The organism is Azospirillum sp., assembly GCF_050789165.1.
In genome coordinates this window covers 1-109,466 of the sequence record NZ_JBOZRT010000020.1, presented here as the reverse complement: position 1 = coordinate 109,466, position 109,466 = coordinate 1, and the positions used below count along the sequence as shown (strand labels likewise).

The 109,466-nt window shown below is 70.7% G+C and carries 110 protein-coding genes and 1 pseudogene (1 of these 111 running past the window's edge); 48 read left to right on the top strand and 63 right to left on the bottom strand.

What is annotated here, in order from left to right; genetic code table 11:
- Window positions 1-478, top strand: the final stretch of a protein-coding gene (locus tag ACRWK7_RS03720; protein WP_431854830.1) for a YjbH domain-containing protein. Its footprint begins 1,592 nt before the window's first position; the window shows 478 of its 2,070 coding nt (coding positions 1,593-2,070); its start codon lies off the left edge, out of view; it ends in the stop codon at window positions 476-478.
- 10 nt (window positions 479-488) lie between these two features.
- Here the strand turns inward: ACRWK7_RS03720 and ACRWK7_RS03715 are convergent, their stop codons facing one another.
- Complete coding sequence (locus tag ACRWK7_RS03715; protein ID WP_431854829.1) at window positions 489-1,115, bottom strand: hypothetical protein; 627 nt, start codon at window positions 1,113-1,115, stop codon at window positions 489-491.
- 269 nt (window positions 1,116-1,384) lie between these two features.
- On the opposite strand from ACRWK7_RS03715, the gene ACRWK7_RS03710 reads away from it, so the two are divergent.
- On the top strand, window positions 1,385-1,549 hold the full coding sequence (locus ACRWK7_RS03710; RefSeq protein ID WP_431854828.1) for a DUF1328 domain-containing protein: 165 nt from the start codon (window positions 1,385-1,387) through the stop codon (window positions 1,547-1,549).
- Between the two features lie 266 nt (window positions 1,550-1,815).
- Here ACRWK7_RS03710 and ACRWK7_RS03705 read toward each other — a convergent pair whose 3' ends face one another.
- Window positions 1,816-2,532 (bottom strand): RNA polymerase sigma factor, encoded by a 717-nt coding sequence (locus ACRWK7_RS03705; RefSeq protein ID WP_431854827.1) that lies wholly within the window; start codon window positions 2,530-2,532, stop codon window positions 1,816-1,818.
- Window positions 2,533-3,195: 663 nt separating this feature from the next.
- On the opposite strand from ACRWK7_RS03705, the gene ACRWK7_RS03700 reads away from it, so the two are divergent.
- On the top strand, window positions 3,196-4,146 hold the full coding sequence (locus ACRWK7_RS03700; RefSeq protein WP_431854826.1) for a lytic transglycosylase domain-containing protein: 951 nt from the start codon (window positions 3,196-3,198) through the stop codon (window positions 4,144-4,146).
- A 4-nt stretch (window positions 4,147-4,150) separates the two neighbouring features.
- Here the strand turns inward: ACRWK7_RS03700 and ACRWK7_RS03695 are convergent, their stop codons facing one another.
- Window positions 4,151-4,888 carry a protein phosphatase CheZ gene (locus tag ACRWK7_RS03695; protein ID WP_431854825.1) on the bottom strand — a complete coding sequence of 246 codons (738 nt, stop codon included), beginning with the start codon at window positions 4,886-4,888 and terminating at the stop codon, window positions 4,151-4,153.
- 106 nt (window positions 4,889-4,994) lie between these two features.
- Between ACRWK7_RS03695 and ACRWK7_RS03690 the strand changes: the two genes are divergently transcribed.
- The 5 genes from ACRWK7_RS03690 to ACRWK7_RS03670 all read left to right on the top strand — a co-directional run bounded on the left by ACRWK7_RS03690 (window position 4,995) and on the right by ACRWK7_RS03670 (window position 9,307).
- Complete coding sequence (locus ACRWK7_RS03690; RefSeq protein WP_431854824.1) at window positions 4,995-6,572, top strand: gamma-glutamyltransferase family protein; 1,578 nt, start codon at window positions 4,995-4,997, stop codon at window positions 6,570-6,572.
- Between the two features lie 136 nt (window positions 6,573-6,708).
- Complete coding sequence (locus ACRWK7_RS03685) at window positions 6,709-7,044, top strand: hypothetical protein (RefSeq protein WP_431854823.1); 336 nt, start codon at window positions 6,709-6,711, stop codon at window positions 7,042-7,044.
- Window positions 7,045-7,189: 145 nt separating this feature from the next.
- Window positions 7,190-7,501 carry a hypothetical protein gene (locus ACRWK7_RS03680; protein WP_431854822.1) on the top strand — a complete coding sequence of 104 codons (312 nt, stop codon included), beginning with the start codon at window positions 7,190-7,192 and terminating at the stop codon, window positions 7,499-7,501.
- A gap of 25 nt (window positions 7,502-7,526) precedes the next feature.
- On the top strand, window positions 7,527-8,354 hold the full coding sequence (locus ACRWK7_RS03675; protein WP_431854821.1) for a class I SAM-dependent methyltransferase: 828 nt from the start codon (window positions 7,527-7,529) through the stop codon (window positions 8,352-8,354).
- Between the two features lie 23 nt (window positions 8,355-8,377).
- Window positions 8,378-9,307: a glycosyltransferase 61 family protein gene (locus ACRWK7_RS03670; protein WP_431854820.1), complete on the top strand. Its 930-nt coding sequence runs from the start codon at window positions 8,378-8,380 to the stop codon at window positions 9,305-9,307.
- 3 nt (window positions 9,308-9,310) lie between these two features.
- On the opposite strand, the gene ACRWK7_RS03665 is transcribed toward ACRWK7_RS03670, so the two are convergent.
- Window positions 9,311-13,690: a translocation/assembly module TamB domain-containing protein gene (locus tag ACRWK7_RS03665; protein ID WP_431854819.1), complete on the bottom strand. Its 4,380-nt coding sequence runs from the start codon at window positions 13,688-13,690 to the stop codon at window positions 9,311-9,313.
- A gap of 131 nt (window positions 13,691-13,821) precedes the next feature.
- Entirely contained in the window at window positions 13,822-15,660 is a 1,839-nt protein-coding gene (locus ACRWK7_RS03660) for an autotransporter assembly complex protein TamA (protein WP_431854818.1), read from the bottom strand.
- Window positions 15,661-15,911: 251 nt separating this feature from the next.
- On the opposite strand from ACRWK7_RS03660, the gene typA reads away from it, so the two are divergent.
- Window positions 15,912-17,741 (top strand): translational GTPase TypA, encoded by a 1,830-nt coding sequence (gene typA, locus ACRWK7_RS03655; protein WP_431854817.1) that lies wholly within the window; start codon window positions 15,912-15,914, stop codon window positions 17,739-17,741.
- 168 nt (window positions 17,742-17,909) lie between these two features.
- Here the strand turns inward: typA and ACRWK7_RS03650 are convergent, their stop codons facing one another.
- Window positions 17,910-18,323: a hemerythrin domain-containing protein gene (locus ACRWK7_RS03650; protein WP_431854816.1), complete on the bottom strand. Its 414-nt coding sequence runs from the start codon at window positions 18,321-18,323 to the stop codon at window positions 17,910-17,912.
- 112 nt (window positions 18,324-18,435) lie between these two features.
- Window positions 18,436-18,606, bottom strand: coding sequence for a hypothetical protein (locus tag ACRWK7_RS03645; protein ID WP_431854815.1), 171 nt, complete (start codon window positions 18,604-18,606; stop codon window positions 18,436-18,438).
- Between the two features lie 1,192 nt (window positions 18,607-19,798).
- On the opposite strand from ACRWK7_RS03645, the gene ACRWK7_RS03640 reads away from it, so the two are divergent.
- From ACRWK7_RS03640 to egtB, 3 genes are all read left to right on the top strand, one after another.
- Window positions 19,799-21,604, top strand: a complete 1,806-nt coding sequence (locus ACRWK7_RS03640) for a glycosyltransferase family 2 protein (RefSeq protein WP_431854853.1) — start codon at window positions 19,799-19,801, stop codon at window positions 21,602-21,604.
- Window positions 21,605-21,780: 176 nt separating this feature from the next.
- Window positions 21,781-22,392 (top strand): hypothetical protein, encoded by a 612-nt coding sequence (locus ACRWK7_RS03635; RefSeq protein ID WP_431854813.1) that lies wholly within the window; start codon window positions 21,781-21,783, stop codon window positions 22,390-22,392.
- 143 nt (window positions 22,393-22,535) lie between these two features.
- Window positions 22,536-23,876, top strand: coding sequence for an ergothioneine biosynthesis protein EgtB (egtB, locus tag ACRWK7_RS03630; RefSeq protein ID WP_431854812.1), 1,341 nt, complete (start codon window positions 22,536-22,538; stop codon window positions 23,874-23,876).
- A gap of 3 nt (window positions 23,877-23,879) precedes the next feature.
- On the opposite strand, the gene ACRWK7_RS03625 is transcribed toward egtB, so the two are convergent.
- From ACRWK7_RS03625 to ACRWK7_RS03615, 3 genes are all read right to left on the bottom strand, one after another.
- Entirely contained in the window at window positions 23,880-24,053 is a 174-nt protein-coding gene (locus tag ACRWK7_RS03625; RefSeq protein WP_431854811.1) for a hypothetical protein, read from the bottom strand.
- Window positions 24,054-24,183: 130 nt separating this feature from the next.
- On the bottom strand, window positions 24,184-25,335 hold the full coding sequence (locus tag ACRWK7_RS03620; RefSeq protein WP_431854809.1) for a nicotinate phosphoribosyltransferase: 1,152 nt from the start codon (window positions 25,333-25,335) through the stop codon (window positions 24,184-24,186).
- Window positions 25,336-25,468: 133 nt separating this feature from the next.
- Window positions 25,469-26,863, bottom strand: a complete 1,395-nt coding sequence (locus ACRWK7_RS03615) for a class II 3-deoxy-7-phosphoheptulonate synthase (protein WP_431854808.1) — start codon at window positions 26,861-26,863, stop codon at window positions 25,469-25,471.
- On the opposite strand from ACRWK7_RS03615, the gene ACRWK7_RS03610 reads away from it, so the two are divergent.
- Together ACRWK7_RS03610 and ACRWK7_RS03605 are read left to right on the top strand one after the other, a co-directional pair.
- Window positions 26,862-28,085 (top strand): class I SAM-dependent methyltransferase, encoded by a 1,224-nt coding sequence (locus tag ACRWK7_RS03610; protein ID WP_431854807.1) that lies wholly within the window; start codon window positions 26,862-26,864, stop codon window positions 28,083-28,085. The genes ACRWK7_RS03615 and ACRWK7_RS03610 overlap by 2 nt on opposite strands.
- A gap of 320 nt (window positions 28,086-28,405) precedes the next feature.
- Window positions 28,406-29,767 carry an AmpG family muropeptide MFS transporter gene (locus ACRWK7_RS03605; protein ID WP_431854806.1) on the top strand — a complete coding sequence of 454 codons (1,362 nt, stop codon included), beginning with the start codon at window positions 28,406-28,408 and terminating at the stop codon, window positions 29,765-29,767.
- 3 nt (window positions 29,768-29,770) lie between these two features.
- On the opposite strand, the gene ACRWK7_RS03600 is transcribed toward ACRWK7_RS03605, so the two are convergent.
- The 10 genes from ACRWK7_RS03600 to ACRWK7_RS03555 form a co-directional block, all read right to left on the bottom strand.
- Window positions 29,771-30,676, bottom strand: coding sequence for a manganese catalase family protein (locus ACRWK7_RS03600; RefSeq protein WP_431854805.1), 906 nt, complete (start codon window positions 30,674-30,676; stop codon window positions 29,771-29,773).
- A 106-nt stretch (window positions 30,677-30,782) separates the two neighbouring features.
- Window positions 30,783-32,150, bottom strand: coding sequence for a glutathione-disulfide reductase (gene gor, locus ACRWK7_RS03595; RefSeq protein ID WP_431854804.1), 1,368 nt, complete (start codon window positions 32,148-32,150; stop codon window positions 30,783-30,785).
- Window positions 32,151-32,317: 167 nt separating this feature from the next.
- Window positions 32,318-32,785 (bottom strand): flagellar basal body-associated FliL family protein, encoded by a 468-nt coding sequence (locus ACRWK7_RS03590; protein ID WP_431854803.1) that lies wholly within the window; start codon window positions 32,783-32,785, stop codon window positions 32,318-32,320.
- 171 nt (window positions 32,786-32,956) lie between these two features.
- On the bottom strand, window positions 32,957-33,424 hold the full coding sequence (locus ACRWK7_RS03585) for a flagellar basal body-associated FliL family protein (protein ID WP_431854802.1): 468 nt from the start codon (window positions 33,422-33,424) through the stop codon (window positions 32,957-32,959).
- A 177-nt stretch (window positions 33,425-33,601) separates the two neighbouring features.
- Window positions 33,602-35,287, bottom strand: a complete 1,686-nt coding sequence (locus tag ACRWK7_RS03580; RefSeq protein ID WP_431854801.1) for an L-lactate permease — start codon at window positions 35,285-35,287, stop codon at window positions 33,602-33,604.
- A 308-nt stretch (window positions 35,288-35,595) separates the two neighbouring features.
- Window positions 35,596-36,450, bottom strand: coding sequence for a pantoate--beta-alanine ligase (panC, locus tag ACRWK7_RS03575; RefSeq protein ID WP_431854800.1), 855 nt, complete (start codon window positions 36,448-36,450; stop codon window positions 35,596-35,598).
- Between the two features lie 130 nt (window positions 36,451-36,580).
- On the bottom strand, window positions 36,581-36,745 hold the full coding sequence (locus tag ACRWK7_RS03570; protein ID WP_431854799.1) for a hypothetical protein: 165 nt from the start codon (window positions 36,743-36,745) through the stop codon (window positions 36,581-36,583).
- Between the two features lie 190 nt (window positions 36,746-36,935).
- A complete protein-coding gene (locus ACRWK7_RS03565) occupies window positions 36,936-37,937 on the bottom strand; it encodes an SDR family oxidoreductase (RefSeq protein WP_431854798.1) in 1,002 nt (333 codons plus the stop codon).
- Between the two features lie 65 nt (window positions 37,938-38,002).
- A complete protein-coding gene (gene amaB / locus ACRWK7_RS03560; protein WP_431854797.1) occupies window positions 38,003-39,499 on the bottom strand; it encodes an L-piperidine-6-carboxylate dehydrogenase in 1,497 nt (498 codons plus the stop codon).
- Window positions 39,500-39,520: 21 nt separating this feature from the next.
- Entirely contained in the window at window positions 39,521-41,176 is a 1,656-nt protein-coding gene (locus tag ACRWK7_RS03555; protein WP_431854796.1) for a thiamine pyrophosphate-binding protein, read from the bottom strand.
- A 109-nt stretch (window positions 41,177-41,285) separates the two neighbouring features.
- On the opposite strand from ACRWK7_RS03555, the gene ACRWK7_RS03550 reads away from it, so the two are divergent.
- On the top strand, window positions 41,286-42,272 hold the full coding sequence (locus ACRWK7_RS03550; protein WP_431854795.1) for a LysR substrate-binding domain-containing protein: 987 nt from the start codon (window positions 41,286-41,288) through the stop codon (window positions 42,270-42,272).
- A 13-nt stretch (window positions 42,273-42,285) separates the two neighbouring features.
- Here the strand turns inward: ACRWK7_RS03550 and ACRWK7_RS03545 are convergent, their stop codons facing one another.
- From ACRWK7_RS03545 to ACRWK7_RS03535, 3 genes are all read right to left on the bottom strand, one after another.
- Window positions 42,286-43,173: an alpha/beta fold hydrolase gene (locus tag ACRWK7_RS03545; RefSeq protein WP_431854794.1), complete on the bottom strand. Its 888-nt coding sequence runs from the start codon at window positions 43,171-43,173 to the stop codon at window positions 42,286-42,288.
- A gap of 118 nt (window positions 43,174-43,291) precedes the next feature.
- Window positions 43,292-43,648, bottom strand: a complete 357-nt coding sequence (locus ACRWK7_RS03540) for a VOC family protein (RefSeq protein ID WP_431854793.1) — start codon at window positions 43,646-43,648, stop codon at window positions 43,292-43,294.
- 28 nt (window positions 43,649-43,676) lie between these two features.
- A complete protein-coding gene (locus ACRWK7_RS03535) occupies window positions 43,677-44,528 on the bottom strand; it encodes a helix-turn-helix domain-containing protein (protein ID WP_431854792.1) in 852 nt (283 codons plus the stop codon).
- A gap of 113 nt (window positions 44,529-44,641) precedes the next feature.
- Between ACRWK7_RS03535 and ACRWK7_RS03530 the strand changes: the two genes are divergently transcribed.
- Entirely contained in the window at window positions 44,642-45,298 is a 657-nt protein-coding gene (locus tag ACRWK7_RS03530; RefSeq protein WP_431854791.1) for a glutathione S-transferase family protein, read from the top strand.
- Between the two features lie 3 nt (window positions 45,299-45,301).
- Here the strand turns inward: ACRWK7_RS03530 and ACRWK7_RS03525 are convergent, their stop codons facing one another.
- Window positions 45,302-45,496, bottom strand: coding sequence for a hypothetical protein (locus ACRWK7_RS03525; protein ID WP_431854790.1), 195 nt, complete (start codon window positions 45,494-45,496; stop codon window positions 45,302-45,304).
- Window positions 45,497-45,782: 286 nt separating this feature from the next.
- Between ACRWK7_RS03525 and ACRWK7_RS03520 the strand changes: the two genes are divergently transcribed.
- On the top strand, window positions 45,783-45,977 hold the full coding sequence (locus ACRWK7_RS03520) for a hypothetical protein (RefSeq protein ID WP_431854789.1): 195 nt from the start codon (window positions 45,783-45,785) through the stop codon (window positions 45,975-45,977).
- Window positions 45,978-46,055: 78 nt separating this feature from the next.
- The gene (locus tag ACRWK7_RS03515) at window positions 46,056-46,577 is read left to right on the top strand and encodes a DUF2380 domain-containing protein (RefSeq protein WP_431854788.1); all 522 of its coding nucleotides are present in this window, start codon (window positions 46,056-46,058) and stop codon (window positions 46,575-46,577) included.
- An 8-nt stretch (window positions 46,578-46,585) separates the two neighbouring features.
- Here the strand turns inward: ACRWK7_RS03515 and ACRWK7_RS03510 are convergent, their stop codons facing one another.
- The 4 genes from ACRWK7_RS03510 to ACRWK7_RS03495 form a co-directional block, all read right to left on the bottom strand.
- The gene (locus tag ACRWK7_RS03510; RefSeq protein WP_431854787.1) at window positions 46,586-47,140 is read right to left on the bottom strand and encodes a rhodanese-like domain-containing protein; all 555 of its coding nucleotides are present in this window, start codon (window positions 47,138-47,140) and stop codon (window positions 46,586-46,588) included.
- Window positions 47,137-47,964 (bottom strand): substrate-binding domain-containing protein, encoded by an 828-nt coding sequence (locus tag ACRWK7_RS03505; protein WP_431854786.1) that lies wholly within the window; start codon window positions 47,962-47,964, stop codon window positions 47,137-47,139. The genes ACRWK7_RS03510 and ACRWK7_RS03505 overlap by 4 nt, the downstream gene beginning before the upstream one ends.
- Before the next feature lie 26 nt (window positions 47,965-47,990).
- On the bottom strand, window positions 47,991-48,464 hold the full coding sequence (locus ACRWK7_RS03500; RefSeq protein ID WP_431854785.1) for a c-type cytochrome: 474 nt from the start codon (window positions 48,462-48,464) through the stop codon (window positions 47,991-47,993).
- Between the two features lie 87 nt (window positions 48,465-48,551).
- Window positions 48,552-50,348, bottom strand: a complete 1,797-nt coding sequence (locus ACRWK7_RS03495) for a methanol/ethanol family PQQ-dependent dehydrogenase (RefSeq protein ID WP_431854784.1) — start codon at window positions 50,346-50,348, stop codon at window positions 48,552-48,554.
- A 392-nt stretch (window positions 50,349-50,740) separates the two neighbouring features.
- Here ACRWK7_RS03495 and ACRWK7_RS03490 point away from each other — a divergent pair, with 392 nt between their 5' ends.
- The gene (locus ACRWK7_RS03490) at window positions 50,741-51,619 is read left to right on the top strand and encodes a quinoprotein relay system zinc metallohydrolase 2 (protein ID WP_431854852.1); all 879 of its coding nucleotides are present in this window, start codon (window positions 50,741-50,743) and stop codon (window positions 51,617-51,619) included.
- Between the two features lie 5 nt (window positions 51,620-51,624).
- Window positions 51,625-52,434 (top strand): quinoprotein dehydrogenase-associated SoxYZ-like carrier, encoded by an 810-nt coding sequence (locus ACRWK7_RS03485; RefSeq protein ID WP_431854783.1) that lies wholly within the window; start codon window positions 51,625-51,627, stop codon window positions 52,432-52,434.
- Between the two features lie 7 nt (window positions 52,435-52,441).
- Here ACRWK7_RS03485 and ACRWK7_RS03480 read toward each other — a convergent pair whose 3' ends face one another.
- Window positions 52,442-52,777 (bottom strand): hypothetical protein, encoded by a 336-nt coding sequence (locus ACRWK7_RS03480; RefSeq protein WP_431854782.1) that lies wholly within the window; start codon window positions 52,775-52,777, stop codon window positions 52,442-52,444.
- Complete coding sequence (locus tag ACRWK7_RS03475) at window positions 52,774-53,454, bottom strand: hypothetical protein (RefSeq protein ID WP_431854781.1); 681 nt, start codon at window positions 53,452-53,454, stop codon at window positions 52,774-52,776. Before ACRWK7_RS03475 ends, ACRWK7_RS03480 begins: the two co-directional genes overlap by 4 nt.
- A 162-nt stretch (window positions 53,455-53,616) precedes the next feature.
- Here ACRWK7_RS03475 and folB point away from each other — a divergent pair, with 162 nt between their 5' ends.
- From folB to ACRWK7_RS03455, 4 genes are read left to right on the top strand one after another with little or no spacing between them, the layout of a single operon-like run.
- Window positions 53,617-54,042, top strand: coding sequence for a dihydroneopterin aldolase (gene folB, locus ACRWK7_RS03470; protein ID WP_431854780.1), 426 nt, complete (start codon window positions 53,617-53,619; stop codon window positions 54,040-54,042).
- Window positions 54,043-54,047: 5 nt separating this feature from the next.
- Entirely contained in the window at window positions 54,048-54,704 is a 657-nt protein-coding gene (locus ACRWK7_RS03465; RefSeq protein WP_431854779.1) for an aspartate/glutamate/uridylate kinase, read from the top strand.
- A complete protein-coding gene (locus tag ACRWK7_RS03460; RefSeq protein WP_431854778.1) occupies window positions 54,701-55,276 on the top strand; it encodes a DUF447 domain-containing protein in 576 nt (191 codons plus the stop codon). The genes ACRWK7_RS03465 and ACRWK7_RS03460 overlap by 4 nt, the downstream gene beginning before the upstream one ends.
- Window positions 55,273-55,986, top strand: coding sequence for a (5-formylfuran-3-yl)methyl phosphate synthase (locus ACRWK7_RS03455; RefSeq protein WP_431854777.1), 714 nt, complete (start codon window positions 55,273-55,275; stop codon window positions 55,984-55,986). Before ACRWK7_RS03460 ends, ACRWK7_RS03455 begins: the two co-directional genes overlap by 4 nt.
- Here ACRWK7_RS03455 and ACRWK7_RS03450 read toward each other — a convergent pair.
- Window positions 55,944-56,978, bottom strand: a complete 1,035-nt coding sequence (locus ACRWK7_RS03450) for a hydantoinase/oxoprolinase family protein (RefSeq protein WP_431854776.1) — start codon at window positions 56,976-56,978, stop codon at window positions 55,944-55,946. The two genes, ACRWK7_RS03455 and ACRWK7_RS03450, sit on opposite strands and share 43 nt — an antisense overlap.
- 283 nt (window positions 56,979-57,261) lie before the next feature.
- Window positions 57,262-58,224, bottom strand: coding sequence for an ATP-grasp domain-containing protein (locus tag ACRWK7_RS03445; protein ID WP_431854775.1), 963 nt, complete (start codon window positions 58,222-58,224; stop codon window positions 57,262-57,264).
- On the opposite strand from ACRWK7_RS03445, the gene ACRWK7_RS03440 reads away from it, so the two are divergent.
- A complete protein-coding gene (locus ACRWK7_RS03440; RefSeq protein WP_431854774.1) occupies window positions 58,223-58,936 on the top strand; it encodes a HisA/HisF-related TIM barrel protein in 714 nt (237 codons plus the stop codon). The two genes, ACRWK7_RS03445 and ACRWK7_RS03440, sit on opposite strands and share 2 nt — an antisense overlap.
- Before the next feature lie 173 nt (window positions 58,937-59,109).
- On the opposite strand, the gene fae is transcribed toward ACRWK7_RS03440, so the two are convergent.
- The 3 genes from fae to ACRWK7_RS03425 all read right to left on the bottom strand — a co-directional run bounded on the left by fae (window position 59,110) and on the right by ACRWK7_RS03425 (window position 61,565).
- The gene (fae, locus tag ACRWK7_RS03435; protein ID WP_431854773.1) at window positions 59,110-59,628 is read right to left on the bottom strand and encodes a formaldehyde-activating enzyme; all 519 of its coding nucleotides are present in this window, start codon (window positions 59,626-59,628) and stop codon (window positions 59,110-59,112) included.
- Window positions 59,629-59,806: 178 nt separating this feature from the next.
- On the bottom strand, window positions 59,807-60,670 hold the full coding sequence (locus ACRWK7_RS03430) for a triphosphoribosyl-dephospho-CoA synthase (protein ID WP_431854772.1): 864 nt from the start codon (window positions 60,668-60,670) through the stop codon (window positions 59,807-59,809).
- Window positions 60,657-61,565 (bottom strand): RimK family alpha-L-glutamate ligase, encoded by a 909-nt coding sequence (locus ACRWK7_RS03425; protein WP_431854771.1) that lies wholly within the window; start codon window positions 61,563-61,565, stop codon window positions 60,657-60,659. Before ACRWK7_RS03425 ends, ACRWK7_RS03430 begins: the two co-directional genes overlap by 14 nt.
- Before the next feature lie 370 nt (window positions 61,566-61,935).
- Here ACRWK7_RS03425 and ACRWK7_RS03420 point away from each other — a divergent pair, with 370 nt between their 5' ends.
- The 6 genes from ACRWK7_RS03420 (at window position 61,936) to pqqC (ending at window position 68,406) form a co-directional block, all read left to right on the top strand.
- Entirely contained in the window at window positions 61,936-63,132 is a 1,197-nt protein-coding gene (locus tag ACRWK7_RS03420) for an FIST N-terminal domain-containing protein (RefSeq protein WP_431854770.1), read from the top strand.
- Complete coding sequence (locus ACRWK7_RS03415; RefSeq protein ID WP_431854769.1) at window positions 63,113-65,803, top strand: NahK/ErcS family hybrid sensor histidine kinase/response regulator; 2,691 nt, start codon at window positions 63,113-63,115, stop codon at window positions 65,801-65,803. Before ACRWK7_RS03420 ends, ACRWK7_RS03415 begins: the two co-directional genes overlap by 20 nt.
- A gap of 69 nt (window positions 65,804-65,872) precedes the next feature.
- A complete protein-coding gene (locus ACRWK7_RS03410; RefSeq protein WP_431854768.1) occupies window positions 65,873-66,505 on the top strand; it encodes a hypothetical protein in 633 nt (210 codons plus the stop codon).
- Between the two features lie 107 nt (window positions 66,506-66,612).
- Window positions 66,613-67,326 carry a response regulator gene (locus ACRWK7_RS03405; protein ID WP_431854767.1) on the top strand — a complete coding sequence of 238 codons (714 nt, stop codon included), beginning with the start codon at window positions 66,613-66,615 and terminating at the stop codon, window positions 67,324-67,326.
- Window positions 67,327-67,454: 128 nt separating this feature from the next.
- Window positions 67,455-67,535, top strand: a complete 81-nt coding sequence (gene pqqA / locus ACRWK7_RS03400; protein ID WP_431854851.1) for a pyrroloquinoline quinone precursor peptide PqqA — start codon at window positions 67,455-67,457, stop codon at window positions 67,533-67,535.
- Between the two features lie 82 nt (window positions 67,536-67,617).
- Window positions 67,618-68,406, top strand: coding sequence for a pyrroloquinoline-quinone synthase PqqC (gene pqqC / locus ACRWK7_RS03395; RefSeq protein WP_431854766.1), 789 nt, complete (start codon window positions 67,618-67,620; stop codon window positions 68,404-68,406).
- 7 nt (window positions 68,407-68,413) lie between these two features.
- On the opposite strand, the gene ACRWK7_RS03390 is transcribed toward pqqC, so the two are convergent.
- Entirely contained in the window at window positions 68,414-68,632 is a 219-nt protein-coding gene (locus ACRWK7_RS03390) for a hypothetical protein (RefSeq protein ID WP_431854765.1), read from the bottom strand.
- A gap of 221 nt (window positions 68,633-68,853) precedes the next feature.
- Between ACRWK7_RS03390 and ACRWK7_RS03385 the strand changes: the two genes are divergently transcribed.
- Window positions 68,854-70,248 (top strand): DUF6513 domain-containing protein, encoded by a 1,395-nt coding sequence (locus ACRWK7_RS03385; RefSeq protein WP_431854764.1) that lies wholly within the window; start codon window positions 68,854-68,856, stop codon window positions 70,246-70,248.
- Between the two features lie 4 nt (window positions 70,249-70,252).
- On the opposite strand, the gene ACRWK7_RS03380 is transcribed toward ACRWK7_RS03385, so the two are convergent.
- From ACRWK7_RS03380 to ACRWK7_RS03335, 10 genes are all read right to left on the bottom strand, one after another.
- Window positions 70,253-70,621, bottom strand: coding sequence for a hypothetical protein (locus ACRWK7_RS03380; protein ID WP_431854763.1), 369 nt, complete (start codon window positions 70,619-70,621; stop codon window positions 70,253-70,255).
- Window positions 70,622-70,723: 102 nt separating this feature from the next.
- Entirely contained in the window at window positions 70,724-71,539 is an 816-nt protein-coding gene (locus ACRWK7_RS03375; RefSeq protein WP_431854762.1) for an ABC transporter permease, read from the bottom strand.
- Window positions 71,536-72,318: an ABC transporter ATP-binding protein gene (locus ACRWK7_RS03370; protein WP_431854761.1), complete on the bottom strand. Its 783-nt coding sequence runs from the start codon at window positions 72,316-72,318 to the stop codon at window positions 71,536-71,538. Before ACRWK7_RS03370 ends, ACRWK7_RS03375 begins: the two co-directional genes overlap by 4 nt.
- 163 nt (window positions 72,319-72,481) lie before the next feature.
- Complete coding sequence (locus tag ACRWK7_RS03365; RefSeq protein ID WP_431854760.1) at window positions 72,482-73,450, bottom strand: PQQ-dependent catabolism-associated beta-propeller protein; 969 nt, start codon at window positions 73,448-73,450, stop codon at window positions 72,482-72,484.
- 18 nt (window positions 73,451-73,468) lie between these two features.
- Window positions 73,469-74,695 carry an ABC transporter substrate-binding protein gene (locus ACRWK7_RS03360; RefSeq protein WP_431854759.1) on the bottom strand — a complete coding sequence of 409 codons (1,227 nt, stop codon included), beginning with the start codon at window positions 74,693-74,695 and terminating at the stop codon, window positions 73,469-73,471.
- Between the two features lie 76 nt (window positions 74,696-74,771).
- Window positions 74,772-75,578, bottom strand: coding sequence for a formylmethanofuran dehydrogenase subunit C (locus ACRWK7_RS03355; protein WP_431854758.1), 807 nt, complete (start codon window positions 75,576-75,578; stop codon window positions 74,772-74,774).
- Window positions 75,575-76,471: a formylmethanofuran--tetrahydromethanopterin N-formyltransferase gene (gene fhcD / locus ACRWK7_RS03350; RefSeq protein WP_431854757.1), complete on the bottom strand. Its 897-nt coding sequence runs from the start codon at window positions 76,469-76,471 to the stop codon at window positions 75,575-75,577. The genes ACRWK7_RS03355 and fhcD overlap by 4 nt, the downstream gene beginning before the upstream one ends.
- Complete coding sequence (locus ACRWK7_RS03345; RefSeq protein ID WP_431854756.1) at window positions 76,471-78,126, bottom strand: formylmethanofuran dehydrogenase subunit A; 1,656 nt, start codon at window positions 78,124-78,126, stop codon at window positions 76,471-76,473. Before ACRWK7_RS03345 ends, fhcD begins: the two co-directional genes overlap by 1 nt.
- Entirely contained in the window at window positions 78,120-79,358 is a 1,239-nt protein-coding gene (locus ACRWK7_RS03340) for a formylmethanofuran dehydrogenase (protein ID WP_431854755.1), read from the bottom strand. The genes ACRWK7_RS03345 and ACRWK7_RS03340 overlap by 7 nt, the downstream gene beginning before the upstream one ends.
- Before the next feature lie 10 nt (window positions 79,359-79,368).
- Window positions 79,369-79,746: a 4a-hydroxytetrahydrobiopterin dehydratase gene (locus ACRWK7_RS03335; RefSeq protein ID WP_431854754.1), complete on the bottom strand. Its 378-nt coding sequence runs from the start codon at window positions 79,744-79,746 to the stop codon at window positions 79,369-79,371.
- A 147-nt stretch (window positions 79,747-79,893) separates the two neighbouring features.
- On the opposite strand from ACRWK7_RS03335, the gene ACRWK7_RS03330 reads away from it, so the two are divergent.
- From ACRWK7_RS03330 to fdhF, 6 genes are all read left to right on the top strand, one after another.
- Window positions 79,894-80,883, top strand: a complete 990-nt coding sequence (locus ACRWK7_RS03330) for a beta-ribofuranosylaminobenzene 5'-phosphate synthase family protein (RefSeq protein ID WP_431854753.1) — start codon at window positions 79,894-79,896, stop codon at window positions 80,881-80,883.
- An 18-nt stretch (window positions 80,884-80,901) separates the two neighbouring features.
- On the top strand, window positions 80,902-81,798 hold the full coding sequence (locus tag ACRWK7_RS03325; RefSeq protein ID WP_431854752.1) for an NAD(P)-dependent methylenetetrahydromethanopterin dehydrogenase: 897 nt from the start codon (window positions 80,902-80,904) through the stop codon (window positions 81,796-81,798).
- Window positions 81,770-82,933, top strand: a complete 1,164-nt coding sequence (locus ACRWK7_RS03320) for an ATP-grasp domain-containing protein (protein ID WP_431854751.1) — start codon at window positions 81,770-81,772, stop codon at window positions 82,931-82,933. The genes ACRWK7_RS03325 and ACRWK7_RS03320 overlap by 29 nt, the downstream gene beginning before the upstream one ends.
- A complete protein-coding gene (mch, locus tag ACRWK7_RS03315; protein WP_431854750.1) occupies window positions 82,930-83,901 on the top strand; it encodes a methenyltetrahydromethanopterin cyclohydrolase in 972 nt (323 codons plus the stop codon). Before ACRWK7_RS03320 ends, mch begins: the two co-directional genes overlap by 4 nt.
- Window positions 83,902-83,982: 81 nt before the next feature.
- Window positions 83,983-85,653 carry an NADH-ubiquinone oxidoreductase-F iron-sulfur binding region domain-containing protein gene (locus ACRWK7_RS03310; RefSeq protein ID WP_431854749.1) on the top strand — a complete coding sequence of 557 codons (1,671 nt, stop codon included), beginning with the start codon at window positions 83,983-83,985 and terminating at the stop codon, window positions 85,651-85,653.
- Window positions 85,650-88,391: a formate dehydrogenase subunit alpha gene (fdhF, locus tag ACRWK7_RS03305; protein WP_431854748.1), complete on the top strand. Its 2,742-nt coding sequence runs from the start codon at window positions 85,650-85,652 to the stop codon at window positions 88,389-88,391. Before ACRWK7_RS03310 ends, fdhF begins: the two co-directional genes overlap by 4 nt.
- On the opposite strand, the gene ACRWK7_RS03300 is transcribed toward fdhF, so the two are convergent.
- Window positions 88,388-89,212 carry a RibD family protein gene (locus tag ACRWK7_RS03300; protein WP_431854747.1) on the bottom strand — a complete coding sequence of 275 codons (825 nt, stop codon included), beginning with the start codon at window positions 89,210-89,212 and terminating at the stop codon, window positions 88,388-88,390. The genes fdhF and ACRWK7_RS03300 overlap by 4 nt on opposite strands.
- A 101-nt stretch (window positions 89,213-89,313) precedes the next feature.
- Here ACRWK7_RS03300 and ACRWK7_RS03295 point away from each other — a divergent pair, with 101 nt between their 5' ends.
- Window positions 89,314-89,535, top strand: a complete 222-nt coding sequence (locus tag ACRWK7_RS03295) for a hypothetical protein (protein ID WP_431854746.1) — start codon at window positions 89,314-89,316, stop codon at window positions 89,533-89,535.
- 6 nt (window positions 89,536-89,541) lie between these two features.
- Here ACRWK7_RS03295 and ACRWK7_RS03290 read toward each other — a convergent pair whose 3' ends face one another.
- The 3 genes from ACRWK7_RS03290 to ACRWK7_RS03280 all read right to left on the bottom strand — a co-directional run bounded on the left by ACRWK7_RS03290 (window position 89,542) and on the right by ACRWK7_RS03280 (window position 93,334).
- On the bottom strand, window positions 89,542-90,981 hold the full coding sequence (locus ACRWK7_RS03290; RefSeq protein WP_431854745.1) for an aldehyde dehydrogenase family protein: 1,440 nt from the start codon (window positions 90,979-90,981) through the stop codon (window positions 89,542-89,544).
- Between the two features lie 585 nt (window positions 90,982-91,566).
- A complete protein-coding gene (locus ACRWK7_RS03285) occupies window positions 91,567-92,544 on the bottom strand; it encodes an NAD(P)H-dependent flavin oxidoreductase (RefSeq protein ID WP_431854744.1) in 978 nt (325 codons plus the stop codon).
- Window positions 92,545-92,548: 4 nt separating this feature from the next.
- Window positions 92,549-93,334 (bottom strand): oxepin-CoA hydrolase, alternative type, encoded by a 786-nt coding sequence (locus ACRWK7_RS03280; RefSeq protein WP_431854743.1) that lies wholly within the window; start codon window positions 93,332-93,334, stop codon window positions 92,549-92,551.
- Between the two features lie 220 nt (window positions 93,335-93,554).
- On the opposite strand from ACRWK7_RS03280, the gene ACRWK7_RS03275 reads away from it, so the two are divergent.
- The 4 genes from ACRWK7_RS03275 (at window position 93,555) to arsB (ending at window position 96,468) form a co-directional block, all read left to right on the top strand.
- Window positions 93,555-94,379, top strand: coding sequence for a GNAT family N-acetyltransferase (locus ACRWK7_RS03275; RefSeq protein ID WP_431854742.1), 825 nt, complete (start codon window positions 93,555-93,557; stop codon window positions 94,377-94,379).
- Window positions 94,380-94,511: 132 nt separating this feature from the next.
- Window positions 94,512-94,910 carry an ArsR/SmtB family transcription factor gene (locus tag ACRWK7_RS03270; protein WP_431854741.1) on the top strand — a complete coding sequence of 133 codons (399 nt, stop codon included), beginning with the start codon at window positions 94,512-94,514 and terminating at the stop codon, window positions 94,908-94,910.
- 2 nt (window positions 94,911-94,912) lie between these two features.
- Window positions 94,913-95,407 carry an arsenate reductase ArsC gene (locus tag ACRWK7_RS03265; RefSeq protein ID WP_431854740.1) on the top strand — a complete coding sequence of 165 codons (495 nt, stop codon included), beginning with the start codon at window positions 94,913-94,915 and terminating at the stop codon, window positions 95,405-95,407.
- Between the two features lie 38 nt (window positions 95,408-95,445).
- A complete protein-coding gene (arsB, locus tag ACRWK7_RS03260) occupies window positions 95,446-96,468 on the top strand; it encodes an ACR3 family arsenite efflux transporter (RefSeq protein ID WP_431854850.1) in 1,023 nt (340 codons plus the stop codon).
- Here arsB and ACRWK7_RS03255 read toward each other — a convergent pair.
- The 6 genes from ACRWK7_RS03255 to ACRWK7_RS03230 all read right to left on the bottom strand — a co-directional run bounded on the left by ACRWK7_RS03255 (window position 96,434) and on the right by ACRWK7_RS03230 (window position 101,476).
- The gene (locus ACRWK7_RS03255) at window positions 96,434-96,664 is read right to left on the bottom strand and encodes a hypothetical protein (protein WP_431854739.1); all 231 of its coding nucleotides are present in this window, start codon (window positions 96,662-96,664) and stop codon (window positions 96,434-96,436) included. The two genes, arsB and ACRWK7_RS03255, sit on opposite strands and share 35 nt — an antisense overlap.
- 175 nt (window positions 96,665-96,839) lie before the next feature.
- Complete coding sequence (locus ACRWK7_RS03250) at window positions 96,840-97,472, bottom strand: SCO family protein (protein WP_431854738.1); 633 nt, start codon at window positions 97,470-97,472, stop codon at window positions 96,840-96,842.
- A gap of 7 nt (window positions 97,473-97,479) precedes the next feature.
- Window positions 97,480-97,941 (bottom strand): copper chaperone PCu(A)C, encoded by a 462-nt coding sequence (locus ACRWK7_RS03245; protein ID WP_431854737.1) that lies wholly within the window; start codon window positions 97,939-97,941, stop codon window positions 97,480-97,482.
- A gap of 17 nt (window positions 97,942-97,958) precedes the next feature.
- Window positions 97,959-98,549: a methyltransferase family protein gene (locus tag ACRWK7_RS03240; RefSeq protein ID WP_431854736.1), complete on the bottom strand. Its 591-nt coding sequence runs from the start codon at window positions 98,547-98,549 to the stop codon at window positions 97,959-97,961.
- Window position 98,550: 1 nt separating this feature from the next.
- Complete coding sequence (gene lspA / locus ACRWK7_RS03235; RefSeq protein WP_431854735.1) at window positions 98,551-99,084, bottom strand: signal peptidase II; 534 nt, start codon at window positions 99,082-99,084, stop codon at window positions 98,551-98,553.
- 121 nt (window positions 99,085-99,205) lie between these two features.
- Window positions 99,206-101,476: a heavy metal translocating P-type ATPase gene (locus ACRWK7_RS03230; protein WP_431854734.1), complete on the bottom strand. Its 2,271-nt coding sequence runs from the start codon at window positions 101,474-101,476 to the stop codon at window positions 99,206-99,208.
- Window positions 101,477-101,552: 76 nt separating this feature from the next.
- Between ACRWK7_RS03230 and ACRWK7_RS03225 the strand changes: the two genes are divergently transcribed.
- Window positions 101,553-101,975: a MerR family transcriptional regulator gene (locus tag ACRWK7_RS03225; RefSeq protein ID WP_431854733.1), complete on the top strand. Its 423-nt coding sequence runs from the start codon at window positions 101,553-101,555 to the stop codon at window positions 101,973-101,975.
- Between the two features lie 240 nt (window positions 101,976-102,215).
- Here the strand turns inward: ACRWK7_RS03225 and ACRWK7_RS03220 are convergent, their stop codons facing one another.
- Complete coding sequence (locus ACRWK7_RS03220; protein ID WP_431854732.1) at window positions 102,216-102,779, bottom strand: manganese efflux pump MntP; 564 nt, start codon at window positions 102,777-102,779, stop codon at window positions 102,216-102,218.
- A 711-nt stretch (window positions 102,780-103,490) separates the two neighbouring features.
- Here ACRWK7_RS03220 and ACRWK7_RS03215 point away from each other — a divergent pair.
- Both ACRWK7_RS03215 and ACRWK7_RS03210 read left to right on the top strand, forming a co-directional pair.
- The gene (locus tag ACRWK7_RS03215) at window positions 103,491-103,949 is read left to right on the top strand and encodes a hypothetical protein (protein ID WP_431854731.1); all 459 of its coding nucleotides are present in this window, start codon (window positions 103,491-103,493) and stop codon (window positions 103,947-103,949) included.
- Complete coding sequence (locus ACRWK7_RS03210) at window positions 103,946-104,536, top strand: hypothetical protein (protein ID WP_431854730.1); 591 nt, start codon at window positions 103,946-103,948, stop codon at window positions 104,534-104,536. The genes ACRWK7_RS03215 and ACRWK7_RS03210 overlap by 4 nt, the downstream gene beginning before the upstream one ends.
- On the opposite strand, the gene ACRWK7_RS03205 is transcribed toward ACRWK7_RS03210, so the two are convergent.
- Window positions 104,533-105,300, bottom strand: coding sequence for a hypothetical protein (locus tag ACRWK7_RS03205; protein WP_431854729.1), 768 nt, complete (start codon window positions 105,298-105,300; stop codon window positions 104,533-104,535). The two genes, ACRWK7_RS03210 and ACRWK7_RS03205, sit on opposite strands and share 4 nt — an antisense overlap.
- 255 nt (window positions 105,301-105,555) lie before the next feature.
- On the opposite strand from ACRWK7_RS03205, the gene ACRWK7_RS03200 reads away from it, so the two are divergent.
- Together ACRWK7_RS03200 and ACRWK7_RS03195 are read left to right on the top strand one after the other, a co-directional pair.
- Window positions 105,556-105,927 (top strand): ribbon-helix-helix domain-containing protein, encoded by a 372-nt coding sequence (locus tag ACRWK7_RS03200; RefSeq protein WP_431854728.1) that lies wholly within the window; start codon window positions 105,556-105,558, stop codon window positions 105,925-105,927.
- A 26-nt stretch (window positions 105,928-105,953) separates the two neighbouring features.
- Window positions 105,954-106,401: pseudogene (locus ACRWK7_RS03195) on the top strand (IS5 family transposase); the annotation flags it as partial.
- A 6-nt stretch (window positions 106,402-106,407) separates the two neighbouring features.
- Here ACRWK7_RS03195 and ACRWK7_RS03190 read toward each other — a convergent pair.
- The 5 genes from ACRWK7_RS03190 to ACRWK7_RS03170 all read right to left on the bottom strand — a co-directional run.
- A complete protein-coding gene (locus tag ACRWK7_RS03190; protein ID WP_431854727.1) occupies window positions 106,408-107,715 on the bottom strand; it encodes a hypothetical protein in 1,308 nt (435 codons plus the stop codon).
- A gap of 89 nt (window positions 107,716-107,804) precedes the next feature.
- Window positions 107,805-108,062: a hypothetical protein gene (locus tag ACRWK7_RS03185; RefSeq protein WP_431854726.1), complete on the bottom strand. Its 258-nt coding sequence runs from the start codon at window positions 108,060-108,062 to the stop codon at window positions 107,805-107,807.
- 8 nt (window positions 108,063-108,070) lie between these two features.
- The gene (locus ACRWK7_RS03180) at window positions 108,071-108,559 is read right to left on the bottom strand and encodes a hypothetical protein (RefSeq protein ID WP_431854725.1); all 489 of its coding nucleotides are present in this window, start codon (window positions 108,557-108,559) and stop codon (window positions 108,071-108,073) included.
- On the bottom strand, window positions 108,531-108,713 hold the full coding sequence (locus tag ACRWK7_RS03175) for a hypothetical protein (protein WP_431854724.1): 183 nt from the start codon (window positions 108,711-108,713) through the stop codon (window positions 108,531-108,533). Before ACRWK7_RS03175 ends, ACRWK7_RS03180 begins: the two co-directional genes overlap by 29 nt.
- Window positions 108,714-108,735: 22 nt before the next feature.
- On the bottom strand, window positions 108,736-109,466 hold a 731-nt coding region (locus tag ACRWK7_RS03170; protein ID WP_431854723.1), incomplete at its 5' end, for an ABC transporter ATP-binding protein.

The window sequence follows — 109,466 nt, the reverse complement described above, 5'->3', positions numbered from 1 at the left end:
CTGGGCGGTCGGGCTCGACCTCAACCGGGTGTGGAAGCGACCGGCGTGGGAGGCGTGGCGCGTCGATGCGCAGGACGGGCACACCACGGGCCATCTCAGTCTGTACTGGGAGTCGGATGGCGCCGCGCGGACGGCGGTCCTGCGGCTCGGCCGCTATCTCGGCGGCGACTGGGGCGGCACGGCGGAACTGGCGCACCGCTTCGACAACGGCGTGCGGTTGACCGCGCAGATGACCTGGACGGAAGGCCCGGACGGCGGGCAGAGCCGCATCGGCGGACGGCTGGATCAGGGAATCGCGCTGGTGGTGCCGATCGGCGACCGCCCCTGGCTGCCGGACGGCGGGGCGCTGGAGGTGGCGACGCGCACGCTGGGCCGCGACGCCGGGCAGCGGCTGCGCACGCCGCTGCCGCTGTACGAGACGCTGGTGCCGGCCGGCTATGGACGGCTGGCCGGCACCTGGTCTCGTTTGCTGGATTAGCGAAGCCCGATCACCGCACCGGCGAGATGGCGCGGGTGCGCGGGTCGATCTCGACGGTCATCCAGCGTCCCTGCTGGTCCTGCACGTTGGCCATGTAGTTCTGGCCGTTCTTGCGGAAGTCGCGGACGGCCGTGTAGCCCTGGGCGCTGAACTCGTTCAGCAGCGAGGTCTGCGTCAGCTCCAGGTCGTTCTGGCCGCGGCCCCGGCGGGTCGTGATGTCGTCGCGGCTCATCACCGAGCCGCTGCCAGTGCTGGACGAGCTGTAGCCGGTGCTGCCGCTCGAGGTCGTCGTCTGGCTGCGCGACCAGCCGGCGGTGCCGCCGGGCTGGCCGCTCTGCGTCGTCACCCGGCCGGCCGGGGCGGTCGTGGTGTTGTCCATCACCGTGCCGCTGCCCATCGTGGTGCTGCGGGTGGTGGTGGTCGAGCTGCCGCTGACGGCGCGGTTGCCCACGCCGCTGTAGGTGTTGTCGTTGTAGATGCTCTCGACCTGCGGGCTCTCGGTCGGCAGGCCCGACGCGCTGCTGCGGTGCGGCGTGTTCCAGGACGCGCCGGCATCGCTGCCGGTGGTCTGCGCCTGCGCCGGCGCGGCGATCAGCGCCGCCGCCGCGGCGGTGGCGAGCAGAAGGGTGCGTGTCATCGTTCTCCATCCTCCCCTAAGCGGGATCGGGCCACGCCGGGGTCGGCGCGGCCTCGCGCCCCTTAACACCGGAGAAGGGCGACGCGTTGCGCACGCGCCGTCGGTAAGCCGAAAGCCGTCCCGCAGACGCGCCGCGGCAACTCCGGCGGGCGTCGGCGACAGACTTCGTGCACCGCACGGGAACCTTGGCCCGCCCATTGTGTTGTTGACATCACACGCCGCCGACGGGGAGTTCCGGAACGCGGCGCGTACGGCACAAGGAGGACGAGATGCTGTACTGGGCTCTGGTGTTCTTCGTCATCGCTCTGGTGGCCGGCGCTTTGGGGTTCGGCGGTATCGCGTCGGCCTCGTCGGGCATCGCGCAGATTCTGTTCTTCCTGTTCATCGTGTTGTTTGCGGCGAGCTTGATTTTGGGTCTGGTCCGGCGCCGCTAGATCCAGCCGGCCGCCCGTTCGCGGGTGGCCCGGTTTCCCGCTGTGGGCGTCCGCGCCCGGCCTCCCCGGCTGGACGCGTGTGTGAGTACCCCAAGCCTCTCGATGTTAGCCTCGCACCTCGGCAACGCCCCGCAAGGGCGTTGCCGATTTTGTTTTCGGGAGAAGGCTGGAGCAGCGTTCCGGTCAGTCAGAGCTTCCCGTTACCGTCATCCCCGTGAAGGCGGGGATGACGGTTGAGAACGGTGCACGCCGAACCGAAATCGGCTTCAGTCCTCCTCGTCCTCGCCGGGCGCGCGGCCTTCCATCAGCAGGCGCAGCGCGCGCCGGCCGCGCGACAGGCGGGACTTCACGGTGCCGATGGAGATCCCCAGAATGTCCGCCGCCTCGCCGTAGGAGATTCCCTCCAGGCCGATCAGCAGCACCACCTCGCGCTGCTCGTTGGGCAGCATGCCGAGCGCCCGGCGCAGGTCACGCAGTTCCAGGCGCACGATCTGCGCGCCGCTGGCCGCGCCGATGGCCGCCTGCCCCTCGCCGTCGATGTCCACCACCGCCTGGCGGCGGCGGATGCCGTTGATGTGCAGGTTGCGCAGAATGGTGAAGAGCCAGGCGCGCAGGTTGCTGCCGGGCCGCCACAGGTGCAGGCGGCTCAGCGCCCGCTCCAGGCATTCCTGCACGAGGTCGTCGGCCAGCGTGGCGTCCCGCACCATGGCGCGGGCGAACCGGCGCAGGCGCGGGATCTCGGCCTCGATCTGCGCGATCACCGCCGGATCCGGCGGACTGGAGGGTGCGGGCGGCGCGTCGCCGCCCTCGCTGCCGCCGTCGGAGCCCTCATCTTCGATGCTCTCGTCGCCGGTCTGCGCATCATCGGCCAGCGGTGCCAGGGACGGATCGGTGGCGCCGTCCTCGACCTCCAACGCCGCCGGAACGGCGGGCACGGGGCCGAGCGCCGAGGTGCGCAGAGTGCGCGCAACTGTGTTCCCCATCGGTAAGACGCTGCCTCCCGGTCTGCGGACAAATCGTCCGGCTTCGGACGAATGGAGCAATCATTCCGGCGTTCCTGGTGCACCACACCGGAGGTATCGCCAGATGCTCCCAAGACAATTTCTGCTCTGTCAGTACGTAATGGCCGCGCCGGATCCCTGCCAGTTGGGAAAAAGGCTAGGGATAGGTCCAATTTTGTGAGATTGCCGGTTACCTCTACCCCCTTTTGGGGTTGCCGCCGGAACTTTTACTGGGGAGCTGCGTATTCGCCCACACATCGGCGTGGCGGAGACCGCATCTTCAAAAAGGAAAAGACCGGATGGGCGTTCCCATCCGGTCCTGTGAGAGAGTGCGGGATGACGAAGCGAAAGATGATTGATCGCGCGGGCTACCTAACCCTCCCTGTCGCAGCCGCCAGCGGTTCGATGCCGCCGATTCTGCCGCGGCTCCTCCCTTTGGTTCATTCTTTGGTTGGTTCTTTTCTTCTTTCGTCGTCGCGAACCCATTGGAGGTGGACCATACAGAATGTCCGGGGTCCAGACCATCCGGACATTGGGACTACGCACGACGCCTTCCCTCATACACCCATCGTCCGCCGGGATTGCTCCGTCCGCGCCAAGGCGCGACGCGGCGTCCGGGCCGGCCAAACCCACGGGCTTTCCCTGATGAAACGCACCCTCGCCGGACTGCTGCTCGCCGGAGCGGCCGTGGCCGTCTCCGCGCCCGCGCAGGCCGCCATGATCGACCGCACCATCCGCGCGCTGGAGGCGCTGGCCGCCAAGGGCAGCGCCCGCGCACAGTTCGAGCTGGCCGAACATTTCGAGGAGGCCAAGGGCGTCTCGCGCGACGGCCGCCGGGCGCTCTACCTCTACTGCAAGGCGGCCCGCCAGGGCCACGCCGACGCGGCGCGCCGGGCCGGGCGCCTGATCCTCAAGGGCAGCGCCGGGTTCCGCGACGAGGAACTGGGCAACGCCTGGATCCGCAAGGCCTCCACCGGCGGCGCCAAGGCGCCCGACCGCTGCGAGCCGCCGCAGATCCGCTACTACGCGATGCCGACGCCGCCGCCGGCGCACATCAAGGCGCTGGTGCACAAGATGGCGCCGACCTACGGCCTGGACCCGGAGTTGGTGCTGGCGGTGATCTCGGCGGAATCGGCCTTCCGCAACGACGTGGTGTCGAACAAGAACGCCATGGGCCTGATGCAGCTGATTCCGGAGACGGCGGAGCGCTTCGGCGTGCGCAACGTCTTCCAGCCGGAGGAGAACATCCGCGGCGGCATGAAGTACCTGCGCTGGCTGCTCGCCTTCTTCCAGGGCGACGTGACGCTGGCGCTGGCCGGCTACAACGCCGGCGAAGGCGCGGTAGTGCAGTACAAGGGCGTGCCGCCCTACCGCGAGACGCAGGACTACGTGGCGAAGATCCGCACGGTCTACGCCATCCGCCGGCACCCGTACGACAAGGGCGTGGTCGATCCGTCGGGCGTGCCGGGATCGCGGGAGCTGGTGGCGGAGCTGAGCTACTCCGCACCGAAGACGGCGGTGCAGGCGGTGGGCAAGCGCAAGGAGAAGGCCCCGGTCGCCGTGGCGGAGAAGCCGGAGCGGACGGTAGCGGAATAAGGCCCTATCCGAACAGCGCGTCGATCGAGTTCTGGTCCAGAGGTGCCGGCACGGCGTCGTTCAGCAGGCGGTCCACCTCGTCCTGGTCGACGCCGTCCGACGACGGGCCGTTCAGCAGGTGGGCGTCGGGGCGGGTATCCACCGGCCCGGCCGGCAGGTCGGCGGCGGCGACGCCGTCGGTGCCCCAGATCTCCATCAACGTCAGGATGCGCTGCTCGATGTAGCGCAGCGCGTTGACCACCTTGGTGGTGCGCTGGCCGGTCAGATCCTGGAACGAGCAGGCGGTGAAGATGCCCATCACCTCGTGCTCGATCTGGTCGCAGGCGGCAGCCGCATCGGGCAGCGCGCGCAGCTCCGGCAGCGCCGCCATGATGTGCTCGGCGGCGCCGAGGATCTCGATGGAGGCGCGCTCGGTGGACATCACGATGGCGTCCAGCTCGTTGGCGGCGGTGGCGATGCGGTCGTCGCTGCCGTCCTTCGGGCGGATCGCCGCGATTTCCCGCCGCGCCTGGACGATGGACGCGCTCATGTCCTGCAACTCGTGGCGCAGCACGGTGATGTGCCGCACCGCGTTGCTCGCCGCCTCGTGCCGCGTCCAGGCGGCGCGCAGGTCGCCGAGCAGAGCCTGCACCTCGTCGATGCCCACGGAGCGGGATCGCCGCGCGTGCTCGTCGAGGAAGGCGCGTCCCTGCGGCGTGCCGCCGATGAACGCCTCGAGCTGGCGGTAGTCCTCCTCGCGCATCCCCCACGCCCCCCTGCCGTCCCGCGGAAATTCCGGGCCTGGAGTATTTGCCAAAAATCACCGGCGGTACAACATGGCTGTACTCAAAAAGGGGGAGGAAACGGCGATGCGGGATTTCCAGCGGCCCGGCCGGTCGGTCGCGGTGGGCGAGCGCGGCATGGTGGCGACCTCGCACCCCTTGGCAACGCTTGCCGGCCTCGACGCGCTGCGGGCCGGCGGCAACGCGGTGGACGCGGCGCTGGCCGCGGTGGCCGTGCTGTGCGTGGCCGAGCCGCACATGGTCGGCGTCGGCGGCGATTGTTTCGTGCTGTACGCGCCGGCCGGCGGCGGGGTGCTGGCGCTGAACGGCTCCGGCCGGGCGCCGGGGGCGGCGACACCGGAGCGCTTCGCCGAACTGGGCGTCACCGGCATCGGCATGGACAGCGTGCACTCCGTCACCATCCCCGGCGCGGTGGACGCGTGGTGCCGGCTGCACGCCGACCACGGCCGCACCCCGCTCGACGCGCTGCTCCGCCCTGCCGTCGCGCTTGCCGAGGAGGGTTGCCCCGTCCACCCGCGGGTGGCGCGCGACTGGGCGGTCCACGCCCATCGGCTGAGCCACCACCCGGCCACCCGCGCGCTGTTCCTGTCCGAGGGCCGGCCGTTCCAGTTGGGCGATCGCTTCCGCAACCCGGCGCTGGCCGACACGCTGCGCCGCATCGCCCGGTCAGGGCGCGCCGGGTTCTACGAGGGGCCGGTACGCGACGGGCTGCTGCGCACGCTGACCAATCTCGGCGGCCTGCACGCGGCCGGAGATTTCAACGCCCAGCGCTGCGAGTACGTCGAGCCGATCTCGACGGAGTACCACGGCTTCACCGTGCACGAGTGCCCGCCGAACGGCCAGGGCATCGCCGCGCTGATGATGCTGAACGCGCTGAACGGCACCCCCGCCGAGACCGCGGAGGACGAGGCCGAGCGCGTGCACTGGCTGGCCGAGGCGACCAAGCTCGTCTACGCCAGCCGCGACGCGCACGTCGGCGACCCGCGCCACGCCGACGTGCCGGTGGCGGAGCTGCTGTCCGACCGTTATGCCGCCGCCCTGCGCGCCGCGATCCGGCCGGACGGCGCCCTGCCCTTCCCGCCGCCGGTGGTGCCGCACCGCGACACGGTGTACCTGTGCGCCGTCGACCGCGACCTCAACGCGGTGTCGTTCATCGCCTCGCTGTTCGACTCCTTCGGCAGCGGCATCACCGACGCGGGGAGCGGCGTGCTGCTGCAATGCCGCGGCCGCGCCTTCCGGCTGCAGCCCGGCCACCCGAACAGCGTGGCGCCGGGCAAGCGCCCGCTGCACACCATCATTCCCGGCATGGTGACGCAGGGCGGCGCCGCGGTGATGCCGTTCGGCGTCATGGGCGGCCAGTACCAGGCGACCGGGCACGCCCAGTTCCTGGTCGACGTGCTTGGCCGCGGGCTGGACGCGCAGCAGGCGCTGGAGCTGCCGCGCAGCTTCGCCGGCGACGGCGTGCTGTCCATCGAGACCACCTATCCTCCCGCGGTATACGAGGCTCTGGCGCGCCGCGGCCACCGCGTGGAATGGTCGCCCGCGCCCATCGGCGGCGGGCAGGCGATCCGCATAGACCGCGCGCGCGGCGTGCTGATCGGCGGCTCCGACCCGCGCAAGGACGGCTGCGCGCTGGGCTGGTGACCGCGACCTTCCGCCCGGGAAATGTCACAGCGACTCGGGCGAATGGCCAAGCTGATGGTTAATGCTTTGGTTACGAAAGTCGGGCTAGGGTCGTGGCGGTTACAGCTCAACCGCCCGGTTTCGAAGGACCCGCCTGATGCCCATGGCCGCCGACGTCGACACCATCGAACGCACCTCCATCGTCGCCTACACGCTCCTGAAGGAGCTGCACGAGGTGCTCGCCCTCCCGAAGCAGCCCGACGACGTGACGCTGGGCATCCTGATGGGCCTGTCCATGTTCCTGGACGACAAGGTCGGCCCGATGCGCGCCAAGCGCCTGATGACCGAGGCGCCGACCATCGTGCTGAAGACCGACGCCCACGTCACCCCCGACCAGACGCAGCGCATCATGCCGGTGGTCCGCGCCTTCGCCGACCACATCAAGGAGATGAAGATCGTCGCCGAGCCGCGCACCGCCGACGGCATCCTCTGATCCATCATCCGGGTTCCGCGACCGCGCGGATCGGGGCACCGAAGCCCCGGTCCGCGCGTTTTCGTTGTTCGGACGTGTTGACCCGCCCGCCAAATCGGCCGATGCTTGCCGCTTGATCCGTTGCACCGGATGAACGGCAAAGGCCATGAACTGGGTCACCGGGCTCGCCATCGTCTCCATCGTCGCCGGCGTGACCATCAGCGTCGTCGTGCTGGTGGCTGTCGGCTCGATCCGCCGCAGCCTCAACGAGGGCACGGTAAGGCAGGCGCAGCAGGTGAAGCGCCTGGCCGAGAGCGTCGCCGCGCTCACCGCCGACCAGCAGGCCGCCCAGCTGCGCATCCAGTCGCTGACGGACTCCAACCGCCGCCTGTCGGAAGAACTGGCGGCCCTGGGCGAGCGTCTCGCCGACGGCGACGCGCTGCGCGGTCCCGGCGGATCTGCCCGCCTGCTGCATTGACGAAGTCTGGATAACCTCTCGGACCATGACCCTTCCGAACGCCGACGCCGAAAAGGCGCGCTGGACGGCCAGCGCCGATCTGTGGGACCGCTGGGCCGACCCCATGGCCGAACTGGCCGACAAGCTGAACCAGCCGCTGCTGGACGCCGCCGGGGTGCGGCCGGGCGCCGTGGTGCTCGACCTCGCCTCGGGCGCAGGGGAGCCGGCGCTGAGCGCCGCCAAGCGCGTGGGGGCGGCAGGGTTCGTGCTCGGCACCGACCTGGTGCCGGCCATGCTGACCGGCGCGGTGCGCCGGGCCGCCGCGGCCGAGCCGCGGCCGGCCTTCGCCGCGGCGGACATGACGGCCCTGCCCTTCGGTCCGGGGGCGTTCGACGCCGTCACCTGCCGCTTCGGCATCATGTTCGTGCCCGACGCGGCGGGCGCGCTGGCCGAGGTGCGGCGGGTGCTGAAGCCCGGCGGGCGCGCCGCCTTCATGGTGTGGGGGCCGCGCGCGGAGAACGCGCTGTTCGCCACGGTCGGCGGCGCGGTGGAGGACCGCCTGGGCCCCGACCCGGTGCACGGCATCGGCCCGCTGTTCCGCTACGCCGAGCCCGGCAGCCTCGCCGCCGATCTCGCCGGGGCGGGCTTCGCCGACGCGACGGAGACCGCGCTCACCCCGACGCGCAAGGCGCCGCGCGGCCAGCCCGTCTGGCGCGCCACGCTGGACATGCTGTTCGGCGCCCGCATCGCCGGCCTGACCGCCGGCGAACGGGCCGGGCTGGAGGCGGACATCGCCGCCCGTTTCGACGCGATGGCCCAGGGCGACATGGTGCCCCTGCCGGCGCACGTGCGCATCGGCGTCGGCACCGCCTGAGCCGGGCGGCAAGGGGACCTGGGATGCCGTTGCAGAGCCTGACGAACCCGGATCTCCATCCGGCCTCGGCGGTGGGCGTTTTGAAGGGGACGTTCCTGTCGCTGATCGGCGGGTGCGTGTGGTTCGACCTGGAGAACCACCGCCTGCTGACGCAGATCCCCTGCTTCGACTTCGCCTTCGGTAGCTACGCCGAGACCTTCACCGAGGAGATCATCACAAACCTGCCGCGCTATGCCGCGACCGTCACGCACCGCTACGAAAACCTGCCGGTCCTGGCCTCGCCGTACGCCGACAACTATTTCCACGTGACGCTGGAGTGCGCGGCGGCGCTGCGTCTCCTGGGAGACCGACATCGCGGGGTCGCGGTCAACCCGTCGCTGCGGGAGTTCGCCTATCAGCACGAGCTGATCGGGCGATGCCTGCAAGGCCGCGAGGCCGTGCCGGTCGAGGATCCCGCCATCGTCGTCGATCCGGTCCTGTTCTACGACTACTTCTCGATGGAAGGAATGGATTACGTCCGCCGCTGCATGAACGTCTTCGCGCGGCCCGGCGGGGACGTCGTCTATCTGGAGCGCAGGAGTTCGAACCGCATCTGCCCCGGCGGCATCGCCGAGACGCCGGAGTTCCGGGACCTGCTGGCGCGGCACCGCGCCCGACGCGTGGACGTCGGCAACGGTGAGCTGACGGTGGCCGAGCAGGTCGCCCGCCTGGACGGCGCCCGCACCGTCCTGGCGCCGCACGGGGCGGCGCTGACCAACATGATCTACCTGACCCCCCCGCTGACCCTGGTCGAGGTGTTCCCGTCCTACCTCGCCTCGCACGGCTGCTACGCGGAGATCGCCCGCCTCCTCGGCTTCACCTACCGGCGGATCGTCACCGAGCGGGAGGACGAGCACGGCAACCTGCTCCCCGACGTGCGGCAGCTCGACGAGGTGCTGCGCGAAGCCGCCTGAACATCAGTAGTCCCACTCGAACTTCAGGCCGAGGCGCGTGTCGTTGTTGGTGCCGGTGCCGACGCCGGCCTCCGCCTTGAGGTTCTTGGTGATGTCGACCTCGACCTTGGCGCGGCTCTGCGCGTTGCCGGCGCCCACCCCCTGCTCGACGCCGACGTAGACGCGGTCGCTGACGTAACGGCCGGCCTGCACGGCGCCCCCCTTGCCGTTCTCGCCGCCGGTGAACTCCAGCCGGTCCACGCCCAGCCCCTTGCGCACCTTGTCGAGCAGGCCGCTGCCGCCGCCGAAGCCGGCCAGCGTCGCGGCGCTCTGCGCCAGCTGCACCGCCTCGACCGCGCCCAGCGAGCCGACCGACTTGCCGAACAGCACGCGGGCCAGCACCTCGTCCTGCGGCAGGCCCTGCGGCGAGGTCAGCTCCAGCTTCGGCTGCTTGGCGGTGCCGCTGATCTGCACCTGCGCGGTCACCTGGTTGGCCGAGGCCTCGGCCAGCAGGTCGAGGCGCGGGTCCACCGGCCAGTTGCCGTCGAAATCGATGAAGCCGCGCTTGAAGGTGAAGGTCTTGGCCAGAAGGTCCAGCGTGCCCTTCAGCATGCTGAAGCGCCCGGTGACCGACGGCCGGTCGGCGGTGCCGGTGACCTTCAGCTTGCCGCCGAACTCCGCGTTCAGGCCGCGGCCACGCACGAAGATCCGGTTGTCGGCGGCGACCGTGACGTCCAGGCCGATCTCCGGCCCAGCCGGGGCCGCGGCGGGCGGCGGGTCGGCCGGCACGGAGGCCGGGGTGGCGCGTGGGCCGGGCTTGCCTTTGGCCGATTTGGGCTTCTTGGCGTTGGGCGGCGGCGCCGTGCGCGAGCTGCCGGCCATCACCGCGTAATCCTGCGAGGCGGGCGCGCCGCGGCCGACCTCCACGACCTTCAGATCCACCACGTGGGGCGGCAGCCGGTCGGGGAGCTGCACCTCCGCCTCGTCAATGGTGACGGTGCCGGCCAGCGCCGACTTGGCGAAGGTGCCGGCAAGCGTCAGGTCGGCACCGACGCTGGCGGTGACCATGTCGATCTGCGCCAGCCGCGCGCCGCGCGCCCGCACGTGCAAGTCGAGCTGCCGCGGCTCGCGCGGGGCCGGGCGGATGACGCCCTCGGCCGACAGGGTGCCGCCGCCCGGCGTGCGGCCGGTGAAGGACTGCACGGTGAAGACGTCGCCGCTGCCAACCACGCGCGCCGCGATGTCGGTGATGACGGCGCCCGACGCCCGGTTCTCGTAGCGCCCGTTGGCGACCGTGACGGTGCCGCCGAGCTGCGGCGCCCCCACCGTGCCGCCGGCCCGCACGTCGAGCGCCAGCGCGCCGGCCGCACGGTCGCCCGACGCCGCCAGCAGGTCGTTGACGAGGCTGAGCTGCAGGGTGCCGGTGGCGGTGGCGTCGAGCTTGCCGCGCTCCGGCACCGCCGGGACCAGCGTCTGCGGGTCGAGCACCAGCGGCAGCGCCGCCGTCAGGTTCAGCCGCCCGTCACCGCCGCGCGAGACCACCGCGCCGGTGGCGTTCAGCCGCTCGCCGCGCCATTGCGCATCGACGGTGACGTCCAGGCCCGGCACGCCGGCCTGCTGCGTCGCCGCGGCGCGCAGCCCCGCCACCCGCACCGAGACGTCGGCCGAGGGCGCCCTGGGCGTGCCCGACAGGTCGGCGGTGGCGTTGAGCACGCCGTCAAGCTGCAAGGTCGGGGCGACCAGCCGGGCCAGAGCCAGCGGCAGCTGGTCCACCCGCACCGTGCCCTTCATGCGGTTGCCGCTCAGCGCCGCGTCCGCGGTGAGGCGCGCGTTGCCGCTGAGCAGTTGCAGGCCGCTGACCTCGTAGCGGTTCTCGGCCACGTCGATGGACGCCGGCTGGCCGAGGCGCAAAGCCTGCCCGGCGGCGCGGGCGTCCAGCCGCTCCAGCCGGATGCGGTTGACGCCGCGCTCCTGCGCAACGGTGCCTGCGAGGTCGAGCGTGCCGGGCTCGCGCCCGCCGCCGCCGCTGCCCTGGACCTGGAAACGCGCCCTGGCGAGGGAGCCGTCGACGGAGGCGGTGACACCGGTCACCGGCGTGCCGGCCAGGATGCCGTCCCGCAGCTCGACCCGCGCCTTGCCGGCGGCGGCGCCCAGGGCGTCGGCCACGTCGCCGGACACGGTGAGGCCCTGTGCCGCCAGCAGCGGCCCATCGGCGCCATCGACGCGCAGGCCGCGGGCGTCGGCGGTGAGCGTCGCCGCCTGCTTGCCGCCCTTGCCATCGAGCGCCAGCGCGAAGCCCGCCGCGCCGTCCAGCCCCATGCCCGCGAGTTCCGACAGGGCGCGCAGCGCGGGGAGCGTCCCCTCCAGCCGGCCGGTGGCGGTCATGGTATCCAGCGCCACCGCGACAGCGCCGCCCACCCGGTTTGGCCCGCTGGCCAGCGCCAGATCCGACAGCTTCAACGTGGTGCCGTCCAGCGCGTAGCCGCCGTCGAGCGCCAGCCCGGTCCCGGCGAGATGGGCGCGCGCCTGCACCGTGCCGCGCGGCGTCGCGGGCAGCCCGGCGGCGGTGGCGGTCAGCTCGGTATCGCCGAGGCGGCGGCCGTCGAGCACCAGCCCGCGGCCGTTGAGGTGCGCACGCGCTTCCAGCGCGTCGAGCGGCCCACGCGCGGAGAGGTCCAGCGTGGCGCCGCCCTGCAGTTGCTTCCCGATCGCCGCGCCGACCGGCTCCAGCCGCGGCAGGGCGAGCGTCGCGTCGGCCTCCAGCCGGCCGCCGGCCAGCGCCGCGGTGCCGGTCAGCGTGGTGTGGGCGCCCTCGACGCGCAGGTCCCTGACGGTAATGCGGCCATCCGGCGCGGTGGCGGCCTTCAGGGTCAGCCGCGCCTCCTCGCCCAGCAGCGCGTCGGCCGGCGTGCCGGTGGCGAGGTTCGCCACCCGGCCGGCAAGGTCGGCGCTCACCGCGCCGTCGCGCACCGCGACCGGGCCTTCGAGCGTCGCCGCCCCGGCGAGCGGACGGCCGGCGAGGTCGGAGAGCTTGGACAGGTCGTCCAGCGCCACGCGCAACACCGCGTCGGCCGTCTGCCCCCAGCCGGCGGCGGAGCCGCTCGCCGTCACCGTGCCGGCGGCGGTCGCCAGCGTCAGCCCGTCGAGGCGCACCCGGCCGCCGTCGGTCTGCACGAGGCCCTTGGCGTCCAGGGTCACCTCCGGGCCGGTGACGGAGGCCAGCTTCGGGTCGTCGGCGGCGACGTCGGTGACGCGCGCCGCGACGGTGAACGGCAGGTCGGCGGTGGTGCCGTCGGCGGTCAGCGTCACCCGCGCGTCGCGCCAGCGCACCGGCGCCAGGGCGTGCAGGGCGGAGTCCGGCCCGGCCTCGACCTCGGCCGTCACGTTCAGGCGCGGGGACTCCGGGTTGACCGTGCCGGTCAGGCGCAGGGTGCCCGCCGCGGTGGCGGCGGTGACCGGGCGCAGGGTCAGCGTGCGGTCGGGGGCGACCAGCACCTCGGCGGCCAGCGTCGGGGCCGGGCCGACGAGGTCACCGGCGGGGGACGGCAGCAGGCGCGCCACGTCGCCGCGCGCCTCCAGCGTCACCACGTGCCCGCCGGGATCGGCCTTCACGGCCGCGTCGGCGGTGAGGTTGACCACGTCGCCGCCGGAAGCGGTCAGGCGCCCCTTCCAGTCGGCCAGCGTGCCCTCGCCGTCCAGCGTCGCCTCGACCGGCGGCAGGCCGGGGATGTTCAGCAGGCGGGCGATGACGCCCCCGGCCGGCTCCGACGCCTTGAGGTCGACGTCGAGGCGCTGGTCGTCCGGCGCGAAGCCGAGCGTCAGCGCGGCACGGCCGGGGCGATCGTCGATGCGCGCCACCGTCAGCCTGGCGTCCAGACCGTCACCGCCGGCGGCGAGGCGGGCGTTGCCGTCGATGCTCAGCACCGCCGCCTCGCCGAGCAGCGCCTCGCCCAGCCGCAGTTCGCCGACCGACAGGCGGTCCACGGCGACCGACACCGGCAGCCGCGGCAGGCCGGGCTGGGAGGAGCTGGCGGGCTGCGGCTCGGCGGCGGGGGCCGGCGGGCGCTCGACGGCCACCTGGGCGGCGGTCAGTTCGGTGACCTCGACGCGGCGTTGCAGCAGCGCCCAGGGATTGAGGGCGACGTGGGCGTCGCGCAGCGTCAGCCAGACGCCGTCGCGGTCGGCCATGCGCACCTCGGACAGCGTCAGGTCGAACGGCACGCGCCCGGTGAGGGTGCCGAGCGTCAACGAGGAATCGGGGCCGGAGGCGGCGCCCTCGACGGTGGCGACCAGCCAGCGCCGACCGGAGTCCGACTGCAGCCACGCCGCCCCCGCGGCGACGGCGACGACGATCAGCAGCAGCAGGCCGGCAAGCCCGAGAAGCGCGTAACGCAGAACCTTCAAGTCGAATCCTCAGCCCAGCCCATGCCGCGCCCTTTCCTCGCCCGCGGCGCGAAAAGCGCGGTTCCCCCTCCGTGAACACGCGAACGGTCGCCCGGATTCCCGCCGATCCGGAAATGACAAAATTAATCCCGTCAGAACGCCTGTCCCAGGCTGAGGTACAGCTGCCAGCGGGAATCGCCCCGCTCCGGGTTCAGCGGCACGCCGACATCCACCCGCAGCGGGCCGAAGTCGGTGTAATAGCGCAGCCCCAGGCCGGTGCCGACGCGCAGCGGCCCGTTCAGGCCGGGGACGCTGCGGTCGCTGACCGTGCCGGCGTCGACGAACGGCACGAGGCCGATGGTGTCCGTGATCTTGACGCGCATCTCGACGCCCAGCTCCACCAGCGAACGCCCGCCGGTCGGGTCGTTGGCGAAGTTCCGCGGCCCGGCCTTCTGGAAGCCGTAACCGCGCACCGAGCCGCCGCCGCCGGCGTAGAAGCGGCGGTCCGGCGGGATGGAGGCCAGCGGCGCGCCGACGATGCTGCCCAGCCCGACCCGCGCCGCCGCCACGTAGCGCCCGTCGCCGACGACATCGTAATAGGCCGAGCCGGTGACGGTGCCCGCCAGGAAGCGCTCGGTGGATTCGTTGCCGCCCACCGGAAACCACGGCGTCAGCGTCCCGGCGAGGCGGTAGCCCTTCGTCGGGTTCAGCAGATTGTCCGTGCCGTCGTAGGTGACGCCCAGCGGCGCGCCGAGCAGCGACACCTGATAGGTGCGTTCCGCCGTGCGCACCCGTCCGCGCTCCGACGTCAGGCCGGCGGAGACCTTCAGGGCGTCGCTGATCTCGCGCTCGATCACGGCGGTGAGCAGGCCGGCGACGCGCTCGTAGGCCGGCGGGTTGTCGGTGACCACCGAGAAGTCCAGCACCAGCGACTGTCTGGGCGCCAGGAAGTCCGGCTTGCGGAAGTTCACGCCGAAGCGCAGGTCCGGCAGGTCGAGCTTGCTGGTGCTGCTGCTGTCGCCGGTGAGGCGGCCGACCTCCAGGCTGAGGCGCAGCTGTTCCGCCCCGCCGAACAGGTTGCGATGCCCCCAGTAGACGTTGCCGCCCAGCCCGTCGGTGGTCGAGTAGACAACGCCGGCGCCCAGCACGTGCCGCTTGCGCTCGGTCACCGCGACGGTGACCGGCGTCGTGCCGTCCGGCCCCGGCTGGTCGGCCAGCTGCACCCGCACCGTGTCGAAGACGCCGAGCTTCGCGATGTCGGTGCGCGCCCGCTCGATCAGCGCCGGCTGGTAGGTGGCGCCGGGCGCCCAGGGCAGCCGGCCGCGGACCAGATCCGCGTCCACCTGCTCCAGCCCCTCGATGCGGGTGGAGCCGAAACGGGCGAGCGGGCCGGGATCCACCACGAAGGTGACGTCCATCGTCCGGTCGGAATGGTCAACCACGGCGCGGCGGTCGGTCACCTTGGCGAAGGCGTAGCCGCGGCCGGCCAGCGTCGACACCAGCTTGCTCTGCGCGTCCACCACCTGCGGCGCGCGGGCCGGCTCGCCGGGCTTCAAGCCCAGCTCGTCGGCGGTGACCGCGGGGCCGGGCAGCGGGGCGCCGCTCCCGGTGCGCACCGCGATCGCCTTGAAACGGTAGGCGGGGCCGGGCTCCACCGCGATGGTCACCCTGGCCGGCTGCACCGACGGATCGACGCGGATGTCCAGCCGCGCGTCGTAGTGCCCGGCGGAGCGCAGCGCCGTGTCCAGCCGGTCGCGGTCGGCGTCGGCGCGCCGCTCCAGCCCGATGACCGAGGGCGGCGGATCATCCTTCAGTTCGAACAGGGAGGAGGACTCGCGCAGCAGGGTGCGCAGCGCGTCGTCCCCCTCCAGGCCGGTGAGATCGACCTCGTAGGGAACCTTGGAGACCTCCTCCTGCGCGAACGCGGGGAGCGGCGCCAGCAGCAGGGCAAGCGCGAGGGCGGAAGCGGTGGGGAAGCGGGCGCGGGTCATTCGTCCGTGCTTGAGCGTGGCAGGCTGAACATCCGCAGCCGGCGACGCGGTTTCAACCCCTTCCCACCTTTGATCTAGGCCCGTCACCCGAGCGCCATGCATCCGCTCTTGCCCCGCGCCATGGAATCATTATATTGCGGCGCAAAGACACACCACCCGGCGGCGCCCACCAGGAATTCTTGGCGGGCCGTTTTGTTTTGGGCATACCGCCCGCAACGAAGGGCGCCGGCCGACCCGAGACCGATAAACGCATGAATCTTCGCAACGTCGCCATCATCGCCCACGTCGACCACGGCAAGACCACGCTGGTGGACCAGCTGCTCAAGCAGTCGGGCACCTTCCGCGAGAACCAGCAGGTGGCCGAGCGCGCCATGGACTCCAACGACCTGGAGCGCGAGCGCGGCATCACCATCCTGGCCAAGTGCACGTCGGTGCTGTGGAACGACCTGCGCATCAACATCGTAGACACCCCGGGCCACGCCGACTTCGGCGGCGAGGTGGAGCGCATCCTCTCCATGGTGGACGGCGTGGTGCTGCTGTGCGACGCGGCCGAGGGCCCGCTGCCGCAGACCAAGTTCGTGCTGGGCAAGGCGCTGCGCCTCGGCCTGCGCCCGATGGTCGTCGTCAACAAGGTGGACCGTCCCGACGCCCGCGCGCACGAGGTGCACGACGAGGTGTTCGACCTGTTCGCCTCGCTGGACGCCTCGAACGAGCAGCTGGACTTCCCGACCCTGTTCGCCTCGGGCCGCAACGGCTGGGCGACCACGGACCTGGAGAACGGCGCCCGCGACAGCCTGAACCCGCTGTTCGAGCTGATCCGCGACCACGTCCCGCCGCCGCACCACGTGGAGAGCGCGGACGCGCCCTTCTCCATGCTGGCGACCACGCTGGAGGCGAACCCATACCTGGGCCGCATCCTCACCGGCCGCATCCAGTCGGGCCGGGTGAAGCCCAACATGGCGGTCAAGGCGCTGAGCCGCGACGGCACGCTGATCGAGCAGGGCCGCATCTCCAAGGTTCTGGCCTTCCGCGGCCTGGAGCGCGTGCCGGTCGATGAGGCCGTCGCCGGCGACATCGTCGCCATCGCCGGCCTGTCGCAGGCCACCGTCGCCGACACCCTGTGCGACCCCGCCGTGACCGAGGCGCTGGAAGCCCAGCCCATCGACCCGCCGACCCTGGCGATGACCTTCTCGGTCAACGACAGCCCGCTGGCCGGCCGCGAGGGCGACAAGGTCACCAGCCGCATGATCCGCGACCGCCTGTACCGCGAGTCCGAGGGCAACGTTGCCCTGCAGGTCCGCGACACCGAGGGCGGCGACGCCTTCGAGGTGGCCGGCCGCGGCGAGCTGCAGCTTGGCATCCTGATCGAGACCATGCGCCGCGAGGGCTATGAGCTGTCGATCAGCCGGCCGCGCGTGCTGTTCCAGACCGACCCGCTGAACGGCCAGCGCCTGGAGCCGATCGAGGAAGTCGTCGTCGACGTGGACGAGGAGTTCTCGGGCTCGGTCGTCAACAAGCTGTCGGAGCGCAAGGCCGACCTGATCGAAATGCGCCCGTCGGGCGGCGGCAAGACGCGCCTGGTGTTCCACGCACCGTCGCGCGGCCTGATCGGCTACATCAGCGAGTTCCTGACCGACACCCGCGGCACCGGCATCATGAACCGCCTGTTCCACGGCTACGCCCCCTACAAGGGGACGATCGCGGCGCGGCGCACCGGCGTGCTGATCTCGAACTCCGACGGCACCGCGGTGGCCTACGCGCTGTGGAACCTGGAAGACCGCGGGCCGATGCTGATCGACCCGGGCGTCCCGGTGTACCAGGGCATGATCGTCGGCGAGCACACCCGCGGCAACGACCTCGAGGTCAACGTCATCAAGGGCAAGCAGCTGACCAACATCCGCACGACCAGCAAGGACGAGGCGGTGCGCCTGACCCCGCCGATCCAGATGACGCTGGAGCGCGCGCTGTCCTACATCGCCGACGACGAGCTGGTCGAGGTGACGCCCAAGTCTATCCGCCTGCGCAAGCGCTACCTGGATCCGAACGAGCGCAAGCGCCACCAGCGCGCGGCCGAAGGCTGATCCAACGGACGGAGCCCTTCTCCCCTTGAGGGAGAAGGGTTGGGATGAGGGGTCGTTACGCGCCGGCAGGCGCGGACAAGGATGTCCTGGCCGGCTTCGCCGGCGACCCCCTCTCCCCAACCCCTCTCCCTCAGGGGGAGAGGGGCTTTTTGGGACCTCTTGCGCCCTCTACTGCTCCAGCACCGGTCCCAGCGTCTCGTCCTCGCGCTTCATCCGTTCCTCAAGCCGCGCCAGCACCGCGCGCGTCTCGGCGCGGAAGGTGGGGAAGCGCGCGGCGATGCTGGTCACGTTCGACCACGCCTTGAAGTAGTGGTCGCACACCGTGTGCAGGCCGTTCAGCTCGTCCTGCAGTTCGGCCGCGGCGGCGCGGACACGGGCGTCCTGGTGCTCGCGCAGCTTCGGGTAGAGGACCCGGTCCTCCAGGGTCAAATGGTCGCTCACCTTCGACGACAGGTCGTTCAGCGCAACGCGGATGTCGAAGGTACGGCTGGCGGCGTCCTGGGCGCGCAGCAGGGTGGTCAGCGCGCCGATGGCCGCCTGGATCTCGCCGTGCTGGCGGCGATAGGCGTGGTGCGTGGTCATGGTACCGCCTCCTCCCGGATTGGTATTGTCGTGTGGGCGGACCATCAGCGTATCAGCGCTGCGCATCCGCCGCACAGGCGGCAGATGCGCGCACCTCCTTTGGATAGGGGGGCTACGTCCGCCCGCCCGACCGCTTCACCTCCTCCCGCTCGCCCAACTCGTCGAACTTCTCCTGCACCGGCTTGTCGGTGTCGCCGGCGGCCTGGCCGGTCTTATCGACCAGTTCGTCCTCGATGCGCTGGGCGGTGCGCGACGGGGCGTCGTCCTTCCGCTTGTCGTCCACGGCGTCCTCCTCGGGTTTCTCTTGCCTGCCCAGTAAACAGCGCGGGTTTGATTTCGGTCAGGGCACTGAAGGACGTTTCGCGCGTTGATGCGGCGGACACGCGCGGGGTGGAATAGCCGCCCTGCGGAAAGCGTTCATGAGCGGCCATGGTTGCACCGCACCGGAAAGTGTATAAAATGCTCGACCGTTTCCCATGGATCCGGTCGACATGGCGCAAGCCCTTGGGCTTGCGGCGGAATTTCAGCAACCGATGGCGTGCCGGGTTCGGTCCGAAGTCGAAGCGGGTGCGGTCCTGATTTTGTCCGTATCGGCCGGGTGGCTTCGGATGGCACTGGACTGCGACCGGAACAACCGAGCTGTGCCGGGCAATTAGGTGCGGGGAACGTCGATACCGATGCGCAAGAGAGCGATTGCGGTCCTGATCCTGGTGATCCTCGGCAACGTCGGGGCCTGGGCGCTGTGGAACCGGCCGGTGGCCGAGCGGTCGTGGGGCGGCGCCATCAACGGCGTCTCCTACACGCCGTTCCACGATCCCAACAAGAGCCCGACCCGTGGCGACCGCGGCAACGCCGACGACATCGAAAAGGACATGGCGACCCTCGAAGGGTCGGTGAAGGGGGTGCGCACCTACTCCACCACCGACGGCTCCGAGCAGGTGGCGCCGATCGCCCGCAAGTTCGGCCTGCCCGTCACGGCGGGCGCCTGGATCGCCGGCAAGCCGGAGATCGACGAGCCCGAGATCAACGGCCTGATCAAGCTGGCGCGCGAGAACAACAACGTGCGCCGCGTGCTGGTCGGCAACGAGGCGATCCTGCGCACCGACATCACGGTCCCGCAGGCGATCGAGCTGGTCAAGCGCGTCAAGAAGAAGGTCAACGTCCCGGTCTCCATCGCCGAGCCGTGGCACGTCTGGCTGCAGCACCCCGAGCTGGCCGAGGCGGTGGACTTCCTGGCCATCCACCTGCTGCCGTACTGGGAAGGCGTGCCGATCGACGAGGCCGTCAACTACGCCATGTTCCGGTACAACGAGCTGAAGACCAAGTACCCGAACAAGCACATCCTCATCTCGGAAATCGGCTGGCCGGCCGACGGCCCGTGGCGCCGCGGCGCCGAGGCGTCCCAGGTCAACCAGGCCAAGTTCATCCGCACCTTCCTGAACGTCGCGGCGCAGAACCGGCTCGACTACTTCATCATGGAGGCGTTCGACCAGCCCTGGAAGCGCGAGATCGAAGGCACCGCCGGCACCGCCTGGGGCCTGTGGGACGCGTGGCGCGCGCCGAAGTTCCCGATGGCCGGCGAGGTGCTGGAGGTCAAGAACTGGCCGTACATGTGCGCCATGTCCATCGGCGTCGCCTTCCTGCCGCTGGTGTTCTTCCTCAGCCGGCGGCGAGACCTGAAGGTCGGCGGCCTGCTGTTCTACGGCGCGTTAATCCAGGCGGTCGGCTCGGTGCTGGTGTTCACGGTGACCGCGGCGTCCGCCGCCGGCCTCGCCACCACCACCGAGATCGCCTGGGGCGTCCTGATCTTCTGCCAGCTCGTGCTGCTCTGCGTCATGCTGATCGACGGGCTGGAGCTGACCGAGGTGGTGTGGCAGGAGAGCTTCCGCCGCAAGTTCCACCCCTGCTCCGCCGCCCCGCTGCCGACCGCGCCCAAGGTCTCGATCCACGTGCCGTGCTACAACGAGCCGCCGCACATGGTGATCCAGACCCTCGACGCGCTGGCCCGCCTCGACTACCCGAACTTCGAGGTGCTGCTGCTCGACAACAACACCAAGGATCCCGAGGTGTGGAAGCCGGTCGAGCAGTACTGCCGCCAGCTCGGCCCCCGCTTCCGCTTCTTCCACCTGGACAACTGGCCGGGCTTCAAGGCCGGCGCCCTGAACTTCGGCCTGACGGTGACGGCCGAGGACGCGCAGCACATCGCCGTCATCGACAGCGACTACCAGGTGCACCCGGACTGGCTGAAGGCGACGATCCCGCACTTCGACCGGCCGGAGGTCGGCTTCGTGCAGTCGCCGCAGGACTACCGGGACTGGGACCAGGACCTGTTCCAGCGGATGATCAACTGGGAGTACGCCGGCTTCTTCCACATCGGCATGATCCAGCGCAACGAGCGCAACGCGATCATCCAGCACGGCACCATGACCATCATCCGCAAGACCGCGCTGGAAGGCACCGGCCGCTGGGGCGAGTGGTGCATCACCGAGGACGCCGACCTCGGCCTGCGCCTGTTCGAGCACGGCTACGAAGCCGTCTACATGCCGGAGAGCTTCGGCAAGGGCCTCGTGCCCGACAGCTTCTCGGCCTACAAGACGCAGCGCTTCCGCTGGGCCTATGGCGCGGTGCAGATCCTCAAGCACCACTGGCGCGAACTGGGCCCTAGCGGCAAGCGGCTGAGCGCCGGGCAGAAGTACCACTTCATCACCGGCTGGCTGCCGTGGTTCGCCGACGCCGCGCACATGATCTTCGGCATCGCCGGCATCATCTGGTCGCTGGGCCTGCTGCTGTTCCCGAAGTACTTCGAGTTCCCGCCCAACGCCTTCATGATCCCGACGCTCAGCGTCTTCGCCTTCAAGGTCGCGGCGTCGCTGTGGCTGTACGAGGCGCGGGTGAAGTGCGGCTTCTGGGACAAGGTGGGAGCGGCGGTCGCCGGCATGGCGCTGACGCACACCGTGGGCCGCGCCATGTGGCTGGGCATGTTCACCTCCGGCCGGCCGTTCGTCCGCACGCCCAAGTGCGAGGACAAGCCGGCGCTGATGGCCGTCTTCCTGATGGCGCAGGAGGAGATCGCGCTGCTGGTGGCGCTGTGGGGGGCGGCGCTGGCCATCGTGCTGGTGTTCGGCCACGAGAACCGCGACGCCTTCATGTGGTCGGGCCTGCTGGTGGTGCAGTCGCTGCCCTATCTGGCGGCGCTGATCACCTCCCTGATCAACGTCTTCCGGGAGTTCCACTTCGGCCACCGCCGGCCGCAGCCGGTGCCGGTCGAGGCGGCACACTGAGGACGAGGTCCGGTTCGTGATGGGAACGGGCTCCGCGCTGCGGGGCCCGTTTTCGTTTGGGGGCTTATGACGAGAAGCCGCGCCCTCCCCACCCCCGCCCACCTTGACTCCGCCACCCAGGAGCGTAGCCTTTGCGTGAGCGGTCAAATCGACCGCCGCTGAAGGGCGTGCCCACAATGGGCGATGGATCGGTCGGCTCCTCGAACCACTTCGTGCGCCCCACCGGCGTGGTGGAGCGGGCGGAGTCCGTTACCGACCGCCGCCCCCGGCGCGAACAGCAGCGTCAGCAGCAGCAGGACGCCTCCGACCGCCGCCGCAAGGAACCGCCGAACCCGCGCCGCCGCCGCGTCTACGACCTGCTGTTCGACGAGGTCGACCGGCTCGACAGCCTGAGCGAGCAGCAGCGGGCGCGCGTCAAGGAGAACATCCGCAACCACGTCGTCGGCGCGGTCCCGCCCGTCGAACCGCCGGCGGCCCCGCCGCCCGCCCCGGACGAGCCCGCACCGCCGGGCCCCGACGCCGGACACGACGAGACGCACGCGGCCGAACGGCTGCTGTCCGACCCGCAGGCCGAGGTGCCGGTCGACCACGACCGCATCGTCAACGTCGCCGCCCCGGTGCACCCGCACCTGCCGCTGACCGAGGCCGAGGAGAATCGCCTCCTCGCCGAACAGCTGCGCCTCTGCCTGGCCCAGCACACCGAACGGGCGCGCAAGCTGGCGGTGTACCTGCACGTGCTGCTCAGCATGCACCACGGCGTCCGGCCCACCCTGGTTCTGGACGTCTGACAGCCGACCGGGCGCCGCTGCGCGTCCTACCTCCGATGCGTGCCCCCGATGCGCTCCCGCGTGCGGCACACTCTTGGGCAAACGACAATAGGATGCGCGGCCCATCACCCGACGGGGCCGCCGTCCCGCGAGGAGGTTCGTCCATGCCCGCCAAGCCGCTCGCCGCCGCGCCCGGACCCAGCGTCGCGCCGGTCGCCGCCGATCTCCCGCCGCCCGCCGAGGGCACACCCGACGCGCTGCGCCTCTGGCTGTCCACCCGCTTCCACAAAGCCCGCCAGCGCACGGCGGAACTGGTCGCCCCGCTGGGCGTCGAAGACCTGATGGTCCAGTCACTGCCCGACGGCGCGCCGGCCAAATGGCATCTGGCGCACACCACGTGGTTCTTCGAGAGCACGGTCCTGGAGCCCTGCGCCTCCGGCTACCGCACCTTCGACCCGGTCTTCCACCAGCTGTTCACCGCGCTCGACGACCGGTTCGGCCAGCACCTGCCCGCCCCCGTGCTGCGCCTGCTGTCGCGCCCCACAGCGGCCGAGGTCATGCGCTACCGCGACCACGTCAACGGCGCCGTGCTGCACCTCATCGACCAGATTCCGGAGGAGCGGCTTGAGGACATCTCCGAGCGCGTCCAGCTCGGCATCGTGCACGAGCGGCGGCACCAGGAGCGCCTGCTCTCCGACGTCAAGCACGCGTTCTGGAGCAACCCGCTGCGCCCGACCTACGAACCGCCGGCCACCCTGCCCCCGTCGCCGCCGCTGGAGCAGACCTGGGTCGGCCACGCGGGCGGCGTGGTGGAGGTCGGCCGCGACGACCCCTCCCCCGGCTTCGACCACGAACGGCCGCGGCACGCCGTGATGCTGCGCCCGTTCGCGCTGGCCGGCCGGCCGGTGACCTGCGGCGAATACCTCGAATTCATGCAGGACGGCGGCTACGCCAAGCCGACCTGCTGGCTGGGCGACGGCTGGGAGGCCGCGCGCGCCGAGGATTGGCAGTCGCCGCTGTACTGGGAATGGCGCGAGGGCGGCTGGCAGGTCTTCACGCTGTACGGCATGCGCCCGCTCGACCCGCACGAGCCGGTCTGCCACGTCAGCTGGTACGAAGCCGACGCCTACGCCCGCTGGGCGGGCAAGCGCCTGCCCGACGAGTCCGAGTGGGAGGCCGTGGCGGCCTGCAAGGAGTGCATCGGCAACCTGCTGGGCACCGGCCACCGCCACCCGCGCCCTGGCGTCTGCCGCGGCACCGAAGGTCCCTGGCAGCTGTTCGGCGATGTCTGGGAATGGACGCGCAGCGCCTTCATGCCCTACCCGGGCTACACCCCGGTGGAGAGCGACGGAGCGCAAAGCGGCCGGTTCATGGCCAACCGCATGGTGGTGCGCGGCGGCAGCTGCGTGACGCCGTTCGACTACGCCACGCCGACCACCCGCCACTTCCTGCGTCCGACCACCCGCACCGCCTTCACCGGCATCCGGCTGGCCGAGGACGCGTAGCCGTCAGTCTCCGCGCCGTGCCGCTTCGCGCGCCGCTCCCGCCAGCCGGCGGGAGCAGGTGGCGAAATGCCCGAGGTCGCAGGCCGGCTTCCGGCAATCGAACTCGCACACGACGATCGATGCGGGAACCTCGGCGACGAGGCGCGCCGTCAGCCTTTGCCAGAATGCCCGGACCATGTGCCCACCCTGTGCCAGAGCCGCCGCTTACGGCGATCAGCATAGAATGGTATGCAACGCGCGCACTTGATCGCTGTCAAGATTTGTCACAACCGGACGCATCTCGCCGCATGGTGCCGGGCAACGGCCGTCAGGTCCTGCGGAACAGGAACTCGCGGCCGACCTTGACGCGCCGTTCGCCGTCGTACTCGATGATGTCGGCGGTGGCGTAGGTCTCGGCCCAGCGCTCGGGCAGGTAGCTGCCGGTGCCGATAATGTCCACCGGGGCGTTCGCCTCGGCCATGACGCGGCACTTGGCCGGGCCGAAGCCGGAGGACGCGACGATCTTCACCGCCGGGAAGCCGGCTTCGTCCAGCTTCTCGCGCACGTAATGGATCGCCGCCGCCGACACGCCGGTGCCGATCAGGTAGCGCAGCTGCGTCTCATCGCGGTAGCCGCGCACGGCGTGCGGCGCGTGGCGCTCCAGCACCGCGTAGGAGCCGGGCGGGTCCAGCCCCTCGACGAAGCGGCCGCCCGGCGTGTCGAGGCGCACCGACAGCTTGCCGGCCGCCGCCAGCTTGGGGAAGCGGCGGCAGACCTCCAGCCCGTCGGAGATCTCGCGGCCGAAGTAGTCGACCAGCACGGTCAGCGGCAGATCGGGGAAGGTCTCGTGGAACATCTCGGCGGCGCGCAACGTCGAGCCGGCGTAGCCGATCAGCGCGTGCGGCATGGTGCCCATGCCGCGCTCCTGGCCGAAATAGTGCGCGGTGGCGTCGGTGGCGTTGCCGATGAAGCCCTTGGCACCGACCTTGCGCCGCGCCCGGTCGGAGCCGACGGAGGCGGCGTAGGCCATGATCTCCGCCATTTCGGTGCCGGCGCAGTGGCGGGCGTCCATGGCCAGGAAGGCAACCTTCGGCAGGTCGGCGCACATGGTGAAGGCGTTGTAGGCGGCGACGCAGGCCGGCCCCAGCTTCATCAGCAGGATCGTTTCCAGATCGACCAGATGATAGAAGGAGCCGGTGATGTACATCATCGGCTCGCCGGCGCCGACCCACTTGCCCTCGGGATAGTTGAGCTGGACATCGACCTCGGTGCCGCGCTCGCGGCACACGCCCTGCAGCCACTCGACGGCGAGGCGCGGGGCGCAGATCACCGGGCGGCGCATGAACACGGCGTAGGTGACGCGCTTGTCGCCGAACTTGCCGGCGGCTTCCTTGGTGCGCCGGAAATAGGTGTCGGTCCAGTCGCTCACCGCCGCGGCGCAGGGATGCGTGGGAACACCCTTCCGCATGGTCTCGTCCATCGCTTGCCCTTCCCTCACTCGAACAGCCCGCGGCGCCCTTCGTCGCCGTTCGCGCGCACTGTAGGGGGGAATCCGCAAAAGGAAAAGGCGCGCGACCCGCATGGGGCGCGCGCCTTTTTGTCCTGTGGGACGCCTACTGCGCGGCGGCCGACGCGGCGCGGCGCTCCGCCTCGCGCTCGACGCGGGCGCGCTTCAGCTCCTCGGCCAGCAGGAAGGCCAGTTCCAGCGACTGGCTGGCGTTCAGGCGCGGGTCGCAGGCGGTGTGGTAGCGCTGCGCCAGCTTGTGGTCGGTGATCGCCTGCGCGCCGCCGGTGCACTCGGTGACGTCCTGGCCGGTCAGCTCGAAGTGCACGCCGCCGGCGTGCGTCCCCTCGGCCTGGTGCACGGCGAAGAACGCCTTGGCCTCGCCCAGCACCTTGTCGAACGGACGGGTCTTGTAGCCGCTGGACGACTTGATGGTGTTGCCGTGCATGGGGTCGCACGACCACACCACCTTGCGGCCCTCGCGCGTCACCTTGCGCAGCAGCGGCGGGAACTTCTCGGCGACCTTGTCGGCGCCCATGCGCACGATCAGCGTCAGGCGCCCGGCCTCGTTGGCCGGGTTCAGGACGTCGATCAGGCGGATCAGTTCGTCCGGGTCGGTGGTCGGGCCGCACTTCAGGCCGATCGGGTTCTTGACGCCGCGCAGGAACTCGACGTGCGCGCCGTCGAGCTGGCGGGTGCGGTCGCCGATCCACAGCATGTGGGCGGAAACGTCGTACCAGTCGCCCGACGTGCTGTCGACACGGGTCAGCGCCTGCTCGAACGGCAGCAGCAGCGCCTCGTGGCTGGTGAAGAAATCGGTCTCGCGGATCTGCGGCGTCGTCTCGGCGGTGATGCCGCAGGCGGCCATGAAGGCCAGCGCCTCGTCGAGCCGCTGCGCCAGGTCGTGCATGCGCTCGCCGGCCGGGGAGCGCTCGACGAAGCCCAGCGTCCACTGGTGCACCTTGTGCAGGTCGGCGTAGCCGCCCTGGGCGAAGGCGCGCAGCAGGTTGAGCGTGCTGGCGGCCTGGGTGTAGGCCTGCATCATGCGCTCGGGATCGGGCACGCGGGCGTCGGCGGTGAAGTCGAAGCCGTTGATGATGTCGCCACGGTAGCTGGGCAGCTCGACGCCGTCGATCGTCTCCATGTCGGCGGAACGCGGCTTGGCGAACTGGCCGGCCATGCGGCCGACCTTCACCACCGGGATGGCCGCGCCGAAGGTCAGCACGATGGCCATCTGCAGCAGCACGCGGAAGGTGTCGCGGATGTTGTTGGGGTGGAACTCGGCGAAGCTCTCGGCGCAGTCGCCGCCCTGCAGCAGGAACGCCTGCCCGTCGACCGCCGCGGCCAGCGCCGACTTCAGCCGCCGCGCCTCGCCGGCGAAGACCAGCGGCGGATAGGCGGAGAGGCGCTCGACGACCGCATCGACCTTGGTCGGGTCGGGATAGGCCGGCAGTTGCTTGACCGGCTTGCTCTTCCAGCTGTCGGGGGTCCAACGCTCAACCATGACGTCCGCTCTTTCCGCTCGAAACTCGCCCGGGGTATTAGGCCGGTCACCGGCCGTGGGGATCAACCCTATACGTCCTGGGACGGATTTTTTCCACCCCTTCCCCGAGTCGAGGGGGACACGGCAACGACATTTCTTTGCCGTCACCGACGGGGCCATCGTACCGGTGCGGCGGCCGAACCGCCGTTTGGAGAGGACGAAGCCCGCGCCACCATCGTGGTTCTCGCCCGCGTGGAAGGTGTCACCAATTAGATTTAAATGCCCGTGGCGTCAAAAATTGATAAGCAGCCGCCATCCCGGCATCGAAGATCAGAAAATCCTCAGGCACGGATTGTTGGGCGCGCCGCTCGACGGGGAAGGCTGGACTCCGCACCGCACCCTCGATACCGTTACCGTGATTCGCCTTTATCGGCGTCATCATTGCATACGTTTGATGAGCATCAGCCTCATGCGACCTGCCGTTGAAAAGAAAGCGCAATGCAAAATTTGCGGCGCCGACGCAACTCTCTTTGGCGTTACGGACTTCTCGAAAAGCTGCCTTGAGATCCACGGCCCGCAGAAGACCGATATTTACGGAGTGCCGGTGTATTACCGGAGGTGCGAATCCTGTGGCTTTCTCTACACCGAATTCTGCGATGACTGGTCGCAGCATGCCTTTTCAAAATATATTTACAACGACGAGTACGTAAAAGTAGATCCTGATTATATCGAGGCACGCCCACATTCTTACGCCAACATGCTGTCTTCGTTGTTTGAGAGCAGCATGGCGGAGTTGTCCATCTTGGATTACGGGGGCGGAAATGGACTGACAGCCCGCCTGTTGTCCGAAAAGGGATTTCAAGCCGCGTCTTACGATCCCATAGCGGACAAGGACAAGAAGCGCCCGGATGCGACCTTCAACCTCGTGACCTGCTTCGAGGTTCTGGAGCACACGCACGATCCCTTGGATACGGCTAAGCAGCTTGCGAACTTCGTTCAAGATGATGGAATAATCCTGTTTTCCACCTTACTTGTTCCCAACGAGATTGACGCGCTCGGCGTCAATTGGTGGTATCTGGCACCGCGCAATGGTCATATTTCCTTATACAGCAAGGAAGCACTCGGCCATTTATGGAATCAGGTCGGCCTTAATTACTTTTCGATCAATTCGGGATACCATATGGCATACAGGGAAGCGCCCGCCTTTGCGCGTCACCTCTTCGTTAATGCTTCGGCCGCGTGATAGTGAGGAGCCCGATCCAAACGGGCCATGAGCTGTGCAGAACGGTACGACCCCATACCGAAGCGGCAGTCGAAGAGGCGTTTCCGGTCCCCCGCTGTCGAGTTGGGCATTTGACCGACCCATACTTGTTTGACGCCCATTTTAGGACGTCCGGCCCGCCCCCGATCGGGCGCTGCGGAATCGACCTCGTTCTGCACAAGCCCCAACCTCCGGCACGGGCCCTGACGGAATAGCGGACCGGGCCGAAAAACCACCCTCGCCGCCGCACGCCCGCCCGCCTATAAACAGGCATCGTCCTGCGCTGCGAGGGATCCGCACCGGTGAAAGCGTCGTCCTGGGGCCAAGCCGCCGCCGTCTATCTCGACCGCCGGATCATCGCCATCCTGTTCCTGGGATTCTCCGAGGGGCTGCCGCTGGCGCTGACCGGGTCCACGCTGTCGGTGTGGCTGCGCGAGGGCGGCATCAGCAAGACCGCCATCGGGCTGTTCGCGCTGGTCACCATGCCCTACGCGCTGAAGTTCGTCTGGGCGCCGCTCATCGACCGGCTGCACCTGCCCGTCATCACGCGCGTCTTCGGGCGGCGGCGCGGCTGGGCGCTGGTGAGCCAGGCGGCGCTGATGCTGGCGCTGGTCGGTCTCGGCTCGACCGACCCGGTGAAGGACCTGTGGTGGACGGCGATGCTGGCGGTGGTGGTCGCCTTCTGCTCGGCCAGCCAGGACATCGTCATCGACGCCTACCGCGTCGAGAGCCTCAACGAGGACCAGCAGGGCGCGGGCGCCGCGACGCTGGTGCTGGGCTACCGGTTCGGCATGCTGGCGGCGGGCGCGGGCGCGCTGTACGTGGCGGAGTTCTTCGGCTGGCACGTCGCCTACTACACCATGGCGGCGCTGGTGACGGTGGGGATGATCACCATCCTGCTGAACCGCGAGCCGAAGGTCGCGGTCTCGGCGGCCTCGGAGGCGCGCGAGCGGCACGTCGCCGACTGGCTGGCCGCCCGGCCGCACCTGACCGGCCGGCGGGCCGAGCTGCTGGCGTGGCTGTACGGCGCGGTGGTGGCGCCGTTCGCGCAGTTCATGACGCGCCGCGCCTGGATCGCCATCCTGCTGTTCATCGCCTGCTACAAGCTGGGCGACGTGCTGGCCGGCGTGATGGCGGCGCCCTTCTACGTCGACCTGGGCTTCGAGAAGACGGAGATCGCCAACGTCACCAAGGTGTTCGGCCTGTGGGCGACGATCATCGGCGGGCTGATCGGCGGCGTGGTGGTCAGCCGCGTTGGCGTGCTGCGCGGACTGCTGATCGGCGGCGTCATGCAGATGGTGTCGAACCTGGGCTTCGTGCTGCTGGCCAAGGCCGGCCACGACGTCGGCGCGCTGGCCGCCGCGGTGGCGGTGGAAAACCTCTGCGGCGGCATCGCCACCGCCGCCTTCGTGGCCTATCTGTCCAGCCTGTGCGACGCCGCCTACACGGCGACGCAGTACGCGCTGCTGTCCAGCTTCTACAAGCTGGGCGGCGATCTCTTCGGATCGTTCTCCGGCGTGCTGGCCGACCGCATGGACTGGGTCAGCTTCTTCCTGCTGTCGATGGCCGGGGCGCTGCCGGGGTTGCTGATCCTGCTGTGGCTGATGGGACGGACGCGTGGCGAAGTGGTCGCGGAGCCGGCGCCGGCCGGCTCCGCGGAGTAGGCCTCAGCCTTTCGTCGTCACCTTCTTCGTCTTCCCCGCCCCCGGCCCGGCGCCCAGGTCGGCACCCGTCACCGGATCGAGGTCGGTGCGCGACTTGGTGCGCATGGCGGCCTGCTCGATGGCCTTCATCTCCTCGGCCGCGAGGCGCACCGTCGGGTTGCCATCGCCGCCGTTGACCGGCTTCTGGTTCGCCTTGACCTCGACGAACTCCCACTGGTCGCCCTGGTTCCACGGGCCGCGCGCGTCACCGGGGCCGGTGCTCATGTTGTAGTACTTGTCGGTGTAGTCCGGGTTGCCCGGCAGCTTGCCCGGCGGGAAGTTGTTCTCGATGGAGTACAGCGCCTTCTCGAACATCTTCTGGTGCGCGACCTCGCGCGTCATCAGGAAGGTCAGCGCGTCCTTGACGCCGGGGTCGTTGGTGATGTTGATCAGCCGCTCGTAGATGATCTTGGCGCGCGATTCCGCCGCGATGTTGGAGCGCAGGTCGGCCGTCGGCTCGCCGATGGAATCGATGTAGCCGCCGGTCCACAGCTGCCCCGCCGAGTTCACCAGCGCCGGCCCGCCGCCGTAGAGGAGCTGCAGCGTGTGGCTGCCGCTGCCCTGGGTGATGTTGGCGTAGAGGTCGGCGGTCGCCTCCGCCCCCTCGGCCAGCTTGCCCTTGGCGCCCTTGGTCAGCATGGCGACGATGGAGCCGATCACCTCCAGGTGGCTCAGCTCCTCCGTGGCGATGTCGATCAGCATGTCCTTGCGGCCGGGGTCCTCGTCGGCGATGCCCTGCGTGAAGTAGCGCATGGCCGCCGCCAGTTCGCCCTGCGGACCGCCGAACTGCTCCAGCATCAGGCTGGCGAGCTTCGGGTCGGGCTCGGAAACGCGCACCGTGTACATCAGGTTCTTGTTGTGCATGAACATGCCGGGGGATCCTTTCTCCGCGCTGGATGAGAGGTCCCCCGACAACACAGGTCTGTTTAGAAACGTTCCAAGCTATACCCGTCGGGCATACCCACAATTTTTTGGCTTATAATTTCGCCGGCTCCGCCACCTTCTCGCGCATCAATACGAACTCCTCGGCGGTGGAGGGGTGCAGCGCGATGGTGCGGTCGAAGTCGGCCTTGGTGGCGCCCATGTTCAGCGCAATGGCGAGGCCCTGGACGATCTCCGGCGCGTCCATGCCCATCATGTGGCAGCCCAGCACGCGCTGCGAGTCCCCGTCCACCACCAGCTTCATCAGCACCCGCTCGTCGCGGCCGGACAGCGTGTGCTTCATCGGCCGGAAGCCGGTGCGGTAGATGTCCACCTTCGGGTACTTCGCCCGCGCCTCCGCCTCGGTCAGCCCGACAGTGCCGAGCGGTGGGAGCGAGAAGACGCCGGTCGCCACGTTGTCGTAGCCGATGCGCATCGGGTTGTCGTTGTAGAGCGTCTCGGCCAGCGCGCGGCCCTCGGCGATGGCGATGGGAGTCAGCGCCATGCGGTCGGTCACGTCGCCGACGGCGTAGATGTTGTCCACGCTGGTGCGCGACCATGCGTCCACCTTGACCGCCCCGCCCTCGTCGAGCGCGACGCCGATCTCCTCCAGGCCGAGGCCCTTGGTGTTCGGCCGCCGGCCGGTCGCCGCCATGATCAGGCCGGCCGAATGCTCGCGGCCCAGGTGGTCGGTCAGCGTCCAGCCGCCCGGCCCTTCCGCCACCTTCACCGGCTTGGTGCGGGCGATGATCTCGATGCCGCGCTTGCGCATCTCCTGCGCCAGCGCCACGCGGATGTCGTCGTCGAAGCCGTTCAGCAGTTCCTCGCCGCGGATCATCAGCGTGACCTGGGCGCCGAGGCCGCGGAAGATGCTGGCGAACTCCACCGCGATGTAGCCGCCGCCGAGGATCAGCACGGAGTGCGGCAGCTGCTCCAGATGCAGCGCCTCGTTGGAGGTGGCGGCGTGCTCGATGCCCGGAATGTCGGGCAGCGACGGCCAGCCGCCGGTGGCGATCAGGATGGTCCTGGCGCGGTGACGCTGCCCGGCGACCTCCACGGTGTGGCGGTCGATCAGCCGGCCGTGGCCCTCGAACAGTTTCACGCCCGAGCCCTCCAGCATCTTGATGTAGATGCCGTTCAGCCGGTCGATCTCCTTGTCCTTGTTGGCGATCAGCGTCGGCCAGTCGAAGGCGGGCACGTGGCTGTCCCAGCCATAGCCGCAGGCGTCGGCGAAGGCGTCGCGGAACTGGCTGGCGTAGACCAGCAGCTTCTTCGGCACGCAGCCGCGGATCACGCAGGTGCCGCCGACCCGGCTGCCCTCGCAGATCGCCACGCGGGCGCCATAGGACGCCGCACGCCGGCTGGCCGCCACGCCGCCGGACCCGGCCCCGATCACGAACAGGTCAAAATCGAACTCCGCCACGCCGGTCTCCTTGCCTTCTCATTCTTGGCAGGGATGGTGGTGCTTTGCGGCCCGGCTGTCGAGGGGGGATGCGGCGAAGGGCCGCCCCGTCAAAGGCGCATGGGCCCTTTTCGCACATTGCCTTGTGCAGTGTGCTGTCGGGGTGAGCGAGGGCGGGCGGCTTCGGTTCAGCGCATCACGAGCTTCTGCAGCAGCACCTGCCGCACCCGCATCGGGCGCAGCTCGCGGTCGGCGGTGGCGCTGACCACGTCCTTGACGCGCTGGGTGCCGGCCGGCCCGGCCAGATCGCCGGGCTCCACCTCGATCAGGCGGGCGTTCAGCGCGTTGGCGATGCGGGTGACGTGCGCGGCGAGCTGCGCCTTCTCCATGCCCTGCGGCAGTTCCAGCACGACGTCGAGATCGACCTGCCGGGTGCGTTCCCCGTCGGACAGCGCGAACTCCAGCGACGGCAGCGGGGCGAAGACCGGGCCGCCCGGGGTCTTGCCGGCCTGCGCGGACTTGATGCCGAACAGCGCGGCCCCGCCAACCCCGGTGATCGCCAGTCCGACCATCAGCGCGGCCAGCACCAGCATGCCGCGGCGAAGCGAACGCTCCGACGTGGCGGCTTCGGTCGCCGATTTCCTGGTGATGGCCATACTCTTTCCTCCGAGGTCACGGATTTGACCTTAGGGAGGCCTGACGCAATCGTCAAATACAGGTATTTTAGAGTGTTGGATGCTATTTACCTTTGCAAAGCACTGCCGTTTTACTTTGCAATGGAAACGGTTCGAATTTCGTAGCGGATTTTAGAAAAATGCCGACCGCCCTCAGCGGATGACCATGCTCTCCAGCAGCACGTCGCGCACCTTGATGGAGCGAACCTCGCGGTCGACGACCGAGGTGATGGTGTTCTTCATCAGCCGGGCGCCGTCGGCGCCGGCGAGGCGCTCCGGCTCGACCTCGCGCATGCGGTCGCTCAGGCGGTCGGCGATGCGCGCGGCGTAGGGATCGGTGATCTTGGGATCGACCTGGGGGTCCAGCTCGAGGCGGACGCGCAGGTCCATGGTGCGGTTTCCGCCGCCCAGCGCCACCGACATCTCCGGCAGCACCGCGTAGTTCTTCTTGGCGCCCATCCGGGCGACCACGTCGCGCTCATCGACGCGGGAGGAGGATCGGTTCACCACAGCCACGCCGACGCCGCCCATCAGCGCCAGCAGGATCAGCAGCGCCGTGACGATGATCGGGAAGCTGAGCGCGATGGCTTCGCCGTTGCTCCGCCGAAATACGATCCGCACACCGCCCCGCCTGCCCCGCGTGGAGCCTGATATCCCAACAGGGTCACTATGGGCCGAATCGGGGGATGGGTCAAACGCTGCCGTCGCCATATTCCGCCTGGTGGACTCGGGCATCGCGGGGCGGCCGAACGGCCGGCGGCACGGACGCACCCGCACCGCCGGCCATCGGACCGCCCGCTATCCGCCGACCACCATGTGCGTGAACGGAGGAACGTAGGCCTGCAGCATCACCAGCCCGCCGACCAGACAGGCCAGCACGATGGAATGCCAGAACACGTACTTCAGGATCTCACCTTCATGCCCGAACCAGCCGGTGGCGGTCGAGGCGACGACGATGGACTGCGCGTCGATCATCTTGCCCATCACGCCGCCCGAGGAGTTGGTGGCCGCCATCAGCACCGGCGACAGCCCCAGCTGTTCCGCGGTGATCTTCTGCAGGCCGCCGAACAGCACGTTGGACGCCGTGTCCGACCCGGTCAGCGCCACGCCCAGCCAGCCCAGCAGCGCCGAGAAGAACGGGAACAGTACGCCGGTGCCGGCGAACGCCAGACCCAGCGTAGCGTCCACGCCCGAGTAGCGGGTCAGCGTGCCCAGCGCCAGCATCGCCGCGATGGTGATCAGCGAATAGCGCACCACCCACAGCGTCTCGCCGTAGGCGCGGATCAGGCGCCCAGGCCCATAGCCCATGACGAAGCCGCTGACCACCGCCGCCAGGAAGATGCCGGTGCCGGTCATGCTGAGGAAGTTGAAGTTGAAGACCGCCGCCTCGGGCAACGGCTTGGCGACCACCGGGGGCACCTTCTGCACCATGTTGTGCAGGCCTTCGATGGGGAACTTCGGGAAGAACAGCGGATTGACGATGTCCTTGAAGGTCTGCGTGCCCCAGACGAAGACGAACACGCACAGGATGATCCACGGCACCCAGGCGCGGATCACCTCGCCGCTGTCGTGGCGCTGGAACCGCGGCGGCGTGGCCGCGGCGCCGACCGAGGACGGACGGGCATCCGGGGCGCTGATGTCGTGGTGGCGCAGGGCCGGGCTGGTCCAGACGGTGCCGGGCTTCCACACCTTGAGGAAGGCGACGAGGCAGCCCATCGACACCAGGGCCGCCACCACGTCCACCAGCCACGGGCCGTGGTAGTTGGACACCAGGAACTGCGGCACCGCGAAGGACACGCCGCAGACCAGGATCGCCGGCCAGATCTGCATCATGCCGCGCCAGCCGGCGAACGCGGAGATCAGCCAGAACGGCACCAGCAGCGAGAAGAACGGCAGCTGCCGGCCCGCCATGGCGCCGAGCTGGAAGGCGTCCAGCCCGGTCACCGCCGCCAGCGTGACGATGGGCGTGCCGAGCGCGCCGTAGGCCACCGGCGCCGTGTTGGCGATCAGCGACAGGCCGGACGCCGCCAGCGGCGAGAAGCCCAGGCCCATCAGGATGGCGCCGGTCACCGCCACCGGCGTGCCGAACCCGGCCGCCCCCTCGAAGAAGGCGCCGAAGGCGAAGGCCACCAGCAGCAGCTGCAGCCGCCGGTCCGGCGTGATGCCGGCGATCGAGTCCTGCAGCACCTTGAACGACCCGTTCTCCACCGTCAGGCGGTACAGGAAGATGACGTTGAGGATGATCCAGCCGATCGGGAACAGGCCGGTCAGCGCGCCGAGGAACGACGCCTCGAAGGCCATGCTGGCCGGCATGGTGAACACGAGGATGGCGACGGTCAGCGCGACCACCAGCGTGATCAGCGCCGCGATGTGCGCCTGCATCTTCGCGAACGCGATCAGGCCCAGCAGCACCACCACCGGCGCCGCGGCGATGAGCGTGGAGAGCACGGCGCTCCCCGTGGGATTATAGACTTGGTTCCACATTCCCTACCCTCTCTTTTGTTCTTTTAACCGCGTGCATCGAGTGGTCGTACCATATTGTTCGATAAGCGAACAATCAACGATCGGTGAACGACTTGCCGCTCGGAACGCTGTCGTCACAGGACCGCGCCCGCTGCCATGATGGGGCACGGCCGGGTCTGTTCGGACCCTACGCGTGCAGGGTGCCCCTCAATTGCTGGATATCGTGATGAGCGCAGTGGAGCGGCGCAGGGCCGCGACGACGGACACCGTCCGCCGCCGGCCGCTGCAACCGGTGCCGCTGTTCGCCGCGGCGCTGGCGGGGAGCCAGGCTAAGCCGTCGCCACCGGCACGTTGTCGATCAGGCGGGCCTTGCCCATCCAGGCGGCGGCGAGCAGGCGCGCCGGGCGTTCGACACGGTCCACCGGCGCCAGCGTGTCGGCGTCGCGCAGCTCGACATAGTCGATGGAGCCGAAGCCCGCGACGGCGATGCGCGCCTTCACCGTCTCCAGCACCGGGCCGGCCGCGGCTCCCGTGGACAGCGCCTCCGCCGCCTCGGTCAGCGCCGCGTACAGCGCCGGGGCGCGGGCGCGCTCGTCGGCGCCGAGGTAGGCGTTGCGCGAGGACATGGCGAGGCCGTCCGCCTCGCGCACCGTCGGCGCGCCATCGACCCGCACGGGAATGTCGAGGTCGCGGGTAAAGCGGCGGATCACCTGGAGCTGCTGATAGTCCTTCTCGCCGAACACGGCGACGTCCGGCAGCGCCTGCAGGAACAGCTTGGTCACCACCAGCGCCACGCCACCGAACATCTGCGGACGGAAGGCGCCGCACAGCCCCTCGGCGGGACCGCCGACGGCGATGGTGGTGCAGCGGCCCTCCGCGTACATCTCGGCCACCGAGGGGGCGTAGAGCAGGTGGCAGCCGGCGGCCAGCAGCTTGGCGGCGTCGCCCGCCTCGTCGCGCGGGTAGCGCTCGAAGTCCTCGTGCGGAGCGAACTGGGTGGGGTTCACGAAGACGCTGGCGACCACCTTGTCGGCCAGCGTGCGGGCCCGTTCGACCAGGGCCATATGCCCGGGGTGCAGCGCCCCCATGGTCGGCACCAGCGCGACGGTCAGGCCCTCACGGCGCCACGCCGCGACCTGGGCCCGCAGGTCGGCCACCGTGCGCACGATGGGAAGGGTGTCCATGGCGGCCTCCTGTCGCTCCGGAAACATCGGTGCGCTCCAATAATCCGCCCGGCAGCGCTTTGTCCAGCTTAAGGCGGAGGGAGGACGGAGACCGGCGGGCGGAGGAAGGCCCCCGCCCGCGGACCGGGTGTTACTTGCCGAGCGTCAGGAAGACCATGCCGCCGATGTAGGTCATCGCGGCCAGCGACATCACCAGCACCAGCAGGTGCGGCGCGACCACGACGGAAGTGCCCAGCAGGGCGAGCACGATGACCAGGGCGACGGCGGAAAGCAGAGTGGTGCGGAGGTTTTCCATGCGACTCGGGTCCGGATCTGGGGTGAAATATGTTGGGTGCGGTTATAACGCTTGCATGCCAGAATGTCGCGCATCAATTCGACGCGGCGCGACAAATACTGTTCGCTCTGCCAGCAGTGCGCCGCGCTTATTATTTTTGGATCCGAGCGCGAACCTTTATCATCCCAAGCAGCGGAACGCGACTCCTTCCTCACCGGCTGATGTAGCCGCCCAGGATCGGAATGATCTCGCCGGTGATGTAGCTGGAGCAGACCGGCGCGGCGAGGAAGACATAGGCCGGAGCCACCTCCTCCGGCTGCGCCGGACGGCGCATCGGCGCGTGGGCGCCGAACTGGGCCACCCCCTCGGCCGGCTTGTCGGCGGGGTTGAGCGGGGTCCACACCGGCCCCGGCGCCACGGCGTTGACGCGGATGCCGCGGTCCAGCAGGTGTTCCGACAGCGACTTGGTGAAGGCGTGGATGCCGCCCTTGGTGGTCGAGTAGTCGAGCAGGTCCTTGTTGCCGGTGATCCCGGTGACCGAGCCGGTGTTGATGATCGACGCGCCGGACTTCAGGTGCGGCACCGCCGCCTTGGCCATATGGAAGTAGCCGTACAGGTTGGTCCTGATCGTCCGGTCGAAATGCTCCTCGTCCAGGTCCTCGAAGCGCGAGACGTGCTCCTGGAAGGCGGCGTTGTTGACCAGGATGTCGAGCCGGCCGAACGCGCGCACCGCCCGCTCCACCGCGTCGCGGCAGAAGGCGGCGTTGCTGACGTCGCCGGGGATCAGGATGCAGCGGCGCCCCTCCGCCTCAACGGCGCGCCTGGTCTCCTCGGCGTCGGGGTGCTCGTCGAGGTAGACGATGGCGACGTCGGCGCCCTCGCGGGCGAACAGCACCGCAACCGAGCGGCCGATGCCGGAATCGCCGCCGGTGATGATCGCCGCCATCCCCTGCAGCTTCTCCGAGCCCTTGTACTGCGGCGCCGTGTACTGCGGCCGCGGGTCGAGGTCGGATTCCAGGCCGGGCTTCTTGAGGTGCTGCTTGGGCAGCGGCGGCGCGGGATGCGCGCGCGCGCCGGCCTGCACCGCCTCCTGGGAGCCGGATTGCTTCGGCTGGCGCGCGTCCTGGCCGTCGACGCGCTCCTGGATGCGGCGATGCGCGTCGGCGGTGCGGTCGGCCTCGCGGGCGTGCTTGTCGAAGGGCTTGTCGGTCATCGGGGAACCTGTGCTTGGGGTGGTCGCAACCGCCCCAAGCAACCGCCCCCCGCCGCCCGTGGTTCCTACAGCTCGAACTTGATCCCCTGCGCCAGCGGCAGCGCGTCGGAGTAGTTCACCGTCGCCGTCTGCCGGCGCATGTAGGCCTTCCAGGAGTCCGAGCCGGACTCGCGCCCGCCGCCGGTCTCCTTCTCGCCGCCGAAGGCGCCGCCGATCTCGGCGCCCGACGGGCCGATGTTGACGTTGGCGATGCCGCAGTCGGACCCGGCCGCCGACAGGAAGCGCTCGGTCTCCCGCACGTCGGTGGAGAAGATGCAGGACGACAGGCCCTGCGGCACCGCGTTCTGCAGGGCGATGGCCTCCTCCAGCGTCTCGTAGGACAGCACGTAGAGGATCGGCGCGAAGGTCTCGTGCCGGACGATGTCCGTCTGTGCCGGCATCTCGACGATGGCCGGCCGGACGTAGAAGGCCTCCGGAAAGTGGTCGGCCAGCACGCGCTCGCCGCCGCTCACCGTGCCGCCGTCGGCGCGGGCGGCGTCCAGCGCGCGCTGCATCGCCTCATGGGCGCCGGCATCGACCAGCGGACCGACCAGCGTGCCAGCCTCCAGCGGGTTGCCGATGGGAACCGAGGCGTAGGCGGCCTTGAGGCGCGGCAGCAGCCGGTCGCGCACGTCCTTGTGGACGATCAGCCGGCGCAGCGTGGTGCAGCGCTGGCCGCAGGTGCCCACCGCCGAGAACAGGATGGCGCGCACCGCCAGTTCCAGATCGGCGCTGGGCGCCACGATCATGGCGTTGTTGCCGCCCAGCTCCAGGATGGAGCGGCCGAAGCGCCCGGCGACCACCGCCGCCACCTCGCGCCCCATGCGGGTCGAGCCGGTGGCCGAGACGATGGGCAGGTCCGGACTGGCGACCAGCGCCTCGCCGAGATCGCGCCCGCCGATGGCGACCTGCAGCAAGTGCGCCGGCGCGTCGCCGAAGCGGGCTACCGCACGCTCGAAGATCGTCCGGCAGGCGAGCGCGGTCAGCGGCGTCTTCTCCGACGGCTTCCACACCACCGGGTCGCCGCACACCAGCGCCAGCGCCGCGTTCCACGCCCAGACCGCGACCGGGAAATTGAAGGCGCTGATCACCAGGCAGGGGCCCATCGGGTGCCAGGTCTCGCGCATGGCGTGGCCGGGGCGCTCCGACGCGATGGTCAGGCCGTAGAGCTGGCGCGACAGGCCGACCGCGAAGTCGCAGATGTCGATCATCTCCTGCACTTCGCCCAGGCCCTCCTGGAGGATCTTGCCGGCCTCCAGCGTCACCAGCCGGCCGAGGTCCTCCTTGGCGGCGCGCAGCTCCTCGCCGAGCAGGCGGACCAGCTCGCCGCGCTTCGGCGCCGGGACGGAGCGCCACGCGGCGAAGGCGCGCTGCGCGTTGGCCACGAGGTCGGGCACCGCCGAGACCGGCGTCTCGGCGGCGTGGCCGACGACGCTGCCGTCGACCGGCGAACGGACGGCGATGGCGGGGCCGGCGGCGTTGGGATCGAGGCCGAAGCGGGCGAGGATGTCGGCGTGGGACACGGGTGAAACTCCTGGAATGGGTCAGCGCGGCTTTCCGGCCGCGCGGATCTCGGACAGGGTGCGGTTCGGCGTCAAGGCCTCGGGATCGATCTTCACGTGCACGATCGCCGGCAGGCCGGAGGCGCGGGCGCGCTGGAAGGCGGGGCCGAAGTCCTCCGAGCGCTCCACCGTCTCGCCATGGCCGCCGTAGGCGCGGGCGAAGGCGGCGAAGTCGGGGTTGCGCAGCGCCGTGCCGGAGACGCGGCCGGGGTATTCGCGCTCCTGGTGCATGCGGATGGTGCCGTACATGCCGTTGTCGATCACCAGCACGATGACGGCGGCGCCCTCCTGCACGGCGGTGCCGAACTCCAGGCCGGTCATCTGGAAGCAGCCGTCGCCGGCGAAGCACACCACGTCGCGCTCCGGGTGCGCCAGCTTGGCCGAGATCGCCGCCGGCAGCCCGTACCCCATGGAGCCCGAGGCCGGCGCCACCTGCGTGCCGAACCGGCGGAAGCGCCAGAAGCGGTGCAGCCACGTGGCGTAGTTGCCGGCGCCGTTGGTCATGACGGCGTCGGCGGACAGGTTCTCGCGCAGCCACAGCATCACCTCGCCCATGCGCACGGCGCCGGGGGTGGTCGGCGGCACCTCGCTCCAGGCGCGGTAGTCGGCGTTGGCGGCGGTGGTGCGCTCGGCCCAGCGCGGCGCCAGGTCGGGCAGGCCCGCGGCCGCCTCCAGGAAGGCGCCGGGGGTGGCATTGACCGCGAGCGTCGGATGGTAGACGCGGCCGAGTTCCTCCGGGGCGGAGTGGACGTGCACCAACGCCGCCTTCGGCTCGGGGATGCCGAGCAGGTCGTAGCTCTGCGACGGCACCTCGGAGAAACGGCCGCCGAGCAGCAGCAGCAGGTCGGCATCGCGCACGCGGGCCGCCAGCTTCGGGTTGATGCCCAGGCCGACGTCGCCGGCGTAGCAGCGGTGCGCGTGGTCGAACAGCATCTGGCGGCGGAAGCTGACGGCCACCGGCAGCTCGAACCGCTCGGCGAAGCGGCGCAGGGCGTCCACCGCCCCGGCCGTCCAGCGCGAGCCGCCGGCCAGCACCAGCGGACGCTCGGCCTTGCCCAGCAGGGCCGCCAGTTCGGCCATCTGCGCCGACGTCGGCGCGCTGTCCACCGCGACGGCGGACGCGGCGGGCGCCACGTCGGCGGTCTCTACCAGCACGTCCTCCGGCAGCGCCAGCACCACGGGGCCGGGGCGGCCGGACATGGCGGTGTGGAAGGCGCGGCTGATCATCTCCGGCACACGCTCGGCGCTGTCGATCTCCGCCACCCACTTGGCCATGCCGCCGAACATCTGGCGGTAGTCGACCTCCTGGAAGGCGTCGCGGCCGCGCATACCGCGCTCGATCTGCCCGACCAGCATCACCAGCGGGGAGGAATCCTGCTGCGCGATGTGGATGCCGGCCGAGGCGTTGGTGGCGCCGGGGCCGCGGGTGACCATGCAGACGCCGGGACGGCCGGTCAGCTTGCCCACCGCCTCCGCCATCATCGCGGCGCCGCTCTCGTGCCGGCACACCACGGTGCGGATGGCGGAGTCGTGCAGCGCGTCGAGCACGGCGAGGTAGCTCTCGCCCGGCACGCAGAACACGCGCTCGACGCCCTGCGCCTCCAGCGCGGCGACGATCAGCTGGCCACCGGTCTTCATCCCCGAACCCCTTCAACGCCGATCATGATCTTTGCGCCGATAGTCTGCGCCCTTGCCGCCGAGGGCAAACGATTTTCCTTCGCCCGTTCATGAGCTATGGTAATGAGCCATGAGCCTGCAACGCCGCCTCCTCCCCTCCATGAGCGCGCTGACCGCCTTCGAGGCCGCGGCGCGCACCGGCAGCTTCACCGTCGCGGCGCGCGAGCTGTCGCTGACCCAGGGGGCGATCAGCCGTCAGGTCAAGGCGCTGGAGGAGCAATTGGGGTGCCCGCTGTTCGTCCGCCAGGGGCTGCGCGTGACGCTGACCCCGGCCGGCACGGCGTACGCGGAGGAGGTGCGGGGCGCCCTGCACCGCATCCGTTCGGCGTCGCTGCGGGTGATCGGGGCGCCGCGCGGCGGGGTGCTGAAGCTGGCCATCCTGCCGACCTTCGGGACGCGCTGGCTGGTGCCGCGCCTGCCCGCCTTCCAGCGGGCGAACCCGGAGATCATCATCCATTTCAGCACCAAGCTGGCGCCCTTCGACTTCAGCACCGAGGACCTGGACGCCGCCATCCACTTCGGCGAGCCGGACTGGGCGGGCGCCGTCTGCGACCGCCTGATGGACGAGGAGGTGCTGCCGGTGTGCGCCCCGGCCTTCCTGGCGGCGCACCCGGTGGCGTCGCCGGCCGACCTCGCGGCGCTGCCGCTGCTGCACACCACCACCCGGCCGGACGCCTGGGCGGAGTGGTTCTCGGCGCAGGGGATCGACGCGATCGAGGGCGCCGGCATGCATTTCGAGCAGTTCGCCACCACCGCCCAGGCCGCCGTCGCCGGGCTGGGCGTGGCGATGCTGCCGACGCTGCTGGTGGAGGCGGAACTGCGGCTGGGAGCCCTGGTGCCGGCGCTGGATCGGCCATACCGCGGCTCGCGGGCGTACCATCTGGTGCACCCGGAGGGCCGCGGCGGGTATCCGCCCTTCGCGGCGTTCCGGCGGTGGCTGCTGGCCGAGGCGCGGGCCGGCGTGAGCAGGTTAGCCCCCTCCCCACCCCTCTTCCGCGTTGCGGTGGAGGGGGCGGAGGGGCGGAGTTCCTTCTCCCTCGAAGAGGGGGAGGGTTAGGGAGGGGGATAAATTACGGCGCCTCACCCAGGAACGGCCGCACCACCGTCAGAAACTCCTCCAGCCGGTCGTGGTGCGGCCAGTGGCCGGCGCCCTCGATGGTGACCGCCCGCGCGTCCTGAAAATGCGCCAGCAGCCCCAGCGCCGCCGGATCGCCATGTGCGCTGGCGCCGCCGTGCACCAGCAGCACCGGGCAGGCGATGCGCGACCACAGCGACGCCACCTCCTCGTCGGCGAAGCGGTTGGGGGCGATCGCACGGATGTGGTGGTCGAACTTCCAGGTGTAGGTACCATCCTCACGGCGGCGGACGCCGTGCTCGGTCAGGTGGCGCGCCTGCTCGGGTGAGAGGTGGGGGTTCTCGCGCTGCATGCGCTCGACCGCCTCGTCCAGCGTGCGGTAGGCGCGCGGCTGACGGGTTTCCAGTTCGCGCAGCTGGTCCATCCAGCCGCGCATGCGCTCCTCGACAGGCTTGCGCGAGCGGGTGGTGAAGGCGGGGTCGAGCTGCCACGTGCCCTCGACCACCACCATGCGGCGCACCGCCTCGGGGAACAGGCCGGCGTACAGCAGGCTGGCGGCCCCGCCCAGGGAATGGGCGACGATGGTCACCGGCGCCAGCCCCTCCTGCCGGACCAGCCGGTCGAGGTCGTGGACGAGTTCGGCGATGCCGTAGCTGCTGCCCACCGCCCAGTCGGACTCCCCGTGGCCGCGCAGGTCGGGCGCCAGAACGTGAAAGTCGGGGCGCAACGCCTGGGCCACCCAGTCCCAGCTGCGGCCGTGGTCGCGCCCGCCGTGCACCAGCAGCAGCGGCGGGGCGTCCGGGTTTCCCCAGTCCGTGACGTGCAGGCGCAGGCGCTGCGAGGTGACGAAACGCGAAGTCGGCGCGGGTTTCCCGGTGCTCATGCGGTCGATCGGCCCTTCCCTTCCCGGAACCGGAGCAACCTTAGCAGCTCCGCGGCGCGACGCCAGCCCGCTGCGGCTTCGGGCGGGCGGCCCCGGTCAGGCAGGCGCCGCCCGTCCGTCAGCGCGTGCAGACCGCCTCGACGTTGTTGCCGTCGGGGTCGATCAGGAACGCGGCGTAGTAGGTGGGGCTGTAGTCCGTGCGCAGGCCCGGCGCCCCGTTGTCGCGCCCGCCCGCGTCCAGCCCGGCGGCGTGGAAGCGGTCCACCGCCGCGCGGTTGTCTGCGCGGAACGCCACGTGCGCCCTGGTCGCCGCCCGCGCGGGGTAGAGCCAAAGCGCCGGTTCGCCCGGCGGCCCGAAGCCGGCGCCGCTCTCGTCGCTGGACCCGATCACGTGCCCGAGCGGCTCCAGAACCGCGGTGTAGAAGCGCACGCTGACCGCGAGGTCCGTGACGTGCAGGCCGACGTGGTCGTACATGATGACCCTCCCGTGGTGGATGACGGGGTCAGCGTACGAACAGGCCGGCGAAGCGTTCTTGGAGAAAGTTGCGGTCGCCGCGCGCCGCCTGCCGGAAGCGGCGCGGCGACAGCCCGGCGGCGCGGTGGAAGGTGCGCACGAAGTTGGACAGGTCGCCGAAGCCGGCATCGTAGGCGACGTCGGTGACCGGCCGCTCGTCGGTGGCGAGCAGCCGGGCGGCGCGGCGCAGCCGGGCGCGGACGAGGTATTGGTGCGGCGTCACGCCGACCGCCGCCGCAAACAGCCGCAGGAAATGGTACGGGCTGAGCCCGGCGACCGCGGCGGCGGCGGAGAGGTCCACCGGCTCGTGCGCGTTCTCGTCCAGCCACAGCGCCGCCTCCACCGCCCGGCGGCGGTCACGCGGCGCCGGCTGCGGGACCTGCGGATCACGGCCCGACACCAGCTCGGCGAAGCGGCCGGCGAGCAGCAACCCGGCCTCCTCCAGCGACAGGGTGCCCACCCCCTCGGCGGCGGCCTGCGCCACCTCGCCCAGCACCATCAGCTCGGGCAGCGGCGGCACGCGGACGGTGCGCCACAGCTCGGCTCCGCCGCCGACCAGCGCGGCGAACTCCGGGCCGAACTGGAAGGACAGGCACTCGTCGCCGCCGTCGTGGTGGTCGTGCGTGCAGGCGTACTCGTCGCCGGGATGGCCGACGAACAGCGCCCCGGCGACCAGCTCGTACGCGTGTCGCCCTTTTCGGCACCCGAAGCTGCCGCGCCGCACGTAGGAGACCGAGAAGGTGGCGTGCGCCTCGGCGAAGGAGGGGTCGCCGGGACGCGCCTCGCAACGGTAGTCGAGGACCGACAGCAGCGGTGTCTCCAGCAACGGTGTGGCGGCCATGCGGTCCTCCCGGCGCGGGCACTGCCCCGGCGCCGTGCGCTTGCAAAGTAGGGGTAGGTCGGCCACCGTGCAACCGCCTGCAAAACACAACCGGTTCCAAGGGGAGAGAGATCATGGCGCTGACGCTCTACGCCCACCCGTTCTCGTCCTACTGCCAGAAGGTGCTGATCGCGCTGTACGAGAACGGCACGCCGTTCGAGCTGCGCCTGCTTGCCCCCGACCAGCCGGCGGCGCGGGAGTTCGCGGCGCTGTGGCCGCTGAAGCGGATGCCGGTGCTGGTGGACGACGGCCGCACGGTGGTGGAATCCAGCGTCATCGTCGAGCATCTCGGCCTGTTCCACCCCGGCCCGGTGCGCTTGCTGCCGGAGGATCCGCGCGACGCCCTGCCGGTGCGCACCATGGACCGTGTCTTCGACAACTACGTCATGACGCCCATGCAGCGGATCGTCCTCGACGCGCTGCGCGCCCCCGCCGACCGCGATCCGTTCGGCGTCGCCGAGGCGCGGGCGCAGCTGGACACCGCCTACCGCTGGCTGGACGGCGCGTTGGCAGGGCACGACTGGGCGGCCGGCGACGCCTTCAGCCTCGCCGACTGCGCGGCGGCGCCGTCGCTGTTCTACGCCGACTGGGCGCACCCGATGTCCGAGGAGTTCGCCACGCTGCGCGCCTACCGGAAACGCCTGCTGGCGCGGCCGTCCTTCGCCCGCGCGGTGGACGAGGCGCGCCCCTACCGCCAATTCTTCCCGCTCGGCGCGCCGGACCGGGACTGAGCGTCACCGCAGACCGCTCTGGCGCGCGAGGTGCTCGCGCTCCAGGGTGCGGCGGAAGCTCGACGAACAGACGTGCTGCATCAGCGCCTGCGGCGAGAAGCCCGCAAGCAGCGGGTTCGCCATGAGCTCCGCGACAAGCGCCTCCGCCACCGGCTTGAGGTGGGCGGGAAGCGTGTCGAGGGAAGTCTCGTTGTCCATATGAGCGTCCGCTCAAGAATCGTACGCCGCTCAAGCGCCACGATCATTGTGCGCCCCGTCCCATGTCCCACAATTCAACTTAGGTACGATCCAAGTCGCCGGCCGCTCGATTCAAGAAATTCGTGACTGTTGTCCGCGGTTGCCGCCGCGGCCGGGCCGGCACCGGCCCCACTCCTGAACATTGGATGTAACACCAATGTTCTCTTGCCGGCCTTCGGCGGTGAAGGATCAAAACACCGCTGACCATCGTATTACCCCTCACCTTCCAACTCACGGGGTTTCCGTCGTGATCGAGCTTGTCTTCGTCGTCTGCATGCTGTCGTCGCCGTCCGATTGCCACCAGGAACGTCCGATGTACCAGGAGCCCTACCAGAACACGCTGATGTGCATGCGCGAGGCACAGTTCGTCGCCGCCAAGTGGACCAGCGAGCATCCGGCGTGGAACATCCACCGCTGGACCTGCAGCCCGCCCCGCGCCTGAGGCGTTTGGACCTAAGCACAATTGGCAAGCGCCCGCGCGCGGTGACCTACTGTGAGGCACCGTGCCAGGGAGGCTCGCATGCTCCGTCCGGCGTTCCGGCGCCTCGTTCCGCTCGCCGTGCTGCTGGCCCTCGCGGTGCCGGCGGCGGCGGCCGAGCGCAAGTCGCTCGTGGTCCTCGACGCCGAGGTGGAGGGCGACCTGTCCGACGTCTCGCGGCGGGGCGACTGGGACGCGCGCGCGGCGCTGCTGACCCGGACGCTGAAGGACGGCTTGAACGCCGATGGCCTCTACCGGGTGCTGGACGACGCTGCGGCGGCCGACCTGCTGGCGCGGCTGCGCGCGCGGCGCGAGGTGCACGCCTGCGAGGCCTGCCTGGTCGAGGTGGCGGAGCGCCTGGGGGCCGAGCGGGTGCTGTCCGCCTGGGTGTTCCGCATGAGCGCGCTGATCCTCACCCTGCACGTGGAGATCCGCGACGGGAAGAGCGGCGACGTGCTGATCCGCAAGATCCTCGACTTCCGCGGCGACAACGACACGGCGTGGCTGCGGGCCGCCAACTACTTCGTGCGCTGGCTGCGCGAGGACGCGCCGGACCTGCGCTGATACGACGGCTACGGGAACTCCTCGGGGCGGACGGCGGGCTCGGCGCGGGCCGTCGGCAGGCCGGCGGCGGTCCAGCCGTCGGTGCCTTCGGGATACCAGCGGACGTCGGGAATGCCCCATTCGGCCAGCCGGCGCGCCGCGTTCCACGACAGCCAGCAGCGCTCCAGGCAATAGACCACCACCGGCCGGGCGCGCCCGGCGAGGAAGGCGTCGAGCGTCGAGCGGAAACGCGTCGCGCGCTCCGGCGACAGGGCCGGCAGGCCGAGGTCGGGCAGCCACAGACTGCCGGGGATGTCGTTGCGCGCCGGCGGCAGCCACAGCGCGCCCGCCGGCAGAGTCGCCGGCCGCGGCGGCGCGGGCAGCACGTCGACCAGCGCGGCGCCGTCCGCCGCGACCAGGGCCGCGAGATCGACCGTGTCGATCAGCGCGACGCCGGGCGGCGGCCCGCCGGTGTCGGCGCGGAAGTCGCGGACGCGGTAGCCGCGCTCGTCGAACAGCGGCTCCGCCGCACCGGCAACGCCCGCCAGCAGGAGGAGCAGGGCCAGGAGCGCCCGGCCGGTCATTGCGTGTGGCTCAGCTCCGCCGCCTCGTCGAGCAGCGGCACGCCGTACTCGGTCAGCAAGGCGTCGATGCGCGGCTGCAGCTTGGCGAGGACGGTGTTGAGCGTCTTCTTCCACTCGTCGTCGCCGTTGCGCACGCCGAGCGTGACGCGGAAGTCGAGGCGGGTGCCGCCGGTCTCCGCCGTCAGCGGCACCACCGTGAGCGCATCGCCATGCCGCTTGGCGAAGTAGCCGGCCACCGGCCCCCAGGCCACGGCGGCGTCGGTCTTGCCCTGCGCGACGTCGTCGATCATCTGCTGCCCCGGCGATTCCGCCCGGGTGTCGACGACGAGGTGGTACGGCTGCAGGGAGGCGAGGCGGCCGAGCGCCGCCAGCTGCGACGCTGGCGGCGTGCCGGCGATGACGCCGATCCGCTTGCCGTCGAGTTGCGGGTCGCCGAGCGTGCGCGCCGACAGGCCGGACTCCCGTCGGTAGACCAGCGCGTAGACCGAGTGGTAGTAGGGGTTGGTGTTCTGCACCAGCTCCGATGCGGTGGTCATCCCCATGATGACGTCGCAGCGCAGCGCGCCCAGCGTGTTGCGTACGAAGCCGACCGACTGCGGGTACCACGTGTAGCGCACCGGCACGCCGAGTTCGGCGGCCACCATCTCCGCCAGCTTGTTCTCGAACCCCTCGCCCGCGGTGTTGGAGAACGGCAGGCTGCTGGGATCGGCGCAGACGCGCAGCGCGGTGGTGTCGCGCACCGAGGGGCCGGCGGCCAGCGCGGGAAGCGCCGCCAGCACCACCCCGAGGACCGCGGCGATCCCCGCCGCCCGCGCTGCGCCCATGCGGCTCCCTCCCCTTGCCTTGCCGCCTAGTTCGTCTTGGCGGCGACGATCCGTTCCGGCCGGCCGCGGCCGAGCGCGCCGTCGGAACGGGCCTTCAGGTAGCTGTAGATGTCCAGGATGTAGTCCATGACGTTCGGGTCGCTGGCAAAGGCCGGCATGACGCGGATGTTGCCGCCGTTGTTGCCCTGCACGCCGCCCGCGACGATGCCCTCGAACTGGTCGCTGGAAATCCGTTTCAGGGAGTCCACCAGGCTGGGCGCGAAGGAACTGCCGAGCCCGTCCGGGCCGTGGCACGTGTGGCAGATGCTGTGATAGCGGCGGTAGCCGTTGTAGGTCTTGGGATCGACCTTGTTGCCGTCCTCGACCGTGTAGGGCTTGTCCGACGGCGGCGTGGACGCGGTCTGGGCGGACTGCCCGCTGGCCGGATACATGCCGACGAAGAGAGCCGCCGCGGCGAAACCCGCGACGGCGGCCTGCCTGAACAGAATGCGAAAGTTCATGAGCCTTGGTCCTGAAAAGGTCGTCCACGCGCGCTGCCGGGGATGCCCGGCCCCCCGTGCGGGAGGCCGGGCAGGTCACCGGGTCGCTCAGTCGAGGCTGAACACCGTCAGCACGCCGCCGAGCTGCGTGTAGCTGGAGAGCTGCTTGTAGGCACCCACCGCGCCGAGGCCGGCGGTGTCCTCCTGCAGGCCGGCCGCCATGCCGATGCCGGCCCAGCCGCCCACGCCCGACAGCACCGCGACGTACTGCTTGCCGCCGTGCACGTAGGTGTTGACGTTGCCGATGATGCCCGACGGGGTCTTGAAGCGGAACAGCTCCTTGCCCGACGAGGCATCGACCGCCTTCAGGTAGCCTTCCAGCGTGCCGTAGAACACCACGTCGCCGGCGGTGGCGAGCGCGCCGCTCCACACCGAGAACTGCTCGGGGATCGACCACTTGATCTTGCCCTCGGAGGCGTCCCAGGCGATGAAGTTGCCGAGGTTCTGGCCGCCCGGAGCCGGGTACATGCTCAGCGTCGCGCCGACGTAGGGCTGGCCGGCCGCGTAGGCGACCTTGAACGGCTCGTAGTCCATGCAGACGTGGTTGGTCGGCACGTAGAACATCTTGGTCTTCGGCGAGTAGGCCGAGGGCTGCTGGTCCTTGGAGCCGAGCGCCGCCGGGCAGATGCCCTTGGTGTTGACGTCCTCGCCCTGCTTGTGGGTCGAGTACTTGTCGACCACCTGCGGCCGGCCGGTAGCCATGTCGACGTGCGTGGCCCAGTTCACCGCCGGATCGTACTTCTCAGCGACCAGAAGGGCGCCGTTGGTGCGGTCCATGGTGTAGCCGAAGCCGTTGCGGTCGAAATGGACGAGCGCCTTCGTCGGCTTGCCCTTCACGTCGATGTCCGCGAGGATCATCTCGTTGATGCCGTCGTAGTCCCACTCGTCGTGCGGGGTCATCTGGTAGACCCACTTCGCCATGCCGGTGTCGGCGTCGCGGGCGAAGATGGTCATCGACCAGCGGTTGTCACCGGGGCGCTGCACCGGGTTCCACGTGGACGGGTTGCCGGAGCCGTAATAGATCAGGTTCAGGTCGGGATCGTAGGTGTACCAGCCCCACGTCGTGCCGCCACCGATCTTCCACTGGTCGCCCTGCCAGGTGGCGGTGCCGGAATCCTTGCCGACCGGCTTGCCGAGGTGCGTTGTCTTCTCCGGGTCCATCAGCGTGTCGCTGTCCGGGCCCATGGAGTAGCCGCGCCAGACCATCTTGCCGGTCTTGGTGTCGTAGGCGGTGAGGTGGCCGCGCACGCCGAACTCACCGCCGGAGATGCCGACGTACACCTTGTCCTTGATGACCAGCGGCGCCGCGGTCGAGGTTTCGCCCTTGGACGCGTCGCCGTTCTTGGCGGTCCAGGCGACCTTGCCGGTCTTGGCGTCGAGCGCCACCAGCGTGGTGTCGGCCTGCGACATGAACACCATGCCGTCGGCGTAGGCGAGGCCGCGGTTGACGGTGTCGCAGCACATCACCGGGATGACGCTGGAGTCCTGCTTCGGTTCGTACTTCCAGGCGATCCGGTTGCCGTTGGCGAGGTCGATGGCGAACACCGTGTTGGGGAACGGCGCGTGCACGAACATCATGTCGCCGATCACCAGCGGCCCGCCCTCGTGCCCGCGCAGCACGCCGGTGGAGAAGGACCACGCGACCTTCAGGTTCTTCACGTTGTCCTTGTTGATCTGGTTCAGCTCGCTGTAGCGCTGGCCCGAATAGTTGCCGAGCTGCATGACCCACTGGTTGGGGTCCTTCTGCATCTTCAGCAGTTCGGAATTGGCCGACGCCTGTCCGGCCGCAAGGGCCACCACGCCGACGGCGCTCGCACACAGAACCGACTTGAGGCGCATTTTCATCGTTCCCTCCCGGAAGGTGACCCGTATTGACGCGAATTTTCTAAAGGGCGACACGCCGGTCGCCGACCATGACCGCCACGCGAAGGAGCCAGCTTTTACCTGCGGGTCGCAGGACTCCGACAAATTGGCCCGCCGGTTTTCAGGCTCGCCGCCAAAACAAGCACGAGAAGAGCGCACTGGATCACTGCGCCTTGGATAATACGGCCCAGGTGGCCGTTAAGAAATTGTACCTTCGTCCAATGGTTCGCTTGCACACACTGCAATAAGGTGATTAGCGTGAAGGACCGCGCAGGGCTGCCGCGATGAGACCCCGGGCCGGAACGCAACGCTGCCGTCGGCGCGCAGCCGTCGCGCTTGTCTGCGCCCTCACGGCTGGTGGGGGGCCGGGCCGGATAGAGAAGGTCTGGGCGGAAGACGCTCCGCTGACCGTCACCGCGGTGGCCGAGGGGGTCTACGTGCACCAGGGCGTGCACGAGGAGAGCGGGCCGGACAACCTCGGCGCCATCGCCAACATCGGCTTCGTCGTCGGGCGCGACGCGGTGGCGGTGATCGACACCGGCGGCAGCGCCGCCGTCGGCCGCCGCCTGCGCGCTGCCATCGCCGCAGCCACGCCGCTTCCGGTCCGCTACGTCATCAACACGCACGTGCACCCCGACCACATCCTCGGCAACGCCGCCTTCCGCGCCGACGCGCCGGAGTTCGTCGGCCACAGGGCACTGCCCGACGCCCTGGCGCGCCGCGGGCCGCACTACCTGGAGGCGGCGCGGCGCGACCTCGGCGAGGGAGCCGCGGGCACGGAGCTGGTGCCGCCCACCGCCACCGTCGCCGACCGGCGCGACATCGACCTGGGCGGCCGGGTGCTGACGCTGCAGGCCTATCCGACGGCGCACACCGACAACGACCTGACGGTGCTCGACACCGCCACCGGCACGCTGTGGACCGGCGACCTGCTGTTCGTCGAGCGCGTGCCGGCCATCGACGGCAGCGCCCGGGGCTGGCTCGCCGCGCTGGACCGGCTGGCGGCGGTGCGCGCAGCGCGGGTCATCCCCGGCCATGGACCGGTCACGACCGACTGGCCGGGCGCGCTGGCCGACCTGCGGCGCTACCTGACGACCCTCGTCGAGGACATCCGCGCCCTGCAACGCCGGCACGCCACCATCGAGCAGGCGATGGACCAGGCCGGCGCCGCCGAGCGCGGGCGCTGGACGCTGTTCGACGCCTATCACCGGCGCAACGTCGCCGCCACCTTCACCGAACTGGAATGGGAGTGACGCCCATGCTCCGCCCGCCCCTGCCATGCCTCGCAGCCACCGCCCTCCTGACCACCCTTCTGGCCACCGCGCCGGCCATGGCCGACGATTCGCGCTGGGACTACATCCGCGAGCAGCTGTACGGCGACCGGCCGATCGCGCCGGCCGGCGACCGGCTGGTGCTGGAGACGCCGACGCGCGCCGAGGACGCGGCGATCGTCCCGGTGTCCTTCTCCGCCAGGGCGCCGCAGAGCGGCCCGGACGGCATCCGCGAGATCCGCCTGATCATCGACAACAACCCCGCCCCGTCAGCCGGCGTCTTCACCTTCCCGGCCGACGGCGCCGCACCGGCCATCGCCACGCGGATCCGCATCAACGAGTACACGCCGGTCCGCGTGGTGGCCGAGACCAACGACGGCCGGCTGCTGATGAGCGAGCGTTTCGTCAAGGCGGCCGGCGGCTGCTCGGCCCCGGCCGGCAAGGACCAGATGGCGGCGCTGGCGCGGCTCGGCCGGATGAAGCTGAACGGCGTGGAGGAGGTGCGGGTGGGCGAGCCGGCGCGGCTGCAGCTGCTGATCAGCCACCCGAACAACTCCGGCCTGCAGTTCGACCAGGTGTCGCGCACCTACATCCCGCCGCACTACATCACGACGCTCGACGTGACGTACAACGGCCGCCCGGTGCTGGGCCTGACCGGCGACATCTCGATCAGCGAGGACCCGAGCATCCACTTCACCTTCACGCCGCCCGAGCCGGGCGTGCTGGAGGTGCGCGCGGTGGACACCAAGGGCGCGGTGTACACCGGGCGCTGGACGATCGGGCCGACGAACGGGTGAGGAGCCCTCAGAAGCACTTCAGGTTCGCGTCCGCCTGCGCCCGGCGCAGTTCCTCCAGCAGTTCCTTGGCCCAGGCCGCCTCGCGGAAGTAGGCGGCGCGGCCGCCGGGGATCTGCTGCATCGACAGGATGGTCTCCACCTTCTCATAGGAGGCGTAGGGGACCCGCTCGGCGATGGCGTCGATGCTGCACGAGCATTTGCGCAGCACCTCCGGCGTCTGGCCGTTGCTGGCCATGCAGGCGAACACGTACTCGGCGCGCGTCGCCGTCGGGTAGTCGTCGGCCGCGGCAGGCGCCGGCGACAGCGCCATGGTGGCGGCGAAGATCAGCTCCATGCTCTTCATGGCGCGGCCCCTTCCAGGATCATCCGGTCGTCGGTCAGCGGCGGCCCGCCGTCGGCGGCCGGCGTCACCGCGCGGGCGGCGTAGAGCATGCCCGGCACCGCCTCCGACACGGTGATGCGGTATTCCTTGTGCTCGAACTTGCGGTAGCGCTCGATCAGCTCGTCCGCCACGTAGGGATGGATGACGACCTCGGTGGCCGGCACCTTGCTTCCCTGCCACTCGACGGTGACCGGCCGAACCTCGGTGTCCGGGCGGGCCAACGCGTGGCGGATGCGGTTGCGGAAGTAGAGGTCGGAACCGCCGGTCAGCCGCTTCATCTCGCGCACGTCGCGCTCCAGGAACAGCATCACCAGCGGGTTGCCGCGGAACTGCTTGAAGGGCTCGAAGTCGAGGCCGTGCGGCGGCGTCAGGAAGCGGACGTCGAGGTCGCGGCGCCCGTCCGGCCCCACCGCACCCACCGTCAGCTCGGCCGCGTCGTCGAAGCCCGGCTCCAACGCGCCGTCCTTGTGGAAGCGGTAGCGCACGGTGGCGGCCTGCGGCATGTTCTTCAGCTGGTCGGTGTCGAACAGCAGCGTCTGCGCCTGCGTCAGCTCGTTCGCCGCGGCCAGCGCCCCGGTCGCCGCCACCCCGACGACGATCGCCGCGGCCAGCCCGCGCCTTACCCTGGTTCCGATCATGCCTCCTCCCGATCGACTTTTCCGCACCCGCGCATTGGGGGTACGGGTTTTCCAACAATACTAGACCGGACCCGCAATGCGGGAACGTTAGACTTTGGTACGACTGGACTTTTTCAGTCCGCAGCGGGACAGTTCTATACTGACCTTTGGAGTCTCCGTCCGATGGAGCTGCCTCTCGCGCTTGCGACCGGGCTGGCCTCGCGTTCCAGGACCCGGCCCGTCCCCAAGACCTACCGCATCCACATCAAGGACCTGATGCTGATGGTCCGCATCGGCGTCTACGATTATGAAAAGCAGGCGCCGCAGCGTGTCCGCGTGAACGTCGCGATGGACGTGGTGCAGGGCGTGACGCCCTTCGACGACAACATCGACAACGTCGTCTCCTACGACGTGATCGTCGACGGCATCAAGGCGCTGGCGGCGCGCGGCCACATCAACCTGGTGGAGACGTTCGCCGACGGGATCGCCGACCTCTGCCTGGTCGATCCCCGGGTGCGCACCGTGCGCCTGACCGTCGAGAAGCTGGACGTGTTCCCGGAGACCGACGGCGTCGGCGTCGAGATCGAACGCCACCAGCCCGATCTGTGACCGGCATGGCGTCCCCGGCGCAGAACCTCTGGGTGGTGAAGATCGGCGGCAGCGTCGCCGGGGCGCCGGACCTCCTGCGTGGCTGGCTCGCCGCGCTGGCCGGGGGCACCGGGCGCGTCGTGCTGGTGCCCGGCGGCGGCCCGTTCGCCGACGCGGTGCGCGACGCGCAGGCGGGCCTCGGCTTCGACGACGGCACGGCGCACCATCTGGCGCTGCTGGCCATGGAGCAGTACGGGCGGGCGCTGTGCGCGCTGGCCGGCGGGCTGGTGCCGGCCGCCTCGCTGGCCGACCTGACGGCGCGGCGGCTGGAGGGCCGCATTCCGGTGTGGATGCCGGTGCCGCTGACGCTCGGCGCACCGGACGTGCCGGCGAGTTGGGACGTCACCTCCGACAGCCTGTCCGCCTGGCTGGCCGGGCGCCTGCGGGCGCGGCGGCTGGTGCTGATCAAGTCGGCGCCCCGACCACGGGAGGGCCTGCCCCTCCGCGAAGCCGTGGCAGGAGACCTGGTCGATCCCGCCTTCGGGCGATTCCTGCCGCCGGATTGCACGGCGTCCTGCCTCGGCCCCGGCGACGCCGGCCTGCTGGCGGCGGCGCTGGCCGAGGGCGCGGAGCTGCCCGGCCGGCTGGCGCCCGAACGCGCACGGAGGCTCGCGCCCGCATGATCCAGGAGACCGTGGTCACCACCCTCGACGCCGAGGGGCGCCCGCACGTTGCCCCCATGGGGCTGACGCTCACCACCGGGATGCGGCCGGTGCTGGCGCCGTTCCGGCCGTCGCGCACGCTGGACAACCTGATGACCCGGCGCAGCGTGGTGATCAACTACACCGACGACGTCCGCGTCATCGCCGGCTGCATCTGCGGCCGGCACGACTGGCCGACGCGCCCCGCCACCGTCATCGAGGGCGCCGTCCTGACCGCCGCGCTCGCCCACGCCGAAGCGGCGGTGGCGGTGGTGGAGGACGACCCGATGCGCCCGCGCTTCCACCTCGACGTCGTGCACGAGGAGACGCACGCCCCCTTCCGCGGCCTCAACCGCGCCAAGGCGGCGGTGGTCGAGGCGGCGGTGCTGGTGTCGCGGCTGCACATGCTGCCGGCCGAGCGCGTGGACGCCGAGATGGCCCACCTCGCCGTCGCCGTGGGCAAGACCGCCGGCCTCGAGGAGCTGGAGGCCTGGGGCTGGCTGCAGGACCACGTCGCCGCATGGCGGGCGCGGGCACGGGAGAGCGCGGCGTGACCCGCCTGCTGGCCAGCGTCATGAGCGCGGCCGAGGCCGCCCTGGCGCTCGACGGCGGCGCCGACATCATCGACCTGAAGAACCCGGCGGCGGGGGCGCTCGGCGCGCTGCCGCCCGCGGTGCTGGGCGCCTGCGTCGCCGCGGTCGGCGGCCGACGGCCGGTCAGCGCCACCGTCGGCGACCTGCCGCTCGACCCGCCGCGGGTCGCCGAGGCGGTGGCGCGCACGGCGGCCACCGGCGTCGGCATCGTCAAGATCGGCCTGTTCGACGGCGACCTGCCCGGCTGCATCAGAGCGCTGAAGCAGCGCCGCGGCCGGCCGGCGCGGCTGGTCGCCGTGTTGTTCGCTGACCGCGCGCCCGACCTGTCGGTGCTGGAGCCGCTGGCCGAGGCCGGGTTCCTCGGCGCCATGATCGACACCGCCGACAAGGCGGCGGGGCCGCTGCTGCGCCACATGGACCTTCCGGCGCTCGCCGCCTTCGTGGAGCGGGCGCGGGCGCTGGGGCTGCTGACCGGACTGGCGGGCTCGCTGCGCCTCGACGACGTGCCGGCGCTGGCGGCGCTGCGGCCGGACTACCTGGGTTTCCGCGGCGCGCTGTGCGGAACCCGGGGACGGAGCGGCGCACTCGACCCTCGGGCGCTCGCCGCGGTGCGCCGCGCGCTTGGCGCTTACCGGCCGAGCGCCGCCACCGCCACTGCCGGCGCGCAGTAGGCGGTCCAGGCGGCGGTCTCCGGCGGCGCGCCCGGCGCGGGCGGGACCAGCGACGCGAAGTCCAGGTGCTCGCGGCCGAGCCGGCGCGCCAGTTCCGCCACCAGCCCCCGTCCCACCCCGGCCCCCACGACGGGCAGGTCCGCCGCGGGTATCGCCGACAGCACCTGCTGGGCGGCACGCGTGATCGCCTGCAGCTGCGCCTCCACCACCGCGGCGGCGAGAGCGCGCCACGCCGCCGGACCGGCCTCGTGCAGGTCGACGCCGATCAACCGGCCGAGGCGGCGGGCGCTGGCCTCCACCGTCTTGGCCTGCCCGTCGGCGGCCGGATGCTGGTCGGCGTGCTCGTCCAGTTGGCCGAGCACGCGGTGCGCGTCGGCGGTGGTGGCGAAGTGCTCGGCCATCACCGGCACGCGCTCGCCGGCCCAGGGCAGCGCGTCGGCCACCGCCATCACCGGCGTGCGGGTCAGGCCAGTGTAGACCAACTCCCCGGCGGCGAGGCGGGCGCGGTCGGTGCGCCCGCGCGCCGCGACGCGGCCCCCGGCCACCGGGATCAGGTCGGTGGTGGTGCTGCCGATGTCGACGAGCAGCGCCGCCGGGTGCCGCCGCCCCACCAGCGCCGCCGTCGCCAGCCAGTTCGCCGAGGCGACCGCGTGCGCCGCGTCCACCGCTCGGCCCGCCGGCAGGAACCCGGCCTCCCCCGCCCAGAACGCCACCTCGCCCGGCAGCCGTTCTGCCGCCTCGACCAGCGCCGCGACGCCCGCCGCGCGGTCGGGGAAGAGGTCGGCCAGCTCGCCGGTCATGGTCACGCAGTGGCGGCGGGCCGGCGGCAGCCCGGCGCCGATGGCGCGCATGGCCTCGTCGAGCCGGTCGATCCCCTCCCACAGGCGGCAAGGCTGCTGCCGGACGGCGAGCACCCGCCCCTCCGCGTCCAGCCACGCCGCCTTGAGATGCGCCCCGCCGATGTCCCAGCCGATCACCGCCGCGTCCTGCATGGCCCCTCCCCTTTTGCCGTCATGCCCGGGCTTGTCCCATGGGCATTCGGTTAAGCGTGTGAGCGCCCGTCTTGGCCTCCATCCGCTTTCTCATTCCGTCATCCCCGCGGAAGCGGGGATCCAGTGCTCGCGTCCGCGAGCCTGATGACTCATGTCGCCGCTGTCGCGGCTCATCCTGGATCCCCGCCTTCGCGGGGATGACGGTCGAAAGAGTGCCGGAGCAACGTCCAGGACAAGCCCGGCCATGACGGGTTGGAGCGTGTCGCCGTCTTGGGTCAGCTTATCACACCCGCACCTCGACCGTCGGCAGCGCGCCCGCGTCCGGCGGATGCGGCTCGCCGGTCAGCAGGGCGAGGACCAGCGCCACCGGATTCACCCTCAGCGCCCGCCGCAGCCCGACATAGGAGGTCGTCAGCCGCGGGTTGACCTCGACGACCACCGGCCCTGCGTCGGTCAGCACCAAATCGATGCCGACGTAGCCCCAGAGGCCAGGCAGCGCTGCGGCGACGGCTTCCGCCAGCGGGCGCAACTCGGCGGCGCGGCCGGCCAGGGCACCCACGTCGCTGCCGCGGTAGGCGAAGGCGCCCCCGGCGTCGATTTCGATGCGCTGGGCGTTGGCCGACAGCAGCCAGGCGCGGCCGTCGCGGCACAGCACGCTCAGGCTGGCGGGGACACCGGGAACATACGACTGCACCACCATGCCGGCGGTGTCCCCCACATCGCTCCATATCGTGATCCGGCGCACACCCTCCGCCCCGGCGCCGTCGTCGGGCTTGAGCACCCAGCCGTGCCCGGCGGGGGGCGGGGCGTCCGGCGGGAAGGTCGGAACCACCGGAACGCCGACCGCCGCCAGCGCCGCCGCCGTGGCGGACTTGCTGGCGGCGACCGCGACCGCATCGGGGGCGCTGCCGAGCAGCCGGACGCCGGCGTCTGCGGCCATGCGCGACAGGCGCTCCAGCAGGCCGCCGGTCTCCGGCGCCAGCGGCCAGAGCGCGTCATGGCCGGCCAGGGCGCGCTCCCACTGCCACCAGGGATCGTCCGCGGACACCCGATGGAGAGGAACCGGCACGCCGGGCGGCGGCAGGCGGCGGTCGCGGGCCAGCGTGACTTGCACCCCCTCCACCGCCGTGAGATCCTGGACCAGCGCGGCGACCATCATCTCGGCCTCCGGCAGCAGGGCGGCCATGGGACCGTCCTCCAGGCCGCCGCCGGTCACGTACTCGCACACGAAGACACGCGTGGTCATGGAACTCATCCCCGTGCTGGATCTCCTCGGCGGCACCGTGGTGCACGCCCGCCAGGGCGACCGCAGCCATTACCAGCCGCTGCAATCGTCGCTCTGCGCCGGCAGCGCGCCGGAGGACGTGGTGGAGGGCCTGCTGCGCCTGCACCCGTTCCGCACGCTGTACGTCGCCGACCTCGACGCCATCCGCCGCACCGGCGACCACCGCGCGGTGGTCGCGGGACTGGCGGCGCGTTTCCCGCAGCTCGCGCTGTGGGTGGACGCCGGGGTGGGCGGGCCGCGGGAGGCCGCCGCGGTGCTGGAGCACGGCGCCCGCGTCGTCGTGGCGGGCACGGAATCGCTGGCGTCGGCGGCAGACCTCGCGGCGATCCGCGCGGCGGTGCCGGCGGGGACTCTCGCGCTGTCGCTGGACTGGCTCGGCGACCGCTTCCTCGGCCCCCCGGAGCTGGAGCACGACGCAGAGGCGTGGCCCGAGCGGGTGATCGTCATGACGCTGGCGCGGGTCGGGTCCACTGCCGGGCCGGACGTCGGGCGGCTGTCGGCAGTGCGAGCGCGGGCGGGGGGACGGGCGATCCACGCGGCCGGCGGCGTGCGCGGCGCGGAGGATCTGGAGACGCTCGCGCGGATGGGCGTCGCCGGCGTGCTGCTGGCGAGCGCGCTGCATGACGGACGCCTGAAAAAGAGCGTTATTGGCCGGCTGGACGCCGGCCAATAACGAGTGGGAGGCCCTGAGGCCCACGAGGACACGACGCGGGTCCCCGTCACCGTTTGCCATCAGCCCTCGTGCGACGGATGACGGCCAAGCACGTAATTCAGCAAACGAACCCCGAGGCTGACCTTGGACGGACTTTTCTCGTTCTGAACTTGCTGGGGCTCGCCGCGGGACTTTCAATCGTCGCCGGCCGCCGCGAACGGGTGGCTCACCGAACCCATCTTGTCGAGCATCTGGCGCGCCGAGGGCTCGCCGCTGACCGCGCGGGCGATGGCTTCCTTGGTGGCCTCGTAGTTGAAGCGCTGGATCTTGGCGTCGTCCGCCGCTTCCCAATGGATGAAGACGCCGACGCAGATGAAGAGGTTGTCGGCTTCCTCGACCGGGATGACCCCTTCCTTCACCGAATCCGCCACCGCCATGGCGACGCCGCGCTGCGCCGGACCGAACATCTGCACGGCCTGCCGCGCGTCCTTGATGGTCACCTTGTTGAACATCACGGTCGGCGGCTTGCACATCAGGTTCGGCCCGATGACCGCGAGCAGCGACGTGAAGCCGTCCTTGTTGTTGGTCAGGCTGTTCGCGAAGGCCTGTTCCGCCGGGCTGCCCTTCGGCCCGAGAATGAGGTCGATGTGCGCGACCTCGTTGCCGTCGCCGACCAGGGACTCGCCAACCACCATGCCGGTGATCTTCGCCATTGTCCTCCCTCCCACATTCGGTTTGGAATTTTCGGGTAGCAGCAATACGGACTCCAATGACGCGCGCCCCGCCAAGACGGCACCGCGACCATTGCTGGCGAGCTTCGGCAGAAAGCTCAACCATCATCTCTGGATTGATGCCCGACATTAGACCATCACTGTGGGAATCTAAATTGGACTAAAGTAGAAATGGCCCGGAATGGGTAGTGGATGCTGTGTCTCCTTTGAGCAGCCGGTCGGCGAACAGGCTGGCGACCGTCAGGTCGGCGCAGGTTCCCGGGTTCACCCGAGCGCGCCGCAGCAGGCGGTCGAAGCGGCGCAGCTCCGCCGCACGAACGCGCGGGTCGCCGCCCGCCGCCTGGATCGCCGCATCGAGCGCGGAGGCCCGGCGGCGCACCGCCTCGGCAGTCGCGGGACCGAACTTGCGCAGCACGTGGCTGTCCGGGCCGGCGGCCAGGAAGCCGAGGAAGGCGCTGGTCGCCGCCCAGGCGTCCGGCAGCCCGCGCAGCCGCGGCACGCCCAGGGCGAACACGTCGGCGAAGGCGCTGGCGTACTGCGCGGCGTTGCGGTCCCAGGACGCCGCGGTGCGCATCGCCTCCAGCAGGGTCACCGAGGGCTCGTCCCGCACGTCGTGCTCCGGCGCGGCGCCCAGGCCCGCCGGGGCGGCCAGCACGATGGCCCGGAAGGCGAGCGCCGCGTCCGTGCGGTCGAGGCGGGCGAGCACCCGCAGCAGCCGCTCCCGCAGGGTGCCGCCGCCCGGATCGAGGGCGGCCTCGGCCAGCGGCGCCGCCAGCAGCACGATGCCCAGGTTGGTGTTGTGCCCGACCGTCCGCCGCGTCGCCTCGACGGCGCGCAGCACCCGCGCGCCGACGCCGCCCGGCCCCGTGCACAGCGCCGCGGCGGACACCTCGGCGCTGAGCGCGAAGTCGCGCAGCAGCGCCTCCTGCCCCGGGGCGTGGACGTGCACGTTGCCGGGCTTCAGCGCCCGCAGCTCGGCGAGGCAGGCGTCGCGCAGCGCGGCCTCGACCTCAGCCGGGGTCATCGCCGGCCCCGCCGGCCGCCGCGCGGCCAAGCACATGCTCGACCAGCGCGGCGGCGATGTCGGTCTCGGTCACAGCCTGCAGGCCGCGCCACGCCGGCATGCTGTTGACCTCCAGCACGAAGGCGCGGCTATCGGCGTCGCGGATGACATCGACGCCGGCGTACTCCGCCCCCACCGCCGCGGCGGCGGCCACGGCAAGCGTCTCCAGTTCGGTGTCGCCGCGCACCGGGCGGCAGGTCGCCCCCTGGTGGACGTTGGTGATCCAGCCGCGCCCGACGCGCATCATCGCGGCGACCGGCCGGCCGCCGATCACGAACACGCGCCAGTCGCGATACCCGGCCCCATCGCCGGCGACGAAGCGCTGGAGGTAGCGCACCCCCTCCCCCTCCTCCAGCGCGTCGCCGCGCTCCAGCCGGCGCAGCCCGCGCCCCTGCGAGCCGAAAAGCGGCTTCTGCACCAGGGTCTCGCCGCGCTCCAGCGCCCGGTGCAGGTGCGTCGTGGCGCGGTCCTGCGATTCGCTGGCGAAGGTCGGCGGCGTCGGCAGGCCGGCCAAGTGAAGACGGAAGCTGGTCATCGCCTTGTCGACGCAGCGCTCGATGGCCCGCGCCGGGTTCACCACCGGCACGCCCAGCGCCGAGAGTGCGTGCAGCGCGTCGAGGCGCAGGGTCACCGGCTCGAACCCGCCGCCGGCCACGGTGCGCACCAGCGCGGCATCCGGCGGTCCGCCGCGCAGGCCGGGGATGCGCAGCCCCCACGAGCCCGGCTCGACCACCACGTCGACGTCGCACAGGGACGCCACCACCGGCTCCACGCCCGCCCTCCGGAAGGCGCGCAGCAGCCGGCCGCGGTGCCAGCCGTCGCCGGCGTCGGCGAACAGGACGATGCGCCTAGCCATCGGCGGACAGACGGTGAGGGAAGCCGTGGAGCGGGATCATCGCGTCGCTCGCGTCCGTATGGTGCCCACGCCGATACTCGCCCGGCCGCCGGCAGCGGTCAATCCGCCACCGCGGCCATTCGTGTAAAATTCCCGCGACACGGCCGCCACAAGCATCAACAGGCGCCCCGCTATCCGAAATGTCATAGCGGCGCCTATGCATCATAGTCTTGTACTTTAGCAGAACTCTGGCTTGACTGGATTATAACTCCACTTTGGCGTTGCCGCCCCGTTGGAGTCATAGCATGATGGATACTATGGAAGACCGCGCGCCCGGCAAAGGCGAACGCGGCACGAAGCCAAGAAAGAACGACGGACAAAGGGAGGAGCGATGCTGGTTCGCGAGGCTTTGCCGCGCCCGGACAGTCGGCATTCGTGCGTCCGGATGGCGGTGTGCCACGGCTTCGACACGGAGGAAGTGACCTCCCGGCTGATCGAGGACCTCCGGCAGCCGAACATCTCCCTGGTCCTGTTCTTCACCTCGACCTGCTTCGACCTCGACTGCATCGCGCCGCGCCTGCGCGCCGAGTGGCCGGACGCGGAGATCGCCGGCTGCACCACCACCCGCGAGATCGCGCCGGACGGCTACACCGCCAACTCCATCGTCGGCATCAGCTTCGCGGCCCCTGACTTCCACGCCGTCACCGGACTCATCGACGACCTGCCGAACTTCGCCATCGCCCGCGGGCACCAGATGGTGCGCGACGCCCTGTCGGAGCTGAGCGCGCGGACGGCTCCGTCGGACCTGCCGATGCGCACCTTCGCGCTGCTGCTGATCGACGGGCTGTCGCGCAGCGAGGAGACGGTCATCAGCTCGCTGCAGAGCGTGCTCGGCAGCATCCCGATCCTCGGCGGCTCGGCCGGCGACGACCTCTGCTTCGAGCGCACCCTGGTCTACCAGGACGGCGCGTTCCACGAGCGCAGCGCGGTGCTGATCCTGGTCTCCACCCGCTTCGCCTTCGAGGTGTTCAAGACCGAGCACTTCGTCGCCTCGGCCCGGCGCATGGTGGTGACCGGCGCCGTGCCGACCGAGCGCATCGTCACCGGCATCAACGGCCGCCCGGCGGCGACCGAGTACGCGCGCCTGATCGGCGTGCGGCCGGAGGAACTGACGCCCGCGGTGTTCGCGGCGCACCCGCTGGTCGTGCGCTCGGGCGGCGGCAACTACGTGCGCTCGATCCAGCAGGTGGGCGAGGACGGCAGCCTGACCTTCATGTGCGCCATCGACGAGGGGATGGTCCTGCGCATCGGCGAGGACACCGGCATCGTCGAGGACCTGGAGGACCGCCTGGCCTCGCTGCGCGCGCGCCTGGGACCCTTGCAGCTGGTCATCGGCTGCGAGTGCATCCTGCGCTTCCTGGAACTGGAGCAGAAGGGGCTGACCGCACAGGCCGGCCGGATCCTCAGCGAGAACAACGTGGTGGGGTTCTGCACCTACGGGGAGCAGTACCAGTCCATGCACATCAACCAGACCTTCACCGGGGTCGCCATCGGCTGGCGCAACACCCATGACCCGTCTCAAAGCTGACCTGATCCGCGACGACCCCGGCGAGCACACGCCCGACGACGTCGAGGGGCTGCGCGCCGAAGTCGCGCGGCTGCGGCGCGTCAACGACGCGCTGATGGACCACGTCGAGCGCAGCATGAACCTGGGCGGCAACAGCTTCGCCCTGTTCCAGACCGCCAGCCTGCTGGAGCAGCAGGTGCGCCGCCGCACGCTGGAGCTGGAAACCGCGCTGCACGACATCGAGCAGACCAACCGCGAGCTGTCGGCCGCCACCCGCAACCTGGAAACCGCGCAGAACCGCCTGACCGACGCGCTGGAGGCGATCTCCGACGGGTTCGTGCTGTGCGACTCCGATGGCGGGATCGTCATCTTCAACTCGACCTTCCACGCGCTGTGGCGCGGCGTCGGCGACCTGCTGCGGCCGGGCGTGCCGTTCCAGCAGCTGATCGCCCGCGCGGCCGAGCGCGGCCTGATCCGCGAATCCGCCGAGGCGCGGCGCTGGCTGGCACGCCGCTCCGACGGGCGGCAGCGCCGCAACACCCACGTGCTGGAGATGGCGGACGGCCGCTGGCTGCGCATCAGCGAGCGGCCCACCCACGAGAACGGCTTCGTCGGCATCTACAGCGACATCACCGCCATCAAGACGCAGGAGCGCCGCCGGCGCGAGCGCGAACTGGCGGCCAAGTCCACCCTGCTGCAGGCGACACTCGACAACCTCTCCCAGGGGGTGTCGGTGTTCAACGCCGAGCTGGAGCTGGTCGCCTGGAACCACCGGCTGGCCGAGCTGCTGGACCTGCCGGAGGACCGGCTGTTCGCCGGGGCGCCGCTGGCCTCCTTCCTGACGCTGCCGGCGGTGCGCCGGCCGTTCGCCGACGACGGCCGGGAGCCGGGGGCGCTGGTGCGCTGGCTCAAGTCGACGCGCAGCATCCCCACCCGCTCGCTGGAGCTGGACTGCCCCGACGGGCGCACGCTGGAGGTGCGCAGCAACCCGATGCCGGACGGCGGCTTCGTCACCACCTTCGCCGACATCACGCACCTGCGCCGCTCCGAAGCGGCGCTGCGCGACAGCGAGTGGCGCATCCGCCTGGTCACCGACGCCATCCCGGCGCGCATCGCCTACCTCGACCGCGACGAGCGCTACCAGTTCACCAACCGCGCCTACGAGGACTGGATCGGCCGCACCCGCACCGAGATCGCCGGGCAGCGGCTGCGCGACCTGCTCACCCCCGATCAGTACGCCCTGCGCCGCCCTTACACCGAGCGCGTGCTGGCCGGCGAGAGCTGCGAGTTCGACATGACCACCCCCGCGGCGAACGGCGAGACCGCCTACGTGCACGCCGTCTACGTGCCGCACCGCGCGCCGGACGGGGAGACGGTGCTGGGCTTCTTCTCGCTGCTGCAGGACGTGACCGAATCCAAGCGCGCCGCGGCGCAGCTGGAGGAGGCCAACCGCATGCTGGAGGAGCGCGTGGCCCAGCGCACCCGCGCGCTGACCGAGCTGAACGACAAGCTGCGCGCCGAGATCGGCGAGCGCATCGCCGCCGAGGAGGCCATGCGCCGCGCCAAGGCGGAGGCCGAGCAGGCCAACCTGTCGAAGACCAAGTTCCTCGCCGCCGCCAGCCACGACCTGCTGCAGCCGATGAACGCCGCCCGCGTCTTCGTGGCGGCGCTGGCGGAGCGGCGGCTCGGCCGGCGCAACATGGCGCTGGTCGACAACATCACCGAGTCGCTGGAGGCGGTGGACGACCTGCTGAACACGCTGCTCGACCTCTCCAAGCTGGACGCCGGCGTGCTGCCGATGCACGTCACCGACTTCCGCCTCGAGCCGCTGCTGCGCCAACTCGCCACCCAGTTCTCGCCGCTGGCCGAGCAGCGCGGGCTGGAGTTCCGCATGGTGCCCTCCAGCGCGGTGGTGCGCAGCGACATGGCGCTGCTGGGGCGCATCCTGCGCAACTTCCTGTCGAACGCCGTGCGCTACACGCCGACGGGGCGCGTCCTGCTGGGCTGCCGGCGGACATCCACCGGGCTGCGCATCTGCGTGGCGGACACCGGCATCGGCATCCCGGCCGACAAGACGCAGGAGATCTTCATCGAGTTCCACCGCCTGAAGGGCAGCCGCAGCTCGCGCGACTGCGGCGCCGGGCTGGGCCTCGCCATCGTCGACCGCATCGCGCGACGCCTCGACCACCCGATCCACGTGCAGTCGGCGTTCGGGCGCGGCTCGGTCTTCGCGGTGGAGGTGCCCTATGGCAGCGCCGACCGCATCGAGGCGCCGCATCCCGCGGCGATCCGCAGCGAGGCCGGGTCGCTGAAGGGCAGCACCGTGCTGCTGATCGAGAACGAGCCGACCATCCTCGCCGCCATGGCGGCGCTGATGCACGAGTGGGGCTGCGAGCTGATCCACGGCGACGGCGCCGACGCCGTGCTGCCGCTGATCGCCGAGCGGCCGGACGCCATCGACGTGGTCATCGCCGATTACCACCTGGACGAGGGGCGCATCGGCATCGACGCGCTGCAGGCCGTGCGCAAGCGCTGCGGACGCACGGTGCCCGGCATCATCATCACCGCCGACCGCTCGAACGAGGTGCTGGCGCGGGTCAAGGCGCACGGCCTGCACCTGCTGACCAAGCCGATCAAGCCGGCGCACCTGCGCTCCCTGATGGTGCACCTGCGGAGCCGGCGCGGTGGATAGGCCGTACCAAGGTCGAATGGACGCGGGCACGGGGGCGCACGCACACTCAATGGGCAAGGGAGCCCACCCATGAGACACGCGTACCGCACGCTGCTGCCCGCCCTCGCGCTCATCGTCGCCCTGGTCGACCATGCCGGCGCCGTCGGGGCGGCCGACGTGGACCCGCTGTGGCCCTGCCCGCAACTGCTGGTGCCGTCGATCTCCGCCGCGTCGATCTGGGACGGGCCACCCATCGACGGCGAGGCGGTGGCGCTCGACGGCCCGCACGCGCAGGCGGTCGCCACGTTCGCCACCGAGCTGCTCGCCGCCGCCCCGGCCGCGGCCACCCCGTCCCCCGAGGACCGCATCGCCCGCTTCGCCGCCGAACAACCCGACGACGCCACCCGCAACCGCATGCTGACCGCGCTGTTCGCCACGCTGCTGGAGCGCACCAACGCCGATCGCCACACCGTCATCGAGGGCATCCGCAAGCAGGCCGCCGGCGTCAACGCGCTGGCCGAACGGATGAACGCGCTGCTCGCCAAGCGCGGCACGGTCGAACCCGGATCGCCCGAGGACTCCGAGATCGAGAAGGAGCTGTACTGGCTGCAGCGCCTGTTCACCGAACGGCGGCGGGCGCAGACCTACCTGTGCGAGGCGCCGGTGCAGCGCGAGCAACGGTTGGGCACGCTCACTCGGGCGATCCTCGCTGAACTTCGGTAATACCCTTACCCCTTCACCTGTGCCAAAGTCGTATTGTTACCGTTCGCGCCATGAACCATTATGGAAAAAGTGGGAGGAAACCAAACAATACACATCGGTGACGCACAATGACGAGCGTGAGTCCATCCGCCGGCGTCGAAAAGGCGCGCGTCCTTATCGCGGACGATCACCCCTTGTTTCGTACCGCGATGCACAATGTCATAGATGCCGTATACCATGATGCGGAATTCATTGAGGCGAGCGACCTCGATGAGATGATGAGTCTGGCCGCCGGCGCCGAGCTCGACTTGGTCGTGCTCGACCTCAACATCCCCGGCGCGACCGGGTTCTGCGGCCTGGTGCAGCTGCGCAACGAGCTTCCCAACGTGCCGGTCGTGGTCGTCTCCGCCGACGAGGGGGCGGACGTGGCGCACGACGCCATCACCTACGGCGCGGTCGGCTACATCCCGAAATCGCTGACCATGGATGCCATGGTCAAGGCGCTGAACCACGTCATCGGCGGCGGCGTCTATCTGCCGCCCACCGACGCCAAGGACGGCAAGCGCAAGGGCACGCTGAGCGAGAAGGACCTCCGCTTCGCCGAGCGGGTCGAGAGCCTGTCGGCGCAGCAGCGCGTGGTGCTGCAGATGCTGGTCGAAGGCCGGCCGAACAAGCAGATCGCCTACCTGCTGGACGTCACCGAGAGCACCGTCAAGGCGCACGTCTCGGCGATCCTGCGCAAGCTCGACGTGCAGAGCCGGACTCAGGCGGTGATCTGCGCCGGCAAGCTGTCGCTCCAGGCCCCGCATCACCCGCTGTCCGAACGGTCGGTCCGGCATTGAGCGCGGCGCCTGTCCCGAATAGATGCCCCTTTTGCACCAAAGTAGAATGGTTCTAAAGCACAGCAACGCGATACTCTATCGGCACCGGAGCCGTGAGTCCGGTCACACCCTGTCCAGGGAGAGACATCATGAAGACGTGGCGGAAGCCCAAGGTCGTCGAGATCTGCGTCGGCACCGAAATCAACGCCTATTGCTGCGCCGTCCTCTGAGAGCCGCAGCCGACTGCGAGATCGCGGGGCCGCCATTCGTCGGCGGCCCGCGTTTCCATCCCCACGGCGTGGAGCCCGGTTCATGCCGCCCCCCCCGATGCGTCTGATGACGCGCGAGGAGCTGGAACAGGCGCTGCGCGCGGTCGGCGAGCGGCAGTACCACGACCTGCACCCGTTCCATAAGCTGCTGCACGGCGGCAAGCTGAACCGCGGACAGGTCCAGGCCTGGGCGTTGAACCGCTTCTACTACCAGATCTCGATCCCGCGGAAGGATCTCTCGATCATGTCCCGCATGGACGATCGGGAGCTTCGCTGCGCCTGGATGCACCGCGTGCAGGAGCACGACGGGATCGGCGCCGACGGCCGCACCGACGAGACCCGGGTCGGCGGCATCGAGCGCTGGCTGCGCCTGACCGACGGACTGGGGCTGGACCGCGATTACGTGACGTCGCTGAAGGGCCTGCTGCCGGCGACGCGGTTCGCCGTGGACGCCTACGTGCATTTCGTGCGCGAGCGGTCGCTGCTGGAGGCCATCGCCTCCTCGCTCACCGAACTCTTCGCCTCGGCCATCCACCGCGAGCGCATCGCCGGCTTCGAGCGCTACTACGAGTTCGCCGACGACCGCACGCTCAGCTACTTCCGCCGCCGCCTGGACGAGGCGCCGCGCGAGGTGGAGTTCGGCCTCGCCTACGTCCTCGACAACGCCCGCACGCCCGAGCAGCAGCAGGCCGCCATCGGCGCGCTGCGCTTCAAGACGGAGTTGCTGTGGGCGCAGCTCGACGCGCTGTACTACGCCTACGTGGAGCCCGGCTTCATCCCGCCCGGCGCCTTCGTGCCGGACGACCGCGCGCCGACGGTGTACACGCGATGACGGGGGCTCAGACGACCCTTTCCGGCATCCGCTTGCCGAGCGTGCAGCGCACGCGCGCCAGACGGTGCTTAGGATGCTCGTTGACCCACTTGGCGCCCTCGATCTGCCCGGCGACCTGGCAGCTGGAGAGGGTCATCGGCTGGTCGTCGGGGACCAACGGATTGATCGTCTGACACTGGGTGGGATCGGAAACCAGACAGAACACCATCGACAATGTGACAAGCATTACTCACTCCCGCTTGGGTGCGCGATACTTGGAACAGGCAAACCGATCTACGCAATCACCATGCCAGCCCGGCCGCCCGAGCATCGCCGCACCGCCGCCTCCGGCACTATGATCTAGGTCATACGCCCGATCAAAACTTAGGCATCAATGGTTAACGACGCCCAAAGATTCATCGCTTTCCTCTTGGGCTCGGCATTCCATCCATGCCGCGGGAGGCCGCCGTGGCCGAACACGTCCTCCTGCTGACCGGGGAACTGGCCGAGCCGCGGCTGCGGCGGGTGCTCGACTCCCTGCAGCCGCTGGGCTTCCGCACCACGGTGGCCAGCCTCGGGATCAAGGTGGCGGCGCTGGCCACGACGGAGATTGTGCTGCGCCGCCTGCCGTCGGTGGGAGACGCCGACCTCGTGCTGCTGCCCGGCCGCTTCCGCGGCGACCTCGACCGGCTGTCGGCGCATTTCGGCGTGCGGTTCGAGCGCGGACCGGACGAGTTGGACGACCTGCCGCAGCATTTCCGGCGGCAGGCCGCCCCGCTCGACCTGACCCGCTATCACACCCGCATCTTCGCCGAGATCACCGACGCGCCGCTGCTCGGCGTCCCCGCCATCCTGGAGCGCGCCGCGTATCTGGTCTCCGAGGGAGCGGACGTCATCGACCTGGGCTGCCTGCCCGACCAGCCCTTCCCGCATCTTGAGGAGGCGGTCACCGCCCTCCGCGCCGCCGGGATCGCCGTCAGCGTGGATTCCCTGGAACCGGAGGCGCTGCTGCGCGGCGCGCGGGCCGGTGCGAACTACCTGCTGAGCCTCACCGAGGCGACGGCATGGGTGTCGCGCGAGACCGACGCGGTGCCCGTGGTCATTCCCACCACGCCGGACGACCTGCCCTCGCTGTACCGCACGGTGGACGCGCTGCGCGCCGAGGGGCGGCGCTGCATCGCCGACCCGGTGCTGGAGCCGATCCACCACGGCTTCACCGACTCCCTGGTCCGCTACCGCGAGGTTCGCACGCGCTATCCCGACCTGGAGATCCTGATGGGCATCGGCAACGTCACCGAGTTGACCGACGCCGACACACCGGGCGTGAACGCGCTGCTGATGGGAATAGTCTCGGAATTGGGAATCGAGCACGTGCTGACGGTGCAGGTCAGCCCGCACTGCCGGACGGTGGTCCGCGAATTCGACGCGGCGCGCCGTCAGTTCTTCGCCGCGCACGAGGCCGGCGCGCTGCCGCGCGGCTTCGGCGACGGGCTGCTCTGCCTGCGCGACCGCAAGCCCTTCACCAGCACGCCCGAGCAGGTGGCAGACCTCGCGGCGAAGATCCGCGACCCCAATTACCGCATCGAGGTCACCGCGCAGGGCATCCACCTCTACAACCGCGACGGACACCACACGGCCGTCGATCCGTTCGACCTCTACCCGCGCATCGACGCGCGCGGCGACGTCGGCCACGCGTTCTACCTGGGCGTGGAGCTGGCGCGGGCGCAGATCGCCTGGCAGCTCGGCAAGCGCTACACGCAGGACAGCGAACTGCGTTGGGGCTGTGCGGTGGAACGGCCGGAGGAGGACGCTTCCGGCTTCCACGCCGTCGGGACCACACGGCCGCCCACCCGCACCGGATAGCCGCTTACTTCGGCGCCGTCGAGGACTCGCCGGACGAACCGCTGCCGCCCTGCGTGGTCGTGCCGCCGCTCATGGTGCCCTGGCGCTGGTTGGCCAGCGAGTTGTCGGGCAGCTTGCCGGTGGTCGTGTCGGTACCCGACGAACCGCTGGTCGCGCCGGCGGCCGAGCCCTCGCCGCCCTGGTTGACCGTGCCGCCGGTCATGGCGCCCTGGCGCTGGCCGGCCAGGGTGTTGTCGGGCAGCTTGCCGGTGGTCGTGTCGGTGCCTTGCGTGGTGGTGCCGGTCGAAGACGATTGGGCCGCCGCCGGCAGCGCCACGGCGGCCAGAGCCACGGCAAGGACGGACGTGGCGATCGCGTTGCGAAGCTCCTTCATTGGGAATCTCCCCCGTGCTTATGCTTGGGATGCGTGGCGGTGTGCGCACGCATCACCGGCAACAACAGGCGAAGGCCCCCAACATCCCCACGCCACGCGGGGCTACGCCTGCTCGGCCGGGCCGCCACGGCGCGCCCAGAAGCCGCGCCCCGGGTCGTAGGCCGCGATCGCCCCCCCCAGGAACACCACCAGCGCCGCCAGCACCGCCAGCAGCGCCGTGGCGTCGAAGCGCAGGTAGAGCGCGAAGCGGATCAGCTCGACCGCGTGGGTGAACGGGTTCAGCTCCGCCACCCAGGCCAGCCCCGGGCTGCCCTCGCGGATGCGCCACAGCGGGTAGAGCGCGGTGGAGGCGAAGAACATCGGGAAAATGACGAAGTTCATCACCCCTGCGAAGTTCTCCAGCTGCTTGATGAAGGAGGACAGCAGCAGGCCCAGCGCCCCCAGCATCAGCCCGCTCGCCACCAGCGCCGGGAACACCGCCAGATAGCCCAGCGGCGGCGGCTGCACGTCCCAGAACCAGGCGACGGCGATGAAGACGTAGGCCTGGACGATCGACACCATCACCCCGGCCAGCAGCTTGCACACCAGCAGGTACCAGCGCGGCAACGGGCTGACCAGCAGGGTCTTCATGCTGCCCATCTCGCGGTCGTAGACCATGGACAGCGAGCTCTGCATGCCGTTGAACAGCTGGATCATGCCGACCAAACCCGGCACCACGTACTCCTCGTAGAGGATATAGGTCTCGTAGGGCGGGATGATCGACAGGCCGAGCACGGCGCGGAATCCCACCGCGAACAGCGCCAGCCAGACCAGAGGGCGCACCAGCGCCGCGAAGAAGCGCTCGCGCTGGTGCACGAAGCGCAGCCCCTCGCGAACCACCACGCTGCGCAGGCAGCGTCCGTACAGCAGCGCCGTCATCGCCCCCCTCCCCCCGTCAGCCGGGCGAACGCCGCGCCGAGCGTTTCGCCCTCGGCGCACACCTCCTCAACCGAACCGGAGGCCAGCACCCGGCCGCGGTGCAGCACAACGACGCCGTCGCCGGGCAGCACCTCGTCGATCAGGTGGGTCGCCCACAGCACGGCGAGATTCTGGGTGCGGCAAAGCTCGTGCACGTGTTCCAGCACCTGCCGGCGCAGGTCGATGTCGAGCCCGACGGTCGGTTCGTCGAGCAGCAGCAGGCTCGGCCGGTGCAGCAGGGCGCGGGCGATCTCGACGCGCCGCCGCTGCCCGCCGGACAGGGTGCGCACCCGCTCGCCGGCCCGGTCGGACAGGCCGATGCGGGCCAGTTCCTCGCGCGCCCGCTCCTCGATCACGGCGCGCGCCAGCCCGTGCAGGCCGCCGTGGTAGCGCAGGTTCTGCATCACCGTCAGGTCGGGGTCGAGCGTCGGCTGCTGGAACACCACGCCGATGCGCGCCAGCGCCTGGGTGGGCTGGCGCAGCATGTCGAAGCCGAACACCCGGATGCTGCCGTGCCGGTGGTTGTACAGCCGCGTCACCAGCGAGAAGAGCGTCGTCTTGCCCGCCCCGTTGAGGCCGAGCAGCGCGGTGAAGCGGCCGGCCGGGATGGCGAACGACACGCCGTCCAGCACCGTCCGCTCGCCGAAGCGGTGGCTCAGCCCTTCGACCGCGAGGACCGGCGAGGGCGAAGCCGCTTCTTCCGCAGGCACAGACGTGCCCGTCACGAACACGGATGACATTGGGGCACTCAACCACGTCTCCCTCTCGTCATCCCCGCGAAGGCGGGGATCCAGGATGAGCCGCGGCAGCGGCGACATGACTCATATGGCTCGCCGACGCGAGCGCTGGATCCCCGCCTTCGCGGGGATGACGGAAAAGTACTGGATTTCCGGCCCACCGCGCTCACGGCTTGACGATCACGCCCCAGGGCGCGCCGCCGACGCCGACCGACTTGATGACCTTGCCGCGCTCCATGTCCAGCACCGACATGTCGTTGCTGACGCCGTTGGTGGTGTACAGCCGCTTCTCGTCCGGCGACAGCGCCAGATTCCACACGCGCTGGCCGACCAGATGGTACTTCTTCACCTCGTAGGTCTGCACGTCGATCTCCGCCACCCGGTTGGCCGGCCCCAGTGCCACGAAGGCCCGCGAGCCGTCGCGGGTCAGCACGATGCCGACCGGCTGGATCGCCTCCTTCGCCACGCCCTGGACGGCGAAAGCGATCTTCTTCACCACCTTGCGGGTGGCGGTGTCGATGACGCTGACGGTGCCGCCCAGTTCCGCCGAGACCCAGACGAAGCGCCCGTCGGCGGTGAAGCGCGCCACGCGCGGCCGCGCGTCCACCAGCACGTTGTCGACCACCTTGTGCGACGCGGTGTCGATGAAGTGCGCCATGCTGGTGGTTTCGGAGGTGTTGACCAGGATCTTGCCGTCGGGGCTGATGCCCATGCCCTCCGGCTCGACGCCCACCGGGATCTCGCCGATGATCTTCTTGGCGCCGGTGTCGAGCACCGACACCATGTTGTCGTCCTCGTTGGCGATGTAGAGCAGGCGCCCGGCGGGCTCCAGCACGAACAGCTCGGGATCCTTGCCCGACGGCATGCGGTCGACGACCTTCAGCGTCGTGGTGTCCACCACGTCGATGCGGTTGTCGTCGCCCGAGCAGACGTAGATGCGCGTCATGTCGGCGTTGAAGGTGATGCCGCGGGGACGCCGGCCGACCTTGATGGTGCTGATCACCGTCAGCTTGTCGCCGTCCACCACCGAGATGCTGTTGCTCTTCTCGTTCGACACGAAGATCGTGTCGGCCGAAGCCGGCAACGCCACCGCGGCGCCCAGCAGCGCCAGCGCGGCCCGTCTCAACATCGTCATGCGCTCCCTCCCCTTTCGTTATTTCCGGCACCGGCTTTCCGGCCTGTCGTCGCCGAGCGTGTCGAGTTCCGAGAACTGGTGCAGGAATCCCGGCTGCGGCGACACCGACACCAGCGTGCGCGGCCCGGCCAGCAGCACCGGCTGGCGCAACTGACCGTCCCACTCGCGGAAGGTGAGGCCCTGCCCCTTGAACGCCGCCAGGGTGAAGTCCGGGCCCTTGATGAAGGCCGCCAGCGCCGCCGGGTCGTCGGAGCGGGTGCGCGTCGCCGCCTCGCCCACCGCGCGCACGGCCATCCAGGCGGTGTAGTCGCGCGGCCGCATCCAGCGGTTGGCCTGCCGTTCGAACCGGCTGTGCAGCTGCGTGGCGCCCCACTGCTCGTGCACCCGTGACCACGCGGTCGGTACCATGCCGTGCGTGCCGGCCACCGGCCGCGGCAGCCACGTGTGGTAGGGCAGGTACTCGCCGAACTGGTCGGCCTCGTCGGCGACCAGCAGCACGTCGTGCTCCCGGCCCTGGGTGAAGGGCGGGATCTCCGTCTGGATGGTGACGTGGCCGGTGTCGACGCGGCGGTTGGTGTCCTCGAAGGTCCAGGTCTTCTCCTCGGCGATCTTCGCGCCGAAGCGCTTGGCGGCGCGGCGCAGCGCCTCGGCGTAGGCGGCGTCCTCCGGCGTGCGGCCGATGATCAGCATCCACGTGGTCCAGCGCCGCTGCGCCAGATACTGGGCCAGCGCGTCGGCCAGCATGTGGCGGCTGGGCGTCACGTGCAGGAGGTTGGCGCGGCAGCGCTCGTTGCGCAGGTCGTCGTCGGGGGCGCGGGTGTTGAAGATCAGCATGTCGCGCGCCTCGGGCGCCGCCGCGGCGGCGAGCAGCGCGTCGGCGCGCAGGTCGGCGACCAGCAGACGGATCCCCTGCCCGGCCAGATCGCGCACGGCGTCCTCGACGCGGCCATCGGCGGGCACGACGGTTTCCACCAGCTCGAAGGTCTGGCCGAGGAAGCGGCCGGTCGTGGTGTTGTCGGCGATGCCGAGGCGAGCGCCCTGCACGCCCTCGTCGTCGGCCACAGGTTCCAAGAAGGTCTGCGGGATGCGCGGTTCCTCCTCGCGGGTCAGGTAGCCGATGCGGATCACCTGCGGATCGGCGGCCCATGTGGCCGACGCCCCCGGAAGCTCAACAGCCAGCAGCGCGGCGGCCAGCAGCAGCAGGCGCGCGACAAACCTTAGGGTGTGCGAAGCGGGCTCCACCATCCGGCAAGCATCCTCCCCCACGGCGCCGTTCTCGTGCGGCGTCGAGCACCATCTTGGCATCACAGCCTTGCCGAGGCTACGTGTACGAAAGCACGAGCAGTTCGCCGAGACCGCCGACCGTGCGGTCGCCGATTAGCCGGCGGGCGCGGATTCCGGCCTGTGGGAACTCCACCGGCCAGGCGCCGGCGGCCATCAGGTCGCGGCGCATGAGTTCGAGGAACAGCAACTCGTGCTCCCCGCCGTCGACGAAGCCGGGCGGCGGCTCCGCCGGGTCGCGCGCCAGCAGGATCGACCCGCGGCGCATGGCGGAGCCGAGACCCGCTCCGGCCTCGCCGCCCACCACGATGGAGCCCGCGATCATCCGCGCGCCGCACCAGCCGCCGACGTCGCCCTGCACGGCGATCAGGCCGCGGCGCATGCGCTCGCCCACCCGGTCGCCGGCGCGGCCGACGACGACGCTGCCGCCGCGCATGCCGCGCGGGCTGCCGGCCAGGGGTGCCCCCAGGAAGTCCCCGGCGGCCCCGCCGACGCGCAGCCGCCCGCCCGCCATCTCCGCCGCCGCATAGGCGCCGCAGTCGCCCTCGACCAGCAGGGCGCCGCCGCGCATGCCGGCCCCGGCGTTGTCGCCGCAGTTCCCCTCGACCACGATCTCGCCCGCCGCCATGCCGGCGCCGACGTTGTCGAGCACGGCGCCGCCCGGTCGCAGGATCAGCGTGCCGGACGGCCCGCCGTCACCCAGCTCGAACAGCTCGTCAAGGCGGACGCGCCGCCGCCCGCACGTCACAGACATAGCCCCGATGTCGGTCAGCCGCTCGGGCAGCACGCCGGTCAGGTCGATGGGCGGTCCGCCCGCCTCGCGCGCGGTGAGGACGAGGCCGGTCATGCCATCACCTCGTGCAGATGGAACTGGTGGCGGCCCAGCTTGCCGCCGTAGTTGCCGGCGGTGACCGCCACCACGCCGGCGGCCGAGCCCATGCTGACCACGGCGCCGATGCCGGCGCGCATGGCGGCGCGCACCGCGTCGGGCGTCATGCCGTCGATCACAAGCTCGAGGACGGACTCGACGCCCTCCGGCAGCAGCGACGGCACCACCCCGCGCAGCGTCGGGCAGTAGGCGGTGTTGGTGGAGGCGATCATGCCCTTGTACTTGCCGCCGATCTTGGAGCCGGAGCGCACCACCCCACCCGGAAACGGCAGGATGGCGCCGGGCACGGCGCGGATCGCCACCACCGCGGCCTCCGCCGCGGCGCGGGCGGCCTCGCGGTCGGCGCCGAGGATGAAGAAGTTGCCGCCGCCCACGCCCTCGGTCACCGCGGTGGTCGCCTCGCACAGGAACTCGCCGTCCATCACCGGGATGCGCCAGTAGCGCCGGCCGCCGATCCGCTTGGCGATCTGCCAGCCGTCGCCGAAGTAGCGCAGCCCGTCGCCGAGCGGGATCGGCTTGCCCTCGTGCTGGCCGGCGTAGCAGGCGGAGCCGTGCGCGGTCATCACGCACTGGCCGACCCGGCGCGCCACCTGCTTGGCCAACTCGTCCCGCGAGATGGCGAACAGCAGCACCGCGGCGCCGGGGCGGCCGTCCGGCGTCTCCTCGGGGTCGAGCACGCGCTCCACCGCCGCCTCGCAGCCGCAGGCGATGACCGAGGTGGCGAAGCCGGTCATGGTGACCACCGCCGCCTGCACCCAGTGCGGCGTGTCGGCGGTGACCACCAGCCGGGTGCCCTTCATGGGAAAGGCCTCGGCGAAGGTGTCGTCGATGGTGACGCCGTTGATCCGCATCAGAACGCCCCCGGCCGGCAGTCGTGGCGGACGAGCCCGTCGCCGTCGCGGATCTCGTCCGCCGAGATGCGGAAATGCGCCAGCTTCTGGCCCATGCGCGCCTCGAAGCGGCGGTCGATCCAGGCTTCGATGGCGGGGTCGTGGCCGGGCTCGACCACGTGCGTGCGGCCCGCCGCCAGCGCCACCACCACGCCGTCGCGGACGATCAGCCTTCCGTCCTTGAACACGAGGTCCGGCGTCTCGAACATGGCGCGGCGGTCCTCGCGGTCGGTGTAGACGACGACGTCGGCCGCGGCGCCGGGGCCAAGGTGCCCACGATCCTTCAGCCCAAGCGAGCGCGCCGGGGCGGCGCGGGTCATGGTGGCGATCTCGCCCAGCGTGTACTCCCGCGTCAGCGAGGGCAGGATGCAGTGCGCCGGCACGTCGGGGTGCAGCTCGGCCAGCTTGGCGAGGCGGTAGTCGCGGTCCATCAGCAGCCGGATCAGCTCCGGATAGCTGGTGAAGGGCGCGCCGTTGGGGTGGTCGGTGGTCAGGAAGATCCGCCAGGGGTCGGTGACCAGCAGGAACAGCTCCAGCCCGATGGCCCATTGCAGCGCGTTGACGAACGCCTTGTCGCGGTAGCGGAACGGCACGACGCCGCAGCCGGCGTCGCACTCGATGTCCATCACCGCCCACTTCTTCGGATGTGCCAGCCCGGAGGTGCGCATCTGGGCCATGGTGTCGGCCGAGGCGGTGACCGTCTGCCCGAACATGATCTGGCCGACGTCGATGGACAGGGTGGGCGTGCGGTTGACCATCTCCGCGATCTGGGTCGCGGCGGAGGAGAAGCGGCGGTCGCCCTCGGTGCCGTAGGCGTGGAACTGCACGTGGGTCAGGTGCAGCGGCAGCCCGTCCACCGCGGCGATGCTCTCCAGGGTCGCCTCGACGTTGCCGGGAACGCCGAGGTTGAAGCCGTGCAGGTGCAGCGGGTGCGGCACGCCCAGCCGCCGCACCGCCGCCGCCAATGCGGTGAGGATGCGGCGCGGGGATATCTCGTGGAACGGCCCGGCGGCGTCCACGTCCAGCTTGCGCTGGTTGTACTTGAAGGCGTTGATGCCGCCGGGGTTCACCGACTTCACCGCGAGGCTGCGCGTCGCCGTCAGCATCCAGCCGACGTAGTCGGCGATCGCCGCCTCCCCGGCGCCCGAGGCCAGCAGCTCCAGGAACAGGTCGTCGTTGCCGAGCACGAGGTAGCCGCCGGTGTCGATCAGCGGGATGTCGGCCATCTCCAGGTGCGCGTGGCGGGCGTTGCTGGCGAGCATCGCCGGCTCGAACGCCGCGGTGTAGCCCATCTGGGCGTAGCGGCAGCCGGTCACGTGGGTGGACGGCGTCGCCACCCCGCCGCCGCAGCGGCACAGCCCCTCGGCGGCGAAGGGCTCGGCGCGGTGCTCCTCGGCCATCAGCAGGCGGGCGAGGTTGACCTTGCCGCCGGCGATGTGGCTGTGGATGTCGATGGCGCCGGCCATCACCACCTTGCCGGACAGGTCGATGGTCTCGTCCGGCGCGACACCGGGATCGGCGACGATGCGGCCGTCGCGCACGAACAGGTCGCCGACCTCGCCGTCGCGCCCCTGCGCCGGGTCGTAGATCCGCCCGCCCGCCAGTTTCGTCAGCATGAGGCCTCCTGCGGCAGGGCGGCGGCGACGGCGGTCAGCACCGCGGCGACGTCGGGCAGCCCGCGGTCGATCAGGCGGCCGGTGCGCAGCGCGACGATGGAGTCGCCGCGGAACACGTGCGCCGCATGGTCGATGCCCGGCGTGCCGACCGGGATGACGACGGCCGGCTCGGCGGCGAACGCGGTGCCCGGCTGGGCCAGGGCGACCACGGCCTTGCCCGGCGGGAAGGCCGGCACCTCCGGCCGGAAGGCGGAGATCCACAATACGGCGTCGGCGGTTTGCTGGAAGCGCTCCCAGGCGAAGCGGTGCGGATCGTGCCGCGGCGCGCCGCCGGCCAGCGACGTGCGCAACGGCACGCCGAGCTGCCACGTGCAGACCTGGTTGGCGCCGATCACGTTGTCGTAGCCGGACAGCGGCAGGCCGGCGCAGCGCGTCAGCCGGTTGACGTCCTGCACGAGGCGGACGAGGCGCTCCACCGCCAGGTCGGCGTGTGCGCCCGGAAAGCCGGACGCCGTCCACGCCACCACGGCGTAATGCGCCGCCCGCAGCCGCTCGGCCAAGCCGGCGATTTCCGGCGCGGCGCCGGCGGGCTCGGTGAGCGCGGTGGACAGCGCCGCCGCCACCGCGCCGATCTGCGCGGCGTCGCCCGGGATCACGGTGAAGGGAACCTCGCCCAGCGCGGCGCGCGTCGTCTCCAGCGGTTCGCCGCACAGGAAGACCACCTCCCGCAGCGCCGGGGCCTGGAAGGCCGGCGGGGGCATCACCCAGCGCTCGTAAAAGCGGGGGTGCAGCGCCGCCGGGTCCGGGCCGACCACCAGCAGCAGGTCGCAGCGGTTGCGCAGCTCGGCGAAGGTCGTGGCGATCCAGCCGCTGCGCTGGAAGACCGCGAGGTTGCGGTACAGCCCCTCCGACCGCTCGTGATCGACCACCGCGCCGACCCGCTCGGCCAGCGCCAGCGCGGCGCGCGCGCCCGCGACGTCGGTGCCGAGGCCGGCGACCAGCGGCGCGCGGCTGGTTTGCAGGATCTCCGCCGCGGCGCGCACGGCGTCGTCCAGCGTGGCGGCGTGGCCGCCCACCCGTGGCGGCTCGGCCGGCGGCGTGTGGCCGAAGCGCTCGCGCGCGACCGGGCAGTCGGTGGAGCGCACGGCCAGCCGGCCGGCGTCCTCCTCCACGGTCAGGTCGTCGCAGCCGAGGCCGCAGAACGGGCACACGGCGTCGCGGTAGGTCGCCATGCCGCCCCCGTCAGTCGTACTTGATGTAGGCGAAGCGCAGGTCGTCCTTGGGGGTGCCCTCCAGCGCGCCGCCCTCCAGCGCGGGCTGCCACTGCACGACCTCCTCGATCTTGCGGGCGAGCTGGAAGTCCTTCTCGGTGATGCCCTTGGCGGTGTGGGTCATCAGCCGCACTTCGACCCAGGCGTAGGAGGCGGTGATGTCCGGGTGGTGCCACGCCGCCTCGGCCAGATGGCCGACGGTGTTGACCACCATCAGCGTGCCCTTCCAGCTGTTCGTCTTGTACTTGCGCCGGATCCAGCCGTTCTCGTGCTTCCAGCGCGGCAAAGTCTGCGCCAGCCGTTCGGCGACTTCCGTGTCCGTGAAGACTCGTTCCTGCACATCGGTCATAGTCTTCCTCCCTGAAGCGACCGCGGCGCCCTTGCACTTAAGTCCGTTGGACTAAAGTACAACTCATTATTGGCTTGGGCGTATTTTATATTCTAACACTATCATGTCGATCAAGACGACGCAACTTCATGAACAGATGAGGTAAACATGCCTCACGGCGTCGAATATTTCGGGGAGGTAAGGGTCACCGCGCCGGCGCGGCTGCACCTTGGGTTCCTGGATATGAACGGCGGGCTGGGACGGCGCTTCGGCAGCCTGGGGTTGACCCTGGACGGGCTGTCCACCACCGTGCGCGTCCGGCCGTCCGACCGGCTGCGCGCCTCCGGCCCCTCGGCCGAGCGGGCGCTCACGGTGGCGCGCACGCTGTGCGAGCGTTTCCGCTGGCCGGCCACGGCCGACATCACGCTGGCCGAGGCCATTCCGGAGCACGCCGGCCTGGGGTCCGGCACGCAGCTCGGGCTGGCGGTCGGCAGCGCGCTGGCGCAGCTGCACGGCCGCGCCGTGCCGGTCCGCGTGCTGGCGGCGGAGCTGGAGCGCGGCGCGCGCTCCGGCATCGGCATCGGGGCGTTCGAGAACGGCGGGGTGATCCTCGACGGGGGGCGCGGGCCGGACGGCCAGCCGCCCCCCGTCATCGCCCGGCTGCCCTGCCCGGAGCCCTGGCGTGTCCTGCTGATCCTGCACCGCGACGGCCAGGGCCTGCATGGCGCCGACGAGATGCGGGCGTTCCACACGCTGCCGCCCTTCCCGGCGGAGCGCGCCGCGCACCTGTGCCGGCTGACGCTGATGACGGCGCTGCCGGCGCTGGTGGAGGGCGACGCCGAGGGCTTCGGCCGCGCGGTGGGCGAGTTGCAGCGCACCGTCGGCGACCACTTCGCGCCGGTGCAGGGCGGGCGCTTCACCAGCCCCGCCGTGGCCGAGGTTCTGGAGTGGCTGGAGGCCGAGGGCATCCCCGGCGTCGGGCAAAGCTCCTGGGGGCCGACCGGCTTCGCCATCGTTGGCGACCCCGGCGACGGCGAGGCGCTGCTGGCGGCGGCGCGGCGGCGGTGGGCGGACGGCCCGCTGGAGTTCCGCCTGTGCCGCGCCCGCAACGACGGCGCCACGGTGCAGACCGCCGGCTACGCCCGGCCCGCCGCCTGACCCTTTCGGAGACGCCCAATGCCCGCCCCTTACGTCCTGCACATGCTGACGCCGCTGAAGCACGTCAGCGCCTTCGACGTCAACATGGCCGCCGACGCCGGCATCCACACCCTGTTCCCCTACACGGAGGTCGAGCCTGGGGAGGTCGCCGGCATCACCCAGGACGCCATGTTCTCCCGCGATCCGGCCAACGCCGCGCGCACCGGGCTGTTCATCGGCGGGCGCGACGCGGTGCAGGCGCTGGACATGATGGAGGCGGCGCGCAAATCCATGTTCCCGCCCTTCACCATCTCGGTCATGGTCGATCCATCGGGCGCCTTCACCACCGCGGCGGCGATGGTCGCGGTGGTCGACCGCGCGCTGCGCCGTACCCGGCCGGAGGGCATCAAGGGCACCGCCGTGCAGGTCTACGGCGCCACCGGCGTGGTCGGCAGCACCGCCGGGGTGATCGCCGCGCTGGCCGGCGCGCGGGTCACGCTGGTCAGCCACCGCGGTCTGTCCGGGGTCGAACCGAAGGCGGCGGAGTTCAACAAGCGCTTCGACGTGCGGCTGGCCTGCGCCGACGCGCCGGACGACGCGTCCAAGACGGCGCAACTGGCCGAGGCCGAGGTGGTGTTCGCCTGCGGCCGGGCCGGCGTTCAGATCATCACGGCCAAACACCTGGAATCCGCCAAGCGCCTGCTGGCCGCGGCCGACGTCAACGCGGTGCCGCCGTCCGGCGTCGAGGGCGTCGGCGCCAAGGACGATGGCACGCCGCTGGCCGGCGGGCATGGCGTCGGCATCGGCGCGCTGGCCATCGGCAACATCAAGTTCAAGGTGCAGCACGCGCTGCTGCAGCGTCTCGCCGACGCTGACAAGGCGGTCTACCTCGACTTCCGCGACGCCTATGACGCCGCCCGCGCGCTCGCCGGATAGCCGGGGGCCGGACATCGTCGTCGTCGCCGTGTCGGCGCGGGCGCTCGCCGCCGCGGCGTGCCGGGTGGGCCGGCGGCCGGCGGCCATCGACCTGTTCGCCGACGACGACACCCGGCAACTCGCCGCCCCCTGCCTGCGGCTGCCGTCGCGCGGCCTGCGCCTGGACGAGGACGCCCTGATGGAGGCGCTGGAGCGGCCGGAGCTGCGCGGTTTGCCGCTGGTCTACGGCGCCGGCTTCGAGGACGATCCGCGGCGCCTGGAGCGCATCGCCGAAACGCGGCCGATCCTGGGCAACGGCGCGACGCAGGTGGCGTGGGTTAAGGATCCCTTCGCCTTCGCGGACGCGCTCGGCCGCCTCGGCATCCCGCACCCGGAGGCGGCCCGCGCGCTGCCCGGCCCGCCGGAGCGCTACCTGCTGAAGCGCGTCGGCGGCAGCGGCGGCGGCCACGTCGCGGCGGTCCCGCCGGCCACCCGGCCCGGCGCCGAGGCGTCGCGGGGATGGTACTTCCAGCGCCGCGTCGGCGGCCACGCCGTGTCGGTCCTGGCACTGGGCGATGGCGAGCGCGCGGTGGTCGTGGGCCTCAGCCGGCAGTGGGCGGCGCCGACGCCGGAGCAGCCGTTCCGCTACGGCGGCGCGGCCGGGCCGATGCGCGCGACGCATCGGCTCGGCGGCCTGTTGTCGGACATGACGGTGCGCCTGTGCGCCGCCTTCGGGCTGGTCGGGCTGGTCAGCGCCGACTTCCTGGTGGCGGGGGACACGGTGCACCTGCTGGAGGTCAACCCGCGGCCCGGCGCGACGCTGGACGTCTTCGACCGGGCGCCGCTGCCGCCCCTGTTCGGGCTGCATGTGGACGCCTGCGCCGGCCGGCTGCCGGAGTCCCTGCCGGCGCCCTGGCGGTGCCGCGCCGCGCTCGTCCACTACGCCGCGCGTCCGGTCACCGTCGGCCGCGGCTTTCCCTGGCCGGCGTGGACCGCCGACCGTCCGGCCGGGCCGGCGCGCATCGAGGCCGGCGCGCCGGTCTGCACGGTGCGGGCGGACGGCGCCAGCGTCGGCTCGGCGCGGCGGCAGGCGGAGCAGCGGCAGCGGCGGCTGGCCGCCCAACTCGAAACCCAGGCCATGGAGGTCCCGGCATGAGCACTCCCGAACGCCCCAGCCTGTCGGCGCTGGCGGCCCCGCTGGCGGACCGTCTCGCCGCCGACGCGTCCGTGCTCCGCCTCGGCGTCGAACGGATCGGCGGCGCCCGCGTCATCGATGCCGGCATCGGCGCCCCCGGCGGGCTGGAGACCGGGCGGCGGATCGCCGAGCTGTGCCTGGGCGGTCTCGGGCACGTGGCGTTCGGCGGGGCCGGCGGCAGCCCTGACTGGCCGTTCGGCGTCACCGTGCACAGCGCCGACCCGGTGCTCGCCTGCCTCGGCAGCCAGTACGCCGGGTGGAGCCTCAGCCACGGCAAGTTCTTCGCGCTCGGCTCCGGCCCCGGGCGGGCTCTGGCGCGCAAGGAGACGCTGTTCGACGAGCTGGGCTACCGCGACACCGGCACCACGGCCGCCTTCGTTCTGGAGGTGGATAAGCCGCCGCCGGAGGAACTGGTGACCCGCGTCGCCGCCGACTGCGGCATCGCGCCGGAGGGGCTGACGCTGGTGCTCACCCCCACGCACAGCCTCGCCGGCACGGTGCAGGTGGTGGCGCGGGTGCTGGAGGTGGCGCTGCACAAGGTGCATGCCCTGGGCTTCCCGCTGGAGCGCGTGGTCGACGGCATCGGCACCGCGCCGCTGCCGCCGCCGGGCGGCGGGTTCCTGACCGCCATGGGCCGCACCAACGACGCGATCCTCTACGGCGGCACCGTGCAGTTGCACGTCACCGGCCCGGACGCCGAGGCCGAGGATCTGGCGCGGCGCCTGCCCTCCTCCGCCTCGCGCGACCACGGGCGGCCGTTCGCCGAGATCTTCGCGGCGGTGAAAGGCGACTTCTACGCCATCGACTCCCTGCTGTTCAGCCCGGCCCGCGTCGTCGTCACCGCGCTGGACAGCGGGCGCAGCTTCCACGCCGGCACCATCGCGCGCGAGCTGGTGGAGCGGTCGTTCGGGAGTGCCGGCCAGCCTTAAGACCCTTGCCATAAAGACCAATGCCACCCCGGCCGTGGATTGGAGTACGGATAGAGCATCCCAGAAGCTGGGAGGAACGCCATGTCGAACAATCCCGACAGGCGCAGACGGCCCGCGGCGCTGCCCAAGGGCCGCCCGGTCGATCCGGCGGCGCTGGAGGAGGTGCGCGCGCTGCTCGGTGACGCGCCGCGCCGACGCGACGGGCTGCTGGATGCCCTGCACCGCATCCAGGACCGCTTCGGCTGCCTGCACGTCCGCCATCTGACGGCGCTGGCCGCGGAGATGCGGCTGGCCCAGACCGAGGTGTTCGAGGTCGCCTCCTTCTACGCCCACTTCGACGTGGTGCACGAGGGGGAGGAGCCCCCGCCGCCGGTCAGCGTCCGCGTCTGCGACGGCATCGCCTGCACCATGGCGGGGGTCGAGGACATGGTGCGCGACCTCGCCGGCCGGCTCGGCCCCGGCGTGCGCATCGTGCGGGCGCCGTGCATGGGCGGCTGCGACCGCGCCCCCTCGGCCACCGTCAACCACACGCCGGTGGAGCCGGCCGGCCCCGACACCGTGCTGGCGGCGCTGAACGGGACCTACCGCGTGCGGATCCCGGCGCCGGTGCGCTTCGCCGAGTACCGCGCGCAGGGCGGCTACGCGCTGCTCGGCGCCTGCCGCGACGGCCGACGCACGCCGGAGCAGGTGCTCGCCGCGCTGGAGGAGTCCGCCCTGCGCGGCATGGGCGGCGCCGGCTTCCCGACGGGCCGCAAGTGGCGGCTGGTGCGCGGCGAGCCGGCGCCGCGCCACCTCGTCGTCAACGCCGACGAGGGCGAGCCGGGCACCTTCAAGGACCGCCACTACCTGGAGACCGACCCGCACCGCTTCCTGGAGGGCATGCTGCTCGCCGCCTGGGTGATCGAGGCGGCGGAGGTGCACCTCTACCTGCGCGACGAGTACCCGCAGGCCCGCACCATCCTGCACGGGGAGATCGCGGCGCTGGAGGACGCGGGCCTCGTGACGCCCGGCTTCATCCGGGTGCACCGCGGCGCCGGCGCCTACATCTGCGGCGAGGAATCCTCGATGCTGGAGAGCATCGAGGGCAAGCGCCCCCTGCCCCGCCACAAGCCGCCGTTCCCCGCCCAGGTCGGCCTGTTCGGCCGGCCGACGCTGATCAACAACATCGAAACGCTGTTCTGGGCGCGCGACATCGTCGAGAAGGGCGCGGCGTGGTGGAGCGCCCAGGGGCGCAACGGCCGGCAGGGGCTGCGCACCTACTCCGTCTCCGGCCGCGTCCGCCTACCCGGCCCCAAGGTGGCGCCGGCCGGCATCACCGTGCGCGAGCTGATCGACGAGTTCTGCGGCGGCATGGCGGAGGGCCACAGGTTCAAGGCCTACCTGCCGGGCGGTGCCTCCGGCGGGCTGCTGCCAGCCAGCCTCGGCGACCTGCCGCTCGACTTCGGCGCGCTGGAGCCGCACGGCTGCTTCATCGGCTCGGCAGCGGTCATCGTGCTGTCGGACAAGGACGACCTGCGGCAGGCGGCGCTCAACCTGCTGCGCTTCTTCCGCAACGAGAGCTGCGGCCAGTGCACCCCCTGCCGCGTCGGCACCGAGAAGGCCGTCCTGTTCCTCGAGCACGATCCCGGCAACCGCGCCGGCTTCGAGGCGCTGACCAAGGTGATGATGGACGCCTCGATCTGCGGCCTGGGGCAGGCGGCGATGAACCCGGTGCGCTCGATCCTGCGCCACTTCCCGGAGGAACTGGCATGAGCATCCTCTTCCGGCTCGACGGCGCCGAGGTCGAGGCGCGGCCGGGCGAGACGATCTGGGAGGTGGCGAAGCGCCAGGGCGTCGCCATCCCGCACCTCTGCCACGCCGACGCCCCCGGCTACCGCGCCGACGGCAACTGCCGCGCCTGCATGGTGGAGATCGAGGGGGAGCGCACGCTCGCCGCCTCCTGCATCCGCCGCCCGACGCCGGGCATGGTGGTGAAGGCCACGACGCCGCGGGCGGCGGAAGCGCGCCGGCTGGTGTTCGAGCTGCTGCTCGCCGACCAGCCGGAACGCGCGGCGTCGCCCGACCCGGACTCGCGCTTCCTGGCCTGGGCGGGCCGGGTGGGCGCCACCGGCGGCCTGTTCCCGCGCGGCCCCCGGCAGCCGGCCTACGACCGCTCGCACCCGGCGATGAGCGTGCGGCTGGACGCCTGCATCCAGTGCACCCTGTGCGTCCGCGCCTGCCGCGAGGTGCAGGCCAACGACGTCATCGGCATGGCCGGCCGCGGCCCGACGGAGAGCATCGTCTTCGACATGGCCGACCCGATGGGCCAGAGCACCTGCGTCGCCTGCGGCGAGTGCGTGCAGGCCTGCCCGACCGGCGCGCTGATGCCGGCCAGCCTCGTGGACGCGGCCGGCGTCCGCGCCGTGGTGCCGGACCGGGCGGTGGACAGCGTCTGCCCCTACTGCGGGGTGGGGTGCCAGATCACCTACCGCCTCAAGGAGGACCGCATCGTCGCGGTGGACGGCCGCGACGGGCCGTCCAACCACAACCGGCTGTGCGTCAAGGGCCGCTTCGGCTTCGACTACGCGCACCACCCGCGCCGGCTGACCGTGCCCCTGGTCCGACTGGACGGCGCGCCGAAGACCATCGACGTGGACCCGGCCAACCCGTGGACGCACTTCCGCACGGCGACCTGGGAGGAGGCGCTGGACCGCGCGGCGACGGGACTGCGCACCATCCGCGACGCGCACGGCGGCAACGCGCTGGCCGGCTTCGGTTCGGCCAAGGGCTCCAACGAGGAGGCGTACCTGTTCCAGAAGCTGGTCCGCACCGGCTTCGGCACCAACAACGTCGACCACTGCACGCGGCTCTGCCACGCCTCGTCGGTGGCGGCGCTGATGGAGGGCATCGGTTCGGGCGCCGTCACCGCGCCCTTCACCGCGGCGGAGGACGCCGAGGTGATCGTCGTCATCGGCGCCAATCCCACCGAGAACCATCCCGTAGCCGCCACCTTCTTCAAGAACGCCGTGAGGAAGGGCGCCAAGCTGGTCGTCATGGACCCGCGCGGCATGGCGCTGAAGCGCTTCGCCACGCACATGCTGCAGTTCAAGGTCGGCACCGACGTGGCGATGCTGAACGCGCTGCTGAACGTCATCATCAGCGAGGGGCTGTACGACCGCCAGTACGTCGCCGCCCACACCCGGGACTTCGCGGCGCTGGCGGATCACGTCCGCGGCTTCCCGCCGGAGGACATGGCCGCGGTCTGCGGCATCGACGCCGATACGCTGCGCGCCGTGGCGCGGCTGTACGCGCGATCGCGCGCCTCGATCATCTTCTGGGGCATGGGGGTGTCGCAGCACACGCACGGCACCGACAACGCGCGCTGCCTGATCGCGCTGGCGCTCATCACCGGGCAGATCGGCCGGCCGGGCACCGGGCTGCACCCGCTGCGCGGCCAGAACAACGTGCAGGGCGCCTCCGACGCCGGCCTCATCCCGATGGTGCTGCCGGACTACCGACCGGTGACCGACGGCGACACCCGCCGCTTCTTCGAGGAACTGTGGGGCACGAAGCTCGACCCGGAGCGCGGGCTGACGGTGGTGGAGATCATGGACGCCGTCCACGCCGGCCGCATCCGCGGCCTGTACGTGATGGGCGAGAACCCGGCGATGTCCGACCCCGACCTCAACCACGCCCGCGAGGCGCTGGCTGAGCTGGAGCACCTCGTCGTCCAGGACATCTTCCTGACCGAGACGGCGCGCTACGCCGACGTGGTGCTACCGGCCTCGGCGTGGCCGGAGAAGGCCGGCACGGTGACCAACACCAACCGGCAGGTGCAGATGGGCCGCCCGGCGCTGCCGCCGCCCGGCGACGCGCGGCGGGACCTGTGGATCATCGTCGAGCTGGCCAAGCGCCTCGGCCTCGAATGGCGTTACGAGCACCCGCGCGACGTGTTCGCCGAGATGGCGCAAGCCATGCCGTCGCTGGCCAACATCACCTGGGAACGGCTGGAGCGCGAGGACAGCGTCACCTACCCCTGCGACGCCCCCGACACGCCGGGGCGGGAGATCGTCTTCGGCGACGGCTTCCCCACGGAGGATGGGCGCGGCCGGCTGGTCCCCGCCGGGCTGCGCCCGCCGGCCGAGCTGCCGGACGACGACTACCCCTTCGTGCTGACCACCGGCCGGCTGCTGGAGCACTGGCACACCGGCGCCATCACCCGCCACGCCAGCATGCTGGACGCGCTGGAGCCCGCTCCCATCGCCACGCTGGCGCCGGCCGAGCTGCACCGGCTGGGCATCGCCGCCGGCGACGCGGTGCGGGTGGCGACCCGCCGCGGCGTGGTGGAGCTGACCGCCCGCGCCGACCCGGCGGTGCCGCCGGGGGTGGTGTTCATCCCGTTCTGCTTCGCGGAGGCGGCGTCCAACCTGCTGACCACGCCGCAGCTCGACCCCTTCGGCAAGATCCCGGAGTTCAAGCACTGCGCGGCGCGGGTGGAGCGAGTGGCCTAAGGGCGCGCCGGCTCGAACTGCACGAACGACTGCCCGCCGTCGGCGTCGTGGTACAGCGCGGCCATGCGCAGGCGGCCGGTGTCGCCCAGTTCCGGGCCTTCGGTCATCGACTGGAACCGCTCGCCGCCGAACAGGCGGTGCGCCATGGTCAGGTACAGCCGCGACAGCACGCCGCCGCGCAGCGTCGTCTCCAGCATGCGCGGGCCGGCCAGCAGGTAGACGCTGCGGAAGCCGCGACCGCCCAGCGCCCGCACCAGCGGTGCACCCTCCACCCGGGCGCCCTCGCCGGCGACGATCACCTCCAGCCCGGCGCGGCGCAGCGCCTCCACCCGCTCCGCCGGCGCGGCGCGGCCGACCGCGACCATGACGCGCTGCCCGTGCCGCGCCAGCGAGTCCGGCAGCGTGAAGTCCAGGCTGGAACTGGCGACCACCACCGCCGGCTGCGGCGCCAGCCCGTTGGCGAGGCGCCAGTCCGCGAGATCGCGGCCCGGATCGTGGAGGCCGATCTGCAGCACGTTGTCCAGCTTCCCGGCGGCGAGGTCGCGCAGGTAGCCGGCGTGGGTGATCAGGCAGTCCGCCTGCGCCTGCAATTCCAGGAAGAGCCGGAAGTCGGAGCCGTTGCTCAACCCGGGCGGGAAGCGGCTCTCGCCGGTGGCCGGGTCCAGCAGGGCGATGCGGCCGTCCAGGCTGCTGACGAAGCTGGCGTAGACGAAGGGCGCGGCGGGGCTGCCCAGGGCGTGCAGGCCGTGGGCAAGGTAGGCTCCCGCGAGCGGGAACTCGTCCGGTGGGCCCGGATACAGCCTGAGGAGACGCGCCGCCATGCCGCAAGTGTAGCACCCGTGTGACGGCCGTCACTGCCCCAATAGGGGGGCGTCCGGCAGACTGCACCGCATCGACACCGATTTCCGATCCTGGGGGCAAAATGGCTGCCGGCATCGCCAACCGCTCGACCTTCCGCTTTCCCGGCCACCCGGCGCCGGTCAGCCGCGGCAACCGCCTGAACCCGTGGGAGGGCACGGCACGCCCGCTTGCGCAGGCGACGGCCGCGCCCCACGCCGGGGTCGGCGCCGACCTGTTCGCCGAGGTGCTGGCGAACATCCACCAGATCATCCGCGGCGAACGGCCGGTGCCGGTCCAGGGATAGCCGCGTCTACGCCGCCGGCTCGCTGCCCATCAGGGCCTTGGTCTCCAGGAACTCCTCGAAGCCGGCCGGTCCCCACTCGCGGCCCAGGCCGGACTGCTTGTAGCCGCCGAAGGGCGCGGCGATGTCCACCCCCGCCCCGTTCAGGTGCACCATGCCGGTGCGCAGGCGCCGCGCCACCGCGCGCGCCTCGTCCAGCGTACCGGCCGACACGTAGCCGGACAGGCCGTAGGGCGACGCGTTGGCGCTGGCGACCGCCTCGTCCAGGTCGGCGTAGGGGCGGATCACCAGCACGGGGCCGAAGATCTCCTCGCGCGCGATGGTCATGCGGTCCTCGACCCGGCTGAACACCGTGGGCTTGGCGAAGAAGCCGCGCTCCACCCCGTCGGGGCGGCCGGGGCCGCCGCACAGCAGTGTGGCGCCCTCGTCGATGCCGGCCTGGATCAGGCGCTGCACGCGTTCGAACTGCCGCCGGTTGGCGATGGGGCCGACGGTGGTCTCCGCGGCGCGCGGGTCGCCGACCACCAGCCTGGCGCAAGCCGCCGCCGCGGCGGCCTCCGCCTCCTCCAGCCGCGCGGCCGGCACGTAGAGGCGGGACGGCGCGTTGCAGCTCTGGCCGGCGTTGGACATCATCGAGCGCACGCCCTGCGTCACCGCCCTGGCGAGGTCGGCGCTCGCGCAGACGATGTTCGCCGACTTGCCGCCCAGTTCCAGCGACACGCGCTTGATGCCGTCGGCGGCGGCGTGCGAGACGGCGGCGCCGGCGCGGGTCGAGCCGGTCAGCGACACCATGTCGACCAGCGGGTGCGAGGCCAGCACCGGGCCGACCGTCGGGCCGTCGCCGAACAGCATGTTGAACACGCCCGCCGGCACGCCGGCCTCGTGCAGGATCTCGGCGAGGAGCTGCGCGGAGTAGGGGGCGAACTCGCTGGGCTTCAGCACCATGGTGCAGCCGGTGGCCAGGGCCGGCGCCACCTTGCAGGCGATCTGGTTCATCGGCCAGTTCCACGGCGTGATCAGCGTGCACACGCCCACCGGCTCGCGCACGATGCGGGTGGTGCCGCGCACCGTCTCGAACGGGAAGGACTGGGCAGCCTTCAGCGCGACCTGGAAATGCGCCAGCCCCATGCGCGCCTGCGCCGGCTTCGACAGGGTGAGCAGCGGCGCGCCCATCTCCTCGGTGATGGCGTCGGCGACCTCGTCGAAGCGCCGCTCGTAGACCGCACAGATCGCGCCCAGCAGTTCCAGGCGCTGGGCCAGCGGCGTTTGCGACCAGCCGTCGAAGGCCCGGTGCGCCGCCATGATGGCGCGCTCCGCGTCCCCGGCGCCGCCGAGCGCCACGACGCCCGACACCGCTTCGGTCGCCGGATTGACCACCTCCATGGTCGAGCCGCCGGCGGTCGGATCGCACCAGCCGCCGTCGATGTAGAAGCTCTGGCACCGTCGCATGCTCCACTCCCTCGTCCTGTGTCGTTCTTCTCATAAAAGCAGGGCCGCGGGGACAACGCCACCCGTGGCCCCAGCCTCGGGGGGAAACGCCCTTCCACGGAACCCGTCCGGAGGCGGATGCCGGCCTGCCGGGAGGGCGAATGGAACACCGTGGAACACCATGAAACAGTGTGCAGAGGCTGTTCAGTTCGTCCTTCCCGTTCAACCTGAATAGGGTTTTTATCCTATGACGGATTGCACTCCGCGGCAAGGCTTTCGTGGTTGGGGCAATCGCTTGAACCGGTCCCCTTTCCTGCCGGCGGCGCTTCGCCCGCCAGTCTCGATGCGAAAAAGACGAAAATCCAAACCCTTATCCGTCATCCCCACGGAGGCGGAGATCCATATTTCCGAAGCGGCGTGCCTTGAGGGCTATGGATCCCCGCCTTCGCGGGGATGACGGATAAGGGTTCGCGGGGATGACGGATAAAGTGTTGTTTCACAATGGCATAGCAAAGCACCAAAAGACTGCACTGTCGCCGGCCATCAAAGGAGGAGCTTTCAAGCGATTGCCCTGGGCTTTCCGCCAGCCGGTGAGGTCGCGATACCCTACCCGCCCAACCGCCGCAGCCGGTCCAGCGCCCGCTCCGCCTCCGCCTCGATGCGCGCGACGATGGCGGCGAACGGCTCCACCCGGTCGGCGAACACCACCGACTGGCCGAGCGACAGCGCGCCCAGGCGCATGTCCCCGGTCTCGTAGGCCTGCCGTCCCAGCTTGCCGGAAATCAGCGGCATCAGCGCCGACAGGTCGCCCGGATTCTCCTTCTCGACCTCCTGGATGCGTTCGGTCGTCTCGTTGCGCAGCGCCCGCAGCGTGTTGCGCAGCGACTGCATGACCAGCGTGGTATCGGTCTCCCGCGCCTCGACCAGCCGGTTCTTGTAGCCGGGGTGCGCGCGCAGCTCCTCGGCGACCAGGAAGCGGGTGCCCATCAGCACGCCGTCGGCGCCCAGCGCCAGCGCCGCCACCAGCTGCTCGCCGGTGCCGATGCCGCCGCCGACCACCAGCGGGATGGTGATCTCGCGCGCCGCCAGGGTCGCCTGCACGATGGTGCCGACCAGCTCCATGCCCGGATGGCCGCCGGCCTCGGCACCGATCACCTCCACCATGTCGACGCCGACCGCCTGCGCCTTGCGGGCGTGCTTCACGGTCGGCACCTTGTGCACCACCTTGATCCCCGCCGCACGCAGCCGGGGCAGGTAGGGCTCCGGGTTGCGGCCCGAGGTCTCGACGAAGCGCACCCCCTCCGCCGCGATCAGGTCGAACACCGCCTCGGTGCGGTCGCCCTCCACCAGCTTCGGCAGCATGGAGACGTTGACGCCGAACGGCCCGCCCTCGCAAAGGTCGCGGCAGCGGCGGATCTCGTCGCGCAGCGCGGGCAGCTCCGGGAAGCTGGCGGCGGTGAGGAAGCCCATCAGGCCGGCACGCGACGCGGCGGCGGCGTAGTCGGCGTTGGCCAGCCATTGCAGGCCGCTGGCGACGATGGGCAGGCGGGTGCCGAAGAACGCGGTGACGCAGGTGCGCAGCATCGGGTCAGACCTCGTGGAAATTGGGGCGGCGCTTGTCGCGAAAGGCGGCGATGCCCTCCCCCGCGGCGGGGCGGAACAGGTTGGCGACGAGCGCGTCGCGCTCGCGGTCGAGCTGCGCGTCCAGCGGCCCGCCGGCGTACGCCATGTCGAGCAGGCCCTTGATGGACGCGATCGCGTCGGCCGGCCCGTCCGCCAGCCTTTGCGCGCGGCCCAACGCGGTTTCCAGGGCCGTGCCCGGCTCGCACAGCGCGTTGACGGCGCCCGCCTGGTGCAGGCGCTCGGCCTCGACGACGCCGCCCTCCAGGGCGATCTCCGCTGCCAGCTGGCGCGGCAGCGTCTGCGCCAGAAAGGCGGTGGCCCCGCCGTCCGGGCTCAGGCCCACCTTGACGTAGGCCAGCACGAACCGTGCGCCGCGCGCCGCCACGATCAGGTCGCAGGCCAGCGCCAGCGCGAAGCCGGCGCCGGCCGCCACGCCCTCCACCGCGGCCAGCACCGGCTTGGGGCAGGCGCGGATGGCGCGGACCAGCCCCTGCAGCCGTTCGACCCCGTCCGCCGCCGCCGCGGGCTCCCCCTCGCGCAGCGTCGCCAGCCGGTTCAGGTTGCCGCCGCTGCTGAACGCCCCGCCGGCCCCGGTCAGCACCACGGCGCCGATGCCCGGATCGGCGACGGCGCGCGCCAGCGCGGCGCGGCCCTTGTCGTACACCACCGGCCCCAGCGCGTTGCGCGTCGCCGGGTCGCTCATGGTGAGGACGAGCACCCGCCCCCGCCGTTCCTCGATCAGATCCGTCATCGGCTCGTTTCCTCCCCGCGGTCGTGCCGCTTCGCGGCATTGTTTTCCATTCACGCGACGTCCGTCCAGCCCTGACGTGGCGGCCCCCAGACATCGTGTTGCGGCGCGAAGCGCCTCCGCCCGGACGCGACTGCAACACCATCGTCGCCGCGCCGTCATCACGCTGTCGCGCGTTTGCGGCATCAACGCAGGAACGCGAACCATCCGACGGGGTACGACCGTGAGCCTCCAGACCGCCACCGCTGCGCCGGCCGTCTCCGCGAAGCCCAGGACCCTCGAGGTGCGGCTGGCCGCCGACGCCCGCGAGATCGACGCGGCGCAGGCGCTGCGCCACCGGGTGTTCCACGGGGAGATGGGCGCCGCGCTGGACGGCGGCGTCGCCGGGCGCGACGTGGACGCCTTCGACGCCGCCTGCGACCACCTCGTCATCCTCGACCACGGGGCGGCCCCCGGCGGCGCGGTGGTCGGCACCTATCGCCTGATGCGCCGGACCATGGCGGATCGCTGCGGCGGCTTCTACACGGCGACCGAGTTCGACATCGCCCCGCTGCTGGCCCACCCGGGCGAAGCGCTGGAGCTGGGACGCTCGTGCGTCCATCCCGCCTACCGCACCGGCGCCACCATGCAACTGCTGTGGCAGGGGATCTCGGCCTACGTCCTGCGACACGCCGTGACGCTGATGTTCGGCTGCGCCAGCCTGCCCGGCACCGACCTCGACGCCCTGGCCCCGTCGCTCGCCTACCTGCACCGGCACCATCTGGCGCCGCCGGCCCTGCGCGCCCGCGCCCTGCCGGGGCGCCGCGTCGATCCCGGTCACCTGGCGGTGCACGCCACCACGAGCAACGAGGTGGCCGCCCGGTTCGAGCCGCGCGCCGCGGTCGCCGGCCTGCCGCCGCTGCTCAAGGGCTACCTGCGCGTGGGCGGCTTCATCGGCGACGGCGCGGTGGTCGACCACGCCTTCAACACCACCGACGTCTGCCTGATCGTGCCGATGGACTCGGTGTCGGGCAAATACGCCCGCCACTTCCTGAACCGCGTGGGCTGAACGCCGCGCGATGGCGGCATCAATGGGCGCTACAGCCCGCCCCCAGAGGGAGCTTGACGGGCCGCCGGACTCATTCTACTCATATTTCCAGAAGAGTCGAAATGATACGCGCCCGCGGGCGGAAGCGGAAAGATGGAAAAGAAGGCTGTCCTCGCCGCCCTGACGGCGCTGTCCCAGGAGACCCGGCTGGACGTGTACCGCCTGCTCGTCCAGGCCGGGCCCGAGGGGCGGTCCGCCGGGGCGATCGCCGAGGCGCTCGGCGTGCCGCCCGCGACCCTGTCCTTCCACCTGTCCAACCTCAGCCACGCCGGATTGATCGTGCAACGGCGCGAAGGCCGGTCGCTCATCTACTCGGCCGATTTCGAACGCATGACCGCCGTCCTCGGCTTCCTGTCCGAGAACTGCTGCGGCCAGCCCTCCGGCATCGCCGCCTGCGCGCCCGTCTGCGCGCCGGCGGCCGAACCGAGTCCACCGGACACCCGGACGCCGGGGCGCCGCCCCGGCCTCCTCCCAGCCAAGCCACGGAGCTGAGAATGGTCGAGGACCGCGCCTACAACGTGCTGTTCCTGTGCACGCACAACAGCGCGCGCAGCGTGATGGCGGAGTGCATCCTGAACCGCGAGGGCAAGGGGCGTCTGCGCGGCTTCAGCGCCGGCAGCCAACCGTCCGGCCGCATCAACCCCTTCGTGCGCGACCTGCTGGAGCGGCTGGGCTTTCCCACCGCCGAGCTGCGCTCCAAGAGCTGGGACGCGTTCGCCGCGGCGGACGCGCCGCGCATGGATTTCGTCTTCACCGTCTGCGACAACGCGGCCGGCGAGGTCTGCCCGGTGTGGCCCGGCCAGCCGGTCACCGCGCACTGGGGCTTCCCCGATCCCTCCGGCGCCCAGGGGACGGACGCCGAGAAGGCGGCATTCACCGCCGACGTGTTCCGCCAGATCGAGCGCCGCATCCAGGCCTTCGTCAGCCTGCCGTTCGCGTCCCTCGACCGGCTGGCGCTGAAGCGCCGGTTGGAGGACATGACGCGATGACCGCGGACCTGCATGCCGCCCCGGCGGCCCCTCCGGCGATGGGCGCCTTCGAGCGGTACCTGAGCGTCTGGGTGGCTCTGTGCATCGTCGCCGGCATCGCGCTGGGGCACCTGATGCCCGGCGCCTTCGCGGCCGTGGCGGCGGCCGAGGTCGCCAAGGTCAACCTGCCGGTGGCGGTGCTGATCTGGCTGATGATCGTGCCGATGCTGCTGAAGATCGACTTCGGCGCCCTGCACGAGGTGAAGGAGCACTGGCGCGGCATCGCGGTGACGCTGTTCATCAACTGGGCGGTCAAGCCGTTCTCGATGGCGCTGCTCGGCTGGCTGTTCATCGCCACCCTGTTCCGCGGCCTGCTGCCGGCCGACCAGATCGACGGCTACATCGCCGGCCTGATCCTGCTGGCCGCCGCGCCCTGCACGGCGATGGTGTTCGTCTGGTCGAACCTGTGCGGCGGCGAGCCGAACTACACGCTGAGCCAGGTGGCGCTCAACGACCTGATCATGGTGTTCGCCTTCGCGCCGATCGTCGGGCTGCTGCTGGGCGTCGCCTCGATCAGCGTGCCGTGGGACACGCTGCTTCTGTCGGTGGCGCTGTACATCCTGATCCCGGTGGTGGTGGCGCAGGCCTGGCGGCGGCGCCTGCTGGCGGCGGGCGGCGGGGATGCGCTGGCGCGCGTGCTCGACCGGCTGCAGCCGGTGTCGTTGCTGGCGCTGCTGGCGACGCTGGTGCTGCTGTTCGGCTTCCAGGGGGAACGGGTGCTGGCGCAGCCGCTGGTCATCCTGCTGCTGGCGGTGCCGATCCTGATCCAGGTCTACCTGAACGCCGGGCTGGCGTACTGGCTGGCGCGACGGTTCGGCGTGGCGTGGTGCGTGGCGGCGCCCGGCGCGCTCATCGGCGCGTCGAACTTCTTCGAGCTGGCGGTCGCGGCGGCGATCAGCCTGTTCGGCCTCCAGTCCGGCGCGGCCCTGGCCACGGTGGTCGGCGTGCTGGTCGAGGTGCCGGTCATGCTGTCGGTGGTGAGGATCGTCACGGCGACCCGCGGCTGGTACGAAGCCCGCTGAGCGCGACGTCAGGACCGCCGGCAAACAGCTGCCGGGCGCCGTCGCGGTCCGGTGCGCCGCCCTGCCCCCGGAGCAGATCCACGGCCTTCTCGGACTCCGCCCGTCCGCTGTCCGCATTCGCGTCCGCGGACACGGTCGACGTGGTCGCCGCCAACAGGGCGGCGGAGAGCAGAACGACACCGATCCGATTCATCATCGGCTCCCCACACTCGCCGTCTTGGAACGGAAAACGGCACCGTCCACCGCTTCCGGTTGCGTTTCCTACGCCATCCGCAGCGGCGCCGTCTTGACCAAGGTCGGGAGCAGGATCCGTGTCCGGCAGGAACCTGGATCAACCCTCCGGCCCGACAGCCCGGCCCCCGCCGAGGCGGTCATCCGGCGAGGGGCGGGCCGGATCGCATGGATCTCTTGAGCAGGAGCCGGACCTTCTCGACGGCGACCTCCGGCGTCTCGTGGATGTCCAGGGTGCTGCGGAACCGGCCCCCCTCGTCGAGCAGGATCATCGTCGCGGTGTGATCCATGGTGTAGCCGCCGTCCTGCGGGACCTTCCGGGCATAGACGCCGAGATCCCCGGTGGCCTTGGCGACCTCCTCGGGCGTGCCGGTCAGGCCGAAGATGCGCGGGTCGAAGTGGGCCACGTACCGGGCCATGACGGCCATGGTGTCGCGTTCCGGATCGACCGTCAGGAACACCGGCCGGACGGCGTCCGCCTGCGGCCCGAGCGCCTGGAGCACGGTGGCGACGTACCCCAGCGAGGTGGGGCACACGTCCGGGCACTGCGTGAAGCCGAACACCAGCAGCGTCAGCCGGCTGTTGAGGTCGGCCGCCGTGAACGGGCGCCCGGTGTGGTCGACCAGCCTCCAGTCGGCGTCGGCGAGCGGCCACCCGGCGGCGGGCGCGTCGGACATCCGGGGGGCGTTCAGGGCCGGCCACACCAGCGCCGCGGACAGAAGGGCGGCGATGCCGGCGGCGGCCCACAGGATCAGGCGGATCCTCCTCAGCATGGGCGCGTCACTCCGGCCCCATGGCGCCCGGCTTGCCGACCTTCACCGGCACCTGGACGGCGCCGGCCTTCTCGAACGTCAGCGTGAGCGGGAACTCCTGACCGGGGCCGAGGCTTCCCTTCAGATCCATCAGCATCACGTGCTTGCCGCCGGGCTTCATCTCCAGCGTGCCACCGGGCGGCACGACCAGCGGACCGGCTTCGTGCATGCGCAGGATGTCGTTCTCCTGCGTGGTCTCGTGCGCCATCGCATGCCCGGCCACCGGCGCGGCGAATGAGACGATGCGGTCGGGCTGGCTTCCGCCGTTGCGTACGATCAGGTACGCGGCGCCGTTCTTGGCCCCTGGCGGCGTGGCGCGCGCCCACCCCTGGTCGACGCTGATGTCTCCGGCACGAACGGGCCCGGCCGTGGCCGGGGCGGACACGAGCAGGGCCAGGGCGACGACGCCCGCCGCGCGATGCAGTCTCATGGAAGGATCCTCCTTGGTTACAGCCAGCGGCGGACGCCGGCGCGGTAGCGTTCGTACAGGTCGCCGTGCAGCCGGAGCAGATGCTCCTCTTCGAGCCGGACCTGAACCGGAAAGGCCACGAGGCCGACGGCCAGCAGCGCCAGCGTCGGGGCGGTCGGCAGCACCAGGAACAGCCCGGCGAGCAGGCCCAGCATGCCCACGAACACCGGGTTGCGGCTGATGCGGAACAGGCCGGCGGTGACCAGGGCGGTCGGCGCCGGATCGACGCCGATCCGCCACGAGCGCCCCATCTGGACCTGGGCCGCGGCGATCCAGACCGTCGCGGCAAGGAGCAGCCCGAGACCGAGCAGCCGTGCCCCGTTTCCGAGCGGCAGCGGACCCAACGCGGCGGGAGCATGGGGTGTGATCATCCACACCAGGGCGAGGATCCCGACCGCGGCCGTGACGATGCGGAAGACCCGCCCGAGATAGTCGTGGGCGCTGTCCGAACGGCCGAAGGTGATCGGGTTCACACTGGTCCGGCGCCGCAGCCACACCGTGCGCCAGGCGGAGAACGTCCCGCCGACCAGCAGGCAGGCCAGCGCCCCCCAGCGGATGACCTCGTCCATGTCATGCCCCCTCGCCGGCGGGCGGACGCCGCCCCTGCCGCCACCCGTGCAGCAGAAGCAGGACGACGCCGCCGGAGATGCCGACGTCGGCCACGTTGAACGCCGGCCAGTGCCAGCCGAAGGCGTGCAGGTCGAGGAAGTCGGTCACCGCGCCCAGGCGCATCCGGTCGATCACGTTGCCCACGGCCCCGCCCATGATGGCGCCGAAGGCGGCTGCCTCGCTCCGGCTGTCGGTGCGCCGGGCCCACGCGCCCAAGGCGACGGCGATCGCCAGGGCCAGGCCGCTGAGAAGCCAGGGGTTCGCCGCCCCGCCTCCCAGGAATCCGAAGCTGACGCCGCTGTTGAAGCCGAGCGTGAGGTTGAAGAACGGGGTCACCTCGATGAGGCGCGGAGGGGTCATGACGTGCTCGAGGATCACCCACTTGGTGATCTGGTCGGCGGCGACGGCCACCAGAGCCACCGCCAACGCCAGCCGGAAGCACACGCCGCGACGCTTCGGGCAATGGCCGATCTCGACGCCATTCCTCTCGGACATGCTGAGGTCGGCCCGGCCATGGGGGCATGGCAAGCCGCCTGCGGGCGTTCCGGTTTCCGTCATGATCCGCACTCCTTTCGTCAAGGCACAGGGGGTGAGCCGGCGGCAGGGCTTGAGGGCATCACGTGCGAAGCGACAGCAGGCGCAGGGCGTTGGCGGTGACCAGGACGGTGGCGCCGGTGTCGGCGAGGATCGCCGGCCACAGCCCGGTGATCCCGGCCACGGTGGTGACGAGGAAGACCGCCTTCAGCCCCAGCGCCAGCACGATGTTCTGGCGGATGTTCGCCATGGTCCGGCGCGACAGCCGGACCATGGCCGCCACGTCGCCGACCCTGGCGTGGAGCGCCGCGGCGTCCGCGGTCTCCAGCGCCACGTCGGTGCCGCCGCCCATGGCGATGCCGACGTCGGCGGCGGCCAGCGCCGGGGCGTCGTTGATGCCGTCGCCCACCTTCGCCACCCGTTCGCCGCGCGCCTGCAACGTGCGCACGATGCGCTGCTTGTCCTCCGGCAGAAGCTCGGCGTGCGGTTCGACCCCCAGGCCGTCCGCCACCGCCTTGGCCGTCCGGGCGTTGTCGCCCGTCACCATCAGCGACCGGATCCCGGCCTCGCGCAGCGCCGCGATGCCGGCCGGGGCGTCGGCGCGCGGCTCGTCGCGCATTGCCAGCAGGCCGGACACCCGGCCATCGGCCAGCAGGACCGACACCGTCTTGCCGTCGCCGTTCAGCGCGGCGATCCGCTCCGCCTGCTCCGGCGTCAGAGAGGCCCGGTCATCGGCCGCCTGCGGCGAGAGCAGCGCCAGTTCCAGCCCGTCCAGCCGTCCCCGCACGCCCTTTCCGGCGAGCGCGCCGGTGTCGGACGCCGCCGTGACGGTCAGGCCGGCGTCCGCCGCGGCGGCGAGGACCGCCCTGGCCAGCGGGTGGCTCGACCCGGTTTCCAGGGAGGCCGCCCGGGAGAGCACCTCCCGCTCGGCTCCACCGAACGCCACCACGTCGGTGACCCGCGGCCTGCCCTCGGTCAGGGTGCCCGTCTTGTCGAACGCCACCGTGGTGATGCGGCCCAGCGCCTCCAGCACGGCGCCGCCCTTCATCAGCAGGCCGCGGCGCGCGCCGTTGGACAGGCCGGCGGCGATCGCCGCCGGGGTGGAGATCACCAGGGCACACGGGCAGCCGATCAGCAGGACCGCCAATCCCTTGTAGATCCATTCCCCCCACGGGGCGCCGGCGAGCAGCGGCGGCAGCACGGCGACGAGCGCCGCCACCACCACCACGCCCGGCGTGTACCAGCGCGAGAAGCGGTCGATGAAGCGTTCGGTCGGCGCCTTGCTCTCCTGCGCCTCCTCGACCAGCCGGACCACGCGGGCGATGGTGTTGTCCCGCGCCGTCGCCGTCACCCGCACCCGCAGGGTGCCCTCCCCGTTGATGGTGCCGGCGAAGACCCGGTCGCCTTCGCCCTTGCGCTTGGGAACGCTCTCGCCGGTCACCGGCGCCTCGTCGAGCGCGCTGTCCCCGGACAGGATCAGGCCGTCGGCCGCCACCCGGTCGCCGGGGCGGACCAGGATGACCGCGCCGACCGGCAGACCGGCCGCCGGCACCGTTTCCGTCCCGCCGTCCCGCTCGACCAGGGCGGTGTCCGGCATCAGGCCGATCAGCCCCTGGATGCTGGCCCGCGCCCGGCCGGCCGCCACGCCCTCCAGCAGCTCGCCGACCAGGAACAGGAAGACGACCGCCGTCGCCTCCTCCGCGGCGCCGATGACGACCGCGCCCACGGCGGCGATGGTCATCAGCATCTCGATGGAGAACGGGGTGCCGGACCGGGCGGCGGCGAACGCGCGGCGCGCGATCGGCACAAGGCCGACCGCCATCGCCAGCAGGAAGGCCCACGATTCGACGGCCGGAACCAGCCGGCCCACGATGTAGGCGGCGCCGAGCGCGAGGCCGGAGGCGAGCGCCAGCCGCGCCTTGGGCCGTGCCCACCAGGGTGCCTCCCCACCGCTCCGGCCCGGCGGCTCCGCGACGGCGGACGCCGCGTGCCCGTGGTCATGACCGTGGGCGTGGCCGTGCGCATCATCATCGCCGTGGGCATGGTCGTGGCCGCAGCCGGACCCCGCGCCGTCCTGCCGCTCCGCCGTTCCGCCGCCGGGTGTCAGGACTTCACCGGGGCCGGTCCGATAGCCCAACCGGTTGACCGGGGCGGTGATGGCGTCGGCACCGACCGACGGATCGTGGGTGACGGTCATCGTGCCGTTGGGCACCGAGACCCGAACCTCGTGCACGCCGGCGACCCGCCGCAGGGCGGTTTCGATCTTCGCGGCGCAGGAGCCGCAATCCATTCCACTCACCCGGTAGCGGGTGCGCTGCCGCCCGTCCGGGTTCGCCTCGTCGATGGCGCGCATGGGGCGCTCCCTTGTCGATGTCCTGAGGCGACCGTACATTCTCCAGCGACTGGAGGATCAAGATGGAAAATGCACCATGCGCACCCTGACCATCGGCGCCCTTTCCACGCAGACCGGGGTGAAGGTCCCGACCATCCGCTATTACGAGACCATCGGATTGCTGCGGCCCGCGCCGCGCACCGACAGCAACCGCCGGACCTATGACGACGCCGCGGTTCGCCGGCTGCGCTTCATCCGGCACGCCCGCGAACTGGGCTTCGAGGTGGAGGCGATCCGCCAGCTGCTGACGCTGGCCGACAACCCGGGACAGCCCTGCGAGGCGGCCGACGCCCTCGCCCACGCGCATCTGGCGGACATCGAATCGAAGATCGCCCGCTTGCAGGCGCTTCGGACGGAAGTGCAGCACATGGTCGAGCAATGCGCGCAGGGAGAGGTGCGCACCTGCCATGTGATCGAGGTGCTCGCCGACCATGCCCATTGCCTGCACGATCATCACTGAAGGCGGGAGCATCGCGGCGTAGCCGCTCCATGGTCCCTACCGCGCCGCTCTTCTGTGCGATGGCGCGGAGCCAGACACGGGCGCTTCCGTCGAGGGCGGTCCTGCCCGGCTGCATCAATCCGGCATCCGCAAGAACAACGCCCTTGCCGGGTCCGCGCATTGCGGGCGCAACGCTCTGGAGCGCCATCCAACACGTTCGGCAAAGGCGCGTTCGGTGACGGCGTACGACCGCCTCGCGACTCAGAAAAGCGTGTGTTCGATGAGGATCTTGGTGCCGATGGCGATCAAGCCGAGACCGCCGACGAGTTCGGCGCGGCGCCCCAGCAGCGGCCCCGCCGCACACCCGAGGAGCACGCCCCCGAAGCCCATCAGGAAGGTCACCAGCCCGATCAGCGAGGCCGTGACGACGATGTCCAGGTCGGCCATCGCCAGCCCCACGCCGACGGCGCTGGCGTCGATGCTGGTCGCCACCCCCATCGTGAGCAGGGACAGCCAGCCCGACCGCGTCACGGCCGCATCGTCGTCCGCTTCGCCGCCAACGGCATTGCGGATCATGGATCCACCGATCAGGAGCAGAAGGCCGAAGGCGATCCAGTGGTCGACCGCCTGCACCTGCTCGGCAAACGATACGCCCAGGGCCCAGCCGGCGAGCGCCATCGCCAGTTGGAAACCGCCGAAGGTGGCGCCGACGCGCAGCGCCTCGGACAGGCTGGGCCGCTGCTGCACGGCCCCGCAGCCGAGCGCGGCGGCGAAGCTGTCCATGGACAAGCTGAAGGCGAGCACAAGGGACGTTGCGCCAAGCATGGAAGCTCTCCGGCCAAACGGGACACGACAGCGCCGCCGCCCCCGGTTGGCCCTCGGGACGCGGATACGCCATCGGTCTCGCCGAGCCCCGGACATGGTCCGGCCGCCGTGCGCGCCACGGGGGAACCCCGAGTCTGTTGGCGCGCACCCCTCCGCGCGAGGGTGGCTACTCCCCAATGCTGGGGCGGAAGCTATCGCCGCTCCACGGCAACGTCAACCCATGTGAACAGGTGTTCACATGCCGTTGCTGCCTCCCATTGGCGATGGCCGGGTGCTTGCTGCCCCAGGGACTGGCGGCGAATGCCTTCAGGGCCCACTCACTGGCGTCGGCATCGGCGACCCGGCAGATCGCCTTCAGCGCCGCGGCGACCGCCTTGCGCCCCACTAAACCCGAACCCGGTCGAAGGGTGAGCCCAGGCTCACGTCCATCAACCCGCTTCCATTTGAATGCAGCTTGGGCACCTGGCTGGACCATGAGCTCAAACACTTAGATTTTAAAGGATTTTGGCGGATACCAAATCGATGATTCCAGAACATGTTCGACATACATGAATATGCAAAGCTGCGAGGTTTCTGTGTCTATTTGACACGCCATGCAAATTATCTTGATGGCCCAACGTTCTCCCACTAAAAATTTGTTCTATGGCGCCCGCACGCTCGCATGCCGGTGCTGGCTCATGTCGTCCCACCGGGCCATATGGAGGATCATTGGTGATGCTGCCTGCTAGCGATCGGTATACGGGCCCGAATCGTCCGGAGTGCGACCCTGACCGTGATAACTTCGCCATCATCATGGCGATGGCGACGTACGTTCGGGACGCCCTCGGGGGAGAGCCGGCCGAGCGCGTGGAGAGGCGCCTGCAATATGTGCAGGACTGCATCGCGGCCTCGAAGGCCAGGGGCATGCTGCACGCGGTCTCCGATCCGGCGCTGAACGATATGATCTCCGCTGTTGAGACTGCCCGAGACCGGATTGCGCGTGCGAAAGTCGATGAGACCATTGCTGCTTACCTCACTGATTCTGCTAGCATGCGTGGAGCCGCCACTGAACCGCCACCCCGCGCGCTCGAGGCCATGATGAGTGTCGGGGACCTTGCGCGTGATCGGGCCGCGGCGATCTGGCGCGCCCTCGCGCTGGTGCTGGTCCCATCTGGAGGCGGAGAGCAATGAGCGGCACCATCACGCTTCCACCGACCGGTCTCCTGCATGTCGGTGTGGGTGTTGCCGACTTTGCCCCGCCGTTCCGTCCTTCCGCGCCGGCCGTCATCACCGGGCGGTTTGGACGCCCTCCCGCCCGCCAAGACAACGAGCGGATCCGCGTTGACATCACGCGCCAGCCCCTGCGCACCGCCCTCGATTGGCAGGCCGAGACCGTCCGGATCTGGCGCGAGCATCCCGAATGCGGACCCGGCTTCAAGGGAGCCATGGAGAGGGCCGGACTTCACAAGCGCAGCCTTGTGCTGTTCAGCATGGATGGCGGGCCGCTCCGCTTTGCCTACATCGGCGAGCCGCAACGGCGGTTCTTCGGAAACACCCACGCCGACTCGATGATCGGCAAGCCTCAGGTGGATGCGGGCTACGACGGCTGGGCGCAAGCCCTGGAGGCGCAGTACCTGGAGGCGATGCAGGGCGGCGAGCCCGTGCACAACCACGTCGCCATGCACGGGCTGCAAAGCACGCCGGTCGTCTATACCCACACCCTCATCGGGTGGGAATGCGGCGGCCGGCGTGTCGTCGTCGCAATGGTCGCCTACTAGGCGGCCGCACGACCGGTCGCGCTCGCGACCACCGCGAGGTCACCCAGCATTTGTGCCGGCGTGAAGCGGAGGAACCGCAGTTCATGACGGCCGGCTGCGCGCTGGTAGGTGATGGTCGGCACCTCGTCCAGGTGACGGGGTCCCATGTGCGACTCCTTCCACGCGTCGACCGCGTTCGCCTGGATCACGCCCCACAGGACGTCGGGTTCCCACCGTACCCACGAGACCAGGCGTGCAACCCGGTGGAACAGCGGGAACAGCCGAAGCCCACGGTAATCGGGGTGGGTCCACCCGCCTTGGCTGAACACCGAGCGGCCGGTGGTGGACAACGCCGTGGGCGAGAGGCAGGAGCACCATTCACCGGTTGGCGCGTACGTGGCGCGGTCGCCGTAGAAGGCGGACAGGTCGATCAGCCGCTGACCGATGCTCCCCTCGTCTTCTTCGAGCACCGCGGCCTGCACCGACACGACCTCGCCAGTTGGGCCGCATCCCCGTAACCAGAAGCTGTTGGTGGGCACCAGTCGGCGAAATCGAGGATCGGAGGCCGGGAGCATCGGATACCAAGTGCCGGCGGAGGTTTCGCGCAGGTTGACCTCCAGCAATTCATCGAAATCAGTGCTGATGGCAATGTGGACACCGCGCTCCGCCGCGCTTGCGGCCAAACGGTCGCGAGCGGCGACCAGCAAGCCGGCGAGTGGGCCCGACGGGATCTCCAGGGTGGCGAGAGAAGTGGGGGTGAAGCAATGCGTCATGATCATCTCCATGGTTGGGCTTCCCAGATGGGGGCCAAGGCCATAGTGACGAGCGCGCCACAGCGCTGAAATACTCCAGTCTATTGTCGGATTCACAGTCGAAGGCGCGCGCATACAATAGTATGCGCAATAGCGTTCAGGAATTCTCGTTCGGCGCCGCCCGTCTCTTCCGAGAGCGGCTGGCATGTCGGCATGGCCTGTGAACTGGTTCACTGGGTCGTTCGCGCATGTGTGGAACTATGCCAGCACTGCAAATTGGGGGTTGGCATGTTTGGACCGCTTGAATGTCGCAACCTGACCGTCAACGGCCGGCGCACCTCGATGCGTCTGGAACCGATGCTGTGGGAATGGCTGGACGACATTGTCAGGCGAGAGAGCACGACCATGAACGTGCTTGTCTCCAGCGTCGAACGGCGTATGGGTCAACAGGTGGCCGGCGACCTCAACCTCACCGGAATGGTGCGGTTGTTCGTCATCGGGTACTTCAAGGCCGCGGCGACGGAAGAGGGCCACCGGCGAGCGGGGCACGGTGCGGGAGATCCGTTCGCCGGGCTCGATGTGCATTCCAAGGCAAAGGAGGAGCGGCGGAGGCGGAAGCCGAACGCCGCCACGGTCGGCACGATGTCTCTGGCGGCATGAACAAGGTGCTGAGCCAAGGGGAGTGTCCGAAGCCTCGTCATTGGGGGAAGCCGGGCTCCAAGCGCCACATCCTCGTCGATGCCAACGGCATCCCCCTCGCCCTGAGGATATCGCCGGCCAACCGGCACGACAGCAAGCTGCTGGAGGCGCTGGTCGATGCCGTGCCGAATCCGCCACTGTGCAGGCCGGCCACGGCGCCGACCGGCCAAACTGCCGGCCGACAAGGGCTACGGCTTCGCCCACTGCCGACGGACGCTGCGCCGGCGGGCGATCATTCCACGGATCGCCCGGCGTGGCATCGAGAGCAGCGAGCGCCTCGGCCGACACAGATGGGTGGTCGAGCGCACGCCCGCCTGGTTCGCCCGCTTCCGTCGCATCGCCGTCCGCTACGAACGGCGCGCCGACATCTTTACCGCCTTCCACATCGCCGCCAGCCTCATCTGCTGGCGATTCGCCCAGAGATGGTTCTGTTAGGCACTCTTAAACGGCAGAATGCGCCCACGCCACCATCCACCTCTGCTTATATCGAGCGTCATAGATCGCCATCCAAGCTTCTAACGGTGAAAATTGAGTGGCAGCAGGCACATTTTCTGGCGCAAGCTGGTAATGTTCTATTATCTCAACATCATGAGTATCTTGGAACAAAGATGCAAAGCGATCCCCCATTTCTGGATCAATAGCCTCGTGCAATTCAATTATTACATCGCAACGTTTAAATGCAGAGATGTACTCTGGCTTAAATAGTTCAACTTCGCCTCCTTCGATGTCAACCACAAGCAAGCTCCGTCCGACAGCCATGAGATCGGCGGCAAGTTGGGCTGGCTCGGCTCGTCCGCGGAAGGAAAAGCGAGTGTGGATGTCGTTTGCTTCCGCTGTCACTTCGCATGCGTGAAGCGAAGCTTGATCAAGATCCCAAGCGATCGCGTGATCAATACGGCCGAAGCGAGCAAGGCCAACAGCATAGTAGCCGATGCTGCACCCAATGTTATGCATCGCACCATAGTGCGTATTCAGTACACGATTGATTGTTGGATGCAGTTGGACTTCATAGCACCCAAGGGCTATGGCTGAGTCCACCTCTTTGTGAGGCAGAGCCAACCCACGGAACGGTCCATCGCAAACAGTACCGCCCGTGCATCGCAATATTTGCGCCCCCAATGCATGACGCCACTGATGCCAGAGTGGATGAGGCGCCATGTACTCCCCGACTAACAAACCGTACCTAAGCCGGTTTGGCACCTCCGCGTGAATGCTGATCGTGCGCGCGATCTCTTCACAGAACGGAAATGCTAACGCTGCCCCAAGGTGTATATTTTGCGCAGAATCAACGCCTATACGCTCTCGCAGCTTTATCATCTCAACGGCGGCCGTGCGTAAATACCGTTCCGCCAAGGAAACATCATCTGGCAACATCTCTGTCAGAATCTTAAAATGCCGCCTAGCTTCAGTCAGCATCCCCGCATGACGAAGATATTCCGCCAGCTGTATGCGAAGGCTGGTATTGCTCGGCTCGCATTCGACGGCATGCCACAAGTGAAGAGCAGCGCGCTCAATATTCCCGATCTTGGCATTGTATACGGCGGAACCTGTTGAATATTCCGTGTCTCGCTGGATCGATATCCCAAGCGGGGCCACATTCAGAAATTCATTCTGCCCAATGCCAAGAGATGCATCCATAACGGTGCGGGAAATTGTTTCTGCGGCCTCCTTTTCTAAGCGGAGCGCTTCTTTGTATACATGACCATTATTTCCAAGCTGACCATGCATGTCGGAGTAATTATCAGTCAAATCTGGTCTCCAGAGGCACGATGCATACACAAGCGCTACCGAGGCGCAGCCAGCGTTTGTAGCACATGGACAGACGTGTTGTCGCGGCGTCAAGCCGGCTGCGGCAGCAGCCAGGGAGGATCGTCCAGTTCGGTCAACAAATCCTCTTCGCGCGGCATGCCCCGCTGCCCTGCAGCGACCGCAGCCATCACGGTGTTGATGACGTATGGCCAGACAGCGTCTCGCCACGCGACGAACGCCTGCGCCTCGTCCCGCCACGCTTCCACAGTACTGGCTGCGTAGCTGGCGCAGCTGTTCCCGTCGTTGTAGTCGCGTGCCCGCGCGACCCTATCAGCGTGGTCCTGCACAACGCCTTTCAAGCGGCCTGGATGAGGCGGTTGAGCACGGCGCCGGGGAGTTTCGCGATCTCCGCGCCCTGCGCTGAAGGCGAAGAAGTCGTCTCGTTCCAGAGCTGGTAGCGGACCGCGGCAAGGGCGTCACTGAAGGTCGGTTCGGCCTTGGCATACCATGCCGTGGCACGCGGGATGATGGTCGCCTGCGCGGTGATCTCATCGGCCCACAGCGTGACGAGTGAGAACAGCCCGAGCAGTGCTGGGGTCGTGCGGGCGATTGCCGGGTCCGACCATTGCCGTTGGGTCTCGACGCCGAGGTGACGGCGGACCTCGGCGAAGGTCACCTCGACCGCCCAACGTCGCACGAACCAGCGCAGCACGGCGAGCGGTTCGGCCTGCAGGTCGGTGCCCTCATAGGCCATGAGGGTCTTCTGCGCGTCGTTCAAGCCGCGCCAGCGCTCGGGCAACGCCACGTCGGGGACCTCAATACCGGCTCCGCCCAAGCGGTCCACGGCGTCTTCCAGGGCGGCGCGGGTGGCCGGTCCGGCCGCCGGTCAGCGGCCCGGTGAAGGCGACGGTGACACTGTCCTTCGCCCGCGCCGGCGGTGTGCCGAACGCCAGAGCGGCGGCCAGCGCCGCGACCGCCACACCACGCATGCCCCTCATCGCTTTCCCCCGTTGTCGTTGTTCAGTAATTCAGGCCCAGCCAGGTCTTCACCTGCGCGTGCGGGTCGCCCATGAAGTGTTCCCGCGGCCCCTCGCCGGTGACTTCGCCCAGGCTGAGGACGTAGGTGTAATCGGACAGCTCGATCACCTTGCGGATGTTGTGGTCCACCAGGAGGATCGCCATGCCGTCCCGGGCGAACAGGCCGATCCAGTCGAAGACCTGCTCGGCGATCTTCGGCGACAGGCCGATGCTCGGCTCGTCGATCATGCAGAGCTTGGGGCGCAGCAGGTAGGCCTTGGCGAACTCCACCTGCTTCTGCTGCCCGCCGCTCAGCGCGCCGGCCTTGCTGTCCAGGCGGGTTTGGACCAGCGGGAAATGCTCCAGCATCGCCGTCCAGCGGTCGCGGCCGGCGCCGTTCGCCCCGGCCAGCTGCTGCCGGCGGCGCAGTGGGATGGTCAGGTTGTCGCGCACGCCTATGTGCGGGAACAGGTTGGATTCCTGCGGGATGAAGCCCATGCCCAGGCCGATCAGCTCGTGCGGGCGGATCCCGGTGATGTCCTTGCCGTCGAAGACGATCCGCCCCGTCTTGAGCGCCAGCAGGCCGCACGCCGCCTTCATGATGGTGGACTTGCCCGCCCCGTTCAGCCCGATCAGCACCGCCTGATGGAGCCGGTGCAGGAGCACGAGGCCGTCATCCGCGCGCTGGAACGTCATGACGGCGACGTCGCGGCGGTCGCCATGCGCCATCACAT

What these genes read in the sequence shown, in the direction of transcription:
- arsB (WP_431854850.1), top strand. Translation starts at nt 95,446, where the DNA reads ATGGGCGCCTTCGAGCGGTACCTGAGCGTCTGGGTGGCTCTGTGCATC.
- ACRWK7_RS03405 (WP_431854767.1), top strand. Translation starts at nt 66,613, where the DNA reads ATGACGAGCGTGAGTCCATCCGCCGGCGTCGAAAAGGCGCGCGTCCTT.
- ACRWK7_RS03715 (WP_431854829.1), bottom strand. Translation starts at nt 1,115, where the DNA reads ATGACACGCACCCTTCTGCTCGCCACCGCCGCGGCGGCGGCGCTGATC.
- ACRWK7_RS03550 (WP_431854795.1), top strand. Translation starts at nt 41,286, where the DNA reads ATGAGCCTGCAACGCCGCCTCCTCCCCTCCATGAGCGCGCTGACCGCC.
- ACRWK7_RS03375 (WP_431854762.1), bottom strand. Translation starts at nt 71,539, where the DNA reads ATGACGGCGCTGCTGTACGGACGCTGCCTGCGCAGCGTGGTGGTTCGC.
- ACRWK7_RS03695 (WP_431854825.1), bottom strand. Translation starts at nt 4,888, where the DNA reads ATGCGCGAGGAGGACTACCGCCAGCTCGAGGCGTTCATCGGCGGCACG.
- ACRWK7_RS03600 (WP_431854805.1), bottom strand. Translation starts at nt 30,676, where the DNA reads ATGTTCATGCACAACAAGAACCTGATGTACACGGTGCGCGTTTCCGAG.
- ACRWK7_RS03530 (WP_431854791.1), top strand. Translation starts at nt 44,642, where the DNA reads ATGGCGCTGACGCTCTACGCCCACCCGTTCTCGTCCTACTGCCAGAAG.
- ACRWK7_RS03495 (WP_431854784.1), bottom strand. Translation starts at nt 50,348, where the DNA reads ATGAAAATGCGCCTCAAGTCGGTTCTGTGTGCGAGCGCCGTCGGCGTG.
- ACRWK7_RS03245 (WP_431854737.1), bottom strand. Translation starts at nt 97,941, where the DNA reads ATGAGACTGCATCGCGCGGCGGGCGTCGTCGCCCTGGCCCTGCTCGTG.
- ACRWK7_RS03370 (WP_431854761.1), bottom strand. Translation starts at nt 72,318, where the DNA reads ATGTCATCCGTGTTCGTGACGGGCACGTCTGTGCCTGCGGAAGAAGCG.
- egtB (WP_431854812.1), top strand. Translation starts at nt 22,536, where the DNA reads ATGCCCGCCAAGCCGCTCGCCGCCGCGCCCGGACCCAGCGTCGCGCCG.
- ACRWK7_RS03205 (WP_431854729.1), bottom strand. Translation starts at nt 105,300, where the DNA reads ATGGAGATGATCATGACGCATTGCTTCACCCCCACTTCTCTCGCCACC.
- ACRWK7_RS03675 (WP_431854821.1), top strand. Translation starts at nt 7,527, where the DNA reads ATGACCCTTCCGAACGCCGACGCCGAAAAGGCGCGCTGGACGGCCAGC.
- ACRWK7_RS03285 (WP_431854744.1), bottom strand. Translation starts at nt 92,544, where the DNA reads ATGCTGCGCACCTGCGTCACCGCGTTCTTCGGCACCCGCCTGCCCATC.
- ACRWK7_RS03255 (WP_431854739.1), bottom strand. Translation starts at nt 96,664, where the DNA reads ATGATGAATCGGATCGGTGTCGTTCTGCTCTCCGCCGCCCTGTTGGCG.
- ACRWK7_RS03380 (WP_431854763.1), bottom strand. Translation starts at nt 70,621, where the DNA reads ATGAAGGAGCTTCGCAACGCGATCGCCACGTCCGTCCTTGCCGTGGCT.
- ACRWK7_RS03320 (WP_431854751.1), top strand. Translation starts at nt 81,770, where the DNA reads ATGACGCCGCCCGCGCGCTCGCCGGATAGCCGGGGGCCGGACATCGTC.
- ACRWK7_RS03225 (WP_431854733.1), top strand. Translation starts at nt 101,553, where the DNA reads ATGCGCACCCTGACCATCGGCGCCCTTTCCACGCAGACCGGGGTGAAG.
- ACRWK7_RS03650 (WP_431854816.1), bottom strand. Translation starts at nt 18,323, where the DNA reads ATGACCACGCACCACGCCTATCGCCGCCAGCACGGCGAGATCCAGGCG.
- ACRWK7_RS03660 (WP_431854818.1), bottom strand. Translation starts at nt 15,660, where the DNA reads ATGACCCGCGCCCGCTTCCCCACCGCTTCCGCCCTCGCGCTTGCCCTG.
- ACRWK7_RS03200 (WP_431854728.1), top strand. Translation starts at nt 105,556, where the DNA reads ATGTTTGGACCGCTTGAATGTCGCAACCTGACCGTCAACGGCCGGCGC.
- ACRWK7_RS03440 (WP_431854774.1), top strand. Translation starts at nt 58,223, where the DNA reads ATGGAACTCATCCCCGTGCTGGATCTCCTCGGCGGCACCGTGGTGCAC.
- ACRWK7_RS03420 (WP_431854770.1), top strand. Translation starts at nt 61,936, where the DNA reads ATGCTGGTTCGCGAGGCTTTGCCGCGCCCGGACAGTCGGCATTCGTGC.
- ACRWK7_RS03335 (WP_431854754.1), bottom strand. Translation starts at nt 79,746, where the DNA reads ATGACCGATGTGCAGGAACGAGTCTTCACGGACACGGAAGTCGCCGAA.
- ACRWK7_RS03615 (WP_431854808.1), bottom strand. Translation starts at nt 26,863, where the DNA reads ATGGTTGAGCGTTGGACCCCCGACAGCTGGAAGAGCAAGCCGGTCAAG.
- mch (WP_431854750.1), top strand. Translation starts at nt 82,930, where the DNA reads ATGAGCACTCCCGAACGCCCCAGCCTGTCGGCGCTGGCGGCCCCGCTG.
- ACRWK7_RS03485 (WP_431854783.1), top strand. Translation starts at nt 51,625, where the DNA reads ATGCTCCGCCCGCCCCTGCCATGCCTCGCAGCCACCGCCCTCCTGACC.
- ACRWK7_RS03430 (WP_431854772.1), bottom strand. Translation starts at nt 60,670, where the DNA reads ATGACCCCGGCTGAGGTCGAGGCCGCGCTGCGCGACGCCTGCCTCGCC.
- fae (WP_431854773.1), bottom strand. Translation starts at nt 59,628, where the DNA reads ATGGCGAAGATCACCGGCATGGTGGTTGGCGAGTCCCTGGTCGGCGAC.
- ACRWK7_RS03535 (WP_431854792.1), bottom strand. Translation starts at nt 44,528, where the DNA reads ATGGCCGCCACACCGTTGCTGGAGACACCGCTGCTGTCGGTCCTCGAC.
- ACRWK7_RS03505 (WP_431854786.1), bottom strand. Translation starts at nt 47,964, where the DNA reads ATGGGCGCAGCGCGGGCGGCGGGGATCGCCGCGGTCCTCGGGGTGGTG.
- ACRWK7_RS03570 (WP_431854799.1), bottom strand. Translation starts at nt 36,745, where the DNA reads ATGGAAAACCTCCGCACCACTCTGCTTTCCGCCGTCGCCCTGGTCATC.
- ACRWK7_RS03545 (WP_431854794.1), bottom strand. Translation starts at nt 43,173, where the DNA reads ATGAGCACCGGGAAACCCGCGCCGACTTCGCGTTTCGTCACCTCGCAG.
- ACRWK7_RS03220 (WP_431854732.1), bottom strand. Translation starts at nt 102,779, where the DNA reads ATGCTTGGCGCAACGTCCCTTGTGCTCGCCTTCAGCTTGTCCATGGAC.
- ACRWK7_RS03415 (WP_431854769.1), top strand. Translation starts at nt 63,113, where the DNA reads ATGACCCGTCTCAAAGCTGACCTGATCCGCGACGACCCCGGCGAGCAC.
- pqqC (WP_431854766.1), top strand. Translation starts at nt 67,618, where the DNA reads ATGCCGCCCCCCCCGATGCGTCTGATGACGCGCGAGGAGCTGGAACAG.
- ACRWK7_RS03620 (WP_431854809.1), bottom strand. Translation starts at nt 25,335, where the DNA reads ATGGACGAGACCATGCGGAAGGGTGTTCCCACGCATCCCTGCGCCGCG.
- typA (WP_431854817.1), top strand. Translation starts at nt 15,912, where the DNA reads ATGAATCTTCGCAACGTCGCCATCATCGCCCACGTCGACCACGGCAAG.
- ACRWK7_RS03625 (WP_431854811.1), bottom strand. Translation starts at nt 24,053, where the DNA reads ATGGTCCGGGCATTCTGGCAAAGGCTGACGGCGCGCCTCGTCGCCGAG.
- ACRWK7_RS03450 (WP_431854776.1), bottom strand. Translation starts at nt 56,978, where the DNA reads ATGCAGGACGCGGCGGTGATCGGCTGGGACATCGGCGGGGCGCATCTC.
- ACRWK7_RS03355 (WP_431854758.1), bottom strand. Translation starts at nt 75,578, where the DNA reads ATGACCGGCCTCGTCCTCACCGCGCGCGAGGCGGGCGGACCGCCCATC.
- ACRWK7_RS03265 (WP_431854740.1), top strand. Translation starts at nt 94,913, where the DNA reads ATGGTCGAGGACCGCGCCTACAACGTGCTGTTCCTGTGCACGCACAAC.
- ACRWK7_RS03270 (WP_431854741.1), top strand. Translation starts at nt 94,512, where the DNA reads ATGGAAAAGAAGGCTGTCCTCGCCGCCCTGACGGCGCTGTCCCAGGAG.
- ACRWK7_RS03310 (WP_431854749.1), top strand. Translation starts at nt 83,983, where the DNA reads ATGTCGAACAATCCCGACAGGCGCAGACGGCCCGCGGCGCTGCCCAAG.
- ACRWK7_RS03565 (WP_431854798.1), bottom strand. Translation starts at nt 37,937, where the DNA reads ATGACCGACAAGCCCTTCGACAAGCACGCCCGCGAGGCCGACCGCACC.
- ACRWK7_RS03340 (WP_431854755.1), bottom strand. Translation starts at nt 79,358, where the DNA reads ATGGCGACCTACCGCGACGCCGTGTGCCCGTTCTGCGGCCTCGGCTGC.
- ACRWK7_RS03290 (WP_431854745.1), bottom strand. Translation starts at nt 90,981, where the DNA reads ATGCGACGGTGCCAGAGCTTCTACATCGACGGCGGCTGGTGCGATCCG.
- ACRWK7_RS03680 (WP_431854822.1), top strand. Translation starts at nt 7,190, where the DNA reads ATGAACTGGGTCACCGGGCTCGCCATCGTCTCCATCGTCGCCGGCGTG.
- ACRWK7_RS03210 (WP_431854730.1), top strand. Translation starts at nt 103,946, where the DNA reads ATGAGCGGCACCATCACGCTTCCACCGACCGGTCTCCTGCATGTCGGT.
- ACRWK7_RS03300 (WP_431854747.1), bottom strand. Translation starts at nt 89,212, where the DNA reads ATGGCGGCGCGTCTCCTCAGGCTGTATCCGGGCCCACCGGACGAGTTC.
- ACRWK7_RS03540 (WP_431854793.1), bottom strand. Translation starts at nt 43,648, where the DNA reads ATGTACGACCACGTCGGCCTGCACGTCACGGACCTCGCGGTCAGCGTG.
- ACRWK7_RS03705 (WP_431854827.1), bottom strand. Translation starts at nt 2,532, where the DNA reads ATGGGGAACACAGTTGCGCGCACTCTGCGCACCTCGGCGCTCGGCCCC.
- ACRWK7_RS03460 (WP_431854778.1), top strand. Translation starts at nt 54,701, where the DNA reads ATGATCCAGGAGACCGTGGTCACCACCCTCGACGCCGAGGGGCGCCCG.
- ACRWK7_RS03230 (WP_431854734.1), bottom strand. Translation starts at nt 101,476, where the DNA reads ATGCGCGCCATCGACGAGGCGAACCCGGACGGGCGGCAGCGCACCCGC.
- ACRWK7_RS03325 (WP_431854752.1), top strand. Translation starts at nt 80,902, where the DNA reads ATGCCCGCCCCTTACGTCCTGCACATGCTGACGCCGCTGAAGCACGTC.
- ACRWK7_RS03525 (WP_431854790.1), bottom strand. Translation starts at nt 45,496, where the DNA reads ATGGACAACGAGACTTCCCTCGACACGCTTCCCGCCCACCTCAAGCCG.
- ACRWK7_RS03515 (WP_431854788.1), top strand. Translation starts at nt 46,056, where the DNA reads ATGCTCCGTCCGGCGTTCCGGCGCCTCGTTCCGCTCGCCGTGCTGCTG.
- ACRWK7_RS03330 (WP_431854753.1), top strand. Translation starts at nt 79,894, where the DNA reads ATGCCTCACGGCGTCGAATATTTCGGGGAGGTAAGGGTCACCGCGCCG.
- ACRWK7_RS03555 (WP_431854796.1), bottom strand. Translation starts at nt 41,176, where the DNA reads ATGAAGACCGGTGGCCAGCTGATCGTCGCCGCGCTGGAGGCGCAGGGC.
- ACRWK7_RS03670 (WP_431854820.1), top strand. Translation starts at nt 8,378, where the DNA reads ATGCCGTTGCAGAGCCTGACGAACCCGGATCTCCATCCGGCCTCGGCG.
- ACRWK7_RS03360 (WP_431854759.1), bottom strand. Translation starts at nt 74,695, where the DNA reads ATGGTGGAGCCCGCTTCGCACACCCTAAGGTTTGTCGCGCGCCTGCTG.
- ACRWK7_RS03410 (WP_431854768.1), top strand. Translation starts at nt 65,873, where the DNA reads ATGAGACACGCGTACCGCACGCTGCTGCCCGCCCTCGCGCTCATCGTC.
- ACRWK7_RS03480 (WP_431854782.1), bottom strand. Translation starts at nt 52,777, where the DNA reads ATGAAGAGCATGGAGCTGATCTTCGCCGCCACCATGGCGCTGTCGCCG.
- fhcD (WP_431854757.1), bottom strand. Translation starts at nt 76,471, where the DNA reads ATGCGGATCAACGGCGTCACCATCGACGACACCTTCGCCGAGGCCTTT.
- ACRWK7_RS03250 (WP_431854738.1), bottom strand. Translation starts at nt 97,472, where the DNA reads ATGCTGAGGAGGATCCGCCTGATCCTGTGGGCCGCCGCCGGCATCGCC.
- ACRWK7_RS03280 (WP_431854743.1), bottom strand. Translation starts at nt 93,334, where the DNA reads ATGACGGATCTGATCGAGGAACGGCGGGGGCGGGTGCTCGTCCTCACC.
- ACRWK7_RS03635 (WP_431854813.1), top strand. Translation starts at nt 21,781, where the DNA reads ATGGGCGATGGATCGGTCGGCTCCTCGAACCACTTCGTGCGCCCCACC.
- ACRWK7_RS03610 (WP_431854807.1), top strand. Translation starts at nt 26,862, where the DNA reads ATGACGTCCGCTCTTTCCGCTCGAAACTCGCCCGGGGTATTAGGCCGG.
- panC (WP_431854800.1), bottom strand. Translation starts at nt 36,450, where the DNA reads ATGGACACCCTTCCCATCGTGCGCACGGTGGCCGACCTGCGGGCCCAG.
- ACRWK7_RS03500 (WP_431854785.1), bottom strand. Translation starts at nt 48,464, where the DNA reads ATGAACTTTCGCATTCTGTTCAGGCAGGCCGCCGTCGCGGGTTTCGCC.
- ACRWK7_RS03345 (WP_431854756.1), bottom strand. Translation starts at nt 78,126, where the DNA reads ATGCTGACGAAACTGGCGGGCGGGCGGATCTACGACCCGGCGCAGGGG.
- ACRWK7_RS03510 (WP_431854787.1), bottom strand. Translation starts at nt 47,140, where the DNA reads ATGACCGGCCGGGCGCTCCTGGCCCTGCTCCTCCTGCTGGCGGGCGTT.
- ACRWK7_RS03425 (WP_431854771.1), bottom strand. Translation starts at nt 61,565, where the DNA reads ATGGCTAGGCGCATCGTCCTGTTCGCCGACGCCGGCGACGGCTGGCAC.
- ACRWK7_RS03710 (WP_431854828.1), top strand. Translation starts at nt 1,385, where the DNA reads ATGCTGTACTGGGCTCTGGTGTTCTTCGTCATCGCTCTGGTGGCCGGC.
- ACRWK7_RS03590 (WP_431854803.1), bottom strand. Translation starts at nt 32,785, where the DNA reads ATGGCCATCACCAGGAAATCGGCGACCGAAGCCGCCACGTCGGAGCGT.
- ACRWK7_RS03445 (WP_431854775.1), bottom strand. Translation starts at nt 58,224, where the DNA reads ATGACCACGCGTGTCTTCGTGTGCGAGTACGTGACCGGCGGCGGCCTG.
- ACRWK7_RS03690 (WP_431854824.1), top strand. Translation starts at nt 4,995, where the DNA reads ATGCGGGATTTCCAGCGGCCCGGCCGGTCGGTCGCGGTGGGCGAGCGC.
- ACRWK7_RS03240 (WP_431854736.1), bottom strand. Translation starts at nt 98,549, where the DNA reads ATGGACGAGGTCATCCGCTGGGGGGCGCTGGCCTGCCTGCTGGTCGGC.
- ACRWK7_RS03295 (WP_431854746.1), top strand. Translation starts at nt 89,314, where the DNA reads ATGGCTGCCGGCATCGCCAACCGCTCGACCTTCCGCTTTCCCGGCCAC.
- ACRWK7_RS03475 (WP_431854781.1), bottom strand. Translation starts at nt 53,454, where the DNA reads ATGATCGGAACCAGGGTAAGGCGCGGGCTGGCCGCGGCGATCGTCGTC.
- folB (WP_431854780.1), top strand. Translation starts at nt 53,617, where the DNA reads ATGGAGCTGCCTCTCGCGCTTGCGACCGGGCTGGCCTCGCGTTCCAGG.
- ACRWK7_RS03365 (WP_431854760.1), bottom strand. Translation starts at nt 73,450, where the DNA reads ATGACGATGTTGAGACGGGCCGCGCTGGCGCTGCTGGGCGCCGCGGTG.
- ACRWK7_RS03390 (WP_431854765.1), bottom strand. Translation starts at nt 68,632, where the DNA reads ATGCTTGTCACATTGTCGATGGTGTTCTGTCTGGTTTCCGATCCCACC.
- fdhF (WP_431854748.1), top strand. Translation starts at nt 85,650, where the DNA reads ATGAGCATCCTCTTCCGGCTCGACGGCGCCGAGGTCGAGGCGCGGCCG.
- ACRWK7_RS03640 (WP_431854853.1), top strand. Translation starts at nt 19,799, where the DNA reads ATGGAGGCGTTCGACCAGCCCTGGAAGCGCGAGATCGAAGGCACCGCC.
- ACRWK7_RS03580 (WP_431854801.1), bottom strand. Translation starts at nt 35,287, where the DNA reads ATGTGGAACCAAGTCTATAATCCCACGGGGAGCGCCGTGCTCTCCACG.
- ACRWK7_RS03175 (WP_431854724.1), bottom strand. Translation starts at nt 108,713, where the DNA reads ATGAGGGGCATGCGTGGTGTGGCGGTCGCGGCGCTGGCCGCCGCTCTG.
- ACRWK7_RS03465 (WP_431854779.1), top strand. Translation starts at nt 54,048, where the DNA reads ATGGCGTCCCCGGCGCAGAACCTCTGGGTGGTGAAGATCGGCGGCAGC.
- pqqA (WP_431854851.1), top strand. Translation starts at nt 67,455, where the DNA reads ATGAAGACGTGGCGGAAGCCCAAGGTCGTCGAGATCTGCGTCGGCACC.
- ACRWK7_RS03685 (WP_431854823.1), top strand. Translation starts at nt 6,709, where the DNA reads ATGCCCATGGCCGCCGACGTCGACACCATCGAACGCACCTCCATCGTC.
- lspA (WP_431854735.1), bottom strand. Translation starts at nt 99,084, where the DNA reads ATGTCCGAGAGGAATGGCGTCGAGATCGGCCATTGCCCGAAGCGTCGC.
- ACRWK7_RS03700 (WP_431854826.1), top strand. Translation starts at nt 3,196, where the DNA reads ATGAAACGCACCCTCGCCGGACTGCTGCTCGCCGGAGCGGCCGTGGCC.